Source organism: Streptomyces sp. NPDC048415 (genome assembly GCF_040651675.1).
Taxonomy (GTDB): domain Bacteria; phylum Actinomycetota; class Actinomycetes; order Streptomycetales; family Streptomycetaceae; genus Streptomyces.
In genome coordinates this window covers 49,873-135,984 of record NZ_JBEZKJ010000012.1, presented here as the reverse complement: position 1 = coordinate 135,984, position 86,112 = coordinate 49,873, and the positions used below count along the sequence as shown (strand labels likewise).

The 86,112-nt window shown below is 70.2% G+C and carries 79 protein-coding genes and 3 pseudogenes (1 of these 82 only partly in view); 32 read left to right on the top strand and 50 right to left on the bottom strand.

Annotated elements, in window-relative coordinates; all coding sequences use genetic code 11:
• Positions 1-295 (top strand): IS200/IS605 family transposase (gene tnpA / locus AB0D27_RS11920; RefSeq protein ID WP_362505818.1); only part of this gene is annotated, 295 nt, incomplete at its 5' end.
• 120 nt (positions 296-415) lie between these two features.
• On the opposite strand, the gene AB0D27_RS11915 is transcribed toward tnpA, so the two are convergent.
• From AB0D27_RS11915 to AB0D27_RS11905, 3 genes are all read right to left on the bottom strand, one after another.
• Positions 416-1,327 carry an NAD(P)-dependent oxidoreductase gene (locus AB0D27_RS11915; RefSeq protein ID WP_362505815.1) on the bottom strand — a complete coding sequence of 304 codons (912 nt, stop codon included), beginning with the start codon at positions 1,325-1,327 and terminating at the stop codon, positions 416-418.
• A gap of 60 nt (positions 1,328-1,387) precedes the next feature.
• Positions 1,388-2,164: a GNAT family N-acetyltransferase gene (locus AB0D27_RS11910; protein WP_362505812.1), complete on the bottom strand. Its 777-nt coding sequence runs from the start codon at positions 2,162-2,164 to the stop codon at positions 1,388-1,390.
• Positions 2,165-2,278: 114 nt separating this feature from the next.
• Complete coding sequence (locus AB0D27_RS11905) at positions 2,279-3,151, bottom strand: helix-turn-helix domain-containing protein (protein WP_362505809.1); 873 nt, start codon at positions 3,149-3,151, stop codon at positions 2,279-2,281.
• Positions 3,152-3,525: 374 nt separating this feature from the next.
• Here AB0D27_RS11905 and AB0D27_RS11900 point away from each other — a divergent pair, with 374 nt between their 5' ends.
• The 9 genes from AB0D27_RS11900 to AB0D27_RS11860 all read left to right on the top strand — a co-directional run bounded on the left by AB0D27_RS11900 (position 3,526) and on the right by AB0D27_RS11860 (position 12,175).
• Positions 3,526-3,858 carry a carboxymuconolactone decarboxylase family protein gene (locus AB0D27_RS11900; protein ID WP_362505807.1) on the top strand — a complete coding sequence of 111 codons (333 nt, stop codon included), beginning with the start codon at positions 3,526-3,528 and terminating at the stop codon, positions 3,856-3,858.
• 22 nt (positions 3,859-3,880) lie between these two features.
• Entirely contained in the window at positions 3,881-4,306 is a 426-nt protein-coding gene (locus AB0D27_RS11895; protein ID WP_362505804.1) for a cupin domain-containing protein, read from the top strand.
• Positions 4,307-4,351: 45 nt separating this feature from the next.
• Positions 4,352-5,368: a zinc-dependent alcohol dehydrogenase family protein gene (locus AB0D27_RS11890; RefSeq protein WP_362505801.1), complete on the top strand. Its 1,017-nt coding sequence runs from the start codon at positions 4,352-4,354 to the stop codon at positions 5,366-5,368.
• 646 nt (positions 5,369-6,014) lie between these two features.
• Positions 6,015-6,686: a DUF998 domain-containing protein gene (locus AB0D27_RS11885; protein WP_362505798.1), complete on the top strand. Its 672-nt coding sequence runs from the start codon at positions 6,015-6,017 to the stop codon at positions 6,684-6,686.
• Positions 6,683-8,800: a glycosyltransferase gene (locus AB0D27_RS11880; protein ID WP_362505795.1), complete on the top strand. Its 2,118-nt coding sequence runs from the start codon at positions 6,683-6,685 to the stop codon at positions 8,798-8,800. Before AB0D27_RS11885 ends, AB0D27_RS11880 begins: the two co-directional genes overlap by 4 nt.
• Positions 8,769-9,512, top strand: coding sequence for a response regulator transcription factor (locus AB0D27_RS11875; RefSeq protein ID WP_362505792.1), 744 nt, complete (start codon positions 8,769-8,771; stop codon positions 9,510-9,512). Before AB0D27_RS11880 ends, AB0D27_RS11875 begins: the two co-directional genes overlap by 32 nt.
• A 3-nt stretch (positions 9,513-9,515) precedes the next feature.
• Complete coding sequence (locus AB0D27_RS11870) at positions 9,516-10,604, top strand: HAMP domain-containing sensor histidine kinase (RefSeq protein WP_362505789.1); 1,089 nt, start codon at positions 9,516-9,518, stop codon at positions 10,602-10,604.
• 82 nt (positions 10,605-10,686) lie between these two features.
• Positions 10,687-11,121 (top strand): cupin domain-containing protein, encoded by a 435-nt coding sequence (locus tag AB0D27_RS11865; protein ID WP_362505787.1) that lies wholly within the window; start codon positions 10,687-10,689, stop codon positions 11,119-11,121.
• Positions 11,122-11,224: 103 nt separating this feature from the next.
• The gene (locus AB0D27_RS11860; protein WP_362505784.1) at positions 11,225-12,175 is read left to right on the top strand and encodes an alpha/beta hydrolase; all 951 of its coding nucleotides are present in this window, start codon (positions 11,225-11,227) and stop codon (positions 12,173-12,175) included.
• Between the two features lie 131 nt (positions 12,176-12,306).
• On the opposite strand, the gene AB0D27_RS11855 is transcribed toward AB0D27_RS11860, so the two are convergent.
• On the bottom strand, positions 12,307-12,561 hold the full coding sequence (locus tag AB0D27_RS11855; RefSeq protein WP_362505821.1) for a hypothetical protein: 255 nt from the start codon (positions 12,559-12,561) through the stop codon (positions 12,307-12,309).
• A 204-nt stretch (positions 12,562-12,765) separates the two neighbouring features.
• Between AB0D27_RS11855 and AB0D27_RS11850 the strand changes: the two genes are divergently transcribed.
• On the top strand, positions 12,766-13,227 hold the full coding sequence (locus AB0D27_RS11850; protein WP_362505781.1) for a (2Fe-2S) ferredoxin domain-containing protein: 462 nt from the start codon (positions 12,766-12,768) through the stop codon (positions 13,225-13,227).
• Positions 13,228-13,293: 66 nt separating this feature from the next.
• On the opposite strand, the gene fusA is transcribed toward AB0D27_RS11850, so the two are convergent.
• Together fusA and AB0D27_RS11840 are read right to left on the bottom strand one after the other, a co-directional pair.
• Complete coding sequence (gene fusA, locus AB0D27_RS11845) at positions 13,294-15,393, bottom strand: elongation factor G (protein WP_362505778.1); 2,100 nt, start codon at positions 15,391-15,393, stop codon at positions 13,294-13,296.
• Between the two features lie 361 nt (positions 15,394-15,754).
• On the bottom strand, positions 15,755-17,755 hold the full coding sequence (locus AB0D27_RS11840; protein ID WP_362505775.1) for an RICIN domain-containing protein: 2,001 nt from the start codon (positions 17,753-17,755) through the stop codon (positions 15,755-15,757).
• 256 nt (positions 17,756-18,011) lie between these two features.
• Here AB0D27_RS11840 and AB0D27_RS11835 point away from each other — a divergent pair, with 256 nt between their 5' ends.
• Positions 18,012-18,758 (top strand): MBL fold metallo-hydrolase, encoded by a 747-nt coding sequence (locus AB0D27_RS11835; RefSeq protein ID WP_362505772.1) that lies wholly within the window; start codon positions 18,012-18,014, stop codon positions 18,756-18,758.
• Here the strand turns inward: AB0D27_RS11835 and AB0D27_RS11830 are convergent, their stop codons facing one another.
• Positions 18,759-19,133 (bottom strand): MerR family transcriptional regulator, encoded by a 375-nt coding sequence (locus tag AB0D27_RS11830; RefSeq protein WP_362505769.1) that lies wholly within the window; start codon positions 19,131-19,133, stop codon positions 18,759-18,761.
• Positions 19,134-19,192: 59 nt separating this feature from the next.
• Between AB0D27_RS11830 and AB0D27_RS11825 the strand changes: the two are divergent.
• Positions 19,193-20,365 (top strand): annotated as a pseudogene (locus AB0D27_RS11825) (MFS transporter); the annotation flags it as partial.
• A 15-nt stretch (positions 20,366-20,380) separates the two neighbouring features.
• Here AB0D27_RS11825 and AB0D27_RS11820 read toward each other — a convergent pair.
• Positions 20,381-21,238, bottom strand: a complete 858-nt coding sequence (locus tag AB0D27_RS11820; RefSeq protein WP_362505766.1) for a GNAT family N-acetyltransferase — start codon at positions 21,236-21,238, stop codon at positions 20,381-20,383.
• A 134-nt stretch (positions 21,239-21,372) separates the two neighbouring features.
• Between AB0D27_RS11820 and AB0D27_RS11815 the strand changes: the two genes are divergently transcribed.
• The gene (locus tag AB0D27_RS11815) at positions 21,373-21,606 is read left to right on the top strand and encodes a hypothetical protein (RefSeq protein ID WP_362505763.1); all 234 of its coding nucleotides are present in this window, start codon (positions 21,373-21,375) and stop codon (positions 21,604-21,606) included.
• A 113-nt stretch (positions 21,607-21,719) separates the two neighbouring features.
• Here the strand turns inward: AB0D27_RS11815 and AB0D27_RS11810 are convergent, their stop codons facing one another.
• Positions 21,720-22,364, bottom strand: a complete 645-nt coding sequence (locus tag AB0D27_RS11810) for a chaplin (RefSeq protein WP_362505761.1) — start codon at positions 22,362-22,364, stop codon at positions 21,720-21,722.
• 268 nt (positions 22,365-22,632) lie between these two features.
• Between AB0D27_RS11810 and AB0D27_RS11805 the strand changes: the two genes are divergently transcribed.
• Both AB0D27_RS11805 and AB0D27_RS11800 read left to right on the top strand, forming a co-directional pair.
• Positions 22,633-24,201 carry an alpha/beta hydrolase gene (locus AB0D27_RS11805; protein ID WP_362505758.1) on the top strand — a complete coding sequence of 523 codons (1,569 nt, stop codon included), beginning with the start codon at positions 22,633-22,635 and terminating at the stop codon, positions 24,199-24,201.
• 152 nt (positions 24,202-24,353) lie between these two features.
• Entirely contained in the window at positions 24,354-24,860 is a 507-nt protein-coding gene (locus AB0D27_RS11800) for a DUF4232 domain-containing protein (protein WP_362505755.1), read from the top strand.
• Between the two features lie 69 nt (positions 24,861-24,929).
• On the opposite strand, the pseudogene AB0D27_RS11795 reads toward AB0D27_RS11800, so the two are convergent.
• Positions 24,930-25,408 (bottom strand): annotated as a pseudogene (locus AB0D27_RS11795) (amino acid permease); the annotation flags it as partial.
• 105 nt (positions 25,409-25,513) lie between these two features.
• Between AB0D27_RS11795 and AB0D27_RS11790 the strand changes: the two are divergent.
• On the top strand, positions 25,514-26,611 hold the full coding sequence (locus tag AB0D27_RS11790) for a chemotaxis protein (protein WP_362505752.1): 1,098 nt from the start codon (positions 25,514-25,516) through the stop codon (positions 26,609-26,611).
• Between the two features lie 51 nt (positions 26,612-26,662).
• The gene (locus AB0D27_RS11785; protein ID WP_362505749.1) at positions 26,663-27,676 is read left to right on the top strand and encodes a Gfo/Idh/MocA family oxidoreductase; all 1,014 of its coding nucleotides are present in this window, start codon (positions 26,663-26,665) and stop codon (positions 27,674-27,676) included.
• Between the two features lie 6 nt (positions 27,677-27,682).
• Here AB0D27_RS11785 and AB0D27_RS11780 read toward each other — a convergent pair whose 3' ends face one another.
• Positions 27,683-29,707: a phosphocholine-specific phospholipase C gene (locus AB0D27_RS11780; RefSeq protein ID WP_362505746.1), complete on the bottom strand. Its 2,025-nt coding sequence runs from the start codon at positions 29,705-29,707 to the stop codon at positions 27,683-27,685.
• Positions 29,708-29,900: 193 nt separating this feature from the next.
• Positions 29,901-30,347 (bottom strand): ester cyclase, encoded by a 447-nt coding sequence (locus AB0D27_RS11775; RefSeq protein WP_362505743.1) that lies wholly within the window; start codon positions 30,345-30,347, stop codon positions 29,901-29,903.
• Positions 30,348-30,350: 3 nt separating this feature from the next.
• Here AB0D27_RS11775 and AB0D27_RS11770 point away from each other — a divergent pair, with 3 nt between their 5' ends.
• Positions 30,351-30,830, top strand: a complete 480-nt coding sequence (locus tag AB0D27_RS11770) for a TetR-like C-terminal domain-containing protein (RefSeq protein WP_362505740.1) — start codon at positions 30,351-30,353, stop codon at positions 30,828-30,830.
• Between the two features lie 304 nt (positions 30,831-31,134).
• Positions 31,135-32,619 (top strand): SpoIIE family protein phosphatase, encoded by a 1,485-nt coding sequence (locus AB0D27_RS11765; RefSeq protein ID WP_362505737.1) that lies wholly within the window; start codon positions 31,135-31,137, stop codon positions 32,617-32,619.
• A gap of 72 nt (positions 32,620-32,691) precedes the next feature.
• Here AB0D27_RS11765 and AB0D27_RS11760 read toward each other — a convergent pair whose 3' ends face one another.
• Positions 32,692-34,191: a hypothetical protein gene (locus AB0D27_RS11760; protein ID WP_362505734.1), complete on the bottom strand. Its 1,500-nt coding sequence runs from the start codon at positions 34,189-34,191 to the stop codon at positions 32,692-32,694.
• 234 nt (positions 34,192-34,425) lie between these two features.
• On the opposite strand from AB0D27_RS11760, the gene AB0D27_RS11755 reads away from it, so the two are divergent.
• The gene (locus AB0D27_RS11755) at positions 34,426-35,565 is read left to right on the top strand and encodes an aminoglycoside phosphotransferase family protein (RefSeq protein WP_362505732.1); all 1,140 of its coding nucleotides are present in this window, start codon (positions 34,426-34,428) and stop codon (positions 35,563-35,565) included.
• A 330-nt stretch (positions 35,566-35,895) separates the two neighbouring features.
• Positions 35,896-37,866, top strand: a complete 1,971-nt coding sequence (locus AB0D27_RS11750; RefSeq protein WP_362505729.1) for a peptidoglycan recognition family protein — start codon at positions 35,896-35,898, stop codon at positions 37,864-37,866.
• Between the two features lie 58 nt (positions 37,867-37,924).
• Here the strand turns inward: AB0D27_RS11750 and AB0D27_RS11745 are convergent, their stop codons facing one another.
• Positions 37,925-38,422, bottom strand: a complete 498-nt coding sequence (locus AB0D27_RS11745) for a hypothetical protein (RefSeq protein ID WP_362505727.1) — start codon at positions 38,420-38,422, stop codon at positions 37,925-37,927.
• 175 nt (positions 38,423-38,597) lie between these two features.
• Complete coding sequence (locus AB0D27_RS11740) at positions 38,598-39,197, bottom strand: ABATE domain-containing protein (protein ID WP_362505724.1); 600 nt, start codon at positions 39,195-39,197, stop codon at positions 38,598-38,600.
• Positions 39,198-39,402: 205 nt separating this feature from the next.
• On the opposite strand from AB0D27_RS11740, the pseudogene AB0D27_RS11735 reads away from it, so the two are divergent.
• Positions 39,403-39,552: pseudogene (locus tag AB0D27_RS11735) on the top strand (oxidase); the annotation flags it as partial.
• A gap of 338 nt (positions 39,553-39,890) precedes the next feature.
• On the opposite strand, the gene AB0D27_RS11730 reads toward AB0D27_RS11735, so the two are convergent.
• The 6 genes from AB0D27_RS11730 to AB0D27_RS11705 form a co-directional block, all read right to left on the bottom strand.
• Positions 39,891-40,796: a universal stress protein gene (locus tag AB0D27_RS11730; protein ID WP_362505721.1), complete on the bottom strand. Its 906-nt coding sequence runs from the start codon at positions 40,794-40,796 to the stop codon at positions 39,891-39,893.
• A 124-nt stretch (positions 40,797-40,920) separates the two neighbouring features.
• Positions 40,921-41,163 (bottom strand): DUF397 domain-containing protein, encoded by a 243-nt coding sequence (locus AB0D27_RS11725; RefSeq protein WP_362505718.1) that lies wholly within the window; start codon positions 41,161-41,163, stop codon positions 40,921-40,923.
• 83 nt (positions 41,164-41,246) lie between these two features.
• The gene (locus AB0D27_RS11720; RefSeq protein WP_362505715.1) at positions 41,247-42,413 is read right to left on the bottom strand and encodes a thiolase domain-containing protein; all 1,167 of its coding nucleotides are present in this window, start codon (positions 42,411-42,413) and stop codon (positions 41,247-41,249) included.
• Positions 42,410-43,459, bottom strand: coding sequence for a thiolase domain-containing protein (locus AB0D27_RS11715; RefSeq protein ID WP_362505714.1), 1,050 nt, complete (start codon positions 43,457-43,459; stop codon positions 42,410-42,412). The genes AB0D27_RS11720 and AB0D27_RS11715 overlap by 4 nt, the downstream gene beginning before the upstream one ends.
• Positions 43,456-44,403: an OB-fold domain-containing protein gene (locus AB0D27_RS11710; RefSeq protein WP_362505712.1), complete on the bottom strand. Its 948-nt coding sequence runs from the start codon at positions 44,401-44,403 to the stop codon at positions 43,456-43,458. The genes AB0D27_RS11715 and AB0D27_RS11710 overlap by 4 nt, the downstream gene beginning before the upstream one ends.
• Before the next feature lie 21 nt (positions 44,404-44,424).
• The gene (locus AB0D27_RS11705) at positions 44,425-45,225 is read right to left on the bottom strand and encodes a crotonase/enoyl-CoA hydratase family protein (RefSeq protein ID WP_362505709.1); all 801 of its coding nucleotides are present in this window, start codon (positions 45,223-45,225) and stop codon (positions 44,425-44,427) included.
• Between the two features lie 166 nt (positions 45,226-45,391).
• On the opposite strand from AB0D27_RS11705, the gene AB0D27_RS11700 reads away from it, so the two are divergent.
• On the top strand, positions 45,392-47,011 hold the full coding sequence (locus AB0D27_RS11700; RefSeq protein WP_362505706.1) for an acyl-CoA synthetase: 1,620 nt from the start codon (positions 45,392-45,394) through the stop codon (positions 47,009-47,011).
• A 210-nt stretch (positions 47,012-47,221) separates the two neighbouring features.
• On the opposite strand, the gene AB0D27_RS11695 is transcribed toward AB0D27_RS11700, so the two are convergent.
• Positions 47,222-47,377, bottom strand: coding sequence for a hypothetical protein (locus AB0D27_RS11695; protein ID WP_362505704.1), 156 nt, complete (start codon positions 47,375-47,377; stop codon positions 47,222-47,224).
• Positions 47,378-47,435: 58 nt separating this feature from the next.
• Complete coding sequence (locus tag AB0D27_RS11690; protein ID WP_362505701.1) at positions 47,436-48,224, bottom strand: IclR family transcriptional regulator; 789 nt, start codon at positions 48,222-48,224, stop codon at positions 47,436-47,438.
• A gap of 107 nt (positions 48,225-48,331) precedes the next feature.
• On the opposite strand from AB0D27_RS11690, the gene AB0D27_RS11685 reads away from it, so the two are divergent.
• The 4 genes from AB0D27_RS11685 to paaK all read left to right on the top strand — a co-directional run bounded on the left by AB0D27_RS11685 (position 48,332) and on the right by paaK (position 53,561).
• Positions 48,332-49,291, top strand: coding sequence for a 5-dehydro-4-deoxyglucarate dehydratase (locus AB0D27_RS11685; RefSeq protein WP_362505698.1), 960 nt, complete (start codon positions 48,332-48,334; stop codon positions 49,289-49,291).
• 66 nt (positions 49,292-49,357) lie between these two features.
• On the top strand, positions 49,358-50,695 hold the full coding sequence (locus AB0D27_RS11680) for a gluconate:H+ symporter (RefSeq protein ID WP_362505695.1): 1,338 nt from the start codon (positions 49,358-49,360) through the stop codon (positions 50,693-50,695).
• A gap of 62 nt (positions 50,696-50,757) precedes the next feature.
• On the top strand, positions 50,758-52,089 hold the full coding sequence (locus tag AB0D27_RS11675; RefSeq protein ID WP_362505692.1) for an enolase C-terminal domain-like protein: 1,332 nt from the start codon (positions 50,758-50,760) through the stop codon (positions 52,087-52,089).
• Between the two features lie 176 nt (positions 52,090-52,265).
• Entirely contained in the window at positions 52,266-53,561 is a 1,296-nt protein-coding gene (gene paaK / locus AB0D27_RS11670) for a phenylacetate--CoA ligase PaaK (RefSeq protein ID WP_362505690.1), read from the top strand.
• A 243-nt stretch (positions 53,562-53,804) separates the two neighbouring features.
• On the opposite strand, the gene AB0D27_RS11665 is transcribed toward paaK, so the two are convergent.
• Positions 53,805-55,313 (bottom strand): acyl-CoA synthetase, encoded by a 1,509-nt coding sequence (locus AB0D27_RS11665; protein ID WP_362505687.1) that lies wholly within the window; start codon positions 55,311-55,313, stop codon positions 53,805-53,807.
• Positions 55,314-55,442: 129 nt separating this feature from the next.
• Between AB0D27_RS11665 and AB0D27_RS11660 the strand changes: the two genes are divergently transcribed.
• Positions 55,443-57,851 (top strand): penicillin acylase family protein, encoded by a 2,409-nt coding sequence (locus AB0D27_RS11660; protein WP_362505683.1) that lies wholly within the window; start codon positions 55,443-55,445, stop codon positions 57,849-57,851.
• Positions 57,852-57,907: 56 nt separating this feature from the next.
• Here the strand turns inward: AB0D27_RS11660 and AB0D27_RS11655 are convergent, their stop codons facing one another.
• Together AB0D27_RS11655 and AB0D27_RS11650 are read right to left on the bottom strand one after the other, a co-directional pair.
• Positions 57,908-59,458 carry an acyl-CoA synthetase gene (locus AB0D27_RS11655; protein WP_362505680.1) on the bottom strand — a complete coding sequence of 517 codons (1,551 nt, stop codon included), beginning with the start codon at positions 59,456-59,458 and terminating at the stop codon, positions 57,908-57,910.
• A complete protein-coding gene (locus AB0D27_RS11650; RefSeq protein WP_362505677.1) occupies positions 59,455-60,567 on the bottom strand; it encodes a nitronate monooxygenase family protein in 1,113 nt (370 codons plus the stop codon). Before AB0D27_RS11650 ends, AB0D27_RS11655 begins: the two co-directional genes overlap by 4 nt.
• Positions 60,568-60,738: 171 nt before the next feature.
• Between AB0D27_RS11650 and AB0D27_RS11645 the strand changes: the two genes are divergently transcribed.
• On the top strand, positions 60,739-62,523 hold the full coding sequence (locus tag AB0D27_RS11645) for a serine hydrolase (RefSeq protein WP_362505674.1): 1,785 nt from the start codon (positions 60,739-60,741) through the stop codon (positions 62,521-62,523).
• A 26-nt stretch (positions 62,524-62,549) separates the two neighbouring features.
• Here AB0D27_RS11645 and AB0D27_RS11640 read toward each other — a convergent pair whose 3' ends face one another.
• From AB0D27_RS11640 to AB0D27_RS11630, 3 genes are all read right to left on the bottom strand, one after another.
• Positions 62,550-64,115: an NAD(P)/FAD-dependent oxidoreductase gene (locus AB0D27_RS11640; protein ID WP_362505672.1), complete on the bottom strand. Its 1,566-nt coding sequence runs from the start codon at positions 64,113-64,115 to the stop codon at positions 62,550-62,552.
• Positions 64,116-64,205: 90 nt separating this feature from the next.
• The gene (locus AB0D27_RS11635; protein ID WP_362505669.1) at positions 64,206-66,485 is read right to left on the bottom strand and encodes a tetratricopeptide repeat protein; all 2,280 of its coding nucleotides are present in this window, start codon (positions 66,483-66,485) and stop codon (positions 64,206-64,208) included.
• 64 nt (positions 66,486-66,549) lie between these two features.
• Complete coding sequence (locus AB0D27_RS11630) at positions 66,550-67,359, bottom strand: oxygenase MpaB family protein (protein WP_362505666.1); 810 nt, start codon at positions 67,357-67,359, stop codon at positions 66,550-66,552.
• A gap of 334 nt (positions 67,360-67,693) precedes the next feature.
• Here AB0D27_RS11630 and AB0D27_RS11625 point away from each other — a divergent pair, with 334 nt between their 5' ends.
• Complete coding sequence (locus AB0D27_RS11625) at positions 67,694-67,924, top strand: helix-turn-helix transcriptional regulator (protein ID WP_362505663.1); 231 nt, start codon at positions 67,694-67,696, stop codon at positions 67,922-67,924.
• Between the two features lie 84 nt (positions 67,925-68,008).
• Here the strand turns inward: AB0D27_RS11625 and AB0D27_RS11620 are convergent, their stop codons facing one another.
• The 9 genes from AB0D27_RS11620 to AB0D27_RS11580 all read right to left on the bottom strand — a co-directional run bounded on the left by AB0D27_RS11620 (position 68,009) and on the right by AB0D27_RS11580 (position 74,006).
• Positions 68,009-68,323 carry a MazG-like family protein gene (locus AB0D27_RS11620; protein ID WP_362505660.1) on the bottom strand — a complete coding sequence of 105 codons (315 nt, stop codon included), beginning with the start codon at positions 68,321-68,323 and terminating at the stop codon, positions 68,009-68,011.
• 40 nt (positions 68,324-68,363) lie between these two features.
• Positions 68,364-69,161 carry an endonuclease/exonuclease/phosphatase family protein gene (locus AB0D27_RS11615; RefSeq protein ID WP_362505657.1) on the bottom strand — a complete coding sequence of 266 codons (798 nt, stop codon included), beginning with the start codon at positions 69,159-69,161 and terminating at the stop codon, positions 68,364-68,366.
• The gene (gene tmk / locus AB0D27_RS11610) at positions 69,043-69,780 is read right to left on the bottom strand and encodes a dTMP kinase (RefSeq protein WP_362505654.1); all 738 of its coding nucleotides are present in this window, start codon (positions 69,778-69,780) and stop codon (positions 69,043-69,045) included. Before tmk ends, AB0D27_RS11615 begins: the two co-directional genes overlap by 119 nt.
• Positions 69,777-70,883, bottom strand: coding sequence for a radical SAM protein (locus tag AB0D27_RS11605; protein WP_362505651.1), 1,107 nt, complete (start codon positions 70,881-70,883; stop codon positions 69,777-69,779). Before AB0D27_RS11605 ends, tmk begins: the two co-directional genes overlap by 4 nt.
• 265 nt (positions 70,884-71,148) lie before the next feature.
• On the bottom strand, positions 71,149-71,511 hold the full coding sequence (locus AB0D27_RS11600) for a DUF6415 family natural product biosynthesis protein (protein ID WP_362505649.1): 363 nt from the start codon (positions 71,509-71,511) through the stop codon (positions 71,149-71,151).
• Entirely contained in the window at positions 71,508-71,702 is a 195-nt protein-coding gene (locus AB0D27_RS11595) for a hypothetical protein (protein ID WP_362505646.1), read from the bottom strand. The genes AB0D27_RS11600 and AB0D27_RS11595 overlap by 4 nt, the downstream gene beginning before the upstream one ends.
• Positions 71,703-71,784: 82 nt before the next feature.
• On the bottom strand, positions 71,785-71,982 hold the full coding sequence (locus AB0D27_RS11590) for a hypothetical protein (RefSeq protein ID WP_362505643.1): 198 nt from the start codon (positions 71,980-71,982) through the stop codon (positions 71,785-71,787).
• Between the two features lie 94 nt (positions 71,983-72,076).
• Positions 72,077-73,264, bottom strand: a complete 1,188-nt coding sequence (locus tag AB0D27_RS11585; RefSeq protein WP_362505640.1) for a helix-turn-helix transcriptional regulator — start codon at positions 73,262-73,264, stop codon at positions 72,077-72,079.
• 100 nt (positions 73,265-73,364) lie between these two features.
• On the bottom strand, positions 73,365-74,006 hold the full coding sequence (locus AB0D27_RS11580) for an HAD family hydrolase (RefSeq protein ID WP_362505637.1): 642 nt from the start codon (positions 74,004-74,006) through the stop codon (positions 73,365-73,367).
• A 108-nt stretch (positions 74,007-74,114) separates the two neighbouring features.
• Between AB0D27_RS11580 and AB0D27_RS11575 the strand changes: the two genes are divergently transcribed.
• The gene (locus AB0D27_RS11575) at positions 74,115-74,336 is read left to right on the top strand and encodes a hypothetical protein (protein WP_362505634.1); all 222 of its coding nucleotides are present in this window, start codon (positions 74,115-74,117) and stop codon (positions 74,334-74,336) included.
• 67 nt (positions 74,337-74,403) lie between these two features.
• Here the strand turns inward: AB0D27_RS11575 and AB0D27_RS11570 are convergent, their stop codons facing one another.
• The 12 genes from AB0D27_RS11570 to AB0D27_RS11515 form a co-directional block, all read right to left on the bottom strand.
• Positions 74,404-75,081, bottom strand: a complete 678-nt coding sequence (locus tag AB0D27_RS11570; protein WP_362505631.1) for a collagen-like protein — start codon at positions 75,079-75,081, stop codon at positions 74,404-74,406.
• Positions 75,078-75,344, bottom strand: coding sequence for a hypothetical protein (locus AB0D27_RS11565; RefSeq protein ID WP_362505629.1), 267 nt, complete (start codon positions 75,342-75,344; stop codon positions 75,078-75,080). The genes AB0D27_RS11570 and AB0D27_RS11565 overlap by 4 nt, the downstream gene beginning before the upstream one ends.
• A 37-nt stretch (positions 75,345-75,381) precedes the next feature.
• Positions 75,382-75,585 carry a hypothetical protein gene (locus AB0D27_RS11560; protein WP_362505626.1) on the bottom strand — a complete coding sequence of 68 codons (204 nt, stop codon included), beginning with the start codon at positions 75,583-75,585 and terminating at the stop codon, positions 75,382-75,384.
• 1 nt (position 75,586) lies between these two features.
• Entirely contained in the window at positions 75,587-76,522 is a 936-nt protein-coding gene (locus AB0D27_RS11555; RefSeq protein ID WP_362505624.1) for a glycoside hydrolase family 25 protein, read from the bottom strand.
• A 10-nt stretch (positions 76,523-76,532) separates the two neighbouring features.
• On the bottom strand, positions 76,533-77,228 hold the full coding sequence (locus AB0D27_RS11550) for a hypothetical protein (protein ID WP_362505621.1): 696 nt from the start codon (positions 77,226-77,228) through the stop codon (positions 76,533-76,535).
• A complete protein-coding gene (locus AB0D27_RS11545) occupies positions 77,204-77,488 on the bottom strand; it encodes a hypothetical protein (protein ID WP_362505618.1) in 285 nt (94 codons plus the stop codon). The genes AB0D27_RS11550 and AB0D27_RS11545 overlap by 25 nt, the downstream gene beginning before the upstream one ends.
• 90 nt (positions 77,489-77,578) lie before the next feature.
• A complete protein-coding gene (locus AB0D27_RS11540) occupies positions 77,579-77,818 on the bottom strand; it encodes a hypothetical protein (RefSeq protein ID WP_362505615.1) in 240 nt (79 codons plus the stop codon).
• Between the two features lie 7 nt (positions 77,819-77,825).
• On the bottom strand, positions 77,826-78,584 hold the full coding sequence (locus AB0D27_RS11535; protein ID WP_362505612.1) for a hypothetical protein: 759 nt from the start codon (positions 78,582-78,584) through the stop codon (positions 77,826-77,828).
• Positions 78,581-79,396, bottom strand: a complete 816-nt coding sequence (locus AB0D27_RS11530) for a hypothetical protein (RefSeq protein WP_362505609.1) — start codon at positions 79,394-79,396, stop codon at positions 78,581-78,583. Before AB0D27_RS11530 ends, AB0D27_RS11535 begins: the two co-directional genes overlap by 4 nt.
• A gap of 8 nt (positions 79,397-79,404) precedes the next feature.
• Positions 79,405-80,481: a hypothetical protein gene (locus AB0D27_RS11525; RefSeq protein ID WP_362505606.1), complete on the bottom strand. Its 1,077-nt coding sequence runs from the start codon at positions 80,479-80,481 to the stop codon at positions 79,405-79,407.
• Positions 80,482-80,491: 10 nt separating this feature from the next.
• Positions 80,492-81,961 (bottom strand): hypothetical protein, encoded by a 1,470-nt coding sequence (locus AB0D27_RS11520; protein WP_362505603.1) that lies wholly within the window; start codon positions 81,959-81,961, stop codon positions 80,492-80,494.
• Positions 81,958-86,112: the 3' portion of a phage tail tape measure protein gene (locus AB0D27_RS11515; protein WP_362505600.1), read on the bottom strand. The gene runs 645 nt beyond the window's last position; only the last 4,155 of its 4,800 coding nucleotides appear in the window; its start codon lies beyond the right edge, outside the window; the stop codon is at positions 81,958-81,960. Before AB0D27_RS11515 ends, AB0D27_RS11520 begins: the two co-directional genes overlap by 4 nt.

The following is an 86,112-nucleotide window of genomic DNA, read 5'->3' as shown; positions in this document are numbered from 1 at the left end:
GGAAGTCATGCGAGCCGTCTGCGCCGACTTCGAAACCGAACTGGTCGAGTTCAACGGCGAGAAGGACCACGTCCACCTCCTCGTGCACTACCCGCCCAAGGTCTCGGTCTCCAAGCTGGTCGGTTCCCTCAAAGGCGTCTCCGCCCGCAGACTCCGCCAGGAGTACCCCGACCACATCCGCAAGTACCTGTGGGGCGCGCACTTCTGGTCACCCTCGTACTTCGCGGCGAGTTGCGGCGGCGCCCCGCTCAGCATCATCAAGGAGTACATCGAAAACCAGCAGCGCCCGCAGTAGACGGCTGAGGCCAACAGTGCAGACCCATGCACGCGCGCGAGTCAGAGCAGTCCAGAGAAGCGCTTCCTCCCGGACGTGAACGCCCGGGGTTCCGCGCTAGATCATGCTGAACGGACCGGCTCACACCGTCGCCTTGAGCGCGGCGATCCCGTCGTAGCAGGACGGATAGGTGGGGGTCCAGCCCAGTTCCCGCTCCGCCTTCGCCGAGGAGACCCGCATGGTCGTCCGCATCATCACCTGCGCGTACGACATGGGTTTCATCAGCCACAGCGGTACGGTCATCGGCTTCGGCAGGCCGAACCGCTGGGCCACGGCGCGGACGTGGGCGGCGAAGCCCAGGGGGGTGCGGTCGGTGATGTTGTAGGCCTGGCCGGGGCGGCCGCTTTCGACGGCGGCGACGACTGCACTCGCCGCGTCGACCAGGTCGATCCACGGCAGGACCCGGCCCGCGTCGTCGGCGACGGGGAGCTGCCGCTTGCGCAGCATGGACAGGATGGCGTCGGTGCCGCCGGGGCCGTAGAAAAGGCCGAAGCGCAGCGCGATTCCCTCCAACCCCTCGGCCCCAACGGTGAGTTGCTCCTTGATGCGCATGGCCGCGATGTGCTGTTCCAGCTGCGCGGTGGTGCCCTTCGGGCCGAAGGTGTCGTGCTCGGTGAGGACGTGGTCTCCGTAGTCGCCGTATCCGTACCCGAAGACCATCGACTCGGCGACGAGTCGCCGCGCGCCGGTGGCCCGTGCGGCCTCGATGAGGTGGGCGGTGCCGTCGATGCGCAGTGCGTTGGTCGCGTACATGCCGCGATGGCGTAGGGGCGCCTTGCGCAGGGCGGTCGCGGCGACGACGACCGTGTCGAAGTGCTGCCCGTCGACGGCGCGCAGCAGCGCGTCGCGGTCCATCAGATCGGCCTGGACGCCGTGAGCCGGGCCGCGGCCGAGGCCGGTGACCTTGTGGCCCGCATCGGTCAGGGCCCGGGTGATGTGCCGACCGAGAACGCCGCTGGCGCCGGCCAGGAGGATGCTCTGGTTCGTCGTCATGCGCATGCGACGGTTCGGGGGTGCCGGGATGTGACATCGTCCCGTCGACCGCGACGAGCGTCACCTCGTATAGACGTACGGTGTCGTCGTGGTCAGCGGCTGGAAGCCCAGGCGGGCGAGGATGGGGCGGCTCTGGCTGGAGGCGTCGACCTGCACGTACCGGTAGCCGCGGGCCGCGGCGACGCGGGCACGGTGGGCGACGAGGGCGCGGTAGATCCCTCGGCCGCGCCAGGCCTCGACGGTGCCGCCTCCCCACAGTCCGGCGAAGCGGGTGCCGGGCAGGAGTTCCATCCGGGCCGCGCTGACCGGTATGTCACCGGCGAGCGCCACGACGGCGACGACCGTGTCCGCGGCGCTGTTGAGCTGGGCGAGCAGTTGGTGACGCAGCCGCGTGCCGTCCGTTCCGAAGGCCTGTTCGTGTACGTCGGCCACGAGGTCGACGCCCGCGCGGTCGGTGACGGGAAGCAGCCGTACGCCCTCGGGGGGCTCGGCGTCGAGTGCCAGATCGCCCAGCTCGGCGACCATCAGTGTCTCCTCGGGCTCGGCGGTGAATCCGGCCGCGCGCAGACGTTGCCCCAGATCCTCCGGCTTGTCGTGCCCGTACAGCTTCCATTCGAACTCCCGACCGAGTTCGGAGTAGTAGCGGATCTGGTCGGTGATGGCCGCGTCAACGCTCGCCCCGTCCAGATCCGACCAGATCACCCCGTTCCAGCCCCGCTCGGCGCCGACCTGGCGTACCACTTTTCCGACGCGCTCGACCCGGGCTCCTGGTGCGTCGGGGCGCGCGCCCTCCCGCATGTCCCGGTCGAACAGGGCCAGTACCGCTACGTGATCCATGGGGCTCACTCCAGCATCCTGGGGTGAGGGAGGGCAATGGGAATTCGTGGCCGCTCGCCCCGTGGTCGGTCAGTTGTCCGCCAGCGCCCGAAGATCGACGCGACCTCGGCGGGATCAGTCGACCGATCGGGGCCGTATGGGCTCGCGGCTTTCGGCGGCCCAGGAGGCGAGGAAGCGCAGTCGCTCGTGGGTGGGTGTGCCGGCCGCGGCGGTCCAGATGATGACCTGCTGGTCGGGGTCAGTGCTGCAGGTGAGGGTGTCCCAGTCGAGGACGAGCTCGCCGGCGACCGGATGGTTGAGCGTCTTCGTGCCCACGGTGAGGGCGGAGACGTGGTGGGCTCCCCACCACTGCCGGAAGTGGGCGTCCCGCACCGACAGCTCCCCGACGAGGGCGGTCAGCCGTGGGTCGTCGGGGTACTTGGCCGCTTCCATTCGCAGCTGCGCGACAGCGCCCCGGGCGACGGTCTCCCATTCCGGGTACAGCGACTTCATGGCGGGGTCGGTGAAGAGCAGCCGAATATAATTGCGCTGCTTTTCCGGGATTTCCGCGAAATCGGTAACCAGGGCGGCGGCCAGAGGATTCCACGTCAGGACGTCCATACGTCGCCCCACAACCATGGCCGGGGTCGCGGTGAGGTCGTCGAGCAGCCGTTGCAATTGCGGTTGTACTTTCTGCACGGTACGTCGGCGGGGCCGTGCGATCCCCTTCCCGGCCAGCTCGAACAGATAGTCGCGCTGGTCGTCGCCGAGGTGCAGGACCCCGGCGAGGGCGGCCAGTACGGACGCGGACGCCTGGATGCGGCCCTGCTCCAGTCGGGTGTAGTAGTCGGTGCTGATGGCGGCGAGCAGGGCCACCTCTTCGCGGCGCAGGCCGGCCACCCGCCGGGGCCCTCCGGTGTCGGGCAGTCCGACCGTGCGGGGGCTGAGCTCGGCGCGCCGGGCCTTGAGGAACTCCCCCAGCTCGTTGAGATGGGCGTTGCTGGTCATGCCGGCCAGTGTGGCACCGTTCGTCGGACGGAAGGGGGGGAAGGTTTTCTCCCTGGATGTTCTCTTCCCGGGATGGAATTCTCCTCTTTGCGGGCGCGCGCGATCGTGGCAAGGTCGATGAGCGGGACGACACTGGTCATCGGAAAGCACCGAAGCGAGTGGGTGTGATTGTTTCCTTCATTCGGTACTTCCTGTGCCGCACGGAAAATGCACGCACGACGACCGGCCGCCGCCACCCGATGGGCGTAAATGCACGCACGAGGACCGGCCGCTACCCACTGGGCGTAAATGCACCCACGCCGACCGGCCGCCACCAGCTGGGCGTGGTCGCGTATCCGTATTCGGCCCGAACCCGCTAACGCAAGGAGCCCCCCATGGCTGAAGAGAAGGCCGTCGCCCCGCAGGCGCTCGGCGAATTCGCGCCCAAGCTCGTGGAGCTGACCGACAGGGTCCTGTTCGGCGACGTGTGGGAGCGCCCGGGTCTGTCGCCGCGCGATCGCAGCCTGGTCACGGTCACCACGCTGGCCGCCCTGTACCGCACCGAGCAGCTCGGCTTCCACCTGCGCAGGGCGCTGGAGAACGGGCTGACGCGGGAGGAGCTCGTCGAGGCCATCACTCATCTGGCCTTCTACGCGGGCTGGCCCAACGCGATGACCGCGATCACTCAGCTCAAGGGCATCGTCGACGAGTCCGGCCAGGTCGGCTGACACCAAGAAGAAAGAGATCACGATGGAACTCCTGAAGCAGCCTCCGACCGGCAAGGGTCCGGCCGACTTGTTCGCCGGTGACGTCTGGTTCGACGTCATCTACCGGGGCGAGGAGCCGTCCCGAGCCCGGGCGAACATGGTCAAGTTCGCCCCTGGCGCCCGTACCGCCTGGCACTCGCACGGTCTGGGTCAGACTCTGTACATCGTGGAGGGCATCGCCCTCATGCAGTCCCGCGGCGGCGACCTCCTCGAAGCCCATCCCGGCGACGTGGTCCACACGCCGCCTTGCGAGGAGCACTGGCACGGCGCCGCCCCCGACCAGTTCATGATCCACCTGGCGCTGTGGGAGAACCCCGGACCCGGCGGCGGCCCTGAGAACACCTGGCTCGAGCACGTCGCCGACGACGAGTACAACGGCCCCCGCGTCAGCACCCGCGTCCGCCCATGACTCCTCTGACACCCCCCTCAACCCCTCAGGATCGGAGAAGCCATCATGCGCGCAACCATCATTCACAAGCCCGGTGACATTCGGGTGGAGAACGTCCCCGACCCGAAGATCGTCACCTCGACCGACGCGGTCATACGTACCGTCGCCACCTGTGTGTGCGGCTCCGATCTGTGGGACTACCGCGGTATCAACCCGGTCACCGAACCCCACCCGATGGGCCACGAGTACGTCGGCGTGGTCGAGGCGGTCGGCAGCGACGTCACCTCCGTCACGCCCGGCCAGTTCGTCATCGGGTCGTTCGCCACCTCGGACAACACCTGCCCCAACTGTCGCAACGGGTATCAGTCCTCGTGTGTGCACCGTGAGTTCATGAGCACCTGTCAGGCGGAGGCGTTCCGCGTCCCGCACGCCGACGGCACCCTGGTCGCCACCCCCGAGCAGCCGGACCAGGAGCTGATCCCGAGCCTGCTGACACTGTCCGACGTGATGGGCACCGGTTGGTACGCCGCCGTCGCCGCCGAGGTCGAACCCGGCTCCACCGCCGTCGTTGTCGGCGACGGCGCGGTCGGCCTGTCCGGCGTCATCGCCGCCAAGGAACTGGGCGCCGACCGCGTCATCGCCATGAGCCGTCACGCCTCCCGGCAGAACCTCGCCCGCGAGTTCGGCGCCACGGACATCGTCACCGAGCGCGGGGACGAGGGCATCGCCCGGATCAAGGAGCTCACCGAAGGCATCGGTGCCGACTCGGTCCTCGAATGCGTCGGCACCCAGGAGTCCATGCTGCAGGCCCTGCGCTCCACCCGCCCCGGCGGCAACGTCGGCTTCGTCGGCGTCCCGCACGATGTGGAGATCAACGGCCAGGAGCTGTTCTTCTCACACGTCGGCCTGCGCGGCGGACCCGCCCCCGTACGCCGGTTCCTGCCCGACCTCATCGACCGCGTCCTGAACGGCCGCATCAACCCGGGCAAGGTCTTCGACCTGACCCTCCCCCTCGACCAGGTCGCCGAGGGCTACCGCGCCATGGACGAACGCCGCGCCATCAAGACGCTGCTGCTTCCCTGAGGCCATCCCGTCTCGGGCCCGGGCGCTGTGCCCACGGCACTTCAGGGTGCGGGCGGAAGCCGGGTCCGGCGCCTGCGCCAGGGGACCCATCCCGATCAGCCCGTGCATGGCCGGCTGTGCGGTCTGCCGGGTGACACCGATTCGGCGGGAGGATTCGGACCGAGGTTCGTAGTCCTCTCCGGCTCGGCCGGCGCCGTCGCGACGACCGGCACCACCGTCAGCAACGCGGCCGACACCACGAGCACGGCCGGACAGGACCTGCCGGTCACCGCACCGAAGCTCACCTGCGCCGAGCCGGCCGCCAAGAACTTCGACACGCTCGACGACGCCTCCCCCAGTGTCACTTCGGCCACCGTGAAACCGCCGACGACGCCTTCGACTGGGCGGGCGGTCCCTTCACCTCCGGCTACCAGCAGTGGTGTCGGCGCGACGGACTCACCATGGACTGCTCCCGTCGCAAGCCGAAGAGCTGGCGTCAGCGGTCTCTCTGTGCGCGCCCATCGGTCCGGGCCGGTGAGCGCGTCCGCGTGGTGCGGCGGCCGGCCGATGTCGGGGCAGCGGTTCATGGCTGCTTCAGAGGTCGCTTCACGGAAGCTTCATACGGCCAGTGGTACGCGCCTTATCGCTCGCCGGTTGGCTGGCCGCCATGCACGCATTCCTCTCGCCGCGGGCCGCTGGCGTCCCCCCTGATCCGAAGCGGCTCACGTCGGCGGCGCACACCGCCCTCGCCGGATCGGTCGCCCTGGCAGCGCTGCTCCACCTCGGGTGGGCCGAGCAGGTGGATCCGGTCGGACAGACGCTCAGCGACTACGCGCTGCACGACGGTGCCGCGGCGCTGTTCACGGCCTGCGTAGGATCCGCCGCCGCGGGCTCCGCGGCGGTGCTTGCCGGGCTGCTGCACAGCCGGCTGCCCGTCGGAACCGTTGCCCCTGCCGCGTTGGGGGTGGCCTGCGCCGGGCTCGCGCTCTGCGCGGTCTGCCGTACCGATCCGGCGGGCGGCGTCGAGTCCCTGAGCGGACTGGTGCATCGGCACGCGGCGGGCGCGTCGCTGGCCGCGCTGCCCGCCGCCGGTCTGCTGCTGGCCGGCCGGCTGCGCGGCCACCGTCGGGCGGCCCGGATACGCACGCTGTCCTGGGCGAGTTCGGCTTCCGCGCTGCTCTTCCTCGGTACGCACGTCAGCGCCACGCGCCCGGCGGACCCCGCGGCGGTGCGGGCCGCCCGGCTGCTCGGGCTGGCCGAGCGGGTGACGCTGGGCCTGGAGATCGCCTTGCTGTTCGCGCTGGCCGACGCGCTGCGCGGCGGTCAGGACCGCCGATGACCGTACTCGCCATCGTGCTCGGCATGTTGGACGCGTGCTGCTACGCGGCGGGCGCGCTGCTGCAGTACGAGGCCACGCACCAGACGTCCGCCGATCCCGCGCCCGGGCTGCCCGCGCTGGTCCGCCGACCGCGCTGGCTGGCGGGTCTGGCCCTGCTGGGAGCCGGCGCTGCCCTGCACGTCACCGCGTTGCGGCTGGCGCCCGTGACGGTGGTGCAACCGCTGGGCGTGGGTGCCGTCGTGGTGAGCGTGCTGTGGGGGCTGCGCACCCGCCGTGCCCGGCTCGAGGGGGCCACCGGACTCGCGCTGGCCGCGATCGTCGTCGGCACCGGGGCCTTCGCGCTGATCGCCTCGCGGGTCACCGTCGCCACCTCCGTCACACCGTCGGCCCAACTGTGGGCCGGGCTGCTGGTCCTCGTGATCGTGACCGGCTGCGCCGTGCTCAGCGCATCGCTGCGGGGGCCGGGCCGCTGTCTGGCGCGCGCCGTGGGCGCGGGGAGCGCGTACGGCTGTATGTCGGTGCTGGTGCGGGCGGCGAGCGAGGAGTTCACCTCATACGGCTTCGGCGGCGTCCTGTGCGGGACCCTCGCCGCGCTGGTCCTCACCGTGCTCGCCGGCTTCTGGCTCACCCAGCGTGCCCAGGCCGCGGGCCCGCCGGAGGTCACGGTCGCCTGCCTCACCTTGGTCGACCCCTTCATCGCCGTCGTCATCGGGGTCGGTCTGCTCGGTGAGGCGCCCGGTCTCTCCCCCGCCACCGCGGGCACCGGGCTGGCCTGCTGGGCACTCGCCCTCGCGGGCGTGCTCCACATCACCCGTACCACCCCCTTTCCCCACCTCACCGCCGATCGCACCGCACCCTCACAGGAGTACGCCATGCAAGGCCCCCGACCGCAGCGCGTCGTCATCGGCGCCGACACCTTCCCGCCGGACGTGAACGGCGCCGCGAACTTCGCCCAGCGGCTCGCCGAGGGACTCATCGGCCGGGGACACGACGTCCACGTCGTCTGCCCCGCGACGGAAGCCGGCCCCGGGACCGCCGTGGAGAAGGGCATCACCGTGCACCGGGTGCCCTCGCACCGCACCCCCTTCCACCCGACCTTCCGCGTCTGCCTGCCCTGGCAGGTGTCCCAGCCGGCGAACCGGCTGCTGGCGGAGCTCTCCCCCGACGTGGTGCACATCCAGTCGCACTTCTCCGTCTGCCGGACCCTGGCGCGCGCCGCACACCGGCGCGGGATTCCGGTGGTGGCCACCAACCACTTCATGCCGGAGAACCTGCTCGGCTACACACGGCTTCCGGCCCGGCTCGCGGAGGCCGCCTGCCGGTTCGCCTGGCGCGATCTCGTACGGGTCTTCCGCCGCGCCCACGCGGTCACCGCACCCACGGCCAGGGCGGTGCGGCTCCTGCACGACAACGGCCTGGACATCCCCGCCCGCGCCGTGTCGTGCGGCCTGGACCTGGACCGCTTCTCCCAGCCGGACGCGCCGCGCGAGGACGCGGAAGCCCGCGTGCTGTTCGTGGGACGGCTCGACAAGGAGAAGAACGTCCACGAACTCCTGCGCGCGCTGGCGCTGTTGCCCGAACGGCTCACGGTGCGGGGCGAGATCGTCGGCGACGGCTCCTGCCGCCGTGAGCTGGAGGAACTGGCACAGAACCTGGGCATCCGGGAGCGGGTCACCTTCCACGGCCTGGCCACCGACCAGGAGGTCCTGGACGCCTACGCCCGCTGCGACATCTTCTGCATGCCGGGCACCGCCGAACTGCAGAGTCTGGTCACCATGGAGGCGATGGCGGCCGGCAAGCCCGTCGTCGCCGCCGACGCGATGGCCCTGCCGCACCTGGTGCACCCCGGCCGCAACGGATACCTCTTCCCGCCGGGCGACATCCCCGCCCTCGCGGCGGCCCTCACGAGACTCCTCGACACCCCGAAGGTCCGGCGGCGGATGGGCGAGGCCAGCCGGGAGATCGTCGCCTCGCACGACATCCGCCGTACGCTGGGCACCTTCGAGGACCTCTACCTCCAGGCCACCGGACGATCCGCGGCGTCCGGTTCCCGCACCACGCCTGTGAACGAAAGCGAGCACGATGAGTACACAGCGCGTTCTGGTCGTGGATGACGAACCCAAGATCCGTATGACCGTACGCGGCTATCTGGAGGCCGACGGGTTCCAGGTCCTGGAAGCCGCCGACGGGCCCTCCGGTCTTCAGTGCGTCACCGAGGACCGGCCGGATCTGGTCGTCCTGGACGTGATGCTGCCGGGCCTCGACGGATTCCAGGTGCTGCGCCGCATCCGGCAGTCCAGCCAGGTCCCGGTGATCATGCTCACCGCCAGGACGGAGGAGGTGGACCGGCTCATCGGCTTCACCACCGGCAGCGACGACTACGTGACCAAGCCGTTCAGCCCGCGCGAGCTGGCCCTGCGGGTGCGGGCCATCCTCCGGCGTACGGACACCGGCACCGAAGCGAGCCCGGTCGACGACGGCACGCTGCGCTTCGCCGGTCTCACCATCGATCCCGGCACACGGGCGGTCCTCGTCGACGGCGAGCGCCCGGCGGAGCTGTCCGCCCTCGACTTCGACCTGCTGACGTCCATGGCCCGCGCCCCCGGACGGGTCTTCACCCGGCGCGGCCTGCTGGCGCAGGTGTGGGGCGAGGACTTCTTCGGCGACGAACGAGTGGTGGACGTCCATATTCGTTCGCTGCGTCGCGCGCTGCGCGACGACGCGAGTGCGCCCCGGTTCGTGGGCACGGTCCGCACGGTCGGCTATCGGTTCGTCGGCCGCCCGGCCGAGGCCGCTGACGAACCTGCCGCGCCGGACGGACGGTGACCGATGGAAGGACACGACTTCACGCAGTCCCGCGCATGGCGGGCCCGGCTGCGCCGGCTCCACTCCCGTCTGTCGCTGCGCAACCGTCTGGTGCTCTCCCATGTCGCGGTCCTGCTCGTGGCGCTGGGAGCGACATCGGCGGCCAGGGAGCTGATCAACGGCCCCGGACACCGTCGTATCGACCCCGACGTGGTCGGCCTGTGGATCGGGTTGGGCGCGGCCGTCCTCGCGGCCGTCGTGCTCTCCCGGTTCCTGGTGCGTCCGCTGGACACCATCCGGGCCGCCACGCACCGGCTCGCCGAGGGGCGCTACGACGACGTCCTGGACCTGCCGAGCGAGCCGGGCCTGGCCGCGCTGGTCGAGGACGTCAACACGCTGGCGTCGACGCTCGCCGGCACCGAGCGCCGCCGGGCCCGGCTGGTCTCCGAGATCGCGCACGAGATGCGGACGCCCATCACCATCCTGCGCGGTCAGATCGAGGGCATGGCCGACGGCATCTTCACGCCGGACGACGCGATGTTCGCCTCGCTCACCGACGACCTGGACCGGCTGCGGAGGCTGGCCGCCGATCTCTCCAGCCTGTCCCGCGTCGAGGAGGGCGCCTTCGCCCTGCACCGCGAGGACGTGGACGTCGCCGCGCTGGCCCGGGCCACGGCGGAACGGCTGCGCCCCCAGTACGACGACCAGCGGGTCGCCCTGACCATCGTGGCCGGCACACCGGTCATCGCGTTCTGCGATCCCGACCGGGTCACCCAGGTCCTGGTGAACCTGCTGGGCAACGCGCTGACCGCGTGCGACGAGGACGGTCACGTGTCGGTCTTTGTGGACATCGAGTCCGGTCCCGCTCCCCGTGTCGTCGTCCGCGTCACGGACGACGGTGTCGGCATCCCCGAGAACGACCTGAACCGGATCTTCAGCCGGTTCGAACGCCTTGAGCACCCGGGGCGGCCCGCGCCGGCCGGCGGCAGCGGCATCGGGCTGACCATCGCCCGGGGTATCGCCCGCGCCCACGACGGGGAGGTCACCGCGTCGTCGCCGGGGCCGGGCAAGGGAGCGACGTTCACCCTGTGGATGCCGAGCGTGCCGATCTGACGAAGTCCCGGAATCCCGGGCGGCGGTGCGTCACACTCCACAGCGGGACGCCAACTCGTCGCCCGCTGAAGGGACTTACCGTATGCGCGCCTTGCTCCGCACCGGGCTGGCCGGAACCGCGGCCGTCTGCCTGTCCCTCGTCACCGGCCCCGCCCACGCGACTCCGCCAGGGCCGGGCGTGACCGCCAAGGTCCTCGCGCGGACGACCGTCGGCGCAACGGACTACACGCTCCGCGAGATCACCATCCCGCCCGGCCAGGCGACCGGCTGGCACTACCACGACGGCCCCTTGTACGGATACGTCAAGCAGGGCACCCTCAGTCACTTCGACTCGACCTGTGTCCGCGACGGCCTCTACCGGGCAGGCGACTCCCTCACCGAGCCGTCCGGCCCCGGTCACGTCCACATCGGCCGCAATCTCGGCACCACCCCGCTGGTCCTGGACGTGCTCTACGTCCTGCCGCACGGGGCCCCGTTCTCCGAGGACGCCGCCAACCCGGGTTGCGACTTCCAGTAGCCTCCGCGCGCGATCGGAGGACTCGAAGGCCCGTGCTAGCATCACCCCACCCATTGCCAGGAATCCTGTCGATTGGTGACACGGGTTCGACGAACGGAACCGTATGTCTCTCCTCGCCCGGCCGGCGGTGGCCTCCTTCGCCGCGAAGTCGATGCAACGCCTTGCCCTGCTGGCGGACAAGCGGGCGAACGGCCGCGGCTCCGCGGCCGCTTCGCACGCCCGCTTCCCCGAGTACCCGCGCCATGCACGGCAGTTGACGGTTCCGACCTCGATCGCTCCGGCCCGGGTCACGGTGTACCTACCGTCGAGTGAGGGTCCGCCTCCGCCGGTGCACGTCAACTTCCACGGTGGCGGCTATGTGATGCCGCTGACGGAGCTGGACGACCCGTTGTGCCGCTGCCTCGCCGCCGAGGCGGGTGTGGCCGTGATCAACGTGGACTACGTCGTCGCCCCGCAGCATCCCTTTCCCGCTCCGCCCCTTCAGGCCTTCGAGGTCGTGCGGTGGATCGCCGCGCACGGCGACGAACACGGCTGGGACGGCGGCCGGCTCTCCGTCGGCGGACAGAGCGCCGGGGGCGGTCTCGCCGCGGCCGTGGCCCGCCAGGCCCTCGAGGAGCGTGGTCCCTCCATCGCGCTGCAGGTCCTCCACTACCCGCCGCTCGACCTTGTGACGAGCGCCAGGGACAAGCGCGCCGCCATCGCCAAACCGCTGCTCCGCCCCTGGATGGGAGAGGTCTTCGACACCTCGTACGTGCCGGATCCGCGCCGGCGTGCCGACCCGCTGGTGTCGCCGGCCCATCCCTCGGACACCGCGGATCTCAAGGGCATCGCCCCGGCCCTGGTGATCACGGCGGAGTTCGACCTCCTCAAGGCGGAGGGCGAACGCTACGCCGGGCGTCTTCGGGAGGCGGGCGCTCTGGTCGAGCACCACGACGTACCGAAGGCGGATCACGGCTACGACGGCACCGACGACGAGAAGGCCCGGGAGGTCTACACCCTGATCGCGCGCCGGGTGCGGCAGGCCGTCAACGCTGGTGCGTCCGACGCAGGTTGAACTGGCCCGTACCTCGGGGCGGACGAGGTGGCCAGGGCGCCCGCCGCACACCGGGACGCCCCGGCCATCCGCCCCTCCATCCCCCTTCGTGGAGCCTGCGTCAGTCCTGATCCCCCTTCGTGGAGCCTGCGTCAGTCCTGCGATCGCCTCTCGGACGGCGTGATACCGAACTTGGCGGTGCCTTCCGTCAGTTCGGGCCGCACCTTCGGGGCCACGGGTACCCCCTTCTCGGCACGTGCAACGGCCACCGAGGCACTGCGTTCGCCGGGGTAGCGCACTCCCTTCACACCGTCCGTCGACGGCAACCCTTTGAGGGTGCTCAGGGTGGCGTCGACGGCCGCGCTGGCACCGTCCGCGTCGCCGAAGGCGGCCGAGTCGAGGGCGATGAGGACTTCAGGCTGCTGGGGCGGTCGACGGCGCGGGTGGATCCGCGGTCGCTGGGGCGGTCGACGGCGCGGGTGGATCCGAGGTTGCTGGGGCGGTCGACGGCGCGGACAGGGCTTCTCGTACGGTGATCATCGGCGCCCGGCGGACAGGCCCGCACGGTGCCGCATGCCCCGCTCGCGAGCTGTTTCGTACGGTGTCGGTCGATGCCCCTCGCCGAAAGGTCTCTCCTGGTGACACTCAACGCCCCGCGCGAACGCTCTCGTACGGCGGCGATCGGCGCCGCCGGTTCGCGCCCCTGCACCCTTGTCGTCTGCAGGGGCTGTTGCTGCGGCAACCCGCGCACGTTCCCGGGCAGCGACCATGCCTGGCAGTTGGAGCGGTTGCGGGCCGGCGCCGAGGCGTCCGGAGGACGGTTCGTCGTGCGGACGACGGACTGTCTCGGACCGTGTGACCAGGCGAACGTCGTCGTGGTGCAGCCGTCCGGGGACGGGCGGCGCAAGGGCGGCCGGGCGACCTGGATCGGATTCGCCATGGACGACGACTGCACCGAGGAACTGCTGGGCTGGGCAGCCGCCGGAGGGCCCGGCATCGCCGAACCACCGGCGGCGCTGGAGCTGCAGTTCGTCCGGCCGCCGCGCGAGTCCCGGGCACGCGCCCGCCGGTGAGAGCGGGCGGGGGGGGCCGCCTACGGGGGACGGCCCCGCCCTCGCAAGGACGGAGCCGTCGTCGCGCTACCGGCTCGGTGTCCCGTGGGACGCCGGGCTCGGTGCCGGGGCGTAGCCGGTGGGCCGGGTGGTGAAGACTCCCCGGCCCCGGGTGCGGCTGCGCAACCGGGTCGCGTAGCCGAACAGTTCGGCCAGCGGCACGGTGGCGCTGATCACCGTCGCGCCCGCCTGCACGAGCGAGCCCGAGACCCGGCCGCGCCGTGCCGCCAGGTCGCCGAGCACCCCGCCCACGGCGTCGTCGGGCACGGTGACGGTGACCTCCACCACCGGTTCAAGGAGCACCATCGCGCTGGCGCGCAGTGCCTCACGCAGCGCGAGTCGGCCGGCCGTACGGAACGCCATCTCCGAGGAGTCCTTCGGGTGCGTCGCCCCGTCGGTCAGGGTCACGCGCAGCCCGGTCACCGGGTGACCGCCGAGGGGGCCCTCGGCGAGCGCGTCCCGGCATCCGGCCTCCACCGCGCGGACGTACTCCTGCGGCACCCGGCCACCGACGACCCGCGAAGCGAACGCGAAGCCCGCCGCGCTCCCGTCGGCGTCGCCCGGGTCGGCCTCCAACGGTTCCACGTCGAGGACGACATGGGCGAACTGACCGGCGCCGCCGTCCTGTTTGACGTGCCGGTACACCAGCCCTGACACCCCGCGGGCGACCGTCTCCCGGTAGGCCACCCTCGGCCGTCCGACACCGACTTCGAGCCCATGGGCGCGCCGGATCTTCTCCACCGCCACCTCCAGATGCAGCTCGCCCATGCCCGAGAGCACCGTCTGGCCGGTCTCGGAGTCGGTGCGGACGACCAGCGAGGGGTCCTCCTCGACCAGGCGCGTCAGCGCCGACACCAAGCGGTCGGTGTCGGTGCCCCTGCGGGCCTCGACCGCGACGGAGACGACCGGATCGGCGACCGTCGGCGGTTCGAGAAGCAGTGGCGCCGTGGGAGCGCACAAGGTCGCTCCCGCGCGGGCGGACTTCGGCCCGATCACCGCGACGATGTCACCCGCCACCGCCTGCTCCAGCTCCGCGTGCCGGTCGGCCCGCACGCGCAGGATCCGGCCGATCCGCTCGCTGCGTCCCGCGCCCACGTCCCACACCGCCTCTCCCTTGAGCACCGTTCCCGCGTACACCCGCAGGTAGGTCAGCCGCCCTGTGGCGGTCGCGTTCACCTTGAACACCAGCCCCACGAAAGGCGCCGTCGGGTCGGCGTCCCGTTCCTGCACCGTCGCGCCGTGCGTACCACGTACGGGCGGCACGTCCAGCGGCGAGGGCAGATAGGTCACGACGGCGTCCAGCAACGGCTCGATCCCGCGGTTGCGGTAGGCCGAGCCGCACAGCACCACCACGCCCTCCCCCGTACGGGTCAGATCGCGCAGCGCCGAAGCCAGCGTCGCCGCGCAGAGCGCGGACCGGTCGCAGAACTCCTCCAGCGCGACCGGGTGGAGTTCCGCCACCGCTTCCTCCAGCAGCCTGCGCCGCCGGTGCGCTTCCTCCCGCAGGCCTTCCGGCACCGGGCCCTCCTCGAACGTGTCACTGCCGTCGCCCCACACCAGCGAGCGCATACGCAGCAGGTCCACCACTCCCGTGAAGGTGTCCTCGGTGCCGATGGGCAACTGGACGACCAGCGGCGCCGGATGCAGTCGCCGCCGAATCGACTCGACCGCGGTGTCGAGGTCGGCACCGGCGCGGTCCAGCTTGTTCACGAAGGCGATGCGCGGTACGCCATGCCGGTCGGCCCGCCGCCATACGGACTCGCTCTGCGGCTCGACGCCCGCGACGGCGTCGAACACCGCGACGGCGCCGTCGAGGACGCGCAGCGAGCGCTCCACCTCGTCGGAGAAGTCGACATGGCCGGGCGTGTCGATCAGGTTGACCTGATGCCCGTCCCAGGCACAGCTCACGGCCGCGGCGAAGATGGTGATCCCGCGGTCGCGCTCCTGGGAGTCGAAGTCGGTGACGGTGGTGCCGTCATGGACCTCGCCGCGTTTGTGGGTGGTCCCGGTGACATACAGGATCCGTTCGGTGACGGTGGTCTTGCCGGCGTCGACGTGGGCGAGGATGCCCAGGTTGCGGACGGCGGTCAGCGGGTTGGTGAAGTGTCGGTGGAGGTCGGTACGCACGGCCCATGGCCTTTCGGACGAGCTGGAAAGGGCGGCGCGATTCCCGGACGAGGAGCCCCCGTTCAGACGGGAGCGAGACCTCTCGGGCAGGCGGAGGTCAGGTGTTCGTCACGGGCGTCCGGTCCCGGCCGCGCAGCCGGTACCGGGCAGCCGAAGACACCAGGATCACCTCGTACTGTGACCGGGGAACGACGACAGCGGTGCGGTAACGCACGGCCGGCTCCCCTCACTCGTCACGACGCGCGCCGCCCGTGACGGCGACGCGCGATTTCGTGGCGAGTTTAGGCAACCCGGCACGGGCGGCGCACCGGAATTTCTCCCGACCGCCGCCCCCGGCCGGTCAGTTGGCGTCAGCGGCGGCTCAGTTGCGGGTCCACTGCTGGTTGGTTCCGCCGTTGCACGACCACAGGTCGATCAGGGTCCCGTTCGCCGTGCCGTTGTTGACCGCGTCGAGGCACAGGCCCGAGACGTTGTTGGTGATGGTGCCGTTGGAGTTGATCGTCCACTTCTGGTTGGTGCCGCCGTTGCAGTCCCAGATGACGACCCGGGTGCCGTTGGCGGTGCCGCTGTTGTAGGCGTCGAGGCACTTGTTGCCGTAGACGACGAGTTCACCGCGCGAGGTGGAGGTGAAGGTCTGGTTCTGGCCTCCGCCGCAGTCCCACAGTTCGGCCTGGCTGTTGTTGGTGATGGTGCTCTTGAAGAGGTCCAGGCAGCGCCCGGATCCGGTGCCGACGATCGCGGTGCCGTTGGTGCCCGGGATGGCGCGGATGGCGACGGCGTCGATGTCGGGCGCGGTGCCGGACGCCGCAAAGGTGAGCGTGTTCGAGCCCTTCGCCAGATGCGCGAGGACGGAGACGGTGCGGAAGGTGCTCGACGGCCCCGTGGGCGGCAGGGCAAGGGTCTGCGCGTACTGGCCGTTGACCTGGAGCGTCGCCTTGCGGGCCGTGGAGCCGCCGTTGGCGTAGCTGATGTCGACCAGCTTCGTGCCCGCGGCGGTCGTCGTGACGCCGGTGAACGTCGGCGTCGTGGCCGAGGTGGTGTCCTCGTACGTCGTTCCGGCACCCTCCGTGCCGGAGACGGTGAGCAGGACTGCCTCGCCGGCGGGCACGCTGGTGGTGTAACTCGTCGCGTACGAGCCGACGTTGGTGGCCGACCAGATGTTGCGCACCGTGGCGGAGGCGGTGGTCAGGCCCATGTCCGCCCAGCGTGCGGTGATGTTCGCCGCGGCGGAGGTTCGGTTCAGCAGCAGGACCGCGCGCTTGCCGGTGCCGGAGAGGATCTTGCTGAAGACCTGCAGCCCTGTGCTGTCCTCGGCGACCTTGACGCCCTGCAGGCCGCGCGGATCCTGGTCGATGCCGATGACCTCGGAGTTGGTGAGGATCGAGGCGGTCGACGAGCTCATGGTGGCCAGGTTGTTGCCCGCGAGCAGGGGTGCGCCGGAGACAGCCCACAGGCCCATGTGGGTGCGGTTCTGGGCTGCGCTCAGGCCGGTCATGCCGACTGTCATCATGTCCGGGTCGTTGTAGTAGCCGGTGTGCTGAGCGGCCGGGTGCAGCGACTTGTCGAAGTTCGCCAGGATGTTGGACATCGACGGGTTGTTTCCCCAGTAGACGATGTCGGTACTGGTGCGCCACATGTCACCCGTACCGGCTGCCCAGTTCCAGGGGTTCCCGGTCCCCCACTCGCACAGCGACAGGACGAGCGAGCGCCCGGTGACCGCGGTAGCGGCGGCGTTCGCGTCGCGGATCGCCTCGTACGTCGTCTCCTGGTCGAGTCCCTCGGCGTCGCCGCCGCACCAGTCGATCTTGACGAAGTCGAAGCCCCAGTTCTGGAAGGCCTGCAGGTCCTGCTGGTTGTGGCCCTCCATTCCGGTGTTGGGCGCGGCAGGCTGGGTGGTCGGGTAGTAGTAGCCGCAGCCGTTCTTCCCGGCGTCGGTGTAGATCCCGGCCTTGAGACCCTTGCTGTGGATGTAGTCGGCGATGGCCTTCATGCCGCCGGGCCACTGGGTGGTGTCGACGCTGATGTTGCCGCCGCTGTCGCGGGCGCCCTGCCACCAGCCCTCGTCGATGTTGACGTACTTGTAGCCGGCGGCGGCCATGCCGGAGGAGACGAGGGCGTCGGCCTGGGCCTTGATGGTGGCGTAGTCGATGGTGCTGGCGAAGCTGTTCCAGGAGGCCCAGCCCATCGGGGCGGGGGCGACCCCGATCTGGTTGGTGCTGACGGCCGTGGGCTCGGCCGTCAGCGGCGCGGCCGAGCGGCCGAGGCCCGCCAGCCCGGCGACGGCGAGCAGCAGGACGGCGCATTGGACACCCGCGCGTCTCAGCGGGCGCCTGAGACCCTCGATGTTCGAAATAGTGGACATGCGGCTCTCCCTTGAGCGGTTTGTTCGCAGACTCGAACAAAAGTCAACGCGACTCGCCATATGGCAGCGCCTCGCCGGAGGCGCGTCAAGTCCCCTGCCGGAACAGGCCGTTCACCTTCGGCCAGAAGGCCGTTCACCGTCGGGCAGCCCCTCCTCACGTCGCAAGGGCGGTCGTCGCACTCCCGCGGGCTCGCGATACCTTCGCCCTGACGCGGCCATCTTCGGCCGCGCACCGGTCTCAAGCGTCGGGATGGTCATGCGCGAGGATGCGATCGTCGAGGCAGCCGCCGGAGTTCATCTGGTGCACGGCAGCAACACGAACTGGGTCGTGCTGACCGACGGCGACGCCGTCACCCTGATCGACACGGGCTACCCCGGCGACCGTCAGGAGCTCCTCGCGTCGCTCGACGCCCTCGGTCACGCGCCCGAGGCCGTCAGCGCCGTGCTCATCACGCACGCGCACAACGACCACCTGGGTTCCGCCGAGTACCTGAGCACCACGTTCGGCATCCCGGTCCACCTGCACGAGGCGGAAGTGCCGCACGCGCGCCGCGAGTTCCTCCAGCAGGTGAGCGTGGGGCAGGTGATGCGCCAGGCATGGCGCCCCGGCGTGCTGCCCTGGGCGGTGCACGCCATCCGGTCCGGCGGCACGGCGGACGTCCGGATGACCCGGCCCGAGGCGTTCCCCCAGGACGGGCCGCTCGATCTGCCCGGCCGTCCCGTTCCGGTGCACACGCCCGGCCACACCGCGGGGCACTGCGTCTACCTTCTGCCGGACGCCGGGGTCCTGATCTCCGGCGACGCCCTGGTCAGTGGTCACCCCACCTCCCGGATACGGGGTCCCCAGCTGCTGCCCGCGATGTTCGACGCCGACCGCCAAGACGCCCTCGCCTCTCTCCACCGCATCGAGGCCCTTCCGGCCGATGTCCTGCTGCCGGGGCACGGCCCGGTGCACCGCGGCCCGGTGCGCGAAGCGGCCCAACGCGCCCAGGAACTGGCCTAGCTAGTCGACGCGGTCCGGCTGGACCGCCGCCAGGTAGGCCCGCAGTGCGTCCCGGTTGCGGGCCAGGCAGTCGATACGGGCCTGGATGCGGGCGATCTCGCCGCGCAGCAGCGCCACGGTCTCCTGGGTGAGGCACTCGGGGTGGAGATGGATCTCGCGGGGGTCGGACAGGAACGGCACAATGGCGCGGATGATCTCGGTGGTGAGTCCGGAATCGAGCAGCCCCCGGATCTGCTGGACACAGGGGACCGCCGAGTCGCCGTACTCGCGATAGCCGTTGGCGGCCCGCTCGGGGTGGAGCAGCCCCTGTTCCTCGTAGTACCGCAGCATCCGGGTCGGGACGCCGGTGCGACGCGAGAGTTCACCGATCTTCATGGCTCTCCTCGGAGGGCACGCTTGCCTTCACACTGATGTGAGGGTTTCAGCATGGTCGCATGTCCCTCGCCTCGCCCGCCCAGGGCACCGCTCCGCCCGCCGCCGCGCTCCCCGTGTCGGGGCTGCTCGCCCTGTCCACGGCCGCCTTCACCGCCGTCATGACCGAGCTGCTGCCCGCGGGACTGCTGCCGCGGATGGCCCCTGCCCTCGGCGTCTGCGAGGAACGCATCGGGTTCCTGGTCACCGGTTACGCGCTCGCCTCCTTCCTCGCCGCCATCCCGCTCACCGCCGTCCTGCGAGGTCTGCCGCGCCGCCGGGTGCTGATCGGCACTTTGGTGGGCTTCGCCTGCTGCAACGCCGTCACCGCCGCCTCGACCTCGTACGCGCTGACGTTCGCGGCCCGACTCACGGCCGGGGTGATGGGCGGCACCCTGTGGGCGATGCTCGTCGGGTACGCGGCTCGTATGGTGCCCGCCGAGCGGCGGGGCCGCGCCATCGCGATCGTGCTGGCCGGCATCACCCTCGCCCTGTCGCTCGGCGTGCCCGCGGGCGCCGCGCTGGCCGACGCCGTGGGCTGGCGCCCGGCCTTCGCCGTACTGGCCGCACTCGCAGTCCTGCTCGTGCTCTGGGTCCGGTGGCGGGTGCCGGGCTTCCCCGGCGAGGCGGCGGGCACGCGCGTGCCGTTGCACCGGGTGGCGGCTTTGCCGGGCATCGCCACCGTCCTGTGCGTCACCTTGCTGCTGCTCCTGGGGCATCAGGTGATGTACACATACATCGCCCCGTTCGCGAAGCATGCAGGGTTCGACCACACCGATCTTGTCCTGCTGGTGTTTGGAGTCGCCACCGTCGTCGGCATCTGGATCACCGGCGTCCTGGTCGACGCACACCTGCGCCGCACCCTGCTGACGGCGCTCGCCCTGATCGTGTGCGCGCTGCTCGCCCTGGGCCTGTACGCCGCCCACCCGGCCGTACTCCTGGGCTCGGCCGCCCTGTGGGGCACGGCCCTCGGCGGAGCGCCCACCCTGATCCAGACCGCGCTGGTCGACGCCTCCGGGCCCGCCCGCGCCGACGTGGCCACATCACTCCAGACCACCGTGTACAACGCGGGCATCGCGGCCGGATCCCTCACCGGTGGTCTCGTCCTGGGGAGTTCGGGCGCGGCGGCCCTCCCCTGGACCTCACTGCCACTGATCGCGGCCGCCTTGAGCATCGTGGCCCTGGGCCGGCGAGCCTTCCCGGTACGGCGCCTAGCCGAGTTCGAGGGTCGTGACCCCGTAGACGCGCTCTCCGGCGAACGGCCTGACCGGGCCGGTGTACATACGGGCCGTTTCGAAGGTCGGGACGAGGCCGAGTTCCTCGACGAGGGCGATGCCCGCCGTGTTCGTCTCGGGGACGTCGACGGCGATCGCGCTGCCGGCGGCGTCCGCGGCCAGCGCGGAGAGGAGCGCCCGGGCGTCCTCGGCGGTGTCGGCGAACAGCGGGCCGACGCGGAGGGAGTCACGGGCGGGGCGAAGCACGGCGTATCCGGTGTGGGCCCCGTCATCGGCGTGGCGGAGGAAGGTGCGGTGCCCGGGTCCAGTCAGCCATGACTCCAGGAACACCGGGCGGTCGGCCGGGTAGCACGCGCTGTCGTACGCCGTGATGGCCGCGCGGTCGCCGTCAGCGGCGGGCCGGACTCCCGACGGCGCCTCGCCCACCGGGGCGATTCCGCTGTACCGGACCGTGCGATGGGCGAGTTCGAAGCCGGACTGGCGGTAGTTGTCCTGCTGTGCGACCACCCCGTCGAGGCCGACGGTCCGGCTGCCGGCGTGGGCGAGGGCCGTCTTCCAGGTGGTGATGCCGTAGCCGCGGCCTCGCAGGTCGGGGTGTACGAGGTAGAAGCCCAGGAAGGCGTAGTCGGCGCCGTAGTTGACCACCGAGATGGCCGAGACCGGCTCCTCGCCGATCCTGCCGATGAAGAAGCCCTCGGGATCCTGGGCGAAGAAGCTCGCGCTGTCGGACAGCCCGGGATTCCATCCCTCGTCCGCCGCCCATCCGCGGACCACCTTCCAGTCCGCGGGCGAGGCCTGGCTGACGACGAGGTCTTCGGGTCCCGGAGAGGTCATGTGGGCGCTCCATTTCATCGGGTTCACGTCCGTGCGGTGGTCGCTCGCTCGCGCAGCATCCTTCCCGATCTCCGTCCCTGGCGCAGCGCCAACCTCCCTGTGCGGGAAGGAATTCGGCCAGAAATGTGGTCGGCATGGGGTTGCCGTTCATGAGCGCCGATCATGTGCCCTTACGCCCGGTGACCGAGGGCGACCTGCCCGTTTCTCCAGCGGTTTCTGACGGACCCCACGACGACAGAACCGTTCCAGTGGTTGAGGCCTGTCCGGCGGATCATTCCGGCCTGCGCAGGGTCACGTTCCGCGACCGGCAGTGGCGTGACGGCGTGCGGTACAGCGTCCTGCGCGACGACTTCGACGCCGCGCGCTGACGACCCCCTACCCACGACCACATCTGGCGCCTTCGCGGAGTCCCGCACGATGCACCAAGGAGGCCCCACCGGTCACGAGCCCGGTGGGGCCTTCTGTCCTCAGTGGGCGTGGGTCAGCGCACCGCGGCGGGCCGGAACCGTCGGTACAGGACGGCTCCGCCCAGGACCAGGGCCGCGCCCGCGGCGAGGGCGGGCACCGTCTGGTCCGTGCCGGTGTGGGCGAGGGAGGCCACCGGCTGGGACGGAAGCCGGGGCGCCGCCGGACGCGGGTGCGCCTTGGGCGGCTTCGGGGCGGGGGCCGCCGGGTGGTGGGGCCGGTGGCCGGAGGTGTTCGTGGACTTGTTGCCGACGGTCGCGTTGCCGAGGCCGACCACGGTCGCGGAGTTGCCGCTGACGTTCACCGGGAGATGCACCGGGAGCTGTACGCCGTTGCCGGACAGCACACCCGGCGAATCCTTTCCGCCGCCGTGCGCCACGGCACCCCCGCGCGTCCCACCCGGGGCCTGAGCATCACCACCGCCCTTGTTGGCGCAGCCGTTGCCCGCCGCCGGGTTGAGCAGCCCCGCCACGTTCACGGTGTTCCCGCACACGTTCACGGGAACGTGCACCGGGACCTGGATGGTGTTGCCGGAGATCACCCCGGGCGAGCCGGCCGCGCTACCGTCCGCCGCGGAGTCGGCGTGCGCCGGCATGGTCACGGCCAGCGCGCCCGAGGCGGCGGCCGCGGCGATCAAACCATTTCGGGCAACCCGTTTCATAGGTTCCCTGCCTTCCAGACATGGTCGCGGGCACTCACCCGCACCGCGTAAAACGCGAGAGAACCATCCGAGTTATGGCTTATCGGGCTTTCACCCCATCGAGCGTCACGTTTATCGAACTGGCGCGGCCGCTCGCGCACGGGGTGTCGGCGCGCAGAGTAAGGCACGACGGCCGGTTCCGCTCGCCCAGAGGCGTGGTCCCGGACCCGCGCTTATCGTGAGCGAGGGGGTATCACCGGTCCACCGCCGGGGAACCCTGGAGGCATGCATGCTGTCCGCGCACCAACGCTGCGCGGTCGCCGGAGCCGCGACCGCGACGCTCGCCCTGCTGGCGGCAGGCCTGCCGACGGTGGCGACGGCCGCCGACGGTCCCGACCTGTCCCGTTTCTACCGCCAGAAGATCAAGTGGTCCGCCTGCGAGGGCGACGGCATGCCCAAGGACCTGCAGTGCGGAAGGGTGACCGTCCCGCTGGACTACGCGAAGCCCGGTGAGGGCACGCTCGACCTGGCCATGGCCCGCTATCGGGCGACCGGCAAGTCGCGGGGTTCGGTGCTGCTGAACTTCGGCGGTCCCGGCGGCGCCGGCGTCCCTGAGCTCGCCGCCGGCGGCAAGGACTTCATGGGACTGACGAACGGCTACGACGTGGTGACGTTCGACCCCCGCGGAGTCGGCCGGTCCTCCCCGGTGAGCTGCGGCGAAGGCGCCGACGAGGTCTCCGGCGCGACGGACGGCGGCGTCGACAGCGTCGACGTACAGGCCTCCCTCAAGGCGGTGAAGAAGGCCGCCGACGAATGCGCCAAGCACTCCGGTCCCGTCCTCCGCCACATAGGCACGGTCAACGCCTCCCGGGACATGGACGTGATGCGCCAGGCGCTCGGTGACAAGAAGCTCAACTACCTCGGCTTCTCTTACGGGACGCGGCTGGGCGCGGTGTACGCCACTCAATTCCCCAAGAAGGCGGGCCGGTTGGTGCTCGACGGAGTGGACACGCTCACCGAATCGCTGGCGGAGCAGGGCGTCGCCAGCGCCGAGGGACAGCAGACCGCCCTCGAGGACTTCATCACCTGGTGCGCCAAGGACATGACCTGTCCGTTCGGGCAGGATCCGCGCAGCGCCCGGCAGCAGGTGGTCCAACTCGTCGACTCGCTCGACGAGGAGCCGGTCCCGTCGGACTTCGGCCAGCAGTTCTCCGGCCAGGACCTGGTGGGAGCCATGAGTCAGGCGCTGTACAGCCAGGCGATGTGGCCGAGTCTCGAACAGGCCCTCAATGCCCTCGTCCAGGACGGCGACACCCGCGGGCTGATGCAGCTCTCGGGAGGCGCCGCCCTGCCCGACACCCCCGCGACGCCCCGACGGAACGGCGGCCTCGTCGCCCCGGAGGACGTCCCTCTCGACAACCTGCCTGCCGCGCTCATGGCCATCAACTGCGCAGACGACCCCGACCGGCCCACCGCCGGCCAGGTCACCAAGGACATCGACAAGCTGCGCGCCGCCTACAAGGAGGCGTCCCCGGTCTTCGGCCCGTACCGGCTCACCCAGGTCCTGATGTGTTACGGCCGCCCCAAGGGCACCGACTACATCCGTGACGAGGTGCGCGACGTCCACACCCCGAAGATGCTGCTCGTCGGCACGCGTGGCGACCCCGCGACCCCGTACCGCTGGACGCTGGAGACCGCCAAGCGGCTCGGCTCGTCGGCCGTCGTGCTCGACAACGAGGGTGAGGGACACACCGGATACGAGTCCTCGAAGTGCGTCCACCGGAAGGTCGACGACTTCCTGCTCTACGGCTCCCTGCCGGACAGCGGCAGCTCGTGCGGGCCGGACTCCGGCGACTGAACCGGGCCCCCGTGGACCGTCGCCTGCACAGGCACGTAACCCGGAGACCTCGGCTACAACCCCCCGGCCTGCGCAGCCGTCACACTGGGCAGGCGTCGCCTCGACCGGGCACGCCGCACCCGAACGTGAGCACACCAGGGGGAACACCACCGATGCGCATCCGAACCGTCCTCGCCCTCTCTACCGCCGCCACCGCGCTGCTCCTGGCCGTGCCCCAGAGCGGCTCGGCCGCCGCGCAGCCCGCGAAGTGCGAGCAGAAGGCTCTCGTGCTGCGGGCCGAGCGGTCCGCGGACCCTCGCGTACTGCACCTCGGCGTCACCAACCGCTCCCTCCGCACCTGCACCGTCGACCGCATCCCCACGGTCATCTTCGGCGACCTCGACGGAGCGGCTCTGCCGACGCCCGCCGGGGCGAGCGGTCCGTACCGGATCGGCGCGGGCAGGACGGCGTACGCGGCCCTGCGCACGATCTCCGATCCGGCCGACCCGGAGGTCCGTCGGGTGGACTCGATCACCGTCTCCGCCGACCCGTCCTGCTATGGGCGCTCCTTCACCGCGGCCGAGCTGGGCGCCGGTGACGCGGTACTGGTGTGGGAGCCGGTGACGACCTGGTGGAAGCCGTCGGTGGCCGCCGCGGACAAGGCGCTCGGCCTGAGCTGAGCAGACCTTCGGGACGGTCAGAAGTCCACGGGGTCCCGCACGATGGGGCAGGTCATGCAGTGGCCGCCGCCCGCGCCGGATGAGCAGGAAGAACGACCACAGACCCACCGAGGAGAGCACCGCCGCGAGGACGGTGTCCCCGTCGCCGAGGGTGGGCGCGATCGCCGCGATGGTCGACATGATGAGCACCCAGTAGGTCACATTGCCGACGCAGGCGCTGGCCCAGTGGCCGAACGCCGAGAAGAAGCCGAGGTACTCGCCGAAGCCCGCCTTCACGTAGGCGTAGACACCCGCGTCGAGGTCGGGTCTGCGGATCGCGAGCCGCTGGAAGACGAAGGCGAGCATCAGCATTCCGGTACCGGCAGCATTCCGGTACCGGCGACGGCCCAGGCGATCAGCGCGCCCGCCGCGCCCGTCTCGTGGGCGAACCGCCGCGGCAGGGAGAAGACGCCGGCCCCGACCATCGATCCGACGACCATCGTCGTGAGCGTCAGCACCGTGAGTTTGGCGGCGAAGGGCGCCTGGGTGTCGGTCTCGACCTGCGTCATGGGCGTCCTACGGCGGTGGCGGAAAACATGGCCTGACGACCCGAGCGACAGTAGCAACGAAGCGCCCCAAATGCCCGATAGGCGAATCAGTCCTATCGTGCAGGTATGGAGCACGCTCTCAGCCCCGCGACCCTCACCGAGCTGCGCAGGCCGCGGCCCTATCCGGCGGTGTCCGTGCTGACGCCGACACACCGCCGTGAACCGGACAACGCACAGGACCGGGTCCGGCTGCGCAATGTGGTGGCCAAGGCCAAGAAGCAGCTGGAGTCCGATCCCGCGGTCACCCGCGAACGCAGGACCGACCTCGCCGCACAGCTCGACCGGGCGCTGGCGGAGGTCGATCTGGCGCACGCCGAGGACGGTCTGGCGATCTTCGCGGCGCCGGGCGAGCACCAGGTCTGGTCGCTGGCCCGCACCGTGCCCGAGCGCGTGGTGCTCTCGGACACGTTCCTGACCCGCAATCTCGTCGCCGCACAGGTCTCCGAGCGGCCGTTTTGGGTCCTCGCGGTCTCGGCCGACCGGGTGACGCTGTGGAACGGCGGCGCGGGCCATGTCGTCGAGGATCACACCGGCGGCTTCCCGCTCACCAGGGACCGTGAGAATTTCGACGCCGAGCGCCAGGAGCAGATCGGCGACATCCCGAGCACCTTCCGGGACGAGGGGACCCGGCACTTCCTGCGCGGCGCCGACACCACCATGGGCGTCGTCCTGCGCGAGCTCCCCCGCCCGCTGTACGTCACCGGTGAGACGGCCGCCCTCTCCCTGCTCGACGAGATCGGCGCGGTCACCAAGGACGCGACACACATCCGGCACGGCGGCCTCGCGCACGCCACCCCGGACGCCGTGTGGCAGGCAGTACGTCCGCTGATCGCCGCCGAGGAGAAGCGGAACGCCGCCACGGTGGCGCGGGAACTCGAAACGGCGCGTGGACGCAAGGAGTTCGCCGCCGGGGTCGACGAAGTGTGGCAGAACGCGACCGAGGGCCGCATCCGGCTGCTCGCGGTGGAGGAGAACTACCGCGTGACGGTCCGCGACGACGGCGGCGAACATCTCGTCCCGGCGGAGACCGGTGATCTGGACAGCCGCGATGACATCGTCGACGAGATCGTCGAACAGTGTCTGGAGACCGGCGCCGACGTCCGCTTCGTGCCCGACGGCAGCCTCCGGGACGCGAAAGGGATCGCCGGGGTACTGCGCTATTGATCTCTCCGGCCGACAATCTGATCGAGAGCTGTCGGCGGGAGAGGTGAGCGCGTGAGTGAGCTGTTGGGTGTAGCGGTCCTGGGTGCCGGACACATGGGGGCCGACCATATACGGCGTATCGACCGAGTGGTGAGCGGTGCGAGGGTCGCCGCCGTGGCGGATCCCGACACCGGACGTGCCAAGGACGCCGTGGCCGGAATCGACGGCGTCTCGGTCCATTCCGAGGTGGCGGCCGCACTCGACGCACCGGGTGTCCGGGCGGTGTTGATCGCCTCGCCCGGCCCCGCGCACGAGGAGGCGCTGCTCGCGGCCTTCGAGCGCGGCCTGCCGGTGCTGTGCGAAAAGCCGCTGGTGCCGGAGTCGGCCGGAGCGCTTCGCGTGGTGGAGGCCGAGACGCGGCTCGGGCGGCGGCTCGCCCAGGTCGGGTTCATGCGTCGTTACGACGCCGAGTATCAGCGCCTCAAGTCCCTGCTGGACAGCGGCAGACTGGGCCGTCCGCTGATGCTGCACTGCACGCACCGCAACGTCGCCTCCCCGCCCGGCTTCACCTCGGCGATGCTGGTCAACAGCTCTGTGTCGCACGAGATCGACGCGGCGCGCTGGCTGTTGGGCCATGAGCTCACGGCCGTGACCGTGCTGCGTCCGCGGCCGTCCTCGCACGCCCCTCAGGGCCTGCTCGATCCCCAGTTCGTGCTGTTCGAGACGGCGGCGGGGGCTCTCGTCGACGTCGAGGTCTTCGTCAACTCCGGCTTCGGCTACCAGGTGCGGTGCGAGGCGGTCTGCGAGTCGGGGACCGCACGGATCGGGGACGAGCACACGATGGTCGTGACGACGGCGGGCGGCGCGTCCGAGGAGGTGGCCCGGGACTACCTCGTACGCTTCGCCGACGCCTACGACCGCGAGGTGCAGGCATGGGTGGACGCCACCCGCGTGGGCCGCGTCACCGGCCCGAGTGTCTGGGACGGGTACGCGGCGTCCGCCGTCGCCGAGGCGGGGGTCCGGGCGCTGGAGAACGGCGGCCGGGTGAGCGTCGAACTCGCTCCGCGCCCTGACCTGTACGCGTGAGGGGAGTCAGCCGCTGACGCTCGCCGTGCCCGTCTCGATATGGCCGGTGAACCGGCGCGACCAGCTCGCGTCGGAGTCCACGGTGATCGTGAAGTCGTACCAACCGTCCTGGTAGGCCACCGCGTTGAAGAAGTCCTCCGTTGAGCCGGCCGCGGCGACCGTGTAGGTCCAGGGCCCGTCGCCGCGGTAGTGGTTCGAGGTGATCGTGAACCTCACCGAGGACGCGGAGGAGTTGGTCATCTTGACGTAGAGGGCTGTCTTCCCGGTGCCGGGCTCCGTCGCGTAACGGGTGCTGACCTCGGCCGACTTGCCCGCCTGCGTCGCGTCGCCCTTGAAGCGGCGCAGGAAGCGGTTGGGGCCGACCATCGAGAGGTCGTACTTGCCGTCGCCGTAGCCCGAGCCGATGTTGAAGTAGTCGGAGGCGGTGCCGCCCGCGTCGACGGTGTACTGCCAGGGCACCGTGTCGCGGTAGGCACCCGGGTGGATGGAGAAGTGCGCGGCGCTCCTGGCGGGGCTGCCCTGGTTGGCCATGGTGAACCAGGCGAGGATCTTGCCGCTGGCTCCGAACTCCAGTTGGTCCAGGTAGCCGTTCGGCTGGTAGGGCAGGGCGCGGGCGGGCCGGGTGCCGGGTTCCTGGGCGGGCAGCGCGTTGGTGGTGGGCACCGGGTTGGGCAGGGGGCCGCAGGTGTCGTACCCGATGACGCCCGTCGCGGGCAGCGAGGCGGCGCCGTACACCGGGTGCGCGAAGTCGAAGACGCCGGTGAGGTCACCGGTCACCTTGCGGCGCCAGGCGCTGATGTTGGGGCAGGGGGCGGGCTTGCCGAGGGCGCCGGTCCAGGTCTCCAGGAACCGCAGCACGGAGGTGTGGTCGAAGACCTCCGAGGAGACCCAACCGCCACGTGTCCAGGGCGAGATGACGAGCATGGGGACGCGGAAGCCGAGTCCGTACGGCACGCCGCTCAGGAACTCCCCCGCCGTGTTCGCGGGCGGCGCCGGGGGCGGGACATGGTCGAAGAAGCCGTCGTTCTCGTCGTAGTTGAGGAACAGGACGGTCGAATTGAACACGGTGGAGTCGGCCGCGAGCGCCTTGTAGACCAGGTCGACGAAGTGGGCGCCGTCGCCGGGCGGAGCGTACGGGTGCTCGGAGAAGGCCTGGTTGGCGACCACCCAGGAGACCTGGGGGAGGGTGCCCGCGAGGACGTCGGCCCTGATGGCGGCGGCGATGTCGTCGGGCGTGGAGCCGGTGACCTTCGGCACGGAGGCCATGCCGCGGTCGTAGAGCGGGTCGCCCGCCTTGGCCGCGGCGAACTTCTTGAAGTAGGCGCAGCCGTTGTCGCCGTAGTTGTCCTGTGCGTTCTGGTAGACCTTCCAGGTCACGCCGGCCGCTTGCAGCGCCTCGGCGTAGTTCTGCCAGGTCAGTCCGGACTCGTCGCCCCCGTCGTAGCTGGAGCTGTCGACCTTGCCGCTCCACAGGTAGGTGCGGTTGGGTCCGGTGGCGCTGAGCGTGGAGCAGAAGTAGGCGTCGCAGATGGTGTAGTTGTCGGCGAGGGCGTAGTGGAAGGGGATGTCGGACCGGTCGAGATAACCCAGCGACCGTACGTTTCCGACGCCCGAGACCCAGTTGTCGAGCCGCCCCTTGTTCCAGGCGGAGTGCTGCGAGGACCAGGAGTGCGGGAGGTCGCCGTTGCACTGGGCCAGGGTCTCGCCGTCCTTGCCGCCCGCGGCGGGCGTGGAGCTGAGCTTCCACGGGTACTGTCTGCCGCTGCCGCTCGGCTGGTTGAAGACCGGGTAGCCGCCGGACAGTGTGATGCCGCTGCGGTCGTCGAAGCCGCGGACGCCCTTGAGGCGGCCGAAGTAGTGGTCGAAGCTGCGGTTCTCCTGCATGAGGATGACGACGTGCTGTACGTCCGCGATCGTGCCGGTCGCCGTCGCTGCGGCGGCGGCCGCCGGCCGCGAACCGACGCCCATCACGGCGCCCGCCGCCACGGATGCGCCGAGCCCCACAAAGCCTCTTCGGCTGATCGGTGTCATTCGCCCCGCCCTCGTCACTGGCGTCCCCCTGCGGCACACCGCGCGCAAGCGTGCACGCGGTGATCGTCAAGGTCCATACCTCTGCGGTGAGGCGCGGGTGAACAGCGGTCGAACCTCGCCGTTCATCCGTGCGGTCCGGCCGGCTCGCGTGGACGAGTCGGGCGGACTCCAGCACTGCGTCCGCGCTGAACTGTCAGGAGCAGGAGGGCAGTTCACGTATGCCGAGCTGCTGGACGAACAGCAGGCTGTCCGCGTTCGCCCAGTACTCGGCCAGCAAACCGTTCTCGACACGAAGAGTGTCGGTTCCCGTGAACGCGACCTCGTTGCCGATCGCCTCCTCGCAAGCGCCGGAGAAGCCGCCGCGGTAGGTTCCGCGCGCCTGCCAGCGGACCACCAGGTATTCCTCGGTGGCGATCGGTCCCACCTGGATGTCGAACGTCAGATCACTCAGCAGCAAGTGGATCCCGGCCACCCACTGGTTCAGGGCCTCCCGGCCGTGGATCTCGTGACCGCCCGATCCGGTGATCGGCGCCGCGTGGGCGACGAAATCCGGGGCGATGATCTTCTCAGTGAGGGAAAGGTCGTTGTTCCAGAGCTCTTTCCAGGGCTCGGCCAGCGCGGCGTTTTCTTGTGCGGACATCGAATGCGCCTCATTGACGCGTACGCAGACCTGGCGTCAGCTCTCGACCGCGCGGCCGGCGACGCCGCGCAGGACGGGGGCGCGCGACTGACCTCGGTCGTAGGGGCCTACCGCGACTGGGCCCTGGCCGAACCGCACCGCTATCGCCTGCTCTTCCGGGCACCCCTGCAGGGCTATGACGCGCAGTCCACGAACCTCGTCGAGGCCGCACAGCCCGCCATGAACGTCGTACTGAACGTGGTGAGCGGCCTCGCGAGGCCCGGCACGCCCGTTCCGCAGGGTACGGAGTCGCAGTTTCAGGAGTGGATGCGGCATCACGGAGTCACCCATGTGTCGACGGAGGCCGCCTCACGCACCACCCTGCTGTGGGCCCACCTGCATGGGCTGGTGAGCCTGGAGATCGAGGGCAACTTCACGTCGATGGGCATCGACCCGGCCCCTCTTTATGAGGCGGAGGTACGGGAATGCGTCGGGTCCCTCTGAGGTCGCACTCCATCACCGAAAGGCCTCGCACAAGGCCTCGCACAAATGACCTTCGAACAGGAGAATGAGCGAGGGGCACGTGTACCTCTCCGGGCCATCAACTCGCGTATCCGCTCTACGACTTGGCTCCCCGGGCGCGTACTCGACCAGTCCCTGGAAATCCGCCCGGGAGGACTGAGGCATATGTCAGAAGCACCACCGTATCGTGTGTTGCCAAATCCCTTACAGCGAGTCGCAGGCTGTGCGACAGTCGTAACGGTCCTTCCTCAGCCCAGGTCGTACCGTCCCCGCATCGGAGTACGTCATGTCCCCCCATCTCTCTGCGGACCACCCAGCCGCCCAGCCGCCGCAGCGCGGCACGGTCGACGCGCTCATTTCGCAGACGCGGCGACTGCGCGGCGGGGTGGACGCCGTACGGCGTGAGGCACCCGCCGACGGCGAGGACCCGCAGGGGCGCTGGCAGCGTGCGCTGTGCAACCTGGCTTTGCATCAACTCAGCGATCTGGACGAGCACTTGGCCCAGCTGCGGGACGGACCGCCTCCCGTGTCCGCTCACCCCGCAGCCGCCCCCGCCGCCCGAGCCGCGTCGGCCGCATCCTGGCGCGGCTCGCTCTTGAGCCGGGTCGGCAGCGCCGAGTGGAACCTGCTGACGGACGAGGCCAGTTGGTCGGGGGAGCTCTACCAGATCCTCGGCCGCGATCCCGCCGCTCCCCCGCTCACCCTCGACGAACTGCCGTCACTGGTGCTCGACGAGGATCGCCCGATGCTGACCGCGATGGTGACGGACTGCCTCATCGACGCCAAACCCATCGACGGGGAGTTCCGCGTAGTGCGCCCCGACGGCGGCGTGCGGACCGTACACATGATGGGCGAGCCCGTGCTCGACGCCGACGGCAGCACCGCCTCGATGTGGGCCGTGCTGCGCGATGTCAGCGAACTGCGCCGCAGTCAGCGCTCGGTGAGCGAGACCTGTGACTCGCTGCAACACGAGCGGCACTTCGCGCAGACCGAGCACCGGCTCGCGGTCGAACTGCAGGAGGCCGTACTACCGCCGTGGCGCGGCTCCCTGCGGTTCCCCGACCGGGGTGAGCAGCCCCTGGAACTCGCCGCCCACTATCTGCCGTCGTCGACCAGCGCCCTGATCGGCGGAGACTGGTACGACGCCCTCGAACTCCCCGGCGGGGAAACCCTGTTGAGCGTCGGTGACCTCACCGGCCACGGAGTCGCCGTGACCTCGGGCATGGCGATGCTGCTCGGCGCCCTGCGCGGCATGGCCGTCGCGGGCACCCAGCCGGGTCAACTGATGTCCTGGCTCAACCAGTTACTGGACGCCACCGTGCAGCCGGCCCTCGGCAGCGCCGTCTGCTGCCGCTACCGGCCAAAGACCCGCACCCTGAGCTGGGCGCAGGCAGGACACCCCGCCCCGCTGCTGTTCCGCAACGGGACGGGGCGCGCGCTGGCCGCACCGGACGGCGTGCTGCTCGGGGCGACCTCGGGTGCCGTTTACGGGCAGGCCGAGGAGACCCTCGACGACGGCGACCTGCTGCTCCTGCACACCGACGGACTGGTGCCCCGGCGATGGGGGTCCCCGCGCTCGAGCGCAGCCGAGAGTGGGGGAGAAGCCGGGAGCGGGGGAGCAACGGCGGCCGTCCAGCGGCTGCTCGACCTGGCCCCACGCTTCGAAGGCGCCCGCACGGCCCAGGATTGTGTACGGATGGTTGTCGAGGAATTCGGCGAGACCGAGCGCGAGGACGACGCCTGCGTGCTCATCGCCCGGGTCGGCTCCTGACCACCGGGGTAACCATCGAGGTCACGCCACGACACTGCCAGGAACAACCCGTGTTGCCGGCACGGGAGCCTCTTACGCCCGCGCGCTGTTGCCGCCACTGGGCTTCAACGAGCCGGGGGGAAGGGCGAGTTTGATCTCCTCACGCAGATCGTGGATCTTCGGATAGCTGGAGTACTGCCCGGTGAGCCGGTACATCTCACGCAGCCGGTCCCAGGTGCGGTGGGAGGAGTTGGACCCCATCGATGTCAGGGCCAGTCGCGCGTACCGGTCGGCCTGTTCGGGATCGTCGGCGATGAAGCAGGCCGACGCGAGGGAGATGTGGTCGAAGATCTTCGACCGCTCCCGGCCGGACTCGCGCAATTTCAGCGCCTCTTTGGCGTGACGCTGCGCGGTCGCGGCGGCCGTCGGTTCGTGCTCGGCCAGGGTGCGGTAGGCGAGGGCCTGCATACCGTGCATGTCGGCCTCGTCGAACAGCTGCATCCAACTCGGCGGAGGCACGTCGCCCCGGTCGGAGACGAACAGGTCCTCCGCCTGGCCGAGGGTGCGCCGCATGGCCTGGCCCTTGCCCAGCGACGCCTGTGCCCAGGCCTCGATGGTGTAGATCATGGCCTGGGTGCGGGGCAGCACCTCGTCGCCGGAACCGGACTTGGCGAGCTTCATCAGGTCGAGTGCGTCGTCGGGCCGGCCCAGGTGCACCATCTGGCGAGCCGCTCGGGAGAGCGCCTCCCCGGCGCGGGGCCGGTCACCGCCCTCGCGGGCCGCGTGGGCGGCGATGACGAAGTACTTCTGAGCCGTGGGCTCCAGGCCGACGTCGTGTGACATCCAGCCCGCGAGGACGGCGAGATTGGCGGCGACGCCCCACAGGCGCCGCTGCAGATGGTCGGGGTGTCGGTAGGAGAGCATGCCTCCCACTTCGTTGAGCTGGCCCACCACAGCCTTGCGCTGGAGTCCGCCGCCGCGGGCGGCGTCCCAGGCCCGGAACACCTCGACCGAGCGCTCCAGTTCCTCGATCTCCTGCGACCCGATGGGGGCGGCCTCATAGCGGTCGAACCCAGCGGGGTCGGCGTGCAGGGGGTCTTCGAACTGGGGAGCGTCGGCCGCGAGGGCCGGATCGGTGTGGAGCCAGTCGTGCATGGCGGTACTGAGTGCGGATCCCGCGGCGAGCGCGGCACCCGCGCCCACCAAGCCGCGTCGGTTGAGCATGAGGTCCATTCCCGTGAATTCGGTGAGGACCGCAGCAGTCCGCTCGGGCGCCCACGGCACTCCGTCGGGATGTTCCGCACTCCCGCCGCTGGGCCGTTTCCCCACGCGCCCGTGCCGGACCAGACCGAGGTCCTCGATGGTCACGACACGGCCGAGATGCTCGGTGAACAGGGCTGCCAGCACCCGCGGTACCGGATCGCGCGGGATCTCTCCCATGTCGATCCAACGCCGCACTCGTGAGGTGTCGGTCGCCAGTTGGGGGTGGCCCATGGCCGCCGCCTGCCGGTTGACCATCCTCGCGAGTTCACCCTTGGACCAGCCGGCCAGGCCGAACAGGTCCGCCAGGCGGGTGTTGGGTTGTCCGTTCACGTCAAGCCCCCAGGTTCTCGGCTGATTTGACAGTAACCGCCTGTCAGTTGCTGAGCGACTATTCGCCAGGGTTCGCCAGGGTGCGCCAGATGGTGTGCCACTGGGCGACGGGTGTCAGGTAGGAACGCGCCACCCCGACCCGGTTGCCGCAGGGACATTCCCCAGGGTGAGACCCGGGCGGCCGGGGCGGGTAGCGCGGCAACTCGCAGGCACACGAAGGGATCTGTATCGCCCATGTACGCAGCATCGTCCTCCGTGTCCGCTCCGCCCCGGTCGTTGCACCCCCGCCCGGCGGGCAGCGGCCCCTACCTCGACCCCGCGCGTCAGGCGGCCCCCGTGCTCGGTGCCGGCAGGACGCGGCGCGTTCCGGGTCTCGGCACCCAACCGCTCAGCGGGAGACTCGACTTGTCCGGCCCTCAGGGCGCGCAGCTGCGCACGGCGATCGCGTCGGTGCACCGCATCTGTCCGGAGTTCGCTCCGGTGCAGGTACTGCGCCGCAGCGGACGCTCCGTGCTCCTGGTCGGCACGACGGGGCGCAGCACGGCCGTCGCCAAGTGTTTACTGGACCACTCCCCCATCTGGGCGGAGCGGATCCGGCATGAAATAGCGGCCTACCGCTCGTTCGTGCGGCACCGGCCTCCGGTCCGGGTGCCCCGGCTGATCGCGGCGGACCCCGACAACTGCACTCTGGTGATCGAGCGAATGCCGGGCCGGGTGGCGGCCCTGCACCGGCATCCGGCCGAGGCTCCGCCCCGCGCGGACATCCGGGCAGCGTTGGGCGCGATCTGCCGGCTGAACGCGTGGCGGCCGCCGGCGGGGACGTTCAACGCCCCGCTGGACTACGCGGAACGGATCTCCCGTTTCCATGAGCTGGGTCTGCTCACGGACCGGGACATGGGCGATCTGCAGAAGCTGGTGCATGGCATCGCGCACTCGGCCGGCCGTCAGGGCATGGGCCAGTTCTGCCACGGCGACGCCCTCCTGTCGAACATCCTGCTCTCACCGGCCGGTCCAGTGCTGGTGGACTGGGAGCACGCGGGTTGGTATCTGCCGGGGTACGACCTGGCGACCCTGTGGGCGGTCCTCGGGGATGCCCCCGTGGCCCGGCGGCAGATCAGCCAGCTCGCGCAGTCGGCGGGGCCCGCGGCGCGCGACGCGTTCCTGGTGAACCTGATGCTGGTGCTCACCAGGGAGATCCGTACGTACGAGACGGCCGTGCAGCGTTCGATGCACGACACGGCCCCGGCGGCACCGGGGCCGGCCCACCCGGGTGCTGCGCCGTCCGGCGAGGAACAGCGGCTGCTGCTGAGGCGGCTGCACGACGACTGCCAGTTGGCCCGTCGGGCCGTTCGAGCGGCGGTCGGCACTCGCTGACGGGGATGGTGGTCCGCGGTTGCGCCCGGGACAGCGGCGCACCGCGGACCTTCGTCATGGGGGAAACCGGCGCACCGCGGACCTTCGTCATGTCGCGGGCGTGGGCCGCCCGTCCTGGATTCGATGCCGTCCTCCATTCGGGTTATTGGTCCACTCCACTGACGCCCCGCAGGCAGGGTCGCCGCCGCCACGAAAACCCTTTCACCTGTCGCTGACATGGGAAATCGCCTTCCTCTGGGCATGATTGACGGATCGTCGGAGAGCCGGTAGCACTGACGCACGTTCGGCCCCCGCACGCCCCACCGCGCTCGACCGTCCCAGGAGGCTGCATTGCACAGGTCCGCCACAGACCCCAAGGGCACCGCCGAGCACAGACGCGCGCGCAGGACCGCGGGCGCCGTCGCGTCCGCGGCACTGCTGCTGCCGCTGCTCGGCGCGGCCCCGTCCAGCACCGCCGAGGAGGCGCCCTCCGCTCAGTTGGAGCGGGCCTTCTCCACCGCGGCCGCCGAGTACCACGTGCCGCAGAGCGTCCTGCTCGCCGTCTCCTACCTCCAGTCCCGCTGGGACGCGCACGCCGGCGCCCCGAGCGTCAGCGGCGGCTACGGCCCCATGCACCTCACCGACGCCCGTACGGCGCTAGCCGAGGCGCCGCACCACAGCGAGGGCACGGAGGACGCCCGTGGGGACAGCTCACGCGCGGCCCTGCGGCCGGTCGCGTTGGTGCCGTCGGACTCCCAACTACCGGCCCGTCTCAAGACATTGACGAAGGCGGCCGAACTCACGGGCCTGCCGGCGGAGCGCCTGCGTACGGACCCGACCGCGAACCTCGAAGGGGGCGCCGCGCTCCTCGCCGCCGCTCAGAAGAACCTCGGCGAGCCGCTGAGCCAGGACGCGGCCGACTGGTACGGGGCGGTGGCGAGCTTCTCGGGCGCGGACGACACCGCGACGGCGGCGGCGTACGCCAATGACGTGTACCAGGTGATGCGTGAAGGCGAGGAGCGCACCACGGACGCCGGTCAGCGGGTGGCGCTCGCCGCCCAGCCCGAGCTGAGCGCCGACACGGCACAGCTTCGCCGCGCGGGACTGCGTACGGCCTCCGCCGTTGGCACGGAATGCCCCGAGACCGTGTCCTGCGAATGGGTCCCGGCCCCGTACTCGGAGTTCGGCGAGGGTGACTACGGCAACCACGACCTCGGCGACCGGCCCGCCTCGCAGAGCATCAAGTACATCGTCATCCACGACACGGAAGGCACCTGGGACGGCGTGCTGAAGCTGGTCCAGGACCCCACCTATGTGTCGTGGAACTACACCCTGCGCTCGACCGACGGTCACATCGCCCAGCATGTAAAGACAAAGGACGTGGCCTGGCACGCGGGCAACTGGTACATCAACGCCAAGTCGATCGGACTGGAGCACGAGGGCTTCCTCGCCGAGCCGGACGCCTGGTACACGGAGGAGATGTACCGGGCCTCGGCGCGGCTGGTGAAATACCTGTCCAAGAAGTACGACGTCCCGCTGGACCGGCAGCACATCCTCGGGCACGACAACGTACCGGGCCCGACGACCTCCACCATCCCGGGCATGCACACGGACCCGGGCCCGTACTGGGACTGGGAGCACTACTTCACGCTGCTGGGGCACCCCTTCCACCGCAGTACGAAGCCCGGCGGCGGGCTGGTGACCGTACTGCCCGACTTCGCCGAGAACCGGCCGGTGTACACGGGCTGCGTCACCAAGGGCGAGCCCTGCGCCACCCACGGCTCCAGCGAGGTGCGGCTCTACTCCCAGCCGGACGATGCCTCGCCCCTCATCAAGGACATCGGTCTGTATCCCAAGGGCGACGCCTCGACGACCGGCGTGAACGACGTCGCCTCGCGCGTCTCCACCGGTCAGCGGTACGCGGTCGCCGACCGTGACGGGGACTGGACGGCGATCTGGTACCTGGGCCAGAAGGCCTGGTTCAAGAACCCGTCGAAGCAGCCGACGGCGGTCGCCGCGTCGGGGTCGGTCGTCACGCCCAAGGCAGGCCTCACGGACATCCCCGTGTACGGGCGTGCCTACCCGGAGAAGGAGGCGTACCCGGCGGGCGTTCCCGTCCAGTCGGTCTCCCGGCTGCCGTACAAACTGCTCGAGGGTCAACAGTATGCGGTCGGTGACAAGGTGCCGGGCGAGTACTTCTACGCGCCGACCTTCGACACGGCCCCGCACAAGGTCGTGATCGGCACGGACATGTACTACGAGATCCAGTTCGGGCACCGGGTGGCGTTCGTGCGGGCCGCGGATGTGGACCTGATTCCGTAGCACGCTGGACGCATCGGGCCGGGTCCGCGGGTGGCGGGCCCGGCCACGCTGCCGCGCGTCAGCTCTGCTGGAAGAGTTCGGCGGGCAGCGGCTTCAGCAGGGCGTACAGGTCGTCGGTGATGGGGCGGTCCCAGGCGGCGATGGTCACCAGGACGTTGTCACTGCGGTCGAACTGCACACAGGAGATGCGGGTCTCGGAGAGCTTCAGGCGGCGCACGATCAGGAGGTTGTCGCCCTGCATCACCGGCATGTCCTCGGTCCCGGTGACGGTGACCTCCTCGTCGTTCTCCAGCGCGAGCAGCAGCTGGGCAACCTCGAAGGGGACCTCGCCCTCGGCGGTGTCGCGGGCCGGCGAGCCCTCCGGCAGATTGCCGATGATCATCGCGGGGCCGCGGCCGCCGAACAGGTCATAGCGCAGGAAGACGCCCTGGCAGCTGCCGTCGGGGGCGGGCAGCAGGCCCGCGCCGAGATTGCCCGGCCAGTCGCCCGGGTCCATGGCCAGAACGTCGAAGTCGGGCCCGGCGGGGGTGGCGCTGCGGCGGCGGAGGAAGGACATGCCGCAATGGTACGTGCACAGGCGTGAACCGGGCCCCGGGGGCGCGAGGCTGCGAACGGCCGCGCAGATGCCCTCCGTGAGCGGATACATACCGTGACCGCCATGCTCCTCACCGTACGCCGGGCCCCTCCGCGGGAAGCCCACCGAGCGCCCCCGCCGGGCAACGACCGGCGTTCTACGCCGACTTCTTGTGACGCTCGTGATGCCGGGCCACCCGCGCACGGTTGCCGCACGACGGTGTGCACCACTCCTGGCGTGGATGCTCCTTGATGAAGTACCGCACGCAGCGCGGCGCGTGGCAGGCGCGCAGCCGCTGTCGGTCGGGGCTCGCGAGGAAGGCGATCGCGGCCCGGGCGAGCGTCGCGGTGAGTTCCGGGCGGCCGTCCGGGGACTCCTGCCGTACGACGGGGTCGGCGCCCTCGGCCCAGGACAGGACGGGCACGGTCGGGGTCCGGGCGACCGCCGCGTTGAGGCGCCGCACTGCCTCGGGTACGGGCAGCAGCCGTGCGGCGTCGGCGGGGCTCGGCTCCGCGGGGCGTACGGCGCGGGCGAACAGGGCGCGGACGGCGGCGCGCAGGTCGCGTACGGCGTGGAGCGCTGCGTCGTCGGCGACGTACACCTCGGCACCCGCCAGCGCGTCGGGGCGCGCCCGCACCCAGGCGGTGAGACCGGCCGGCTCGGCGAGGTCGTCCGCGGCTCCCCCGTTGCCGTCGTGCCGGATGGTCAGGGCGAGGTCGAGTGCGAGCCGCGCGTCCCTGTTGATCGAGTCGTCCATGGCCCTAATGATAGTTTCGGGAGCATCCATTAGCGCACGAGGGGGAGGCTCCATGGAGGATCTGCGTCAGCTGCTCCGCGGTCTGGCGGTGTTCGCGGGCGAACCGTCCACGTTGGACCCGGCGACGGCGCCCGGCACGCCCGCCGAGCTGTTCACCGAGTGACTGCTCGCGGCCCTACGCGCCGGGGTGCGTGAGCCGTACGCGATGACGCTTTCCACCGCGGGCGCCGACGGCAGCCCGACGGCGCGGACCCTGATCCCCGAGGACGTCGGCCCCGGCGGCCGGCAGTTCGCCTCGGACGGCGGCAGCGTCAAGGCGCGTGACCTCGGCGAGCGGTCGTACGCCGCCCTGACGTTCTACTGGCCGCGGCTGCCCCGGCAGGTGCGGGTGTGCGGGCCGGTCGTGGCCGAGAGTGCCGAGGCCGGCGCGGTGGACTTCCGGGCGCGCGGCGCCGGGGCCCGGGCGGAGTCCCCGGTGGAGCGCCAGTCGCAGCCGCTCGGGGATCTCGCGGAGCGCGACGCGGCCGCCGTCAAGGAGTCACTGGCCCGCCTGGAGGCGGAGCCGGACCTGGTGGCGCCGGGCTGGCAGGACGCGACAAGGAGCGGCGGCACACGCGGCTCGCGTATCTGCGAGACGGCTCCGCCTGGACGAAGCAGTTGCTGTGGCCGTGAACCGGTCCGACCGCGGCGGCGTCAGCCCGGGCCGGCGCTGCCCGGCGGTACCACCGCGACCGGACTCGCGGCGTGCAGCAGTACGGCCTGCGTGACCGAGCCCATCATCCGCGCGGGCGCGAGGAGGCGGCGGCGGTGGCGGCCCACGACGACGAGTTCGGCACCGTTCGAGGCCGCGACGAGGTGGCCGGCCGCGTCGCCGGGCGGCACGTAGAGATCGACGGGGACGTCGGTACGGCGCGCACGGTGCGGGGCGAGGAAGCCTTCGGCCAGTCTCCGTGTCTCGCCCTCGACGGCGTCCTGCTCGAGGGTGGCGGGAGCGAAATCACCGGGCACGGCCCAGGTCAGGACCGGCCAGGGGTACGCGGCGACGACCTGGACGCGGGCGTCGCGCAGGGCCGCCTCGGCGAATGCGAAGGCGAGCGCGGCGTCGTCGGGGCTGTCGGTGTGGAGGCCCGCGACGACACGCGGTCCCGGTGCCGCAGGAGGCGCGTCCGGCACTTCCCGTCCGGGGCGCGGCACCACCACGACGGGGCACTCGGCGTCACGTGCCGCAGCCATCCCGTTGGAGCCGAGCAACAGACCGACGAAGCCACCGCGGCCCCGGGATCCGAGCACCAACAACTGGGCGGCGGAACCGAGTTCAGGCAGCACGGCACCCGGCGCGCCCTCCAGAGCGGCATACTCCGTGGCCGGCGGGGCGGCCTGCCGGCTCACATAGGTGCGTACCTGGTCGAGTACGGGGTCATCGGCCGGATCCGGCGGCCCGGCGATCAGGACGTCGGGCTGCGCCCAGGGCGCGTACTGCCGCACATGGACCGCGCGCAGGGGCGCCCCCCGCATCCGGGCCGCCGTGAGCGCCCAGTCCAGGGCGCGCAGGCTGTCGTCCGATCCGTCGACGGCCGCGATGACCGGCAGGGTGCTCATGGAATCCTCGCCTCCGGCACACGCTTCTGATCTTCCTGGGGCCAGCCTGACTCAGCCGCGGTCCCCAGGAAGGGGTCGAAGGTCGCGTGTCCGGTAAAACCGAGGATTCACCTCCGCTGAGGGGTCACGTCAGGTCGAACTCTCCCTCGCGCGCTCCCGACACGAACGCCCCCCACTCCGCTGGTGTGAAGATCAGGGAGGGGCTCTCGGGCCGGCCGCTGTTGCGCATCGCGATGAAGCCCTCGACAAAAGCGATCTGGACGTCTCCCCGCCCTCGGCTGCTGGACTGCCACTTTGCGTCGCTGAGGTCCAGCTCCGGCTTGTCCCACCCCGCGAGCGGGTGCTGCTCGATGGTGCTTTCGGCCACGTCCGTGCTCCTCCCGGTTCGTCGTCCGCCGCCAGCCTAGCGATCGGTTCCGGCGGCGGACAGGCCACGTGAGGGGGAGGGTTTCAGGAGGCGGGCGGCGCGGCGCCGACCAGCCACATCGAGAAGAACTGGGATCCGCCGCCGTAGGCGTGACCCAGTACCCTGCGAGCCCCGTCCACCTGGTGCTCTCCCGCCTGGCCGCGCACCTGAAGTGCCGCCTCGGCGAAGCGGATCATGCCGGAGGCGCCGATCGGATTGGTGGACAGGACGCCGCCCGACATGTTGACGGGCAGGTCACCGTCCAGCTCCGTCACCCCTGACTCGGTGAGCTTCCAGCCCTCGCCTTCCTCGGCGAAACCCAGGTTTTCCAGCCACATGGGCTCGTACCAGGAGAACGGCACGTACATCTCGACGGCGTCGATGTCACGGCGCGGATCCGCGATGCCCGACTGCCGGTACACGTCCGCCGCGCAGTCCTTGCCCGCCTGCGGTGACACGAAGTCCTTGCCCGCGAAGAGGGTGGGCTCGCTGCGCATCGCGCCGCCGTGCAGCCATGCGGATGGCCGCGGCGAACGGGCGCTCCCCGCACGGTCGGTAAGGATCATCGCGCAGGCACCGTCCGAGGACGGGCACGTCTCCGAGTAGCGGATCGGGTCCCACAGCATGGGCGAGGCCTGCACCTTCTCGAGCGTGATGTCGTGCTCGTGGAGGTGGGCGTAGGGGTTCTTCAGCGCGTTGCGGCGGTCCTTGTACGCGACCAGGGAGCCGACCGTGTCGGGCGCGCCGGTGCGCCGCATGTACGCGCGTACGTGCGGCGCGAAGAAGCCGCCCGCGCCGGCCAGCAGCGGCTGCTGGAAGGGGATCGGCAGCGACAGGCCCCACATGGCGTTCGACTCGGACTGTTTTTCGTAGGCCAACGTCAGGACGGTGCCGTGGACGCGGCCCGCGATGAGGTTCGTGGCGACGAGAGCCGTCGAGCCGCCGACGGAGCCCGCCGTGTGCACGCGCAGCATCGGCTTGCCCACCGCTCCAAGAGCGTCGGCGAGGTACAGCTCCGGCATCATGACGCCCTCGAAGAAGTCGGGCGCCTTGCCGATGACGACGGCGTCAATGTCGGCCCATGTCAACTCGGCGTCTTCCAGCGCCCGTTGGGCGGCCTCGCGAACCAGGCCCGCGATGGACACGTCCCGTCGGGCCGCCACATGCTTGGTCTGGCCGATGCCTACGACGGCCACGGGCTCCTTGCTCATCGCGCCTCCCCTTCGAGTACGGCGACCAGGTTCTGTTGGAGGCAGGGCCCCGACGTGGCATGGGCCAGCGCCCGGTCGGACGCGCCGCGGTGGATGCGGGCGGCGGCCTCGCCGATGCGGATGAGCCCGGCCGCCATGACCGGGTTGGCGGCGAGAGCGCCCCCGGAGGGGTTGACGGTCACGTCGTCGCCGAGCCGCAGCGCCTTGCGCAGGATCACTTCCTGAGAGGTGAAGGGTGCGTGCAACTCGGCCGTGTCGACGGGCCTTTCGAAGGCGCCCGCCTTCTCGGCGGCCAGGCGCGTGGACGGTGAGTCGGTCAGATCGCGTACGCCGAGGCTGTGCGCCTCGATGCGGTGGTCGATGCCCCGGATCCAGGCGGGCCGTTCGCACAGGTCACGGGCGCGCTCTCCGGCCGCGAGGATCACGGCGGCGGCACCGTCGCCGACGGGCGGGCAGTCGCCGGTGCGCAGGGGACGTACGACGTAGTCGCCGTGGGCGACCGAACCCCTGAGCTGCGCATGGGAGTTGGTGGCCGCCGACGCGCGGCTGCGGGCCGCGACCGTGGCGAGCGCGGGCTCGTCGGTCTCTCCCGCGTCGATGAGCGCCTGCGTCTGGAGTGCCGCGAGAGCGACGGAATCCGGCCACAGGGGCGCGACGTAGTAGGGGTCCAACTGCCGGGTCAGTACGTCGCGTACGGAGCCGGGCGACGACTTGCCGTACGCGTAGACGAGCGCGGTGTCGGCGTCCCCGGTGAGCAGCTTCGTCCACGCCTCGTACAGCGCCCACGCGCCGTCCATCTCCACGTGCGACTCGGAGATCGGTGGCCAGGCGCCCACCCCGTCGAGTGCCATGGTGAAGGAGAAGGCGCGGCCCGCGAGATAGTCGCTGGAGCCGGAGCAGGTGAAGCCGATGTCGCTGGTCTTCAGGCCGGCCCGGTCGAGGACGCCGTGCAGGACCGGAATGAGCATCTCCACCTCGGAGAGCTCGTCGCTGGTGCGCCGGTGGACGGTCTGCCCGAAGGCGACTACGGCGATCTCGCGCGTCACAGCAGCTCCTTGTACGTCTCGTAGTCCGCGTCGGGTTCGCCGGTGGGCCGGTAGTGGTCGGGGTAGCGGCCCCCTTCCGTCCACACCGGCTCCACGCGCAGGCCCATGCGCACCTGGTCGTAGGGGATGCCGCCGATCCGGCCGTGCAGCGCCAGGTCGGCGCCGTCGAGGGCGATGTGGGCGTAGACGTAGGGCACTTCGATGTCGAGATTCGCCGTATGCCCAGCCTTGATGTTGACGATGCAGTACGTGGTGACGGTGCCGCGCGGCCCCACTTCCACCTGTTCGGATGTGGCCACGCCACAGGTGGGGCAGGCGCCCCTGGGCGGGACGTACACCTTGCGGCAGGACGGGCAGCGTTCGCCGACGGTGCGTTGCCCGGACAGGGCGTTGATGTAGCCGGTCTGGGCGCGGCCGGGCGAGTACACGTAGTCGAGGCGGGCCGGGGCGACGATGCCGGTCACCATCTCCTCGAACCGGCCGCTGTGGCCGGTGAGTTCCGCTGTCCCCTCGTACGGCTCGAAGCAGGCGATGTCCGTGATGGCGCCGGTGCGCTCGCCGGCCCAGCGGACGCGGACGCGCATGCCGGTGCGGACGGCGTCGGGGCCGGGGGCGTCGAGGGCGTGCAGCAGCGCGGTGTCGGCGCCGTCGAGCTTGACCAGCACCCAGGCGAAGGGGGTGTCGAGGGGCTGGCCCCGGCGGGGTTCGTGGTTCCAGGCCCAGGTGGTGACGGTGCCGGTGGGGGCGACCTCGACCAGGTCACGTATCTCCTCGGCGGTGATGGGGTCGTACTCGACGGGCGGCACGAGGGTGCGGCCGTCGGCGGTTCGCACGCCCAGGACGACGCCCTCGCGCAGGCCGGTGAGGAAGGCGCTCTGGACGGGGCCGAGCGAGCGGGTGAAGGGGAATTCGACGACGAGGGGGGCTTTGAGGACTTCGGGCATCCCGGATGTCTCCTTACGAGGTCAGGCGCGCCGGTAGACGGGCGGGCGCTTCTCCGCGAAGGCCCGGGAGCCCTCCTTGGCGTCGGCGGTGTCGAAGATCGGCCAGCCGCGCTCGAGCTCGGCGGCGAGCCCGTCGGTCTCGGTCATCGCGGCGGTCTCGTACACGGACGCCTTGACTGCTTCGACGGCGAGCGGGCCGCAGGCGTTGATCTGTCCGGCGATGGCGAGGGCCTTGTCCAGCGCGGTCCCGTCGGGGACGACATGGCCGATCAGACCGATGCCCGCGGCTTCCCGGGCCGAGTACGGGCGTCCAGTGAGCAGCATTTCGAGGGCGTGGGTGCGCGGGATCTGGCGTTGCAGCCGGACTGTGGAGCCGCCGATGGGGAAGAGTCCGCGCTTGACCTCGAAGAGCCCGAAGGTCGCGGACTCGCCGGCGACGCGGATGTCGGTGCCCTGGAGGATCTCCGTGCCGCCCGCGACGCAGTACCCCTCGACGGCGGCGATCACCGGTTTGCTCGGGCGGTGGTGGCGGAGCATCGCCTTCCAGTGCAGATCCGGGTCGGCCTTCAGCCGGTCCCGGTACTGCTCGCCCTCCATGCCCTTTCCGGCCAGCGCCTTGAGGTCCATCCCGGCGCAGAAGGCGCCGCCCGCTCCGGTGAGCACGATCGAGCGGATCGCGTCATCCTTGTCGGCCTCGAGCCAGCCGTCGTACAGGCCGACCAGCATCGGCAGCGAGAGCGCGTTCTTGGCCTCGGGCCTGTTGAGCGTGAGCACCAGTGTGGCGCCTTCGCGCTGCACGGTGAGGTGTTCCGTCCCACCCATTGCCGTCCTCCCGTCTCGGATGCGAGAACAGGTTGCAGGAGGCGAGGAGCCAGTACAAGAGTTTTCTGACAGGTAGTCAGATTTCTTCTGCCGGGACCCTTCACAGTTGGGTCCCGCTTTGCTCTGATGACCGGGCAGCCACGGACGTTCGGGGTCAGGAGGAGCGGTGGAGTACAACCTTGCCGACCTGTTCGAGTCGGTCGTCGACGTGGTCCCGGGCCGCGAGGCGCTCGTGTACGTCGACCACCCAGGGACGGGCGCGGAGCGCCGGCTGACGTACGCCCAACTGGACGCGGCGGCGAACCGGATCGCCCATCACCTGATCGACAGCGGCGTACGCCCCGGCGAGCACCTCGGACTCCACCTCTACAACGGCGTCGAGTATCTGCAGACCGTGCTGGGCTGCCTCAAAGCGCGGGTTGTGCCGGTCAACGTCAACTACCGTTATGTCGAAGAGGAGTTGGTCTACCTCTACCGGGACGCGGATCTGGTCGCGCTGGTCTTCGACGCGGAGTTCACCGACCGGGTGGCCGCGGCACTGCCGCACGCTCCGGTACTGCGGCATCTCGTACGGGTGGGAACTCCTGCGGCGGGTGCGGATCCCTTGAAGGCGGTGGACTTCGGGGACGCAGAGGCCGCCGGATCCCCCGAGCGGGGTTTCCCGCCGCGTGCGGCAGACGACCAGTTCATCATCTACACCGGCGGCACGACCGGGATGCCCAAAGGCGTGATGTGGCGGCAGGAGGACCTGTTCTTCTCCGGGCTCGGCGGCGGCGCTCCGACGGGCGAGCCGGTCAGTAAACCGGAAGAGCTCGCCGAGCGGGTCGCGGCGGGTGGCGAGGGGATCACCTTCTTCCCCACTCCCCCGCTGATGCACGGGACGTCGACGCTCACCGCGTTCATCGGCTTCAACTTCGGCCAACGGATCGTCATCCACCGCAAGTTCGTCCCCGAGGAGGTCCTGCGGACGATCGAGAAGGAGAAGGTCACCAGCATGTCGCTGGTCGGCGACGCGATGCTGCGGCCGCTCATCGACGCGCTGAACGGGCCGATGAAGGGCACCGACTGTTCCTCCATGTTCAGCGTGTCGTCCTCCGGCGCGATCATGTCGGACACGGTGCGCGAGCAGTTCCAGGCACTCGTCCCTAACGTGATGCTGCTGAACAACTTCGGCTCGTCGGAGTCGGGCTTCAACGGAACGGCGACGGCGGACTCGGGTCCCGAGCGCGGCTTCCGGGTGCGCGTCAACTCTCGTACGCAGGTGGTGGATCCGGCCACGCACGAGCCGGTCGCCGTCGGCGAGCCCGGCCGCATCGCGCAGCGCGGCCATGTGCCGCTCGGCTACTACAACGACGCGAAGAAGACCGCCGAGACCTTCTTCCAGAAGGGCGAGGAGCGCTGGGTGCTCCTCGGCGACATGGCCACGGTCGACGAGGAGGGCATCGTCACCGTCCTCGGCCGCGGCTCCCAGTGCATCAACACCGGCGGCGAGAAGGTCTACCCCGAGGAGGTCGAGCAGGCCCTCAAGTCGCATCCGGACGTGTACGACGCGCTGGTCGCCGGGGTGCCCGACGAAACGTGGGGCAACCACGTGGCGGCCGTCGTCCAGCTCCGCGACGGCGCGGCCCTGCCGTCTCTGGGGGACATCCAGGCCCACTGCCGCTCCCACCTCGCCGGCTACAAGGTCCCCCGTCAACTCGTGATCACCGACTCCATCCAGCGCTCGCCCAGCGGGAAGGCGGACTACCGGTGGGCGCGGTCGGTCGCAGCCGAGGCGGCCCGCTGACCAGCGTCCTCACGGCTCTCGGCGCCGGGCCGGACAAGGGTCGCCGCGAGTACGGCCGCCGCGAGGAAACCCGTGGCGGCCACGACGACCGACAGATGCCGCCCGGCCACCAGGTGCGCCGCGATCAGCGTGCCGAACAGCGCGACCCCGACCGCGCTGCCCGTCTGGCGGGCGGCATTCAGTACGGCGGAGGCGGCAATTGCAGCCCGGTCACGGACGCACCCAGCGAGTCACGATCACGGGCACGGCGATCGTGACGACGGTGGCGACGGCGGCGTCGAGGATCACCATGAAGTAGCTCAGACACACGGCGAGGAGTGGCAGGCCGTACATGCGTCGGCGGGTTCCCGTGGGGCTGTAGGTCATGTGCGGGATCACCGAGACCGGGTCGGTCGGCCCTCGCCGAACAATCCCCGTCCGGCCGTCAACGCCAGTCGGTAGCCCCCGAAGCGGGCGGCAGCAGGGTTTCGATCTTCGCCCGGATCTCGCCCATGACGGAGACGATGCGGGCCGCGTGGTCGTCAGTGAGCCGGTGCACCGGGACCGAGCAGCTGATGGCGTCGGTGGCCGGTGTGTCGTAGCGCAGGGCGAAGCCGAAGCCCACGATGCCGGTCACGGTCTCTTCACGGTCGACGGAGTAGCCGCGCTCCCGTACCGCCGCGAGGTCGGCGAGCAGGTCGGCGCGGTGCGTGTGCGTGTTGTCGGTGAGGGCGGGCAACGGCTCGGCGGACAGCGGGAGTTCGTCGGCTGGGCGCTCGGCGAGGAGTGCCTTTCCCAGGGCGGTGGCGTGGGCCGGGATCCGGCGGCCGACGCGGCTGATGGTGCGCGCGTATTCGTGGGATTCCCGGGTCGCGAGGTAGACGACGTCTGAGCCGTCGAGCCTCGCCATGTGGATCGTCTCGCCGAGCGCGTCCGAGGCCTCGTCGAGGTACGGGCGGACCATGCGGACGTGCCGGTCGCTGTCGAGGTAGCTGGTGCCCGTGAGCAGAGCGCGGATCCCGATGCCGTAGAGGGAGCCGGTGGTGTCGCAGCGGACCCAGCCGCAGTCGACGAGGGTCTGCAGCAGCTGGTACATGCTGCTGCGCGGCACGTTCAGCTCCTCGGCGAGTTCGTCCAGGCGCGAGGGCCGGTCGCCGCGGTCGGCCAGCAGTTCCAGCAGCGCGACCGTTCGGGCCGCCGACTTCACTCCGCGGACCCCTGTGCTCTCCGGCATGGGCCCCATCGTAAATCCGCGCCCTCCCACCCATTGACCTCTCGGGGTTCACGAACCTAGCCTCCATTCTCATACATAGACCCCATCTGCATATAGGGATGAGATTCATGACAGCGTTCAGCGCGGAGGCCGAGGGCGTAGCCGAGCGGCTGCGGAAGGGCATGACGGACGGGGTGCTGTCCTTCCCGCTCACCAGCTTTCTCGACGACGGCGGCCTCGACCTCGAGTCGTATCGGGCCTATCTGACCGTCCAGTTGGCGACCGCTCCTGGAGCGGTGTTCCCGGCCTGTGGAACAGGCGAGTTCAGCGCGCTGGACGAGGAGGAGTATCGAGCCGTCGTCGAGGCCACGGTCGAGATCGCCGAGGGCCGGCTGCCCGTCGTCGCGGGCATCGGCTACGGCTGGGCGCAGGCGGTGCGGTTCGCCCGGATCGCGGAAGCGGCGGGCGCCGACGCCGCGTTGGTGCTGCCCCACTATCTCGTCGAGGCCCCGCAGGACGGACTGGTCGAGCAACTGCGCCGGATCGCCGACGGCTCCCGGCTGCCGCTCATCGCCTATCAGCGCGGGCCGGTCGCCTTCACCCTCGACGGACTGCGCCGCATCGCGGAGATCCCCACCGTCATCGGCCTGAAGGACGGGCACAGCGACCTCGACCGGCTGCAGCGCCTCACCCTCGCCGCCCCCGACGGCTTCCTCTTCTTCAACGGCGCCGCCACCGCCGAGATCCAGGCTCGCGCGTACGCCACCGTCGGCGTGCCCGCCTACTCCTCAGCCGTCCACGCCTTCGCGCCCGAGATCGCCGACGCCTTCTTCGCCGCCTTCCAAGACGGCGACGACGCGACCGTGCACACGCTCCTGCGCGACTTCTACGTCCCGCTCGTCGAGCTGCGCGACCGGGTGCCGGGCTACGCCGTCTCGCTGGTCAAGGCCGCCGCCCGGCTGCGCGGCCTCCCGGTCGGCCCCGTGCGCGCCCCGCTCACCGAGCCCGGCCCGGCCGACCTCGCCGATCTGGAGAAGGTCCTGGACGAGGGACTGGCCCTGGTGGGAGCCGTACGCCGAACCGCCTGACGAGCCCGCGCGCGCCCGTCGGGTGCTTCCGGAGCCGCTGGAATCACAGTTCAAAGGGGAACTGCCTTGCCACTGCTCGTCGTCGGAATCGGCGTCCTGATTCTGCTCGTCCTCATGACCCGGCTGAAAATGAACGGCTTCGCCGCCCTCCTGCTGGTGGCGGTCGGTGTCGGCGTCGTCCGCGGAATACCGCTGGAGAAGATCCCGGACGTCCTCTCCGAGGGCATCGGCGGTCAGATCGGCGACACCATGCTCACCATCGGGCTCGGCGCGATGGTCGGCCGCGTCATGGGGGACTCCGGTGCCGCCCAGCGCATAGCCGGCAGGCTCCTCGACGCCTTCGGCCCCCGCTGGGTCCAGGTGGCCATGGTGGTCACCTCCATGCTCATCGGCGTGACCATGTTCTACGAGGTCGCCTTCATCATCATCGTGCCCATCGCGTTCACCCTGGTGCGGGTCACCGGGGCACGCCTGCTGTGGGTCGGACTGCCGATGTCGATCGCCCTGTCGACCATGCACAGCTTCCTGCCTCCGCACCCTGGCCCCACCGCCGTGGCCTCGACATTTCACGCGTCCATCGGACTCACCCTCTTCTACGGCCTGTTCATCGCCGTGCCGGCCGGCGCGCTGATCGCGCTGCTGTGGCCGCGGCTGCCGTTCATCAAGGTGATGAACCCCGCCATCCCCAAGGGCCTGGTCAGCGAGCGCGAGTTCACCGACGAGGAGATGCCCGGCCTCGGCTGGTCACTCTCCGTAGCCCTCTTCCCCGTCGTCCTGATCGCCGGTGCCGCGGTGACCGACCTGGCCACCTCCGCCCAGACGCCATTCCTGCACTTCGTCGCCTTCATCGGCTCGGCGCCGATCGCGCTCCTGCTCACGCTGCTCCTGGCGGTGTGGGCCTTCGGACCGCGCATCGGCCGGAGCCTCGCCGACGTCAGCGCCTCCTGCACCTCGGCGGCCCAGGCGATGGCGATGATCCTCCTGGTGATCGGCGCCGGCGGCGCCTTCAAGAACGTCCTCGTCGAAGGCGGGATCTCCGACTACATCAAGGACGCCACGGCCACCTGGTCGATCTCGCCGATCGTCCTGGCCTGGCTCATCGCGGTCATCCTGCGTATCGCGCTCGGCTCGGCGACGGTCGCCGTCGTCACCGCCTCCGGCGTGGTGCTGCCGCTGCTGGCGGGCAGCGGGGCCCACCCCGAGATGATGGTGCTGGCCGTCTCCTGCGGCTCCATCGCCTTCTCCCACGTCAACGATCCTGGATTCTGGCTGTTCAAGGAGTACTTCAACCTCTCGGTCATCGACGCGATCAAGGTCCGTACCAGCTATACGACGGTGCTGGCGATCCTCGGTCTCGGCGGTGTACTGGCGGTCGAGTGGGCCCTCGACGTCCTCAGCCTCTGAACACCGGCCCCGACAGCCTGTGAACACCGGCCCCGACCACCTCGTAAGCAAGGATTCCGATGATGAGCAAGCAACCGACTGTCACCGAGTTCTCCGTCTATCCGGTCGCCGGCCGAGACTGCATGGAGCTGAACCTGTCCGGCGCGCACGGCCCCTACTTCACCCGCAACGTCGTGGTCCTCAAGGACTCCGAGGGCCGTACGGGTCTCGGTGAGGTTCCCGGCGGCGAGAAGATCACCCGGACGCTGCGCGATGCCGAAGCGCTCGTCGTCGGCGCCAAGGTGGGCGACTACCAGCGCGTGCTGCGTGAGATCGGGGACCGCTTCGCCGACCGTGACGCCGGCGGGCGCGGCGCCCAGACCTTCGACCTGCGCACCACCGTGCACGCCGTCACCGCCGTCGAGTCGGCGCTGCTCGACCTCCTCGGGCAGCACCTCGAGGTGCCGGTCGCGGCCCTGCTCGGCGACGGACAACAGCGCGACAGCGTACGGGTGTTGGGCTACCTCTTCTACGTCGGCGACCCCGGCCGCACCGACCTGGAGTACGTCCGTGAACCCGACGCGGACGTGGACTGGTACCGGATCCGGCACGAGGAGGCGCTCACGCCCGAGGCGATCGTCCGGCAGGCCGAGTCCGCCTATGACCTGTACGGCTTCCGGGACTTCAAGCTCAAGGGCGGTGTCCTGGAGGGCACCGAGGAGGTCAGGGCCGTACGGGCGCTGAAGGACCGCTTCCCCGACGCCCGCATCACCCTCGACCCGAACGGCGCGTGGTCGCTGAGCGAGGCCGTCGAGCTGTGTACGCCCCTGGTCGGCACCCTCGCGTACGCCGAGGACCCCTGCGGAGCCGAGGGCGGCTATTCCGGGCGCGAAATCCTGGCCGAGTTCCGCCGCGCCACCGGGCTGCCCACCGCGACCAACATGATCGCCACCGACTGGCGGCAGCTCACCCACGCCCTGGCGCTCCAGTCGGTCTCCATCCCGCTGGCCGATCCGCACTTCTGGACGATGCGGGGCTCCGTGCGGGTGGCCCAGTTGTGCGACGCGACGGGCCTGACCTGGGGCTGCCACTCCAACAACCACTTCGACATCTCGCTGGCCATGGTCACCCACTGCGGCGCCGCGGCACCCGGCGCCTACAACGCCCTGGACACGCACTGGATCTGGCAGGAGGGCCTGGAACGACTCACCACCGCCCCGCCCCGCATCGTCGACGGCGAGATCGCCGTCCCCGACGCCCCAGGCCTGGGCATCCAGCTCGACACGGACCGCCTCCTCGCGGCACACGAGCTGTACCAGGAGAAGGCGTTGGGGGCACGCGACGACGCCATCGGGATGCGCTATCTCGTCCCCGGCTGGGAGTTCGACGCCAAGCGGCCCTGCCTGGTGCGCTGACCGGCTGTATTCAGCGGGGCAAAACCCCACCCGCACGCCCACCCCCGCGGAATTCCTCCCACCGCTTGCTGCCACACGCCTTGACGACCGCCCAGGCCACTGGATTACTGATCCCGAACACCTCGACCGAATGATCGGTCGTCCGGATTGATGCGGTTAGCGAGGGAGACGTCCCCATGGCAGATGCGAATGGCCTGCTGGACGAGGGTGAGCGGCTCGACGCGGAGGCGCTTCGAGCGCTACAGCTCGAGCGGCTGCGGGCCTCGCTGCGGCACGCCTACGAGAACGTGCCCTTCTACCGGGAGTCCTTCGACAAGGCGGGCGTACGCCCGGACGACTGCCGTGCGCTCGCCGACCTCGCACGGTTCCCGTTCACGGCGAAGGCTGACCTGCGCGAGAACTATCCGTACGGGATGTTCGCGGTCCCCCAGGACCGGATCCGGCGGATCCACGCGTCGAGCGGCACGACCGGGCGGCCGACGGTCGTCGGCTACACCGAGAACGACCTGTCCATGTGGGCTGACATGGTGGCCCGTTCGATCCGCGCGGCGGGCGGCCGTCCGGGCGACAAGGTACATGTGGCATACGGCTACGGCCTGTTCACGGGCGGGCTCGGCGCGCACTACGGCGCCGAACGGCTCGGCTGTACGGTGATCCCCGCGTCCGGGGGCATGACGGCACGGCAGGTCCAGCTGATCCAGGACCTCAGACCCGAGATCATCATGGTGACTCCCTCGTACATGCTGACGCTGCTCGACGAGTTCGAGCGGCAGGGCGTCGATCCGCGCGGCACCTCGCTGCGCGTCGGCATCTTCGGGGCCGAGCCGTGGACCGCGGAGATGCGACGGGAGATCGAGGGGCGGTTCGCGATCGACGCGGTGGACATCTACGGCCTGTCGGAGGTGATCGGCCCGGGTGTCGCGCAGGAGTGCGCGGAGACCAAGGACGGTCTGCACATCTGGGAGGACCACTTCTATCCGGAGGTCGTCGACCCGATTACCGGCGAGGTACTGCCGGACGGCGAGGAGGGCGAGCTGGTGTTCACCTCGCTCACCAAGGAGGCGATGCCCGTCATCCGTTACCGGACACGGGACTTGACACGACTGCTGCCCGGCACGGCGCGGGTCTTCCGCCGGATGGAGAAGATCACCGGCCGCAGTGACGACATGGTGATCCTGCGGGGCGTGAATCTCTTCCCCACGCAGATCGAGGAGATCGTGCTGCGCACACCGGGAGTCGCCCCGCACTTCCAGCTTCGGCTGACCCGCGAGGGCCGCCTCGACGCGCTCACCGTACGGGCCGAGGCACGGCCCGGCGCCACACCCGAGATCCGCGAGGCGGCGGCCCGGGCGATCACGGCGGCCGTGAAGGACGGGATCGGCGTGTCGGTCACGGTGGAGATCGTCGAACCGGAGTCGCTGGAGCGGTCGGTGGGGAAGATCAGGCGGATCGTCGATCTGCGCCCGCGCTAGGTCCTGTCCGGCGGGATCTGGTCGCAGGGAAGCAAGGGTTTCTGATCGGCGCAGCTGAGCGGGGGATGGTGCGTCCGGATGCACGGCGGAGGAGGGCGGCGACGCGGAGCGTCGACAACCAATGACAACGCGGATGGGGCCCCCCGCGCGAGCGAAGCCGAGCGTGAGGGGAGGGCGTGCCCTCCCCCCACGTCTGTGAGGCCGGGGGCGCCCCTCTGGCCGGTCGTCCCTGGACTGGTCCCGTCAGTCTCCCTGGTCCTCGCCGAACCGGTCGCGCAGCTCACGCTTGAGGATCTTCCCGCTGGCGTTGCGCGGCAGCTCGTCCACGAACAGGACCCGCTTGGGGGCCTTGAAGTGGGTGAGCTTCTCGCGTGCGTGGGCGACGAGTTCGGCCTCGGTGACCTCCCCGCGGGCGACGACCACGGCGGTGACGGCCTCGATCCAGCGCTCGTCGGGCAGGCCGATCACGGCCACCTCGGCGACCCGCTCATGGGTGTACAGCGCGTCCTCGACCTGCCGGGAGGCCACCAGCACGCCACCGGAGTTGATGACGTCCTTCACCCGGTCGACGACGGTGAAGTACCCGTCGGCGTCCCGCACGGCGAGGTCCCCGGAGTGGAACCAGCCGTCGCGGAAGGCCTCGGCCGTCTCCTCCGGCTTGTCCCAGTACCCCTCGCACAACTGCGGTGAGCGGTAGACGACTTCACCCGGCGTTCCGTCGGGCACGTCCTTGCCGTCCTCGTCGACCACCCGCGCGTCCACGAACAGCACCGGACGCCCGCAGGAGTCCATCCGCCCCTTGTGCTCGTCGGGCCCGAGGACGGTGGCCAGCGGGCCGATCTCGCTCTGCCCGAAGCAGTTGTAGAAGGCCAGCTTCGGCAGCCGTTCCCGCAGCCGCTCCAGGACGGGCACCGGCATGATCGACGCCCCGTAGTAGGCCTTGCGCAGCCCGCTCAGGTCGCGGGTCGCGAAGTCGGGGCGGTTCGCCAGGCCGATCCACACGGTGGGCGGGGCGAACAGGCTGTCCGCGCGGCCGTCCTCGATCAGGTCGAACAGCTGATCGGCGTCGGGCGCGTCGAGGATGATGTTCGACGCGCCGACCGCGAGATACGGCAGCAGGAACACGTGCATCTGGGCCGAGTGGTAGAGCGGCAGCGAGTGCACGGGCCGGTCCCCCGCGCTCAGGTCGAGGGCGGTGATCGCGCTCAGGTACTCGTGCACGAGGGCGCGGTGCGTCATCATCGCGCCCTTGGGCAGGGCGGTGGTGCCGGATGTGTAGAGCAGCTGCACGAGCGTGTCGCCGCGCGGCTCCCCGCCGTCGTAGGGGGGCGCCGCGTCCAGCCGCGCGAGCAGCGAGCCGTCGGCGTCCCGCAGCGGCATCGTCCGTACGCCGTCGGGCAGTCGCCCCGCGAGGTCGGGGTCGGTCAGGACCAGGGTGCTCCCCGACTGGCCGACGATGTACGCGAGGTCGTCGCCGGTCAGATTCTGGTTGACCGGCACGTGCACGAGGCCCGCGCGGGCGCAGGCGAGGAAGCCGATCAGGTACGCGTCGGAGTTGTGGCCGTAGGCGCCGACCCGATCGCCCGGGGCGAGCCCCTCGTCGAGGAGCACGCTCGCGGCCTGGGAGACGGCCTCGTCGAGTTCCGCATAGGTCCAGGATCGCTCGCGGTAGTCGACCGCGAGTCGTGCCGGGGTGCGCCGGGCGCTGCGCCGCAGCACCCCGTCAACCGTGCTGCCGTGTCCGGGCGTCATGACACATGATCCTCGATCCGCGGCACAGGGAGGTCAAGTCAACGCACGAAGTCGAACAGACACACCAACGCCACACATACCCGTTGGTACGCTCAACCGCCCCTTCCCCCAATGATGTTGGGAGGCACGATGCGCACCCGCCTGAGACGGCTCGTCGTCACTGCGGTCGTCCTGCTCACCGCCACGGCTTCACTGCCCGCGGCCGCGACGCAGCGAGAAAGCCGTCAGGAACATCCCTCGCGCGGCGGCCTGTCGGCCGTGATCCGGTACACCGAGTACGGCATCCCGCACATCGTCGCCAAGGACTACGCGAACCTCGGCTTCGGCACCGGCTGGGCGCAGGCCGCCGACCAGGTGTGCACTCTCGCCGACGGATTCGTGACCGTGCGCGGCGAGCGGTCCCGCTTCTTCGGGCCCGACGCGGCGACCGACGGATCGCTGTCCTCGGCGGCCAGGAATCTCTCCAGCGACCTGTACTTCCGCGGCGTGCGGGAGTCGGGCACGGTCGAGAAACTGCTGGCCGAGCCGGCGCCCCAGGGGCCCGGGCGTGAGGCCAAGGATCTGATGCGGGGCTGGGCGGCCGGCTACAACGCCTGGCTCGCCCAGAACCGGATCACCGATCCCGCGTGCCGGGGTGCCGACTGGGTCCGCCCGGTGACCCAGGTGGACGTGGCCGCGCGCGGCTTCGCACTGGCCGTCCTCGGAGGTCAGGGCCGGGGCGTCGACGGCATCACGGCCGCGCAGCCGCCGACGACCACGACCAGCGCCATGAGCGCGCCCGACGCGAGGAGCACCGCTCTCGCGGCGCGCGAACTGTTCGACACCGCCGACATGGGGTCCAACGCGGTCGCCTTCAGCGGTGCCACGACCGCGGGCGGCCGCGGCCTGCTGCTCGGCAATCCGCACTATCCCTGGCAGGGCGGCCGCCGCTTCTGGCAGGTGCAGCAGACCATCCCCGGCGAGCTGAACGTGGCGGGCGGCGCGCTGCTCGGCTCGGCGACGATATCCATCGGCCACACCGCGCACGTGGCGTGGAGCCACACCGTCGCGACAGGCATCACCCTCAACCTCCACCAGTTGACGCTGGATCCGGCCGATCCGACGACGTATCTGGTGGACGGCAATCCGGAACGCATGACGAAGCGGACTGTCACCGTCGACGTGCGGGACGGCACGCCGGTGACGCGCACCCAGTGGTGGACCCGGTACGGCCCGGTCGTCACCTCGCTGGGCGCACAACTGCCGCTCCCCTGGACGTCCACGACGGCGTACGCGCTGAACGACCCGAACGCGGCCAACCTCCGCGCCTCCGACACGGCGCTCGGCTTCAGCAAGGCCCGCGGCACGGCCGACGTCCTCGCGGCGCTGAAGCGCACCCAGGGGCTGCCGTGGGTGAACACGATCGCCGCCGACTCGGGCGGCCACTCACTGTTCACGCAGTCGCAGGTTCTCCCCCGCATCACCGACGAGTTGGCGCAGCGCTGCTCGACTCCGCTCGGCAAGGTGACGTACCCGTCGGCCGGTGTCGCGATCCTGGACGGCTCGCGCGGCGACTGCGCGCTGGGCAGCGACGCCGACGCCGTGCAGCCGGGGATCTTCGGGCCGGCGAAGATGCCGGTGCTCAAGGACGCGCCGTACGCGGAGAACTCCAACGACAGTGCCTGGCTGGCCAATACCGACCGGCCGCTCAGCGGGTACGAGCGGGTCTTCGGCACGATCGGTACGCAGCGCACGATGCGCACGCGGGGCGCGGTCGAGGACGTGGCGACGATGGCCGCGAAGGGCGGGCTGACCCTGCGGGATCTTCAGGCACAGCAGTTCGCGAACCGGGTGCCCGCCGGTGATCTCATCGCTGACGACGCGGCGCGGGCGTGTGCCGCCCTGCCGGGCGGGACGGCAACCGGCAGTGACGGCAAGCCGGTTGACGTGGCCGAGGCCTGCGCTGTGCTCAAGGCGTGGGACCACACGATGAACACCGACAGCCGGGGTGCGCTGCTCTTCGACCGGTTCTGGCGGAAGCTGACGGTCGCGGTACCGGCGGCGCAGCTGTGGAAGGTCCCGTTCTCGGCAGCGGACCCGGTCCGCACCCCGAACACGCTCAACACCGAGGCGCCCGGCTTCACCACGGCCCTCGCGGACACGGTGACGGAGTTGCGTACGGCGGGCATCGCGTTGGGCGCCCCGCTCGGCGCGAACCAGTTCGTGGTACGCGGCGGTCAGCGCGTTCCCGTCCCGGGCGGCACGGAGTCGCTCGGCGTGTGGAACAAGGTCGAGCCGGTGTGGAACCCGGCGGCCGGCGGATACAGCGAGGTCACCACCGGGTCCTCGTACATCCAGGCGGTCGGCTGGGACGGCAGCCGCTGCCCGGTCGCCCGGACCCTGCTGACGTACTCCCAGTCGTCGAACCCGAACTCGCCGCACTTCAGCGACCAGACGCGGCTGTTCTCCGGCGAGCGATGGGTGACCTCCCGGTTCTGCGAGAAGGACATCCTGTCCTCGCCGGGGCTGCGGGTGATCCGGGTGAGCGACCACCGCTGACCATCGCGCGCGGCGTCCGGAGGGTTCCGGACGCCGCGGGCACGCGTCGGCCTGGGTCACACGGCTCGGGTGCGGCCCTCCCAGTACGGATCCCGTAGCCGCCGCTTGTACAGCTTGCCGTTGGGGTCGCGCGGCATGGCCTCGATGAAGTCGAGGCTCTTGGGCCGCTTGTATCCGGCGAGCCGCTGCGCGCAGTGGCCGAGGATGTCGGCGGCGAGCCCCGGGCCCGGCTCGTGGCCCGGCGCGGGCTCGACGACGGCCTTGACCTCCTCGCCCCAGTCGTCGTGCGGGATCCCGAAGGCGGCGGCGTCGGCGACGGCGGGATGGGTGAGCAGCGCGGACTCGATCTCGGCAGGGTAGATGTTGACCCCGCCCGAGATGATCATGTCGATCTTGCGGTCGCGGAGGAAGAGGTAGCCGTCCTCGTCGAGACAGCCGAGGTCGCCGACCGTGAAGAAGTCGCCGATGCGGTTCTTCTTCGTCTTGTTCTCGTCCTTGTGGTACGAGAACCCGCCGGTGCTCATCTTCATGTAGACGATGCCGAGCTCCCCGGGCGGCAGCCGGTTGCCGTCGTCGTCGAAGACGGCGAGCTCACTGATGGGCCACGCCTTGCCGACCGTGCCGGGCTTCTTCAGCCACTCCTTGGCGGTCGCGAAGGCGCCGCCGCCTTCACTGGCCGCGTAGTACTCCTCGACGCACTCGCCCCACCACTCGATCATGGCCCGCTTCACATGGTCCGGGCACGGGGCGGCGCCATGGATGGCGTGCCGCATGGACGACACGTCGTAGCGCGCCTTCACCTCGTCGGGGAGCGCCAGCAGCCGGTGGAACTGGGTCGGGACCATATGGGTGTGGGTGCACTTGTGTGCGTCGATGACACGGAGCATCTCCTCGGGCGTCCACTTGTCCATCAGGACGAGGCGGTGGCCGATGTGCAGGGACGCGCCCGCGAACTGGAGCACGGCGGTGTGGTAGAGCGGCGAGCAGACCAGGTGCACGTTGTCGTCGAACGGCCTGATGCCGAAGATGCCGAGGAAGCCGCCGAGATACGACTCCTCGGGAAGCTTGCCCGGCAGTGGGCGCCGGATGCCGCGCGGGCGTCCCGTGGTGCCCGAGGTGTAGTTCATGACCCAGCCGAGGGTGCGGTCGGCGGGCGCGAACTCGGGCTGCCCGTCCAGGAGTTCGGCGTACGGCCGGAATCCCTCGATGTCACCGACCGCGTAGCGCTGTGGTCCGGGGAGCTTCGCCTCGTCGGCGGCGTGCCGGGCGGCGTCCGCGAACCGTTCGTGGGCGATCAGGACCTTGGCGCCCGAGTCGGAGACGATCCAGGCGATCTCGGGGCCGACGAGGTGATGGTTGACGGGCACGAGGTAGAGGCCGGCCTGTGAGGCGGCGAGGTAGGCGACGAAGAACTCGACGCCGTTGGGCAGGACGACCGCGAAGGCGTCGCCGCGTTCGAGGCCCGCGGCGCGCAGTCCGTGAACGAGCTGGTTGGCCGCGGCGTGCAGCCGTCCGGCGGTCCACTTCTCGCCGGCCGGGGTGATCAGGGCCATCCGCTCGGGGTCGGCGGCGGCCTGGGCCCAGAAGCCGTTCGCAGGCGTGCTCATGACTGTTCCCCCCTGCCCGCGATCCGGATGACGCGGTCTATGGCCTGCTCGAAGCCCCGGGTCAGGTCGTCGAAGACGGCCTGGACACTGCGCTCGCTGTTCATCCGCCCGACGATCTGCCCGACCGGGGTGCCGAGCAGCGGCTCCACCTCGTACTTCTGGATCCGGGAGAGCGCCTCGGCCACCAGGAGCCCCTGGAGGGGCATGGGAAGTGTGCCGGGCCCGTTCGGGTCGTCCCAGGCGTCGGTCCACTCGGTGCGCAGCTGGCGCGCGGGCTTCCCGGTCAGGGCGCGCGAGCGGACCGTGTCACCGGACCCGGCGGCGAGCAGCTTCCGGGTCACGGCGGGCGAGTGCATATCGGCCTCGGTGACGGTCAGCCAGATGGAGCCCAGCCACACACCTTGGGCGCCGAGACTGAGCGCGGCGGCCACCTGCCGGCCGCTGCCGATGCCGCCCGCCGCGAGGACGGGCAACGGGTCGACGGCGTCCACGACTTCGGGCGTGAGCACCATCGAGGCGATCTCCCCGGTGTGACCGCCCGCCTCGTAGCCCTGTGCGACGACGATGTCGATGCCCGCCTCGGCGTGTTTGCGTGCGTGCCGGGCGCTGCCCGCGAGGGCCGCGACGAGCACCCCGCGTTCATGGGCGCGGTCGACGACGTCGGCGGGCGGTGAGCCCAGCGCGTTGGCGAGCAGCTTGATCGGATAGCCGAAGGCGACGTCGAGCTGGGTACGGGCGACCTGCTCCATCCACCCGGTGATGCGCCACCCGGACGCCTCGCCCTCGGCGAGTTCGGCCACTCCGTATTTGGCGAGGGTGTCCTTGACGTACTGCCGGTGCCCCTCGGGAATCATCGCCTCCACGTCGGTTTCGGTCACACCCTCGACCTTCTTGGCCGGCATGACGACGTCCAGGCCGTAGGGCTTGCCGTCGACGTTCGCCTCGATCCAGTCGAGGTCGCGCTTGAGGTCGTCGGGGGCGGTGTAGCGGACCGCGCCGAGCACACCGAATCCGCCCGCGCGACTGATGGCCGCGGCGACGGCGGGAAACGGCGTGAAGCCGAAGATGGCGTGCTCGACTCCCAATCTCTTGCTCAGCTCCGTCTGCATGGCCGCAGGATGCCGCAGTAGTCCGGACGAGGGAAGGCCTTTTCTGATACATCGTCAGATTCCTTGAGACCCTTCCGGGAGGGTTGACACACCCACCCCTGACGGGAAAGTTTCACTCGGCACAGCGAACCCGGAAAGATACTTTCAGGCGGCGCGGCGGGAGGCTCCTCGATGAACGACGGCGAGAAGGACGAAACGGGCGGCGGACTGACCCGTCGTCAACTGGGCCGCAGAGTCATGGCGGTGGGCGGAGCACTGGCCGTCGCCCCCTTCCCGGCGGGGCCGGCGGCGGCCGCTGACCGGGGCGGACGTCCGACGCTGCGCCGCGGCACGGCCGAGCAGGCGGGCCTGATCGACGGCCATCTGCGCCAACTGGTCACCGACGCCGAGGCGTTCCTCGGCCCCTCCCCCAAGCACCCCTGGTACGCGGGTGCCGTCCTCCTCGCCGGGCGTGGCGGCACCGTGGCCCTGTATCAGCCGATCGGCATGGCGGTGCGCTACTCGGCGTACGACGAGAAGACGGACACCGGTGTGGAGTTCCCCGCCGATCAGCGGATTCCGGCCGCCGAGGACACGGTGTACGACCTCGCCTCCGTGTCGAAGCTGTTCACGTCGATCCTCGCCGTCCAGCAGATCGAACGCGGCGCGCTGGAGCTGGAGGCAACGGTCGCCTCCTACCTCCCGGAGTTCGCGGGCGGCGGCAAGCAGGACGTCACCATCCGTCAACTCCTCACCCACACCTCGGGGTTGCGCGCATGGATCCCTCTCTACGGCGCGCCGACCCGCGAGGGAAAGCTCCAGCTGATCTGGGACGAGGCACCGATCGACCCACCCGGTACCGCGTACCGCTACTCCGACCTGAATCTGATCTCGCTCCAGTTGGTCCTGGAGAGGATCACCGGCCGCACACTCGACACACTCCTGCGCGAAGAGATCACCGCCCCCCTCGGTATGCACCGCACCCGCTACAACCCGCCCGCCTCCTGGCGGCCGAAGATCGCCGCCACCGAGGACGCGCGACTGCCCTGGTCGGGGCTGAACCGCGGTCTCGTATGGGGCGAGGTGCACGACGAGAACGCGTACTCCCTCGGCGGGGTGGCCGGCCACGCCGGCGTCTTCTCCTGCGCCTGGGATCTCGCCGTCCTCGGCCGTACGCTGCTCAACGGCGGCGTATACGGCAGGGCGCGCATCCTGGAGCCGGAGACCGTCGACCTGATGTTCACCGACTTCAACACCGCCTTCCCGGGCGACGAACACGGCCTCGGCTTCGAGCTCTACCAGCACTGGTACATGGGCGCGATGGCCACCCCGCGCACCGCGGGCCACACCGGTTTCACCGGCACCTCGCTGGTCCTCGACCCGACGACCGACTCCTTCCTGATCGTGCTCGGCAACTCCGTTCATCCGGTGCGCGGTTGGCGGTCCGGCTCCGCTCCCCGGGTCGCCGCCGGGAACAACCTGGCGCGGGCCGTGCCGGTGCGTCCCGCGCGCGGCCATGCGTCCTGGTTCGCGGGGATGACCAGCGCGGCGACGGCGACGCTCACCCTCCCCGCACTCGACACCACGGCGGGCTCCGCCCGGCTGCGCTGCGCCCTGTGGTGGGACACCGAACCCGCGTCGGACGTCCTCTTCCTGGAGGCCACGACCGACGGAGGAGCGACCTGGCAGCCGGTCCCGTTCACGACGGTGCTGCCGGGCGAAGAGCCGCGGGAGCATCCGGCCGGTTCGGTCACCGGCTGGTCGGGGCGGGCGTGGCACCGGCTCACGGCCGACGTGCCGAGCGGGGCGCGGCTCGCACTGCGCTGGCGGTACGCGACCGACCGGCTCTACGTCGGCCGTGGCGCGTACGTCGACGCTCTGCGGGTCGAGACCGGGGGCCGCGTCGCCTTCGATGAGGCCCGTCCGGCAGACGCCGCGCGCATCGAGACGGTGGGATGGACGGCGTCAGGGGACTGAGGACTCCGCATACGAGAGGCGCTTTCCTAGCCGCCCTGGCGGTCCTCCTCCAGCACGGCCATCGCCGCGTTGTGTCCGGGCACCCCGCTCACCCCGCCGCCGCGCACCGCGCCGGCCCCGCACAGCAGCACGTTCGCCTGCCGCGTCTCCACTCCCCAGCGGCCCGTGCCCTCCTGGGCGTAAGGAAAGGCGAGGTCGCGGTGGAAGATGTTGCCGCCGGGCAGCCGCAGGTCACGCTCCAGGTCGATCGGGGTCTTCGCCTCGATACAGGGGCGGCCCTCCGCGTCGGTGGCCAGGCAGCCCGCGAGCGGCTCGGCGAGGTGGGCGTCCAGCTGCGCCAGGGTCGATTTCAACAGCTCTTCCCGTACGGCGTCGTTGTCCCGCTCGAACAGCCGGGCGGGGGTGTGCAGGCCGAAGAGGGTGAGGGTCTGGTAGCCCTGGTCGACCAGGTCCTGGCCGAGGATGCTCGGATCGGTGAGCGAGTGGCAGTAGATCTCGGAGGGCGGCGCGGTGGGCAGCTCGCCGGACGCGGCCTCTGCGTGGGCGGTCGCCAACTGCTCGTACCCCTCGGCGATGTGGAAGGTCCCGGAGAACGCCTCGCGCGGGTCGACGGAGGTGTCGCGCAGTCTCGGAAGCCGTGTGAGCAGCATGTTCACCTTGAGCTGGGCGCCCTCGGCGGGGATGGGCGGTTCGTCGCCTGTGAGGTGCGCGAGCTCCTGCGGCGAGGCGTTGACGAGGACGTGCCGGGCCGCGACGACGCCTTCCCCGTCCGCCGTCCGGTAGGTGACCTCGGCGGATTCTCCGTCCGACTCGATCCGCGTCACCTCGTGGCCGGTGGCGAGCACGGCGCCCGCGGTGCGCGCCGCCGCGGCGATGGCGTCCGTGAGGGCGCCCATGCCACCGACGGGCACGTCCCAGGCTCCGGTGCCGCCGCCGATCACGTGGTAGAGGAGGCAGCGGTTCTGCCGCAGCGAGGGGTCGTGGGCGTCGGCGAAGGTCCCGATGAGGGCGTCGGTGAGGACGACACCGCGGACGAGGTCGTCGGCGAAGTACTCCTCGACGGCCGTGCCGACCGGCTCCTCGAAGAACATCCGCCAGGCGTCCTCGTCGTCCACGCGGCGGCGCAGCTCGTCCCTGGTGGGCAGCGGCTCGGTGAGCGTCGGGAACACCCGTTGGGCGAGGCGGCCCGTGATCCCGTAGAAGCGCTGCCACGCCTCGTACTCGTGGTGCGAGCCGGTCAGCCGTGCGAACGCCTCACGGGTGCGCCGCTCGCCGCCACCGACGAGCAGCCCGGTGGGCTGCCCGTCCCGTTCGACGGGTGTGTACGAGGAGATGGTGCGCCCACGGACGCGGAAGTTGAGGCCGAGGTCCCGCACGATCTTCCGGGGCAGCAGACTCACCAGGTACGAGTAGCGCGACAGACGCGCGTCGACTCCGGCGAACGGCCGGGTGGACACGGCGGCGCCGCCGGTGTTCCCCAGGCGCTCGAGGACCAGGACGGACCGCCCGGCCCGGGCCAGATAGGCGGCGGCGACGAGTCCGTTGTGGCCCCCGCCGACGATCACGGCGTCGTATTCCTCGTGTGCAGGCATGGTTCTTCGTAGCACGTGATGATCTACGTCGGCCAGAGGTGCGCGGCAAGCGGCGGGCACCCGTAAGTGGACACGGACGCGTCCGGATGCTCAGTGCCCTCGGGACGCCCGCTGCTGCCGTAACGCCGCCACTCTGCGGTACAGCTCCACGGCCTCCTGGCCGCGGCCCAGCTGTTCCAGGCAGTGCGCCTCGTCGTTGCGGCTGGCCAGGGCGTCGGGGTGGTCCGCGCCGAGGACACGCTCGCGGGCGGTGGCCACCCCGCGGTATTCGGTGAGCGCGTCGGCCCAGCGGCCGAGCCAGCCGAGGCCGACGGCGACCTCGCGGCGGCTGACGAGGGTGTCGGGATGGTCGGCGCCGAGGACGCGGTCGCGGATCGCACAGACGTCGCGGGACTCGGCGAGCGCCTCCTCCCAGCGCCCCATCCGGCCCAGGTTCACTCCGAGGCCGTGCCGGGCGCGCAGGGTCTCGGGGTGCGCGGGGCCGTGCACGCGGGTGCGGTCCTCGATCAGGTCGCGGTACAGCTCCAGGGCCTGCGCGCTGCGGCCGAGCCGGCCGAGGCTGATGCCGACCTCGTAGCGGGCGGCGAGGGTGTCCGGGTGGTCGGGCCCGAGCGCCCGCGTGCGGGCCTCGGCCACCTCCTGGTAGGTGTGCAGCGCCTCGGGCCAGCGCCCCAACTGACCCAGGGCATAGGCGACTTCGTACCGCGTGACGAGTGTGTCGGGGTGGGTCGGACCGAGCACCCGGGCGCGCGCGGCGGCGACCTCGCTCGCCATGCGGTAGGAGTCCTCCAGACGCCCCAGCCTGCTCAGGTTGAAGGCGAGGTTGTGGCGGCAGCGCAGGGTGTCGGGATGGTCGGGGCCGATGGCGCGCTCGCGGGCGGCGAGCACGGACGTGTAGGCCTGGTGCGCCTCGAAATGGCGGCCCAACTGGCCCAGGACGTACGCCATTTCCTGCCGCGCGGCCAGCGTGTCGGGGTGCTCGGCGCCGAGCACCCGCTCCCTGGCCTGGGCGACGTGCGCGTACTCGCGCAGCGCCTCGGCGGGGCGCCCGGTGCGGCTGAGTGTGAAGCCGACCTCGTAGCGGCTGGCGAGCGTGTCGGGGTGGTCGGGCCCGAGCGCGTGCTCACGCTCGGCGGCGACCGCGCGGTGCACCTCGCCCGCCTCGGTCCAGCGGCCGAGCCGCCCCAGGCTCAGTCCGGCGTTGTGCCGGCCGGTCAGAGTGGTGATCAATTCCGGTGAAGAGGTGGGCCGTTCGCCGCGCTCGGGCTCGTGTGCGACGGCCGTGGAGGGGCGGGCGATCCATTCGCCGGTGAGACCGGCCGCCGCGTCGGGCGGTGTGGCGCGCAGTCCGGTGCCGGTGGCCTTGTGGCCGGTGGTCATGCCCCGGGTCCAGGACGGCAGCCGGGGTTCGCGCGAGGGCGGCTGCTCGGGGCGCGACTGGGTGGAGGGGGCCAAGGCCCGCTGCTGCCCCGCGGGTTGTCGCACGGCCGGGGTCACCACGGTCGGCACGTACGCCGGAGTGGTGCGGCCCGCGCTGATACGGCGGCCGAGTTCACGGGCGTCCTGCGGGCGCTCTTCGGGCCGTTTGGCCAGCAGCTCCAGGATGATCTTCTCGAAGTACTCGGGGATTTCGGTCCGGTGGCTGCGCGGCGGTTCGGGCGGGGTGTCACGGTGGCCGACGAGGACGGCCCAGGCGTCGTCGAGGTCGAACGGCGGTGCCCCGGTGGCGATCTCGTAGAGCACGCATCCGAAGGAGTACAGGTCGCTGCGCTGGTCGACATGGGCGCCGCTGATCTGTTCCGGAGACATGTAGTGCGGGGTGCCCATCGCGATACCGGTGCCGGTCAGCCGCGAGGTGAAGCCGATGTCGTGCCCGAGGCGGGCGATGCCGAAGTCGCAGATCTTCACCGTGCCGTCGGCGAGCCGCATGATGTTCGCGGGCTTCAAGTCTCTGTGCACGATACCCTGTTGATGGGTGTAGGCGAGCGCGGACGCCACCTGGTCGGCGATGTCGACGACTTCGGCGACCGCCAGCGGGTGCTGCTTGTTGTCCTCCAGGAGCTGGCTGAGATTGCGCCCCTCCAGGAGCTCCATCACCAGGTACAGCACTCCGTCGGACTCGCCGAAGTCATGGACGACGGTCACCCCGCGATGCTGGAGCGAGGCGGCCACCCGCGCCTCGCGGCGAAACCTCTCCCGCAGGACACGCGTGAAGGACTGATCGTGGTGCGGGCCGAGCGGCTTGAGGCACTTGACGGCGACCTGCCGCCCCAGCGACTCGTCCCGCGACCGCCACACCTCGCCCATACCGCCGCGCCCGATCAGATCGAGCAGCCGGTACCGGCTCTGGATCAGCCTGGTCTCCGCCATCTCGCGTGATCGCCCCCGTCACTGCTCAGCCCCGCGCCTCCCCCGGCCCGTCCAGTATGGCGAGCTATCTGCCGACTTTGTACGGTGCCGGGCGTGAGCCGGGGCCGAGCCGTGACATGGCGCGCAGAATGTGTTTGGGCGGGAGTTGCCAGCGCAGACGTGCGGGAACACAGCGCAGCAAGGTGCCTGTGACACGCAGGCGCCGGGTCACCGCGGCGGGCGACGGGGCCGTCCTGCCGTACAACTCGTGGGCGTACGGCGGCAGAGAGGCGTACGCCAGACGCGCCACGCGCCGCCACAGCAGTGCGCGCGCCGGGACGAGCAACGGGTGGATCGGCGGGCGGGACAGGAAGTCGTCCACGTCCCTCGCTTCGGGCCCCGCCGCGAGGTCGGGCAGCACCTTCTCGAAATACGCGGCGAGTTGGGCCTGGTCAGCGGGTACGGCATCGGGGCCGAGGCCCACCAGCCGGGCGCTGACCCGGTGTTCGCCGATGTATCGGTCCGCCTGCGCGTCCGTGAGGCGGAACCCCGAGCGCCGCAGGACGTGCAGATAGGAGTCGATCTCCGCGCAGTGCACCCACAGCAGCAGCTCGGGCTCGTCGACGCCGTAGCGCTCGGCGGTGTCCGGGTCCTTCACCGTGAGCATGCTGTGAATCTTTCGCACCCGCGCCCCCGCCCTCTCGGCGGCATCAGCGGTCCCGTACGTCGTCGTCCCGACGAAGTTCGCGGTGCGCATCAGCCGGCCCCAGGCGTCGCGGCGGAAGTCCGAGTTCTGCATGACGCCGCGCACCGCGCGCGGGTGCAGGGCCTGCAAGTAGAGCGCGCGGATCCCGGCCACCCACATCATGGGGTCGCCGTGCATCTGCCAGGACATGCACGACTAAGGGACCCGAATTTTTCTACGGCGCATGCAGTAGCCCCGCCGGGTCGGAGGCTTCCGGACCTCCCACCCGGCGGGGCCGGTGGCACGTGCATCAGTTTCCAGCGAGAGCGACCTGTTGGGAAGAGTGCGGGCGGCATATGCGTGTCGCGTAGTTCACACCCCGCACGAACGGGCCTCAACACGCACCCCGGCCCGCCGGAGTTCTTCCGGAATCTCCGACGGGCCGGGAGTTCTCGCAACCCGTGAAAGGTCCCGATCGTTCATGATCATAAAAAGCGACACGGCTGACGCTGACATGTGATCACGGGGTGTCCAAGTTTGTCGAGTGCCTCGCGACCTTGCCCCATGGATCATCGACAGACGTCGCGAGCTGGGCGACCGCATCCGCCATCTCCGGCTGGAAGCCGACTACACCCAGGAACGATTGAGCGAAATCACCGGCATCGACCGCCGCACCCTTCAGCGCATCGAGGCCGGCCAGAGCGACCCCCGCTTCAGCGACCTTCTGCGAATCGCCGCCGCCCTCGACAAGCGCGTCTGCGTCCTCGTGGACTGAGGAGGCCCCGTCCATCCGCCACGGGGGCGACGGAGGGATGGGGCCAACCCTGGGGCGAGGCACGGTCGAGCGCCCAGGGCGTCTTCAGTTGAGTGAGCGGTCAGCGATGTGCCGGAGCCGTTCGTCGAAGAGCTTCGGCGCGTCAGGCGTGAGCGAGGCCAGCGCGATGAGAGAGGTAATCGCGACGTCGCAGAGCTCCTTATGGACGTCCTCCCACGTATGACTTGCACCCTTCCGCGGGTTCGCCTTCATCGCTCCGTGCAGCGCCTCGACGACCTCACCGAACTCCTCGCCGATCTTGAGTACGCGCATGGACTTCGCGAGGTCGCCGGTCACCGGGCTCTCGGCGTCCAGCCAGCCGCGAAGCCGGTCGATGAGGTCCCATGTGCTTGCATCCATCAGGCTCTCCAAAAGGGGGTCGTACGTACGGGGATTGGTTTCAGAAGAGGGCACTGGCCGCGGCGAGGTCAGTGGGATCGGACACCGTCAGCAGCGTCGTGGGGATCACGTCGAGTTGCACCGCCAGGGCAGAGTGATCCGTGAGCCGATCCGTACGGGTCCGCGGCTCGTGCAGGTAGAGGCACCCGCGGATCGCGTCGGCCAAGCCTGCGGAGACGTGGGCGTGGTCGTACCGGTAGCCGTCGCCCGTGCGGCCGACCCAGGAGTATTCGGCGGCCGTCGGGAACAGGTGCCGGAACGCGTCGCTGTAGCCAGCCTCTTCGAGCCCCTCGTAGAACGCGTACTCGAAGGGCTTGAAGAACGGATACTGCGGCTGGTGCTTCGGCTCCAGGATGTTGAAGTCCCCGATGATGAGCCGGGCCCCGGGCGTGCCGAGCTTGAGCGCGCGGCCCGCCTCCTGGAGGAACCGGCGCTTACGCTCGGTCTTCGCCTCTGTGGCGTTCCGGGACGGGACGTAGAGGCCGATGATGTCGAGCGGCCCTGTCTCCGTCTCGACGGTCACAGAGACGTAGCGGTGCGGAAGGTAGCCGAAGCGCGTCAACGGCTCTTCGATGGGCAGACGGCTCACGATCATCACACCGCGCTCGCCGCGCTCCGGCCGGGGGAAGACGACTCGGAACCCTGCCGCCTCGAACCGGGCGACGAGGAACTCACAGCCATCACTCGGGGCCGTTTCCGTGAGCACCATGACATGCTCCGGCCGGGCCGCCAGCCAGGAGAGCTGTCTCTCCGCCCGCTGGCGGGAGGGGTTGTTGAGGTTGAACGTCAGCACGTCCATCGAGGCGGCCCCTGGTCTGCATTGCGATGATCTCGCCCACGATGGTGCGCGCGAGGCTGTCGGGATCGGTGGCGGTCGTGTCCAGGACGAGGACGCGCGCGCCGCAATCAGTGAGGAACGTAGCGGCTTCGGCGTAAAGACCGAACTCGATCACGCTGCTGCCGGGGAGCTGCTCGTAGCGGCTGTGCGCGCCGCGCCGGGCGAGCCGGTCTGCGATGACGTCCGGGTGCGCGGTGAGGAACACGGAGAGGTCCGGCAGGTCGGCGTGGCGGTTGAGCTCCCACACGACGTCACGGTCAACGCCGTCGATGACCTGAAGCACCAGTGACGAGGCGATGTACCGGTCGCATACGACGATGCTGCCGCCCTCCAGTGCCGGCCTTATCTCCTCCGTCAGATGCTGGTAGCGGTCTGCCGCGATGAGACAGGCCATCGTCATGCCTCGGTACCGGTCGGTGCCGTGCCGGGCGAGGCCTCCGAGCGGTGTGTCGGTGGGCTCGCGTGTCGCGTACACCGCGTGCCCCGCGTCGCGGAGCTGGTCGGCGACGGCTGCCTTCGCGGTCGACTTGCCGACGCCGCCCGGCCCGTCCAGGGTGACGAACACTCCCCGGCCGGTCACGAGACACCGACCACCGGCAGCATGCGGGACTGCTGCGGCACGACCGGGCACTGCTCGGTGTCGACGGCTCCGATCCGGTGGCCGGCCGCGACGACGGCGGCCGGACATCCCTTGCCGCAGGAGGAGGACATCGAGCAGCCTCCGCACGTCGGGTTGGCGCCGACGTCCCACTGCTCGTGGAAGTTGTACGCGTCGAGGCGGGCCGCGATGTCGTCGTCCTGCCACATGTTGCCGATGAGGAAGTCGGTGTCAGGGTGCTTGGACACCTTCGTACGGGCGGCGAACACGAGGTAGGGGCAGACGGCGACCTCGCCCTTCGTGAAGACGTAGATGATGGTCCCGGCCTCGCACCCGGCGAGCGGCTTGTCATCGTTGGGGAACCGGATGTGGACCATGTCCAGGCCCTCGTCGACGAAGGGGAGCGTGAGGTCCCGGATGTGCCGCATGTGGTCGTCCGGTCGCCGGAGCTTGCCCTGGCTGTTGGCGCCGCGTCCCATCGGGCCGAGCGGGTTCATGAGGACGTACGTCGCGCCCTGCTCCTTGGCGAACGCGCACAGCTCGGCGTACTCCTCATCCTCGGCGAGGTTGTTCGGGGTGCAGAGGAGGCCTTGGAGGATGCCCGCCGCACCGAACCGCTTCACGGTCTCGACGGTCTCCTCGAAGCCCTCCGGGCGGCCCCGGAACTTCCCGTGTGAGTCGGCGGAGAACCCGTCGAGGGACACGTTCATGTGCGCGTCCAGCTCAGCGAGTTCGGTGATCTGCTTGTCGCTCACCATCGTTGCGTTCGTGCAGACGCCGACGCCCATCCCGGCCGTGCGGAAATCCCTCACGATTTGGATGAGGTCCGGGTGCATGAACGGCTCGCCGCCGGTGAGCGTGACGCGGGTGACGTGGGCCTCGGCGAGCTGGGGGATGAGACGGTCCCGGACGTTCTCCAGGGGCATGTACTCTCCGCGCTTCGTCGCCGAGACGAAGCAGTGCGCGCACTTCTCATTGCAGGGTTCGCAGATCTGGATCAGCGCCTTGCGGTACGGGTGGTCCACCGTGGTACGGAAGTAGCAGGAAGCGGCCTGTCCCTGGGTGATGATCGGTCGTGCGGTCATACGGACCTCCGCGGATCGTGGGCCCGCCCCGGGCTCGACCTGTCCAGGGTGGGGACCCGGGGCGGGAGTCTTGGGACCCGTCCCGCCGGAGTCCTTCCGGGACCTCCGACGAGACGGGCATCTGTGGGTGCGGCCCTGACCCGGATCGGCCGCCATAGGGGTGCGTCAGTTCGGGGTCCGCGCCAGCACCAGGGCGAGGACCGGGGCGGACACGGCCGCCACGTACGCGACGAGTGCGAGGATCCCCTTCACGACTTCCTGCCGGTCACGTGTGGCCGTCCAGGTTTTCGTAGTGGTCGCACAGGGCGTTCAGAGCGCGAGACAGGCGCTTGGCGTGAGCGATTCCCGCCGGAAGCCCGTGGCCTGCTTCGAGACCGAGCCGCATACGGGCCTCACCGATGCACGCGAGTGCGCAGTAGCGGGGGATGTCGTCCTTGGGCTGCCGCGCCGCTGCCTGCTCGACTCCGGGGATGAGCAGCATCATGTGCCCGCGCAGTCGGAGCGTCAGTGTCTCCAGCTCGTCGAAGGAGGGCAGTTCGGCGTCCTCGGCGAGCAGGCGGCGCGCGGCGGCACGCATCGTCTCGACGTCGAGCGGGGGCGCCTCCGTGTTGGGGCGGGTGGCGTTCACCGTGCAGCGCCCACCTTCAGATGCCGCGGGCACTGGCACGGCGGGAAGGCCTCGCCCTGCGGGAGCGGTTGCTGCCCGTAGGGGATGCTCACGGTGCCGCGCTCGTCGGTGACCTCACCGTCGCCGTTCACCGAGTAGACGCGGATGGTCATCTTGGCCCCGGATTTTGTGGGCGCTGTAGCGTTCGTCATGTCGTCGCTCCCTCGAAGCGTCGGCCGTGCCCCGGGGCCGTTCGCGCGGTCGCCGGGGTCTGCGGACCTCTCCCTGTGCCGTTCACGCGGCGGCCGCCTTGCTCCGGCATCCGCACGTGACGATCTGCCACACGCGGGTGCTGCCACGGACCACGACGTGACCAGCCGCGCGTAGGGTCTTGTTGACGGCCCCGCAGTCGAAGCAGGCCTCGCCGTGCAGTCGGACGATGCTCACGCTGCCGTTGATGACCGTCGGCGCGAGTGGGAGTGCGTCTGGCATCCCCGATCCCATCTGCTGGTTCCTACGCGTGGGACAGATGGTGGGGGCAGCAGAAGGACGCAAGTACCCCAGCGAGGGGTAGTTGGGGTACGGGTCAGATGGCCGCGCACCACTCGGCGAAGTTGGTGAGCGTCTCGGAGTCGGCTCGCTTCAGCCGGCGCAGTGTCGCAGCGTCTTCGCGGACCCAAGGGTGTTCGCGTGTGTGCTGCGGGGCGATCCGGCGGGCGACCTTCAGCGACTCGAAGGCGTCATCAGCAACTCCCGCCCATAGCTGGGCACGGGCGAGTTCGATGTAGAAGCCGCTGCGCCGCTCGGCTGGGAGACTTGTGGGCGGCTTCCATTCGCGGGCAACGTCGAGCGCCTGGCCGACGTGGTCCCCGCCGAGGCTGACAGCAACAGACACCTCGTGGGTCTTTACGGAATCGGGTCCGAAGGCCGTGCCGTAATAGACGTCTTCAGGTACCCGGTCGGCAAGGGCGCGGGACTCGCGCAGGTGTAGGCCTGCGGCCGACGCGTCTTGGGCACGGCCGGCGATGACGGCGGCGCGCATGTGGAGGGCTCCGCGCGCTGCGGTCTCCGTTGGGGTGGTGGGTTCCGGCGCTGCGTCGAGCGCGAGTTCCAGGGCGCGAAGCCCGGCAGCGTGTGCCCGCGCGGCGAAGTAGGTCTCAGTTCGGACGTAAGCGACGGAAGCAGCGAGGAGGGGGTCTTCAGCCTCTGGGCTCGCCCACCGCATGATGTCGACCATGCGTGCGGACAGGTCGCGGGCGCCGAACTTGTAGGCGACAGCGTCGGCCGAGCGGTAGGCGCTGACCATGAGGCCAGCAACGTCGGCCCGCTCGTGTCCCGGCGCCGCGTGGTAGGCGCGGGCGAGCTCACTGAGCAGTGCGGGAAGCCTGCGGGCGATGCGGGTGTATTGAGCGCCGAGTCGCCACGTGGCGGCCTCGTCTACCGCGAGCCGCAGTTCAGCCATGGGGCGGACTCGCCCGTCTTCGGGGAGATCGTAGGTGGCGATAGCAGCTGAGAGAGCCGGTAAAGCGTCGCGGACCTGTGTGTGGGCAGCGCCACGGTCACTGCGCAGGCGGGCCGGGTCGATGCCGAGAGCTTCGGCGATGGCCTCCAGCGTGGCGCTGGTGACGCCTCGTTCTCCCTGCTCGATCTTGCGGATCGTCCCGAGGGCGACTCGGGCGGCATCCGCGAGTTCCTGTTGCGTCATCTTCGGACGGACGACGCTCCGGTAGTAGGCGATACGTCGGCCTACACCGCTGTCGGTGTGTGCGGGCATACTGTCTCCAGTTCGGGCATCCACTCCGAACGGTACTCGCGCGGAGACGCCGCGTGTACGCGAACGGCCCCACCAGCTCGGTGGGGCCGCTTCGTTGAGGTCAGCCCGCAGCAATCTCGATCAGCTGCGTCAGGCTGTCGATGCGCCAGTCCGCTTCCTTGACGACCGACGGATGGTCGGCCCACAGATGGCCCCACGGCCCGCGCCGCAGATGTGCGGCACGCAGGCCGGCCGCGCGGGCAGGGCGGACGTCGTTGGCCGGGTGATCCCCGACGTAGAGCGTCGTATCGGCCGCGACCTGCGCCATTTCCATGACGCGCTGGAAGAACTCCGGTGCGGGCTTTGCGGCGCCCAGTTCCTCGGACGTGACGATGAGGTCGGCCGGCAGGTCGAGCGCGCGCAGTAGCTGGCCTGCTCGGGCCGTCTGGTTGCCTGCGATGACGACGTGGACCCCGTTCTGGCGTAGCGCGGTCATTGCGGGGCGCACGTCGTCGTAGAGGTCTGTCTCGTCGAGGTGTTCGCCGCGTCCGGCTGCTTCGCGGGCCGCGTATTCGGCGGCGATGTCGATGCCCGGCCGGATGAGCCGCAGTGCTTCGGCGTTGTCGTGGCCTTGAGCGACGACAGCCCCGACGAGGGCTGAGAGCGTGTGCCGCGGAACGCCAAGCCAGTCGGCCCAAGAAGCCCAATACCGGTCGTCTCGGGTGATCGTCTCGCCGACGTCGAACAGGATGGTGTCAATCACGCCTGGGAGCCTACGGCCCCTTCGGATAGCGGTGCCTGCCCCAGTTCGCGACTGATCGACGGAGTAGCCGGGCATGCGCGCGCCGCGGCCTCACGCGACGCTGGGTTCATGTCCTCGACGAAGCGCGTCACCGTATACCCGCTCGCACAGAGCGGAGGCAGGCGCGTACGTATCGACGGCACGGTCCTCGGCACCGCGTACAGCCTGCGGGATCTCACCGCTTTCTTGCAGGAGGCCGGGTTGCAGGGCTGGGATGACTTGGACGTCGTGGGCTCGGACTTGATCGAGTGGCGTGGCGGCGGACCGGACGTCTGGACAGCCGACGAGTGACCTCCGCTGTCCGGGCATGCGAAAAGGCCCCCACCGCACGAGGGCGGCGGGGGCTTGTCGAGGCGCGTCAGATGTACTGGCGGCGCTGGGGATCCAGGGCCAGGGCCTGAGGTGACGGTGAGTCGCTGTTGCCGGGCTGCGGGGCTCCGTCCTTCCGACAGACCAGGGCGGCCGGATCGTAGTCGGGGGCCTGGAGCGAGTAGCCGTCGGGGCAGGTCTGTCCGTCGCGGCCGTTCGTTCCGTCTTGCCCGTCCTTGCCATCCTGGCCTGCGGGACCCGGCGGACCGGCGGGCCCCGGCTCGCCCGGCGCGCCCGAAGGCCCCGCCGGACCCGACGGTCCAACTGCCCCCGGCATGCCGCTCGCGCCGGTCGTGCCGTTGGCTCCTGGCTTCCCGGGAGAACCGGACGGCCCCGCCGAACCCGAAGGACCGGGCGGGCCGGGCGGACCGGGGATCGGCACGGGAACCTTGCTGCGAGCGGGAAGGTCCTCAACTGCCTTCGTGGGATCCGGCGCGACCGGGGTCCCGCCCTTGGCCTTGACTTGCTCGCGCAGAGCCCGCACATCCCCTGCCAACGTGGAAACGGCGCTGCCCCTAAGGTCGGCCTCGTGCGCAAGCTGGTCGGTGAGCTGCGCCCGGTCGACGAGCAGCCACGACACCGCGGCCGCGCCGCCCAGGAACAGCAGGGCGGCCAGCATCCACAGCAGATGCCGTGCCCGGTACAGGGCAGTCTGGGTCCGCGTCACGGCGTACCCCCCAGCTGCTGCACCTGGAGCCGCAGGCGCGCGATCTCCAGGTCTTTCGCGGCGAGCTCGGTACGCAGGGCCTTGACCTCGTCGCGGAGCTCCTGCCGCTCCTCCTGGAGCTGGTCCGTCAGGTTACTGAAACCCGTCACCGCGTTGCCCTCCCGGGCTGCCCGGTTCGCGCCACGGGTCCCGTACAAGGCGCCGAGCGCGGCTACGGGCCCGCCGATCAGTGCTGCGATCGCCGTCACCATGGCCGCGTCCACGCCACCACCTTCCCGCCAGCGCACACATGAGGCAGCGTCACGCCTCCGGAGTGACGACGTTCAGAGGCTTCCGCGGCTTGTTCGGGACCGCCCACGTGAAGCCGAGCGCGCCGAGCACGGCCAGGGCGATGGTGACGCCCTCGGCCATCGTCACGGTGCCGTCTTGCACAGCCGTCGCAGTGGACCCGGCTCCGGCCACGACGGCGGCCGCGACCGCCTTCCAGTAACGGGCGACCTTCATCTCAGCTCTCCTTCGGCTCGGTGACCGTGACCTCGACCTTGAGGCCCTCGAGCTTGCCGACCAGGGCGGCTTCGAGCGCGGCCGGGTCGAGCGCGGCGAGCGCGGTCTGGAGGGCCTTCACGCGGGCGAGGGTCTCGCGGATGCCCTCGGTCTGGGTCTGCTGCGTATACCCGGGAGTCCAGGTGCCGTTCTTGACGGTCTTGCCGTCCGGGCCGTAGTAGTCCGAGTTGCTGTACGGCGGCCGCGCGGCCGGGACGACGTCCGCCGTCCAGATCCGCTTCAGGTCGCTTCCCTCGAGCACGCCGTCGCCCGCGATGAGCTTCGCCACCACGGCGTCGGCGACCTTCTGAACGTCGTCGTCAGTCAGTGCCACGTCTGCCTCCTGATGTCTGGCCGCCCAGGCGGCCATCTCCGCGCGGCTCGCGAACGCCGCGACGCTGGTGTCCACGGGGCTGTCCGTGTATTGGTGAAGCAGCCACGAGGCCTTGATGCTGGGCTGCCCGGGCTTGCCGTTGTACTGGGCAACCCACAGGCCGTCCCCCGCGTACCCGGTCGTATCTCGGCCCGTCCAGTAGGACTGCGAGCAGTACAGGAGGACCTTGCGGCCACCCGCCTTGCCGCGCAGGTACTTGATCGCTGCGTCCTTCTCGGCGCAGGAGACGCCGGCCTCTTCCCAGTCGACGGCGAGGATCTCACCCGGGCGCGGTGCTGCGTGGGTGAGGAAGTAGTCCATCTGCGCGGTCGTGGACGCCGTGGCCGTGAGGTAGTGGTAGTGGCCAGTCACGCGGCCGTTGTCACGGGCCCGCTTGACCTGGTCGGCGTGCTTCGGGTTGACGTAGTTCGTCGACTGGGTCGCCTTCACGAACACGAAGTCGTGGCCGGTCAGGTCGTATGTCGCGCTCTGGTAGTTCGAGACGTCGATGCCCTTGATCGTCATGGCCGTCCTTTCAGCCTGCGGTCAGTACGCCGCCGCGCAGGAAGCCGTGGTAGTCCGCGGCCTGGATGCTTCCGGCACCAGCGGCGCAGGTGTCGCCGTTCTTGTCGACGGTGATCCGGCACTCGCGCGGGTCGCCGTGGCGCACCCAGCACTGATGCGGCTCGCCCGGTCGCGTGCAGTTGGAAGCGTGAGAGTCGACGTGCCAGTCCCGGCCGTTGGGCAGCCGCACCATCAGGTGGATGCCGTCCGGGCCTGCCCAGGTGGGGGGCATCCACCATGCGTCCCACATCGCGCCGGGCGGCGCGGCGGCCAGTCCGCCGACGTCGCTGGCCTGCCGTTCCCGGAGGGTGCATCTGTCATCGGTGTCGGAGCGCTGGTAGATCAGCTCCTGCCATTCCTGCCAGTGATCGTCATCGACGAAGGCGTACCCGCAGGCGCAGTGCGTGGGCCACTGCGGGTCGTCGCGTCGGGCGAGCGGCCGTACAGCCAGCACCCGGTATCCGTCGCGATAGTCGAAGACGGCGTCGTCCTCGCCGGTGAAGACGAGCGCCGAGTGGTAGCCGGCCGCGCAGGTGAACTCCGCCCGGCCGCCACCGACGTTGCGGTCGGCGTAGCGGCGCAGGCCGGTCGCGATGCGGTCGGTCGGCTCCAGCCAGAAAGTGCGCGCCTCGGCGTAGGCCATCAGACACGCTCCGGCCATGCCCACGTGCCGGGCTCCTCGCCCTGCACTCGGGAATGGGCGAAGAAGTCGTACGGGCCGTCGAGGATGACCCGCAGGTTCACATCCGGATGGTCAGGATGCACCGTGACCGAGGTGACGATAGCCGCGTACGTCTGCCCTGCTCGCGGCTCGTTGAACTGCTTCAGCAGCTCGGGTGGGTTGTGGCTCAGCTGCTGCTGGCACCGGGTCACGTCCTCTTCGGACAGGCGGTAGTGCACCACCCGTCCAATGGTGGGCTGTGGCATGGCGTTCCTCCCTTGAGGGGTCAGGCATGAAGCCCCCTGTCTGGGCATGAAAAAGGCCCCAGAACTGGGGCGTTGGGGATGCGTGGGAGGTCAGGACGGGGTCATGTTCCGGGTGGTGTACGCGGTGTACCCCTTGGTGCCATTGACGCCGTAGTAGCGGGTCGACAGCAGGTCGACGAGGCCCTGCAGGAGCGCGTCACCTTCAGACTCGGTGGAGGGGCCCTCCACGGTGATGGACACCTGGAAGGACGTGATCGAGGTGGCGTTCAGGCGACCGTTGACGAACCACGTGGTGTCACTCGTCGACGTCTCGGGCGGGTCGAGGGGCATGCTGCTCCTAAGCGGTGTAGGTGGTGACGATGACGATCCCGGCCGCACCTGTGCTGCCTGCGACGGCAGGTTGGGTGGCGCCGTTGGCGGGGCCGGACGCTCCACCGCCGTAGGGGTAGCCGTTGAAGCCCGTTGTTGTGGTGGCCGCGACACCGCTGGCGCGGCGAGCGCCGCCCATGTATGCGTAGCCGCCGTTGTTGTACTTCACGGGAACCTGACCGATGACCTGCCCGTTTCCCCCGTCGCCGCCGGCGACTCGGAAGTCTCCGCCGGTGCCGCCGGTACCGCCGTTGGGTGCACCGATCGAGGTGGCGGCCGAGGCGGTGCCGCCAGCAGAGCCGGTGCCGCCAATACAGGTGACGAGGGCACCGAACGACGATCCGCCGCCGTCACCGCCCGCGTTGGCACCCGACGCACCGGGGGAACCGCCGGCACCTACGGTGACGGCGACACTGGCGCCCGTGGTCGCGGGCGTGAGCCAGCCTTCGGCGTATTCACCGCCGGACGCACCTGGAGCGCAGGATGCTTGGCCGGCGCCGGTCGAGGCGACTCCCCCGGAGCCGCCGCCTGCGGCCTGTACCTGGACGAAGATCCTGATCGCGTTTGCTGGCCGCGTCCAGGTGCCGTTGGAGGTGAAGATCTGCCGGTCGACGTTACCGAAGATGATGCCGTCGGCGGTCGTCGCGAGGTTCTGCATGTGCTCCCACAGCCGGGTGTGGTCCGTGCTCTGGGGATAGGTGATGCCCTTGGAGGTGTTCGCTGTCATGACGAGGTACGCCTCCAGGAGATGGTGAGGGTCATCGCGGCGGACCAGGAGCCGCGGCCCGCGAGTTGGATATACGGGTCGTCGCTGCCGATGCTGATGGCGATGCCTCCGCGGGTGCCGTCGATCAGTGCCTGGCCCCAGGAGGTGGGCAGGGTGAAAGTACTGTTGGAGCCGATCGTGAGGCCCGGTCCGGATGTGGTCTCGTTGAGGGTGGGTGCCCCGCCCGGTCGGCTGGTCTGGGAGACGAGCCGCAGGGTTGCCGACCGGGCCGAGAAGTCGCCCGCCGACAGTCGCTTGATTTTCACCGTGGCCTTGGTGCAGGTCGCGCCGTTCAGGGTGTGCGGCTTGGAGCCGTAGAACGCGCAGCCGGTGTTCCGGCCGTAGGACGATCCGCCGTACCGGCCCTGGAACAGATCGAAGCTGTTCGTCGGGTCGCCGTCGGAGCGCCAACTGCCGTCGCGGTAGCAGGCGGTGGCCGTCGGCACGCAGGTCAGTGTGCCGGTCGTCGTCACGGGCTTCGGCGCCGGAGGTGGGTCGCCGGTGTCCGGCGGCGTGCTGTCGGCCGGGGGCGGTGTCGCCGGTGTCGACGTCGGGGCGGCAGGAATGACGCTGATGGCGTAGTAGAGGCTGCCGAGCCTGGCCATCAGCAGAATGCTTCCCGCTGTCACGGTGAGTCCGGTCGCCACGCGGGCGGTGACGGTGATGCCGCCTACCTTGACCAGGCAGGCCCCGGAAGCGACCGCGGTCTGTGCGATGCCGCGCACAACTCCCTTGCCGGCGAGGGAGACGCGGGTGTCGGCGAAGTCGGGCACAGCACCCCCTACAGGACTCGGACGGTCAGGCTCTGCTCGCCTGGCGAGTAGGGCAGCGAGAGGGATTCGATGGCGCAACGGGCGTTCGTGAGGCCGGCGCCGGTCACGGACACGATGTCGCCAGTCATGAGACCGGGGTGCGGGACCATCGTGACGGCCAGCTTCCGGAAGGCCTGCCGCCGCAACAGTTTCATCTGGGCGGCGGCTGCGGTCCGGCACTGGGCGACGGTGGTGAGCAGGCTCGACTGGTACGGGAAGGGCACCGGAAGCGGGTTGAAGTTCCCGCCGTACTGGTAGGGGCTGGCGCCGTCGCCGTCGTAGGAGACGCCCTGGATCTGATTGCCGGATGCGTCTTCGCCCTGAGCGACGACGCAGTTGAAGGCGCCGTCGCGGGTGGTGGATCCCTGCCAGCGGACGACGGTGCCGGTGTCGCGGTCGTCGCTGATGGCCAGGACTGGGGCTCCGGCGTCGCTGACGGGCTCGATGAGGAGGTAGCCGTCCTCGGTGACTCGTTCGGCGGCTCCCCAGGCGGTGAGGACTTCGGTGACGGCGGCGAGCCGGTCGGAGTCCCATTGCATGCCGAGCGGGACCGCCCGGTCGACGAGGGTGCCGTCAAAGCTGACGGTGAGGGCGGGCTCGACGAGCGCGCGGACTACGGTGCCGAGGGTGTCTGTCGATGACGGCTGGAAAGGGGCGATCATGTTGGCCTCAGCGATGAGGGTGAGCAGGCCCTGGCAGCTGACGGACACAGTGTCGCCGTCGGTTGAGCTTTCGGTGATGAGGAACCAGCCGCGGTTGATCCATTCCATCTGGCCGCCGATGTCGACGCCGTAGTCGATGCGGAGCATCTGTCCGTAAGCGGCGAGCGGGTGGGCTGGGTCGGTGCCCGGGTCCCAGTCGTAGCCGCCTTCGCGGCGGGGCACGGTGAGGGTGATCTGTTCGGGGACGCTGAGGGAGCGGTCGCGGTTCTCGCTGCCGTCGGCGATGGGGATGTTGTCGGCGAGGAGCAGGCCGCCGAGCCAGGACTCGGCGCGGATGTCCATGGTGTAGCCGCCCTGCACGACAGCGAGCGCGGTTGTCGACATATCGAGCATGTCAAGGTCCGAAGTCGTACTGGGCGATGGCCAGCAGGTTGGTGGGAAAGAACGCGGCGATGTCGCTGAGGATGCTGAAGTTGTTACTGATGTCCTGGAGGGTGAATCCCGCGGCTTCCATGACGTCGGGCCAGTCGTCGCTCTTGACGACGTTCAGGGCGAACCACCGGAACTCGTCGTACCAGTTCGGGGATTCGGTGTCGTCGAGCAGCGAGTAGGTGCCGTCGAGGCGTGACAGTGAGGTCTGCTTGCGGATGAGGATCGTGCCCTCGGTCGCCTGGTCGAGCAGCTCGTTCATTGCGTCGCCGTCGTCGTCGGTCTCGGTGCGGACGGTGAGCGGGCCGGACCTGGATGAGCGCGGTTTGCCGACGACGACGATCCGCCCGTTGATGTTGAACTGGCTGGCGTCGCGATCCCGCTTCCACTCCAGCGGGCTTTCGATCTTCACGGCTGCACCGACCCCGCGGATCGCGTCGGAGACGACATCGCTGCTCACGGTCGACGTGATGGGACCCGAGTAGACCGTCCACTGGGCGCCGTTGACGTCGGTGAGGACGGCCGCGTAGTTGATGCTGATCCCGAACGGCTGCTCGGCATCCACCCTGAGGAAGCTCGCCTGCCCGGTCACGTCGATACTGCTGGCGGCCCGCACTGCTTGAAGGCTGCTCTCAGCCTGCCGGAGCAGGCTGATCGTGACGATGTCGTCCCCGGTCAGGCCCGTCGCGCTCACCAGGTTGCGCGGAGGGAAGACGGACTGCGGGACGGCGTTGACGTCGGAACTGGCCTCGCGGATGCGCAGCAGGCCGGCGACGCCAGTGTTCGCGGCGGACAGCGTCGATGTCACCGTGGGCGCCTGCGTGCCGGTTCCTGCGGTGACGGACGTGTCCGCGTTGGTGAGCCGGGCGCCGTTCCCGGACGTGATCGCGTCGCCAAAGTGGGAGGTCGCCGTGTTGAAGGTGATGCCGGACGCGGTAGCGGCGCGTGCGGTCGTCGATACGGTCTGGCCGGGCCACGCGTAGCCGAGCAGACAGAAGTCGCCCGTCTTGAAGGTGAGGGCTGTCGCGCAGGCCGCCGAGAAGGCGGTGTGCGAGACGGTGTCCTGCCCGAACGTCAGGGCCCACCGCCAGCCGGTGCCCGCCGTCCGGGCCAGCGTGACCACCCGCGCGCCGATCATCGAGCCGGACGAGCCCGATGGGATCGCCGTGCTGGGTGCAGTGTCGCCGCCGGCCAACACCCGCATGAAAAACGTGAGGCGCCGCGGACCCGCGTTGAGGCCGAATGTACCGCCGCCTCCAGAGAAGCTGCCCGCGAGGGTCCAGCCGGACGGCGTGCTGGGCACGTTGTCGAGGCTGTGCCCGGACACGACCTGGAGCACTGCGAGCTGCCCGGCCGCGGCCCCGGCGGGCAGTGCGGGTGTCACTGTGTCGGTGTGCTGAGCCAGGGTCCCCGAGGCCACGTAGGAGATCGTCATCCGCTCCTCCGCCCGACGTTCGCCCGGTAGGCCTGCTGCGTCGCCGACGCCTTGATCTTCGGTTTGACCTGGACGTCGATGAGTTCCCGCAGCCGGTCATCGTTGAAGTGCACGTGCACCTCGGTGCCCTCACGGCTCTCCAGGGCGCTGGCAAGCCGCTCCCACAGCGCGTCCTCGCGGCTGCTCCCCTGGCCGGCTGCTGTCGGAACGTAGCGGCGACGTACAGAGACTCCGGTCGCGGTGTCCGCCAGGCGCTGCGCTGCACCCCCCACGAGATGCCCGTGCATGTCCATGCCGTGGACCATGCCGAGGACGACGTTCTTGCCGATCTCGTCGCGGAACACCACGGACGGGCTCTTAATCTTCAGGGCCTTCTTGATCTGCTTGACGAGGTCGGTGGCAAGTTTGGCCATCTGCTTGCCGAGGTCTTTCTCCTGCGCCTTCAGGCCCGCGAGGAACCCTTTCCCGGCGTCCTTGCCCGAGTCGTACATCATGTCGGCCATGTCCCGGCCGAACGATGTGGCCAGCTTGCCGCCGGACTTGACCAGAGTGTTGAGCTTGCCGATGTCCCCGGTGGTGACGTTCTTCTGCCCGAGGATCGTCGCGAGCTGGCTGCCCGGGCCTGCATCCGACAGCTGCTGCAGCAGCTCCTTCGACGCTCCGCGTGCCTTCAGGGAGCGGGTCAGGGCCACAAAACTCGACGCGGTTTTCTGCTGCCCGCCCATCTGCGAAAGCAGGCCGCCGATGTCGGTGGCCGACGTCCCGCTGATGCTGAGGAAGTCGCGGATGTTGGAGGCCTGGTCGCTGGCGTACTGGTTCGCCGCGGCGATGGTCTTCTGGACGCCGGCCCGCTTGTCGGCGAGCTTCTCCAGCTGGCCGCCCTTCTTCATGACGGATTTGGCGGTCTTGTTGTAGCCCGCGTTGAGCAGCTTCGTCGACAGGCTCTTGATCGCCGAGGCGATCGCCGACGACGTACCCGTCGACAGCGTCTTCACGAGCCCCGTGGCGATGGTGTTGGCGATCGACGTCTTCGCGGAGCGCTGGGCGTTCTTGAGCGCGATGTTCGCGGCCTGGAGCTCTTTCTCCGCCGCCTTCAGCCGCTTCTCCGCCGCGGCGACACCCTTGTGCCGGCGCTTGGCGTTCGCCAGAGCGTCCTTGGCGTCCTCGACCTTCTGCTTGTCGCGATGGACCCGGTCCGCTGCGTTGTTGATGGTGCCGGAGGCGTAGCCGGGCAGCCTGATGCCGTTGGCCTTGGCGAACGCCATCGAGTCAGGGTGGCTGAGGACGTCCTCGCCGCCCTTGAAGTTCACCAGCTCGGCGCCCTTCTCGCCCACCCAGGCGAGGCCCTTGGCAGCGCCGCCGGTGCCCTTGGCGTATCCGCCCGGCCGGGTCATGACGTTGATCCAGTTCTTGCCATACGCGTGCATCGCGTAGTTGACGCCCGCGTACACGTTGGCGAGCGGGTCGGTGATGCCCCGTGCCCGGAACGGGCCCGCGTAGGCGCTGAACGTCGACGGGATCGTCTGCATGAGCCCCTGGCTGGGATGTCCCGCCTTCGCGTTGGAGTCCCACAGGTTGATGGCCTTCGGGTTGCCGCCGGACTCCATGTTGATGCGGGTCAGGACGGCGCCCAGGGCGGACCCGGGCGCGCCAAGCATGCCCAGCACCGTGTTGACGGTGCTGGTCCAGCGGTCCACGCCCTTCCCGCTACCGCCTCCCCCGCCGCTGAACAGGTCGCCGAACCAGCTGCCGAGCCCGCTCAGGGCCTTCATCGCCTTGCCCGGCAGTTTGCTGATGCTGACTAGGCCCTTTTTGACCAGGTGGCCGAGGGCGGACGGCATGTCGCCGAACACCTTCTTCGCGATCGCCGAGCCGCTGGTCGTCGCCATGCCCTTGATGAGGCCGGACACGAGGTGGCCGCCGATGCCCATGAAGACCTTGGACGGCGACTTGATGCCGAAGAACTTCTTCACCGAGTTGACGACCGGATCGACGACATTCTTCTTGATCCAGTGACCGATGCCCTTGATGGCGCCCCAGATGCCGTCCTTCAGGCCGGACAGGAGGTGGCCGCCCGCCGACTTCAGCCAGGTTCCAGCAGTCTTGAAGGCGCCCGTAACGGGCTTGATCGCATTCTTGTTGATCCAGCCGCCGATGCCCCTCGCGGCGGAGATGGAGCCGCTCTTGAAGCCCGAGACCAGGCCCTTTCCACTACTCCACAGCCACGAGCCAGCGCCCTTGAAAGCGCTGGTGACGGGTGAGATGACGGTGCGGCTCGTAAAGCTGACGATGCCCTTCGCACCGGCCGCCGTGCCGCTCTTCAGGCCGCCCACCAGCGATTTGCCTCTGCTGTACAGCCACGATCCGGACGACTTGAACACACCCGTGACGGGGTCGATGACGTTTTTCTTCGCCCAGCCGCCGATCGACTTGGCGACCGAGATGCTTCCCCGCTTGAAGCCAGAGACCAGGCTCTTGCCCCCGCGCCACAGCCACGAGCCAGCGCCCTTGAAGGCGTCGACGACTGGCTTTCCCACCCACCGCCAGGCGAAGGATCCGATGCCCTTCCCGGCACTGCTGATGCCGCGGCCGAGGCCCTTGACGATGTCGGCACCCTTGCCCAGCAGCCAGCCGCCCGCCCGCGCAAAGGGGCGCAGGATCGTCTTGGCGAGGCCGAGGACCTTCTCCGTGACGAAACTGGCGCCGCTCTCGATGCCGGAGCCGACAGCCTTCGGGATCAGCCCAGCGGCTGTCTTGAGGCGTCGCGCCGGCCCGAGGATGAGCCGCTCCAGAAGGTCCTTTGCGATGCTTCCGGCGGCGGGGAAGACCTTCTTGAAGCCCGACGCGATGCCGCGGCCGAGCGGCCCGAACACCTTCCCGAGCCCCTTCTCGATCCAGCCGCCGAGCTTGCCGACGCCCTTCAGGAGCGGTTCGAAAACCTTCAGGAACGGGATGTGCTCGAAGACCTTGCCGAGCACGCCGGCGATCCGTCCGATCGGGATGACCGACAGCACCGCGATGATCGTGTCGAGCCAGTGCTTCTTCCAGAAGTCCAGGCTGAACAGCGGGGCGAACAAGTTGGTGATGAAGCCGATAGCCAGGGGCAGCGCGGCGCCACCGAAGCCCTTGCCGATCTCAACGAAGTCCAGGCCGGCGAAGATCTTCGCGATTTTCTTGGTGAAATCAGCGGTGTGCTTCCCGACCCAGCCGATGGCGTCCCCGAGGCCCTTGCCGAGGATCGAGCCGAGCTTGCCCCAGTTGATGTCCTTGAAGCTGCCGCTGATGGCCTTCCGGATCGTTGCGCCGATCTTCTCGGCGGCACTCTTGGGGGGCTTCGCCTTCGGCGATACGAGCGAGGCCACCAGGCCCGACCCGCCGTGCGGCATCGGCGGCAGCGCAGGCCCCTGCACACCGGTGGTCGGCGCGACCTGACCCACACCGAAGTGCGGCATCGGCGGCAGCGCAGGCCCCTTGGAGGCCGCGGACGCCTTGCTGCTGCCCAGGTGCGGTGACGTATCGAACAGGCCGCCCAGCAGATCCGATGCGGCCTTCTTCGTCCCGGAGAAGCCCTTGAGGAAGTCCCCGACCATGCCCTTGACGCGCGTGAAGCCCTGCGCGATCGCCCCCACAGGGACGATGCCAGCCATGGCCTTCCCGAACCGTGCCGCTGCGGGCATCGCGTCGGTGGCGAGAAAGTGGATGAAGTCAGTGACCGGCGGCAGCACCTTCGTGCCGACCCGGATGCCCATGACCTCCAAGTTGGAGACGAGCAGGTGCCATTGCGCCTCGGCCGTTTTCCGCTGCATCTTGACGGCGTCATCGAACTTGCCGGTGCTGCGGTTGATCTGCTCCTGCTTCTTCTCGAGCACGTCGAGGTTGTTGAGCATGAGCAGGATGCCGCTCGACGACCGGCCGCCGCCGAACGCCCGGGAGAGCAGCTGCGACTGCTTCGACGCGGACAGGCCGCTCTTGTCGAGGTGATCCTTCAGGAGACCGATCGCGCCGATCAGACCCTTCGGGCCTCGCATCGCATCGGCGAGGTTGAGGCCTGTCAGCCCGATCCTGCCCAGCTGCTTCTCGGCCGCCTTCGACGGTGCGCCGAGCAGGCTGAAGGACATCCGCAGCCGGGTGGCCGCGGACGCACTGTCGAT

Coding starts and splice junctions, on each gene's coding strand:
- AB0D27_RS11915 (WP_362505815.1), bottom strand. CDS start 1,327: ATGACGACGAACCAGAGCATCCTCCTGGCCGGCGCCAGCGGCGTTCTC.
- AB0D27_RS11910 (WP_362505812.1), bottom strand. CDS start 2,164: ATGGATCACGTAGCGGTACTGGCCCTGTTCGACCGGGACATGCGGGAG.
- AB0D27_RS11905 (WP_362505809.1), bottom strand. CDS start 3,151: ATGACCAGCAACGCCCATCTCAACGAGCTGGGGGAGTTCCTCAAGGCC.
- AB0D27_RS11900 (WP_362505807.1), top strand. CDS start 3,526: ATGGCTGAAGAGAAGGCCGTCGCCCCGCAGGCGCTCGGCGAATTCGCG.
- AB0D27_RS11895 (WP_362505804.1), top strand. CDS start 3,881: ATGGAACTCCTGAAGCAGCCTCCGACCGGCAAGGGTCCGGCCGACTTG.
- AB0D27_RS11890 (WP_362505801.1), top strand. CDS start 4,352: ATGCGCGCAACCATCATTCACAAGCCCGGTGACATTCGGGTGGAGAAC.
- AB0D27_RS11885 (WP_362505798.1), top strand. CDS start 6,015: ATGCACGCATTCCTCTCGCCGCGGGCCGCTGGCGTCCCCCCTGATCCG.
- AB0D27_RS11880 (WP_362505795.1), top strand. CDS start 6,683: ATGACCGTACTCGCCATCGTGCTCGGCATGTTGGACGCGTGCTGCTAC.
- AB0D27_RS11875 (WP_362505792.1), top strand. CDS start 8,769: ATGAGTACACAGCGCGTTCTGGTCGTGGATGACGAACCCAAGATCCGT.
- AB0D27_RS11870 (WP_362505789.1), top strand. CDS start 9,516: ATGGAAGGACACGACTTCACGCAGTCCCGCGCATGGCGGGCCCGGCTG.
- AB0D27_RS11865 (WP_362505787.1), top strand. CDS start 10,687: ATGCGCGCCTTGCTCCGCACCGGGCTGGCCGGAACCGCGGCCGTCTGC.
- AB0D27_RS11860 (WP_362505784.1), top strand. CDS start 11,225: ATGTCTCTCCTCGCCCGGCCGGCGGTGGCCTCCTTCGCCGCGAAGTCG.
- AB0D27_RS11850 (WP_362505781.1), top strand. CDS start 12,766: ATGCCCCTCGCCGAAAGGTCTCTCCTGGTGACACTCAACGCCCCGCGC.
- AB0D27_RS11840 (WP_362505775.1), bottom strand. CDS start 17,755: ATGTCCACTATTTCGAACATCGAGGGTCTCAGGCGCCCGCTGAGACGC.
- AB0D27_RS11835 (WP_362505772.1), top strand. CDS start 18,012: ATGCGCGAGGATGCGATCGTCGAGGCAGCCGCCGGAGTTCATCTGGTG.
- AB0D27_RS11830 (WP_362505769.1), bottom strand. CDS start 19,133: ATGAAGATCGGTGAACTCTCGCGTCGCACCGGCGTCCCGACCCGGATG.
- AB0D27_RS11820 (WP_362505766.1), bottom strand. CDS start 21,238: ATGACCTCTCCGGGACCCGAAGACCTCGTCGTCAGCCAGGCCTCGCCC.
- AB0D27_RS11815 (WP_362505763.1), top strand. CDS start 21,373: ATGGGGTTGCCGTTCATGAGCGCCGATCATGTGCCCTTACGCCCGGTG.
- AB0D27_RS11810 (WP_362505761.1), bottom strand. CDS start 22,364: ATGAAACGGGTTGCCCGAAATGGTTTGATCGCCGCGGCCGCCGCCTCG.
- AB0D27_RS11805 (WP_362505758.1), top strand. CDS start 22,633: ATGCTGTCCGCGCACCAACGCTGCGCGGTCGCCGGAGCCGCGACCGCG.
- AB0D27_RS11800 (WP_362505755.1), top strand. CDS start 24,354: ATGCGCATCCGAACCGTCCTCGCCCTCTCTACCGCCGCCACCGCGCTG.
- AB0D27_RS11790 (WP_362505752.1), top strand. CDS start 25,514: ATGGAGCACGCTCTCAGCCCCGCGACCCTCACCGAGCTGCGCAGGCCG.
- AB0D27_RS11780 (WP_362505746.1), bottom strand. CDS start 29,707: ATGACACCGATCAGCCGAAGAGGCTTTGTGGGGCTCGGCGCATCCGTG.
- AB0D27_RS11775 (WP_362505743.1), bottom strand. CDS start 30,347: ATGTCCGCACAAGAAAACGCCGCGCTGGCCGAGCCCTGGAAAGAGCTC.
- AB0D27_RS11770 (WP_362505740.1), top strand. CDS start 30,351: ATGCGCCTCATTGACGCGTACGCAGACCTGGCGTCAGCTCTCGACCGC.
- AB0D27_RS11765 (WP_362505737.1), top strand. CDS start 31,135: ATGTCCCCCCATCTCTCTGCGGACCACCCAGCCGCCCAGCCGCCGCAG.
- AB0D27_RS11755 (WP_362505732.1), top strand. CDS start 34,426: ATGTACGCAGCATCGTCCTCCGTGTCCGCTCCGCCCCGGTCGTTGCAC.
- AB0D27_RS11745 (WP_362505727.1), bottom strand. CDS start 38,422: ATGTCCTTCCTCCGCCGCCGCAGCGCCACCCCCGCCGGGCCCGACTTC.
- AB0D27_RS11740 (WP_362505724.1), bottom strand. CDS start 39,197: ATGGACGACTCGATCAACAGGGACGCGCGGCTCGCACTCGACCTCGCC.
- AB0D27_RS11730 (WP_362505721.1), bottom strand. CDS start 40,796: ATGAGCACCCTGCCGGTCATCGCGGCCGTCGACGGATCGGACGACAGC.
- AB0D27_RS11720 (WP_362505715.1), bottom strand. CDS start 42,413: ATGAGCAAGGAGCCCGTGGCCGTCGTAGGCATCGGCCAGACCAAGCAT.
- AB0D27_RS11710 (WP_362505712.1), bottom strand. CDS start 44,403: ATGCCCGAAGTCCTCAAAGCCCCCCTCGTCGTCGAATTCCCCTTCACC.
- AB0D27_RS11705 (WP_362505709.1), bottom strand. CDS start 45,225: ATGGGTGGGACGGAACACCTCACCGTGCAGCGCGAAGGCGCCACACTG.
- AB0D27_RS11695 (WP_362505704.1), bottom strand. CDS start 47,377: ATGACCTACAGCCCCACGGGAACCCGCCGACGCATGTACGGCCTGCCA.
- AB0D27_RS11690 (WP_362505701.1), bottom strand. CDS start 48,224: ATGCCGGAGAGCACAGGGGTCCGCGGAGTGAAGTCGGCGGCCCGAACG.
- AB0D27_RS11685 (WP_362505698.1), top strand. CDS start 48,332: ATGACAGCGTTCAGCGCGGAGGCCGAGGGCGTAGCCGAGCGGCTGCGG.
- AB0D27_RS11675 (WP_362505692.1), top strand. CDS start 50,758: ATGAGCAAGCAACCGACTGTCACCGAGTTCTCCGTCTATCCGGTCGCC.
- paaK (WP_362505690.1), top strand. CDS start 52,266: ATGGCAGATGCGAATGGCCTGCTGGACGAGGGTGAGCGGCTCGACGCG.
- AB0D27_RS11665 (WP_362505687.1), bottom strand. CDS start 55,313: ATGACGCCCGGACACGGCAGCACGGTTGACGGGGTGCTGCGGCGCAGC.
- AB0D27_RS11660 (WP_362505683.1), top strand. CDS start 55,443: ATGCGCACCCGCCTGAGACGGCTCGTCGTCACTGCGGTCGTCCTGCTC.
- AB0D27_RS11655 (WP_362505680.1), bottom strand. CDS start 59,458: ATGAGCACGCCTGCGAACGGCTTCTGGGCCCAGGCCGCCGCCGACCCC.
- AB0D27_RS11650 (WP_362505677.1), bottom strand. CDS start 60,567: ATGCAGACGGAGCTGAGCAAGAGATTGGGAGTCGAGCACGCCATCTTC.
- AB0D27_RS11645 (WP_362505674.1), top strand. CDS start 60,739: ATGAACGACGGCGAGAAGGACGAAACGGGCGGCGGACTGACCCGTCGT.
- AB0D27_RS11640 (WP_362505672.1), bottom strand. CDS start 64,115: ATGCCTGCACACGAGGAATACGACGCCGTGATCGTCGGCGGGGGCCAC.
- AB0D27_RS11635 (WP_362505669.1), bottom strand. CDS start 66,485: ATGGCGGAGACCAGGCTGATCCAGAGCCGGTACCGGCTGCTCGATCTG.
- AB0D27_RS11630 (WP_362505666.1), bottom strand. CDS start 67,359: ATGTCCTGGCAGATGCACGGCGACCCCATGATGTGGGTGGCCGGGATC.
- AB0D27_RS11620 (WP_362505660.1), bottom strand. CDS start 68,323: ATGGATGCAAGCACATGGGACCTCATCGACCGGCTTCGCGGCTGGCTG.
- AB0D27_RS11615 (WP_362505657.1), bottom strand. CDS start 69,161: ATGGACGTGCTGACGTTCAACCTCAACAACCCCTCCCGCCAGCGGGCG.
- AB0D27_RS11605 (WP_362505651.1), bottom strand. CDS start 70,883: ATGACCGCACGACCGATCATCACCCAGGGACAGGCCGCTTCCTGCTAC.
- AB0D27_RS11595 (WP_362505646.1), bottom strand. CDS start 71,702: ATGACGAACGCTACAGCGCCCACAAAATCCGGGGCCAAGATGACCATC.
- AB0D27_RS11590 (WP_362505643.1), bottom strand. CDS start 71,982: ATGCCAGACGCACTCCCACTCGCGCCGACGGTCATCAACGGCAGCGTG.
- AB0D27_RS11585 (WP_362505640.1), bottom strand. CDS start 73,264: ATGCCCGCACACACCGACAGCGGTGTAGGCCGACGTATCGCCTACTAC.
- AB0D27_RS11575 (WP_362505634.1), top strand. CDS start 74,115: ATGTCCTCGACGAAGCGCGTCACCGTATACCCGCTCGCACAGAGCGGA.
- AB0D27_RS11560 (WP_362505626.1), bottom strand. CDS start 75,585: ATGAAGGTCGCCCGTTACTGGAAGGCGGTCGCGGCCGCCGTCGTGGCC.
- AB0D27_RS11555 (WP_362505624.1), bottom strand. CDS start 76,522: ATGACGATCAAGGGCATCGACGTCTCGAACTACCAGAGCGCGACATAC.
- AB0D27_RS11545 (WP_362505618.1), bottom strand. CDS start 77,488: ATGCCACAGCCCACCATTGGACGGGTGGTGCACTACCGCCTGTCCGAA.
- AB0D27_RS11540 (WP_362505615.1), bottom strand. CDS start 77,818: ATGCCCCTCGACCCGCCCGAGACGTCGACGAGTGACACCACGTGGTTC.
- AB0D27_RS11535 (WP_362505612.1), bottom strand. CDS start 78,584: ATGACAGCGAACACCTCCAAGGGCATCACCTATCCCCAGAGCACGGAC.
- AB0D27_RS11525 (WP_362505606.1), bottom strand. CDS start 80,481: ATGTCGACAACCGCGCTCGCTGTCGTGCAGGGCGGCTACACCATGGAC.
- AB0D27_RS11520 (WP_362505603.1), bottom strand. CDS start 81,961: ATGACGATCTCCTACGTGGCCTCGGGGACCCTGGCTCAGCACACCGAC.